The 113,116-nt window shown below is 67.9% G+C and carries 108 protein-coding genes and 1 pseudogene (2 of these 109 cut by a window edge); 59 read left to right on the top strand and 50 right to left on the bottom strand.

The annotated features are described in order from the left end of the window. The 3 genes in view from IFT87_RS16130 to IFT87_RS16120 are tightly spaced (at most 10 nt apart) and all read left to right on the top strand, a layout consistent with a single transcriptional unit that may run on beyond the window. On the top strand, nt 1–202 hold the 3' end of the coding sequence (locus IFT87_RS16130) for an efflux transporter outer membrane subunit (RefSeq protein ID WP_192191235.1). It extends 1,241 nt beyond the left edge of the window; the window shows 202 of its 1,443 coding nt (coding positions 1,242–1,443); its start codon lies off the left edge, out of view; its stop codon occupies nt 200–202. Next, a complete protein-coding gene (locus tag IFT87_RS16125; protein WP_192099744.1) occupies nt 199–1,383 on the top strand; it encodes an HlyD family efflux transporter periplasmic adaptor subunit in 1,185 nt (394 codons plus the stop codon). Before IFT87_RS16130 ends, IFT87_RS16125 begins: the two co-directional genes overlap by 4 nt. Nucleotides 1,384–1,393: 10 nt before the next feature. Beyond that, nucleotides 1,394–2,923 (top strand): DHA2 family efflux MFS transporter permease subunit, encoded by a 1,530-nt coding sequence (locus IFT87_RS16120; RefSeq protein ID WP_031396601.1) that lies wholly within the window; start codon nt 1,394–1,396, stop codon nt 2,921–2,923. A 47-nt stretch (nt 2,924–2,970) separates the two neighbouring features. On the opposite strand, the gene IFT87_RS16115 is transcribed toward IFT87_RS16120, so the two are convergent. Next, nucleotides 2,971–5,661 (bottom strand): TonB-dependent receptor plug domain-containing protein, encoded by a 2,691-nt coding sequence (locus IFT87_RS16115; RefSeq protein ID WP_037531330.1) that lies wholly within the window; start codon nt 5,659–5,661, stop codon nt 2,971–2,973. A 425-nt stretch (nt 5,662–6,086) separates the two neighbouring features. Between IFT87_RS16115 and IFT87_RS16110 the strand changes: the two genes are divergently transcribed. After that, nucleotides 6,087–7,187, top strand: a complete 1,101-nt coding sequence (locus IFT87_RS16110; RefSeq protein WP_342211175.1) for a serine hydrolase — start codon at nt 6,087–6,089, stop codon at nt 7,185–7,187. A 98-nt stretch (nt 7,188–7,285) separates the two neighbouring features. Next, nucleotides 7,286–9,721 carry an EAL domain-containing protein gene (locus IFT87_RS16105; RefSeq protein WP_192191234.1) on the top strand — a complete coding sequence of 812 codons (2,436 nt, stop codon included), beginning with the start codon at nt 7,286–7,288 and terminating at the stop codon, nt 9,719–9,721. A gap of 3 nt (nt 9,722–9,724) precedes the next feature. Here the strand turns inward: IFT87_RS16105 and glsA are convergent, their stop codons facing one another. The 4 genes from glsA to IFT87_RS16085 all read right to left on the bottom strand — a co-directional run bounded on the left by glsA (nt 9,725) and on the right by IFT87_RS16085 (nt 12,810). Next, nucleotides 9,725–10,660 (bottom strand): glutaminase A, encoded by a 936-nt coding sequence (glsA, locus tag IFT87_RS16100; RefSeq protein ID WP_037532357.1) that lies wholly within the window; start codon nt 10,658–10,660, stop codon nt 9,725–9,727. 69 nt (nt 10,661–10,729) lie between these two features. Next, a complete protein-coding gene (locus IFT87_RS16095; protein ID WP_192191233.1) occupies nt 10,730–11,671 on the bottom strand; it encodes a hypothetical protein in 942 nt (313 codons plus the stop codon). Between the two features lie 114 nt (nt 11,672–11,785). Then, nucleotides 11,786–12,586 (bottom strand): hypothetical protein, encoded by an 801-nt coding sequence (locus tag IFT87_RS16090; RefSeq protein ID WP_192191232.1) that lies wholly within the window; start codon nt 12,584–12,586, stop codon nt 11,786–11,788. Further along, a complete protein-coding gene (locus IFT87_RS16085) occupies nt 12,583–12,810 on the bottom strand; it encodes a hypothetical protein (RefSeq protein ID WP_037532713.1) in 228 nt (75 codons plus the stop codon). Before IFT87_RS16085 ends, IFT87_RS16090 begins: the two co-directional genes overlap by 4 nt. 115 nt (nt 12,811–12,925) lie before the next feature. On the opposite strand from IFT87_RS16085, the gene IFT87_RS16080 reads away from it, so the two are divergent. Continuing rightward, a complete protein-coding gene (locus IFT87_RS16080; RefSeq protein ID WP_192191231.1) occupies nt 12,926–13,378 on the top strand; it encodes a hypothetical protein in 453 nt (150 codons plus the stop codon). A gap of 46 nt (nt 13,379–13,424) precedes the next feature. On the opposite strand, the gene IFT87_RS16075 is transcribed toward IFT87_RS16080, so the two are convergent. From IFT87_RS16075 to flgG, 5 genes are all read right to left on the bottom strand, one after another. Continuing rightward, nucleotides 13,425–13,730 carry a hypothetical protein gene (locus IFT87_RS16075; protein WP_166747139.1) on the bottom strand — a complete coding sequence of 102 codons (306 nt, stop codon included), beginning with the start codon at nt 13,728–13,730 and terminating at the stop codon, nt 13,425–13,427. 220 nt (nt 13,731–13,950) lie between these two features. Continuing rightward, the gene (locus tag IFT87_RS16070) at nt 13,951–14,829 is read right to left on the bottom strand and encodes a flagellin (protein WP_031395278.1); all 879 of its coding nucleotides are present in this window, start codon (nt 14,827–14,829) and stop codon (nt 13,951–13,953) included. Nucleotides 14,830–14,986: 157 nt separating this feature from the next. Continuing rightward, nucleotides 14,987–15,718, bottom strand: coding sequence for a flagellar basal body L-ring protein FlgH (gene flgH / locus IFT87_RS16065; RefSeq protein ID WP_192191230.1), 732 nt, complete (start codon nt 15,716–15,718; stop codon nt 14,987–14,989). Between the two features lie 11 nt (nt 15,719–15,729). Further along, entirely contained in the window at nt 15,730–16,188 is a 459-nt protein-coding gene (gene flgA / locus IFT87_RS16060) for a flagellar basal body P-ring formation chaperone FlgA (RefSeq protein WP_192191229.1), read from the bottom strand. Continuing rightward, nucleotides 16,185–16,892 carry a flagellar basal-body rod protein FlgG gene (gene flgG, locus IFT87_RS16055; protein WP_166747205.1) on the bottom strand — a complete coding sequence of 236 codons (708 nt, stop codon included), beginning with the start codon at nt 16,890–16,892 and terminating at the stop codon, nt 16,185–16,187. Before flgG ends, flgA begins: the two co-directional genes overlap by 4 nt. Here flgG and IFT87_RS16050 point away from each other — a divergent pair. The 3 genes and pseudogenes from IFT87_RS16050 to IFT87_RS16040 all read left to right on the top strand — a co-directional run. Then, nucleotides 16,891–18,909: a FlgK family flagellar hook-associated protein gene (locus IFT87_RS16050; protein ID WP_192191228.1), complete on the top strand. Its 2,019-nt coding sequence runs from the start codon at nt 16,891–16,893 to the stop codon at nt 18,907–18,909. The two genes, flgG and IFT87_RS16050, sit on opposite strands and share 2 nt — an antisense overlap. 11 nt (nt 18,910–18,920) lie before the next feature. Then, on the top strand, nt 18,921–19,829 hold the full coding sequence (locus IFT87_RS16045; RefSeq protein WP_107045111.1) for a flagellin: 909 nt from the start codon (nt 18,921–18,923) through the stop codon (nt 19,827–19,829). Nucleotides 19,830–19,923: 94 nt separating this feature from the next. Further along, nucleotides 19,924–20,871, top strand: a pseudogene (locus IFT87_RS16040) (adenosine kinase); the annotation flags it as partial. Nucleotides 20,872–20,967: 96 nt separating this feature from the next. On the opposite strand, the gene IFT87_RS16035 reads toward IFT87_RS16040, so the two are convergent. From IFT87_RS16035 to hisB, 8 genes are all read right to left on the bottom strand, one after another. Next, nucleotides 20,968–22,503, bottom strand: coding sequence for an amino acid permease (locus IFT87_RS16035; protein ID WP_037530632.1), 1,536 nt, complete (start codon nt 22,501–22,503; stop codon nt 20,968–20,970). A gap of 110 nt (nt 22,504–22,613) precedes the next feature. Continuing rightward, complete coding sequence (locus IFT87_RS16030; RefSeq protein WP_192191226.1) at nt 22,614–22,991, bottom strand: histidine triad nucleotide-binding protein; 378 nt, start codon at nt 22,989–22,991, stop codon at nt 22,614–22,616. 143 nt (nt 22,992–23,134) lie between these two features. Then, nucleotides 23,135–23,455: a phosphoribosyl-ATP diphosphatase gene (locus IFT87_RS16025; RefSeq protein WP_031394257.1), complete on the bottom strand. Its 321-nt coding sequence runs from the start codon at nt 23,453–23,455 to the stop codon at nt 23,135–23,137. Nucleotides 23,456–23,487: 32 nt separating this feature from the next. After that, nucleotides 23,488–23,664, bottom strand: coding sequence for a hypothetical protein (locus IFT87_RS16020; protein WP_183936834.1), 177 nt, complete (start codon nt 23,662–23,664; stop codon nt 23,488–23,490). A 5-nt stretch (nt 23,665–23,669) separates the two neighbouring features. Continuing rightward, nucleotides 23,670–24,443: an imidazole glycerol phosphate synthase subunit HisF gene (gene hisF / locus IFT87_RS16015; RefSeq protein WP_056408835.1), complete on the bottom strand. Its 774-nt coding sequence runs from the start codon at nt 24,441–24,443 to the stop codon at nt 23,670–23,672. Nucleotides 24,444–24,660: 217 nt separating this feature from the next. Continuing rightward, the gene (hisA, locus tag IFT87_RS16010) at nt 24,661–25,395 is read right to left on the bottom strand and encodes a 1-(5-phosphoribosyl)-5-[(5-phosphoribosylamino)methylideneamino]imidazole-4-carboxamide isomerase (RefSeq protein ID WP_037530650.1); all 735 of its coding nucleotides are present in this window, start codon (nt 25,393–25,395) and stop codon (nt 24,661–24,663) included. Then, complete coding sequence (hisH, locus tag IFT87_RS16005) at nt 25,392–25,997, bottom strand: imidazole glycerol phosphate synthase subunit HisH (protein ID WP_037530635.1); 606 nt, start codon at nt 25,995–25,997, stop codon at nt 25,392–25,394. Before hisH ends, hisA begins: the two co-directional genes overlap by 4 nt. Next, nucleotides 25,994–26,581, bottom strand: a complete 588-nt coding sequence (hisB, locus tag IFT87_RS16000) for an imidazoleglycerol-phosphate dehydratase HisB (RefSeq protein WP_037530638.1) — start codon at nt 26,579–26,581, stop codon at nt 25,994–25,996. Before hisB ends, hisH begins: the two co-directional genes overlap by 4 nt. Nucleotides 26,582–26,652: 71 nt before the next feature. Here hisB and IFT87_RS15995 point away from each other — a divergent pair, with 71 nt between their 5' ends. From IFT87_RS15995 to gmk, 5 genes are all read left to right on the top strand, one after another. Further along, on the top strand, nt 26,653–27,138 hold the full coding sequence (locus tag IFT87_RS15995; RefSeq protein ID WP_031394376.1) for an SspB family protein: 486 nt from the start codon (nt 26,653–26,655) through the stop codon (nt 27,136–27,138). A gap of 257 nt (nt 27,139–27,395) precedes the next feature. Further along, nucleotides 27,396–28,787 (top strand): class II fumarate hydratase, encoded by a 1,392-nt coding sequence (gene fumC, locus IFT87_RS15990; RefSeq protein WP_037530641.1) that lies wholly within the window; start codon nt 27,396–27,398, stop codon nt 28,785–28,787. Between the two features lie 160 nt (nt 28,788–28,947). Then, on the top strand, nt 28,948–29,160 hold the full coding sequence (locus IFT87_RS15985) for a hypothetical protein (RefSeq protein ID WP_037530644.1): 213 nt from the start codon (nt 28,948–28,950) through the stop codon (nt 29,158–29,160). Continuing rightward, nucleotides 29,157–29,357, top strand: a complete 201-nt coding sequence (locus IFT87_RS15980; RefSeq protein ID WP_031394373.1) for a hypothetical protein — start codon at nt 29,157–29,159, stop codon at nt 29,355–29,357. Before IFT87_RS15985 ends, IFT87_RS15980 begins: the two co-directional genes overlap by 4 nt. A 72-nt stretch (nt 29,358–29,429) precedes the next feature. Then, nucleotides 29,430–30,080, top strand: a complete 651-nt coding sequence (gmk, locus tag IFT87_RS15975; protein ID WP_031394372.1) for a guanylate kinase — start codon at nt 29,430–29,432, stop codon at nt 30,078–30,080. A 39-nt stretch (nt 30,081–30,119) separates the two neighbouring features. Here gmk and IFT87_RS15970 read toward each other — a convergent pair whose 3' ends face one another. The 6 genes from IFT87_RS15970 to IFT87_RS15945 form a co-directional block, all read right to left on the bottom strand. Beyond that, nucleotides 30,120–30,800, bottom strand: coding sequence for an ATP12 family chaperone protein (locus IFT87_RS15970; protein WP_192191225.1), 681 nt, complete (start codon nt 30,798–30,800; stop codon nt 30,120–30,122). Between the two features lie 13 nt (nt 30,801–30,813). Further along, the gene (locus IFT87_RS15965) at nt 30,814–31,032 is read right to left on the bottom strand and encodes a hypothetical protein (RefSeq protein WP_037532554.1); all 219 of its coding nucleotides are present in this window, start codon (nt 31,030–31,032) and stop codon (nt 30,814–30,816) included. Continuing rightward, nucleotides 31,029–31,688: an HAD-IA family hydrolase gene (locus IFT87_RS15960; RefSeq protein WP_037532557.1), complete on the bottom strand. Its 660-nt coding sequence runs from the start codon at nt 31,686–31,688 to the stop codon at nt 31,029–31,031. The genes IFT87_RS15965 and IFT87_RS15960 overlap by 4 nt, the downstream gene beginning before the upstream one ends. Nucleotides 31,689–32,198: 510 nt before the next feature. After that, nucleotides 32,199–33,497 carry an RluA family pseudouridine synthase gene (locus tag IFT87_RS15955; RefSeq protein WP_166747127.1) on the bottom strand — a complete coding sequence of 433 codons (1,299 nt, stop codon included), beginning with the start codon at nt 33,495–33,497 and terminating at the stop codon, nt 32,199–32,201. Continuing rightward, nucleotides 33,494–33,868, bottom strand: a complete 375-nt coding sequence (crcB, locus tag IFT87_RS15950; RefSeq protein WP_031441014.1) for a fluoride efflux transporter CrcB — start codon at nt 33,866–33,868, stop codon at nt 33,494–33,496. Before crcB ends, IFT87_RS15955 begins: the two co-directional genes overlap by 4 nt. Nucleotides 33,869–33,955: 87 nt before the next feature. Beyond that, nucleotides 33,956–34,705, bottom strand: a complete 750-nt coding sequence (locus IFT87_RS15945) for a hypothetical protein (protein ID WP_192191224.1) — start codon at nt 34,703–34,705, stop codon at nt 33,956–33,958. A gap of 108 nt (nt 34,706–34,813) precedes the next feature. Here IFT87_RS15945 and IFT87_RS15940 point away from each other — a divergent pair, with 108 nt between their 5' ends. Next, a complete protein-coding gene (locus IFT87_RS15940; protein WP_031395999.1) occupies nt 34,814–35,035 on the top strand; it encodes a hypothetical protein in 222 nt (73 codons plus the stop codon). A 17-nt stretch (nt 35,036–35,052) separates the two neighbouring features. Here IFT87_RS15940 and IFT87_RS15935 read toward each other — a convergent pair whose 3' ends face one another. From IFT87_RS15935 to IFT87_RS15925, 3 genes are all read right to left on the bottom strand, one after another. After that, nucleotides 35,053–35,520 carry a hypothetical protein gene (locus tag IFT87_RS15935; RefSeq protein WP_192191223.1) on the bottom strand — a complete coding sequence of 156 codons (468 nt, stop codon included), beginning with the start codon at nt 35,518–35,520 and terminating at the stop codon, nt 35,053–35,055. Beyond that, nucleotides 35,513–35,938: an OsmC family protein gene (locus IFT87_RS15930; protein ID WP_031395930.1), complete on the bottom strand. Its 426-nt coding sequence runs from the start codon at nt 35,936–35,938 to the stop codon at nt 35,513–35,515. Before IFT87_RS15930 ends, IFT87_RS15935 begins: the two co-directional genes overlap by 8 nt. A gap of 88 nt (nt 35,939–36,026) precedes the next feature. Further along, nucleotides 36,027–36,335: a glycine zipper 2TM domain-containing protein gene (locus tag IFT87_RS15925; RefSeq protein WP_037532560.1), complete on the bottom strand. Its 309-nt coding sequence runs from the start codon at nt 36,333–36,335 to the stop codon at nt 36,027–36,029. Between the two features lie 351 nt (nt 36,336–36,686). Here IFT87_RS15925 and IFT87_RS15920 point away from each other — a divergent pair, with 351 nt between their 5' ends. Further along, on the top strand, nt 36,687–37,328 hold the full coding sequence (locus IFT87_RS15920; protein ID WP_056408854.1) for a trimeric intracellular cation channel family protein: 642 nt from the start codon (nt 36,687–36,689) through the stop codon (nt 37,326–37,328). A gap of 7 nt (nt 37,329–37,335) precedes the next feature. On the opposite strand, the gene IFT87_RS15915 is transcribed toward IFT87_RS15920, so the two are convergent. Both IFT87_RS15915 and sppA read right to left on the bottom strand, forming a co-directional pair. After that, on the bottom strand, nt 37,336–37,929 hold the full coding sequence (locus IFT87_RS15915) for a GNAT family N-acetyltransferase (RefSeq protein WP_192191222.1): 594 nt from the start codon (nt 37,927–37,929) through the stop codon (nt 37,336–37,338). Beyond that, complete coding sequence (gene sppA, locus IFT87_RS15910; RefSeq protein WP_192191248.1) at nt 37,929–39,803, bottom strand: signal peptide peptidase SppA; 1,875 nt, start codon at nt 39,801–39,803, stop codon at nt 37,929–37,931. The genes IFT87_RS15915 and sppA overlap by 1 nt, the downstream gene beginning before the upstream one ends. 607 nt (nt 39,804–40,410) lie before the next feature. Between sppA and IFT87_RS15905 the strand changes: the two genes are divergently transcribed. The 3 genes from IFT87_RS15905 (at nt 40,411) to groL (ending at nt 43,981) form a co-directional block, all read left to right on the top strand. Continuing rightward, entirely contained in the window at nt 40,411–41,817 is a 1,407-nt protein-coding gene (locus tag IFT87_RS15905; RefSeq protein ID WP_320466410.1) for an MATE family efflux transporter, read from the top strand. A gap of 126 nt (nt 41,818–41,943) precedes the next feature. Next, entirely contained in the window at nt 41,944–42,231 is a 288-nt protein-coding gene (gene groES, locus IFT87_RS15900; protein ID WP_031394281.1) for a co-chaperone GroES, read from the top strand. A 103-nt stretch (nt 42,232–42,334) separates the two neighbouring features. Further along, entirely contained in the window at nt 42,335–43,981 is a 1,647-nt protein-coding gene (gene groL, locus IFT87_RS15895; protein WP_031394280.1) for a chaperonin GroEL, read from the top strand. Between the two features lie 197 nt (nt 43,982–44,178). Here the strand turns inward: groL and IFT87_RS15890 are convergent, their stop codons facing one another. Further along, nucleotides 44,179–45,255: a mannose-1-phosphate guanylyltransferase/mannose-6-phosphate isomerase gene (locus IFT87_RS15890; protein ID WP_192191221.1), complete on the bottom strand. Its 1,077-nt coding sequence runs from the start codon at nt 45,253–45,255 to the stop codon at nt 44,179–44,181. Nucleotides 45,256–45,416: 161 nt separating this feature from the next. On the opposite strand from IFT87_RS15890, the gene IFT87_RS15885 reads away from it, so the two are divergent. Genes IFT87_RS15885 through IFT87_RS15865 form a run of 5 tightly spaced genes read left to right on the top strand, consistent with a single transcriptional unit; the run spans nt 45,417 to nt 53,105 of the window. Further along, nucleotides 45,417–46,805, top strand: coding sequence for a TIGR03013 family XrtA/PEP-CTERM system glycosyltransferase (locus IFT87_RS15885; protein WP_037530057.1), 1,389 nt, complete (start codon nt 45,417–45,419; stop codon nt 46,803–46,805). Between the two features lie 7 nt (nt 46,806–46,812). Further along, complete coding sequence (gene prsK, locus IFT87_RS15880) at nt 46,813–48,873, top strand: XrtA/PEP-CTERM system histidine kinase PrsK (protein WP_192191220.1); 2,061 nt, start codon at nt 46,813–46,815, stop codon at nt 48,871–48,873. Continuing rightward, nucleotides 48,870–50,249 carry a PEP-CTERM-box response regulator transcription factor gene (gene prsR / locus IFT87_RS15875; RefSeq protein WP_192191219.1) on the top strand — a complete coding sequence of 460 codons (1,380 nt, stop codon included), beginning with the start codon at nt 48,870–48,872 and terminating at the stop codon, nt 50,247–50,249. Before prsK ends, prsR begins: the two co-directional genes overlap by 4 nt. Further along, entirely contained in the window at nt 50,233–52,257 is a 2,025-nt protein-coding gene (locus tag IFT87_RS15870; protein ID WP_249403391.1) for a tetratricopeptide repeat protein, read from the top strand. Before prsR ends, IFT87_RS15870 begins: the two co-directional genes overlap by 17 nt. 38 nt (nt 52,258–52,295) lie before the next feature. Continuing rightward, the gene (locus IFT87_RS15865) at nt 52,296–53,105 is read left to right on the top strand and encodes an ATP-binding protein (RefSeq protein WP_037529701.1); all 810 of its coding nucleotides are present in this window, start codon (nt 52,296–52,298) and stop codon (nt 53,103–53,105) included. Between the two features lie 42 nt (nt 53,106–53,147). Here the strand turns inward: IFT87_RS15865 and IFT87_RS15860 are convergent, their stop codons facing one another. Both IFT87_RS15860 and IFT87_RS15855 read right to left on the bottom strand, forming a co-directional pair. Further along, nucleotides 53,148–53,402: a hypothetical protein gene (locus IFT87_RS15860; RefSeq protein WP_031440089.1), complete on the bottom strand. Its 255-nt coding sequence runs from the start codon at nt 53,400–53,402 to the stop codon at nt 53,148–53,150. Between the two features lie 87 nt (nt 53,403–53,489). Beyond that, on the bottom strand, nt 53,490–55,265 hold the full coding sequence (locus IFT87_RS15855) for an ABC-F family ATP-binding cassette domain-containing protein (protein WP_031440088.1): 1,776 nt from the start codon (nt 55,263–55,265) through the stop codon (nt 53,490–53,492). 110 nt (nt 55,266–55,375) lie between these two features. On the opposite strand from IFT87_RS15855, the gene IFT87_RS15850 reads away from it, so the two are divergent. From IFT87_RS15850 to IFT87_RS15840, 3 genes are all read left to right on the top strand, one after another. Next, a complete protein-coding gene (locus IFT87_RS15850; RefSeq protein ID WP_031440087.1) occupies nt 55,376–55,699 on the top strand; it encodes a hypothetical protein in 324 nt (107 codons plus the stop codon). Between the two features lie 34 nt (nt 55,700–55,733). After that, on the top strand, nt 55,734–56,399 hold the full coding sequence (locus tag IFT87_RS15845) for a response regulator transcription factor (RefSeq protein ID WP_031393490.1): 666 nt from the start codon (nt 55,734–55,736) through the stop codon (nt 56,397–56,399). Between the two features lie 100 nt (nt 56,400–56,499). Then, nucleotides 56,500–57,810: a sensor histidine kinase gene (locus tag IFT87_RS15840; protein ID WP_031440086.1), complete on the top strand. Its 1,311-nt coding sequence runs from the start codon at nt 56,500–56,502 to the stop codon at nt 57,808–57,810. Here the strand turns inward: IFT87_RS15840 and IFT87_RS15835 are convergent, their stop codons facing one another. Continuing rightward, nucleotides 57,811–58,809, bottom strand: a complete 999-nt coding sequence (locus IFT87_RS15835; RefSeq protein WP_037529703.1) for an LLM class flavin-dependent oxidoreductase — start codon at nt 58,807–58,809, stop codon at nt 57,811–57,813. It lies immediately after the preceding gene. 124 nt (nt 58,810–58,933) lie between these two features. Between IFT87_RS15835 and IFT87_RS15830 the strand changes: the two genes are divergently transcribed. From IFT87_RS15830 to IFT87_RS15820, 3 genes are read left to right on the top strand one after another with little or no spacing between them, the layout of a single operon-like run. Continuing rightward, complete coding sequence (locus tag IFT87_RS15830) at nt 58,934–59,599, top strand: pyrimidine 5'-nucleotidase (RefSeq protein WP_037529706.1); 666 nt, start codon at nt 58,934–58,936, stop codon at nt 59,597–59,599. Then, nucleotides 59,596–60,417, top strand: coding sequence for a 2,3,4,5-tetrahydropyridine-2,6-dicarboxylate N-succinyltransferase (gene dapD / locus IFT87_RS15825; protein WP_037529708.1), 822 nt, complete (start codon nt 59,596–59,598; stop codon nt 60,415–60,417). Before IFT87_RS15830 ends, dapD begins: the two co-directional genes overlap by 4 nt. A 13-nt stretch (nt 60,418–60,430) precedes the next feature. Next, the gene (locus IFT87_RS15820) at nt 60,431–61,138 is read left to right on the top strand and encodes a CPBP family intramembrane glutamic endopeptidase (RefSeq protein WP_052149098.1); all 708 of its coding nucleotides are present in this window, start codon (nt 60,431–60,433) and stop codon (nt 61,136–61,138) included. On the opposite strand, the gene IFT87_RS15815 is transcribed toward IFT87_RS15820, so the two are convergent. From IFT87_RS15815 to IFT87_RS15795, 5 genes are all read right to left on the bottom strand, one after another. After that, entirely contained in the window at nt 61,135–61,911 is a 777-nt protein-coding gene (locus IFT87_RS15815; RefSeq protein WP_031440082.1) for an ABC transporter permease, read from the bottom strand. The genes IFT87_RS15820 and IFT87_RS15815 overlap by 4 nt on opposite strands. After that, entirely contained in the window at nt 61,908–62,837 is a 930-nt protein-coding gene (locus IFT87_RS15810; RefSeq protein ID WP_037529709.1) for an ABC transporter ATP-binding protein, read from the bottom strand. The genes IFT87_RS15815 and IFT87_RS15810 overlap by 4 nt, the downstream gene beginning before the upstream one ends. 169 nt (nt 62,838–63,006) lie before the next feature. After that, nucleotides 63,007–63,717: a DsbA family protein gene (locus IFT87_RS15805; RefSeq protein WP_192191218.1), complete on the bottom strand. Its 711-nt coding sequence runs from the start codon at nt 63,715–63,717 to the stop codon at nt 63,007–63,009. Continuing rightward, nucleotides 63,714–65,069, bottom strand: coding sequence for a M48 family metalloprotease (locus IFT87_RS15800; RefSeq protein ID WP_031440079.1), 1,356 nt, complete (start codon nt 65,067–65,069; stop codon nt 63,714–63,716). Before IFT87_RS15800 ends, IFT87_RS15805 begins: the two co-directional genes overlap by 4 nt. Nucleotides 65,070–65,267: 198 nt before the next feature. Continuing rightward, nucleotides 65,268–68,216: an Rne/Rng family ribonuclease gene (locus IFT87_RS15795; protein ID WP_192191246.1), complete on the bottom strand. Its 2,949-nt coding sequence runs from the start codon at nt 68,214–68,216 to the stop codon at nt 65,268–65,270. 568 nt (nt 68,217–68,784) lie between these two features. Between IFT87_RS15795 and IFT87_RS15790 the strand changes: the two genes are divergently transcribed. Together IFT87_RS15790 and IFT87_RS15785 are read left to right on the top strand one after the other, a co-directional pair. After that, nucleotides 68,785–70,026 (top strand): N-acetylmuramoyl-L-alanine amidase family protein, encoded by a 1,242-nt coding sequence (locus IFT87_RS15790; protein WP_037527909.1) that lies wholly within the window; start codon nt 68,785–68,787, stop codon nt 70,024–70,026. Nucleotides 70,027–70,163: 137 nt separating this feature from the next. Then, entirely contained in the window at nt 70,164–72,137 is a 1,974-nt protein-coding gene (locus IFT87_RS15785) for an OPT family oligopeptide transporter (protein ID WP_052148949.1), read from the top strand. Between the two features lie 220 nt (nt 72,138–72,357). Here the strand turns inward: IFT87_RS15785 and IFT87_RS15780 are convergent, their stop codons facing one another. The 3 genes from IFT87_RS15780 to queF all read right to left on the bottom strand — a co-directional run bounded on the left by IFT87_RS15780 (nt 72,358) and on the right by queF (nt 76,575). Then, on the bottom strand, nt 72,358–73,641 hold the full coding sequence (locus tag IFT87_RS15780) for a glycoside hydrolase family 130 protein (protein ID WP_031440075.1): 1,284 nt from the start codon (nt 73,639–73,641) through the stop codon (nt 72,358–72,360). 52 nt (nt 73,642–73,693) lie between these two features. Next, on the bottom strand, nt 73,694–75,964 hold the full coding sequence (locus IFT87_RS15775) for a glycosyltransferase family 4 protein (protein WP_037527912.1): 2,271 nt from the start codon (nt 75,962–75,964) through the stop codon (nt 73,694–73,696). 152 nt (nt 75,965–76,116) lie between these two features. Then, nucleotides 76,117–76,575: a preQ(1) synthase gene (queF, locus tag IFT87_RS15770; RefSeq protein WP_037527914.1), complete on the bottom strand. Its 459-nt coding sequence runs from the start codon at nt 76,573–76,575 to the stop codon at nt 76,117–76,119. A gap of 20 nt (nt 76,576–76,595) precedes the next feature. Here queF and IFT87_RS15765 point away from each other — a divergent pair, with 20 nt between their 5' ends. After that, nucleotides 76,596–78,134: a cryptochrome/photolyase family protein gene (locus tag IFT87_RS15765; protein ID WP_192191217.1), complete on the top strand. Its 1,539-nt coding sequence runs from the start codon at nt 76,596–76,598 to the stop codon at nt 78,132–78,134. Nucleotides 78,135–78,186: 52 nt separating this feature from the next. Beyond that, a complete protein-coding gene (locus tag IFT87_RS15760; protein ID WP_037527918.1) occupies nt 78,187–79,347 on the top strand; it encodes an alpha-hydroxy-acid oxidizing protein in 1,161 nt (386 codons plus the stop codon). Here IFT87_RS15760 and IFT87_RS15755 read toward each other — a convergent pair. Then, a complete protein-coding gene (locus IFT87_RS15755; RefSeq protein WP_056680637.1) occupies nt 79,344–79,844 on the bottom strand; it encodes a DNA-deoxyinosine glycosylase in 501 nt (166 codons plus the stop codon). The two genes, IFT87_RS15760 and IFT87_RS15755, sit on opposite strands and share 4 nt — an antisense overlap. A 57-nt stretch (nt 79,845–79,901) precedes the next feature. Here IFT87_RS15755 and IFT87_RS15750 point away from each other — a divergent pair, with 57 nt between their 5' ends. Then, complete coding sequence (locus IFT87_RS15750) at nt 79,902–81,953, top strand: S9 family peptidase (RefSeq protein ID WP_037527941.1); 2,052 nt, start codon at nt 79,902–79,904, stop codon at nt 81,951–81,953. 132 nt (nt 81,954–82,085) lie between these two features. On the opposite strand, the gene IFT87_RS15745 is transcribed toward IFT87_RS15750, so the two are convergent. Beyond that, nucleotides 82,086–83,021, bottom strand: coding sequence for a DUF808 domain-containing protein (locus IFT87_RS15745; protein WP_031395057.1), 936 nt, complete (start codon nt 83,019–83,021; stop codon nt 82,086–82,088). A gap of 149 nt (nt 83,022–83,170) precedes the next feature. Between IFT87_RS15745 and IFT87_RS15740 the strand changes: the two genes are divergently transcribed. The 3 genes from IFT87_RS15740 to IFT87_RS15730 all read left to right on the top strand — a co-directional run bounded on the left by IFT87_RS15740 (nt 83,171) and on the right by IFT87_RS15730 (nt 87,371). Beyond that, nucleotides 83,171–84,181, top strand: coding sequence for an adenosine deaminase (locus tag IFT87_RS15740; RefSeq protein WP_037527922.1), 1,011 nt, complete (start codon nt 83,171–83,173; stop codon nt 84,179–84,181). Beyond that, complete coding sequence (locus tag IFT87_RS15735) at nt 84,181–85,173, top strand: bile acid:sodium symporter family protein (RefSeq protein WP_414711864.1); 993 nt, start codon at nt 84,181–84,183, stop codon at nt 85,171–85,173. Before IFT87_RS15740 ends, IFT87_RS15735 begins: the two co-directional genes overlap by 1 nt. Before the next feature lie 71 nt (nt 85,174–85,244). After that, nucleotides 85,245–87,371 carry a histidine kinase dimerization/phosphoacceptor domain -containing protein gene (locus tag IFT87_RS15730; protein ID WP_037527927.1) on the top strand — a complete coding sequence of 709 codons (2,127 nt, stop codon included), beginning with the start codon at nt 85,245–85,247 and terminating at the stop codon, nt 87,369–87,371. A gap of 3 nt (nt 87,372–87,374) precedes the next feature. Here the strand turns inward: IFT87_RS15730 and IFT87_RS15725 are convergent, their stop codons facing one another. The 4 genes from IFT87_RS15725 to pyk form a co-directional block, all read right to left on the bottom strand. Further along, a complete protein-coding gene (locus IFT87_RS15725; protein WP_192191216.1) occupies nt 87,375–87,917 on the bottom strand; it encodes a biliverdin-producing heme oxygenase in 543 nt (180 codons plus the stop codon). Beyond that, on the bottom strand, nt 87,908–88,105 hold the full coding sequence (locus tag IFT87_RS15720) for a YbdD/YjiX family protein (protein ID WP_037527929.1): 198 nt from the start codon (nt 88,103–88,105) through the stop codon (nt 87,908–87,910). Before IFT87_RS15720 ends, IFT87_RS15725 begins: the two co-directional genes overlap by 10 nt. Beyond that, nucleotides 88,102–90,156 (bottom strand): carbon starvation CstA family protein, encoded by a 2,055-nt coding sequence (locus IFT87_RS15715; protein WP_192191215.1) that lies wholly within the window; start codon nt 90,154–90,156, stop codon nt 88,102–88,104. Before IFT87_RS15715 ends, IFT87_RS15720 begins: the two co-directional genes overlap by 4 nt. An 85-nt stretch (nt 90,157–90,241) precedes the next feature. After that, entirely contained in the window at nt 90,242–91,705 is a 1,464-nt protein-coding gene (gene pyk / locus IFT87_RS15710) for a pyruvate kinase (protein ID WP_056408891.1), read from the bottom strand. 80 nt (nt 91,706–91,785) lie between these two features. Here pyk and IFT87_RS15705 point away from each other — a divergent pair, with 80 nt between their 5' ends. The 3 genes from IFT87_RS15705 to IFT87_RS15695 all read left to right on the top strand — a co-directional run bounded on the left by IFT87_RS15705 (nt 91,786) and on the right by IFT87_RS15695 (nt 92,871). Further along, nucleotides 91,786–92,094 carry a DUF1244 domain-containing protein gene (locus IFT87_RS15705; RefSeq protein ID WP_192191214.1) on the top strand — a complete coding sequence of 103 codons (309 nt, stop codon included), beginning with the start codon at nt 91,786–91,788 and terminating at the stop codon, nt 92,092–92,094. Nucleotides 92,095–92,254: 160 nt separating this feature from the next. Next, complete coding sequence (locus IFT87_RS15700) at nt 92,255–92,497, top strand: DUF2312 domain-containing protein (RefSeq protein ID WP_197975315.1); 243 nt, start codon at nt 92,255–92,257, stop codon at nt 92,495–92,497. Nucleotides 92,498–92,586: 89 nt separating this feature from the next. Continuing rightward, nucleotides 92,587–92,871: a DUF1294 domain-containing protein gene (locus IFT87_RS15695; RefSeq protein WP_031440323.1), complete on the top strand. Its 285-nt coding sequence runs from the start codon at nt 92,587–92,589 to the stop codon at nt 92,869–92,871. Here the strand turns inward: IFT87_RS15695 and IFT87_RS15690 are convergent, their stop codons facing one another. Beyond that, nucleotides 92,872–94,335 carry an ATP-binding protein gene (locus tag IFT87_RS15690; protein ID WP_192191213.1) on the bottom strand — a complete coding sequence of 488 codons (1,464 nt, stop codon included), beginning with the start codon at nt 94,333–94,335 and terminating at the stop codon, nt 92,872–92,874. Nucleotides 94,336–94,448: 113 nt separating this feature from the next. On the opposite strand from IFT87_RS15690, the gene IFT87_RS15685 reads away from it, so the two are divergent. The 4 genes from IFT87_RS15685 to ruvA all read left to right on the top strand — a co-directional run bounded on the left by IFT87_RS15685 (nt 94,449) and on the right by ruvA (nt 97,067). Beyond that, nucleotides 94,449–94,991 (top strand): DUF1003 domain-containing protein, encoded by a 543-nt coding sequence (locus tag IFT87_RS15685; protein WP_107931587.1) that lies wholly within the window; start codon nt 94,449–94,451, stop codon nt 94,989–94,991. A gap of 28 nt (nt 94,992–95,019) precedes the next feature. Continuing rightward, nucleotides 95,020–95,763: a YebC/PmpR family DNA-binding transcriptional regulator gene (locus IFT87_RS15680; protein WP_031395214.1), complete on the top strand. Its 744-nt coding sequence runs from the start codon at nt 95,020–95,022 to the stop codon at nt 95,761–95,763. A gap of 201 nt (nt 95,764–95,964) precedes the next feature. Continuing rightward, nucleotides 95,965–96,471 carry a crossover junction endodeoxyribonuclease RuvC gene (gene ruvC / locus IFT87_RS15675; RefSeq protein WP_031395213.1) on the top strand — a complete coding sequence of 169 codons (507 nt, stop codon included), beginning with the start codon at nt 95,965–95,967 and terminating at the stop codon, nt 96,469–96,471. Beyond that, entirely contained in the window at nt 96,468–97,067 is a 600-nt protein-coding gene (ruvA, locus tag IFT87_RS15670) for a Holliday junction branch migration protein RuvA (RefSeq protein ID WP_031440320.1), read from the top strand. Before ruvC ends, ruvA begins: the two co-directional genes overlap by 4 nt. A gap of 2 nt (nt 97,068–97,069) precedes the next feature. Here the strand turns inward: ruvA and IFT87_RS15665 are convergent, their stop codons facing one another. After that, complete coding sequence (locus IFT87_RS15665; RefSeq protein WP_052149327.1) at nt 97,070–97,489, bottom strand: winged helix-turn-helix transcriptional regulator; 420 nt, start codon at nt 97,487–97,489, stop codon at nt 97,070–97,072. 117 nt (nt 97,490–97,606) lie between these two features. On the opposite strand from IFT87_RS15665, the gene IFT87_RS15660 reads away from it, so the two are divergent. From IFT87_RS15660 to IFT87_RS15625, 8 genes are all read left to right on the top strand, one after another. Beyond that, nucleotides 97,607–98,668, top strand: coding sequence for an SDR family oxidoreductase (locus tag IFT87_RS15660; RefSeq protein WP_037532038.1), 1,062 nt, complete (start codon nt 97,607–97,609; stop codon nt 98,666–98,668). 76 nt (nt 98,669–98,744) lie between these two features. Then, nucleotides 98,745–99,770 carry a Holliday junction branch migration DNA helicase RuvB gene (gene ruvB / locus IFT87_RS15655; RefSeq protein ID WP_192003246.1) on the top strand — a complete coding sequence of 342 codons (1,026 nt, stop codon included), beginning with the start codon at nt 98,745–98,747 and terminating at the stop codon, nt 99,768–99,770. A gap of 94 nt (nt 99,771–99,864) precedes the next feature. Next, nucleotides 99,865–102,138 (top strand): phosphoenolpyruvate--protein phosphotransferase, encoded by a 2,274-nt coding sequence (ptsP, locus tag IFT87_RS15650; RefSeq protein ID WP_031396191.1) that lies wholly within the window; start codon nt 99,865–99,867, stop codon nt 102,136–102,138. Between the two features lie 102 nt (nt 102,139–102,240). After that, nucleotides 102,241–103,110, top strand: coding sequence for a helix-turn-helix domain-containing protein (locus tag IFT87_RS15645; protein ID WP_052149326.1), 870 nt, complete (start codon nt 102,241–102,243; stop codon nt 103,108–103,110). A gap of 68 nt (nt 103,111–103,178) precedes the next feature. Further along, on the top strand, nt 103,179–104,096 hold the full coding sequence (locus IFT87_RS15640; protein ID WP_031440315.1) for a YbgF trimerization domain-containing protein: 918 nt from the start codon (nt 103,179–103,181) through the stop codon (nt 104,094–104,096). Nucleotides 104,097–104,127: 31 nt separating this feature from the next. Next, nucleotides 104,128–105,147 (top strand): tRNA lysidine(34) synthetase TilS, encoded by a 1,020-nt coding sequence (gene tilS / locus IFT87_RS15635; RefSeq protein WP_192191212.1) that lies wholly within the window; start codon nt 104,128–104,130, stop codon nt 105,145–105,147. 104 nt (nt 105,148–105,251) lie between these two features. Then, nucleotides 105,252–107,231 (top strand): ATP-dependent zinc metalloprotease FtsH, encoded by a 1,980-nt coding sequence (ftsH, locus tag IFT87_RS15630; protein WP_031396187.1) that lies wholly within the window; start codon nt 105,252–105,254, stop codon nt 107,229–107,231. A 64-nt stretch (nt 107,232–107,295) separates the two neighbouring features. Then, entirely contained in the window at nt 107,296–107,673 is a 378-nt protein-coding gene (locus tag IFT87_RS15625; protein WP_235188337.1) for a hypothetical protein, read from the top strand. 65 nt (nt 107,674–107,738) lie between these two features. On the opposite strand, the gene IFT87_RS15620 is transcribed toward IFT87_RS15625, so the two are convergent. After that, nucleotides 107,739–108,824, bottom strand: a complete 1,086-nt coding sequence (locus IFT87_RS15620; RefSeq protein WP_192191211.1) for a DUF3667 domain-containing protein — start codon at nt 108,822–108,824, stop codon at nt 107,739–107,741. A 62-nt stretch (nt 108,825–108,886) separates the two neighbouring features. Here IFT87_RS15620 and IFT87_RS15615 point away from each other — a divergent pair, with 62 nt between their 5' ends. From IFT87_RS15615 to IFT87_RS15590, 6 genes are all read left to right on the top strand, one after another. Continuing rightward, nucleotides 108,887–110,161 carry a glutamate-5-semialdehyde dehydrogenase gene (locus tag IFT87_RS15615; RefSeq protein WP_192191210.1) on the top strand — a complete coding sequence of 425 codons (1,275 nt, stop codon included), beginning with the start codon at nt 108,887–108,889 and terminating at the stop codon, nt 110,159–110,161. A gap of 33 nt (nt 110,162–110,194) precedes the next feature. Further along, the gene (locus IFT87_RS15610) at nt 110,195–110,797 is read left to right on the top strand and encodes a nicotinate-nucleotide adenylyltransferase (protein WP_031441652.1); all 603 of its coding nucleotides are present in this window, start codon (nt 110,195–110,197) and stop codon (nt 110,795–110,797) included. A 13-nt stretch (nt 110,798–110,810) separates the two neighbouring features. After that, nucleotides 110,811–111,224 (top strand): ribosome silencing factor, encoded by a 414-nt coding sequence (gene rsfS / locus IFT87_RS15605; protein WP_031395980.1) that lies wholly within the window; start codon nt 110,811–110,813, stop codon nt 111,222–111,224. Between the two features lie 16 nt (nt 111,225–111,240). After that, nucleotides 111,241–111,663, top strand: a complete 423-nt coding sequence (locus IFT87_RS15600; RefSeq protein ID WP_031395979.1) for a 23S rRNA (pseudouridine(1915)-N(3))-methyltransferase RlmH — start codon at nt 111,241–111,243, stop codon at nt 111,661–111,663. A gap of 2 nt (nt 111,664–111,665) precedes the next feature. Beyond that, a complete protein-coding gene (locus IFT87_RS15595) occupies nt 111,666–112,853 on the top strand; it encodes a murein hydrolase activator EnvC family protein (RefSeq protein ID WP_342211174.1) in 1,188 nt (395 codons plus the stop codon). A gap of 112 nt (nt 112,854–112,965) precedes the next feature. Further along, nucleotides 112,966–113,116, top strand: the 5' end (the start) of a protein-coding gene (locus IFT87_RS15590) for a S41 family peptidase (RefSeq protein WP_031439957.1). 1,184 nt of this gene lie beyond the right edge of the window; only the first 151 of its 1,335 coding nucleotides appear in the window; the start codon lies at nt 112,966–112,968; its stop codon lies beyond the right edge, outside the window.

The raw sequence follows: 113,116 nt of genomic DNA, 5'->3' as shown, positions 1-113,116 counted from the left end.
AGGCGCGTATCAGGTGGCGCAGCTGCGCTATCGCGGCGGCCTGTCGACCTTTCTCAACGTGCTGAGCGCCGAGGAAGCGGTGCTGACCGCGCGGCGTTCGGTCGCGGCGATCGATTCGCGCCGGTTCGCGCTCGACGTGCAGTTGGTGCGCGCGCTCGGCGGCGGCTTCCAACCCCTTATCCAGACCAGCGGGACACGATGATGGACACCCCATCCCACGACAGCGACCAGACTCCTGCCGAGGAGCCCAAGGCCGATCCCAAGGACAGCCCCAAGGTCGACACCGCCAACCCGGGCAAGCGCAAGCGGCTGCTGCTGATCTTCGCGGCCGTGCTGGTCGTGATCGCCATCCTGTATTTCGTCTACGATGCGCTCGTGCTGTCGAAGCGCGTGACGACCGACAACGCCTATGTCGCCGCCGAAACCGCGCAGGTCATGCCGCTGGTCAGCGGGCAGGTGATCGCGGTCACGGTGAGCAACACACAGACCGTCAAGCGCGGGCAGGTGTTGATGCGGCTCGACGATGCCGACCTGCAGATCGCGGTCGCGCAGGCCGAAGCCGATCTGGCAGGCGCCGAGCGCCGCTATGGCCAGACCGCGGCGACGGGCGATGCGCTCCAGGCGCAGGCCAATGCGCGCGGTGCCGATATCGGTGCCGCCCGCGCGCAGCTGCTGCTCGCCCAGGGCAATCTCGACCGCGCGCAGATCGATTATCAGCGTCGCCAGGCGCTGGTCGCGGCGGGCGCGGTATCGGGTGACGAGGTGACCGCAGCGACGAACGCGCTACGCACCGCACGCGCCAATGTCGCGATCGCGCAGGCGGGGATCGCGCAGGCGACCGCGACGCGCGCCTCCGCGCTCGAGGATCGCGCCGCCAACACCGCGCTGACCCGCGGCACGACGCGCGACAACGCCCCCGAGGTCCTCGCCGCGCGCGCCAAGCTGCGCCAGGCCCGGCTCGACCTGTCGCGTGCGGTCGTCCGTGCGCCGATCGACGGCGTGATCTCGCAGCGCAACGTCCAGATCGGCCAGCGGCTCGCGCCCGGCACCGCGGCGATGGTGATCGTGCCGGTCGACCAGCTCTATGTCGACGCCAACTACAAGGAGGGCCAGTTGCAGCATGTTCGCGTCGGCCAGCATGCGACGCTGATCTCCGACCTGCATGGCGACGACGTCGTCTATCACGGCCGCGTCGTCGGGCTCGCCGGCGGGACCGGCGCGTCGTCCGCGCTGATCCCCGCGCAGAACGCGACCGGCAACTGGATCAAGGTGGTCCAGCGTCTGCCGGTACGCATCGCGCTCGACCCCAAGGAACTGCGCGATCATCCGTTGCGCGTCGGGCTGTCGATGGACGCCGAGATCGACATCTCGGGCGATCGCTAGGAACGGATCGATGGCCGCCGACACGTCCGCGCCGGTGCTGACCGGCCCGCGCCTCATCCTTGCGGGCTTCGTGCTGGCGCTGACCAACTTCATGGTGGTGCTCGACACGACCATCGCCAATGTGTCGGTGCCGCATATCTCGGGCGGGCTCGGCGTGTCGCCGACTCAGGGGACCTGGGTCGTCACCTCCTATTCGGTCGCCGAGGCGATCTGCGTGCCGCTGACCGGGTGGCTGGTCCGGCGGTTCGGGACGATCCGCGTCTTCATGGCGGCGATGATCGGCTTTGCGGTCTTCTCCGCCTTGTGCGGCCTCGCCTCGTCGCTCGGCGCGATGGTCGCGTTCCGGATCGGGCAGGGCTTTTGCGGCGGCCCGCTGATGCCGCTGACGCAGACGCTGCTGCTGACCATCTTTCCCCCGCAGAAGCGCGCGGCGGCGATGGGCGCCTGGGCGATGACGACGGTCACCGCGCCGATCCTCGGGCCGATCCTGGGCGGGACGATCAGCGACAACTGGTCCTGGCCGTGGATCTTCTACATCAACCTGCCGATCGCGATCTTCTGCATCGTCGGCGTCTTCACGCTGTTGCGCAAGTCGGAGACCAAGACCGAGATCGTGCCGATCGACCGTTTCGGCCTGTTCCTGATGGTCGTGTGGATCGCGGCGTTGCAGATCATGCTCGATCTGGGGCGTGAGCATGACTGGCTGGGGTCGAGCTTCATCGTCGGTTGCGCGATCATCGCGGCGATCGGCTTCGTCACCTTCCTGATCTGGGAGCTGACCGCGGGCAACCCGATCGTCGACCTGCGCGTGTTCCGGCACCGCGGGTTCACCGTCGCGGTGACCGCGCTCGCCTTCAGCTTCGGGACGTTCTTCGCCTCGGTCGTGATCATCCCGCAATGGCTGCAGTCGACGATGGGCTATACCGCGAGCGATGCGGGCTATGTGACCGCGTTCAACGGCGTGCTCGCGGTGATCTTCTCGCCGATCGTCGCCAAGCTGAGCAACAAGGTCGATCCGCGCGCGCTGGTGTGTTTCGGGATCTTCTGGCTCGGGCTGACGTCGGTGCTGCGGACCTTCTGGTTCAGCGGCGCGGATTTCTGGATCCTGGCGGCGCCGCAGCTCGTCCAGGGGCTGGGCATGCCGTTCTTCTTCATCCCGCTGACGATCATCGCGCTGGGTGCGGTCAATCCCGAGGAGACCGCGTCGGCGGCGGGCGTGATGAGCTTCCTGCGCACGCTGGCGGCGGCGATCGGCACCTCGATCGGCAGTACCATGTGGCAGAACAACGCGCAGACGAACCGCGCCGAGCTGACCAACATCCTCAACAATGGCGATCAGGTGATCGCCAACGCGCAGCAGCACGGACTGAGCGCGGAACAGGGGCGCGGGCTGATCGAGCGGGTGGTCGAGCAGGAGAGCTTCGCACTGGCGACGAACCACCTGTTCGCCTTTGCCGCGCTGATCTTCTTCGTGTCCGCCGCGATCATCTGGCTGGCGCCGCGGCCCGCCCGGCCGGTCGACCCCGCCGCTGCGCACTGATCCGGTGGTGAGATGACGGGGGGCACCGCGGCGCCCCCCGCCCGGTCTCAGTATTTCACGCGCAGACGCGTATAGTAGAAGCCGCCGTTGAAGCCGAACGGCCCGCCGTTGCGCGGATAGACCTGGCCGTCCGACGTGCCGCCGGTCAGCGGATAGATCTGCACGGTCGAGGTCGGCTTGAGCCGATCGGGATGCTCGTCGGTGAAGTTCTGCGCGCCGACCGCGACCGTGAAATGCTCGGCGAAGGTGTAGCTGAGCTCCAGATCGGTGACGAACTTGCCGCTGAACACCTGATTCGGCACGCCGTTGGTCTGGCCGTAATCCTGCGCGCTGGTGAACGAGCTGTAGTAATTCTCGCGCACGTTCAGGCTCAGATTGTCGAGCGTCCAGCCGGCGTTGAAGACGACGCGGTGCTTTGGCGCGAGATTCTCCGCGTCGATCAGCTGCGCGGTGCCGACCACCCGGGCATCGAACTCGGTAACCTTGGTGTCGTTGTAGTTATACGCCAGCGAGAAGTTCAGCTCCGCCTCGCTGAACCGCGTGCGGTAGGTGCCGACGACGTCGATGCCCTGGGTGCGCGTCTTGAAGCCGTTGGTGAAATACTGGACCTGGCCGCCGACACCGACCGGCAGCAGCGCCGGCTGCGCGGCAAGGTCCGCCGCGGTGACGATGAAGGGCGAGGTCAGGCCGATCCGGTTGCGCAGGTTGATCCGGTAGCCATCGACCGTGACCGTCATCCCGCGGACCGGTTCGAGGATGAAGCCGAGTCCGTAATTGGTCGATTTTTCCGGGGTCAGGTTGCTCGCGCCATAATATTGCGCGACCGCAGTGTTGGTCGGGTAGGTGCCCGCCTGGAACGCGACGCCGTTGTTGAACGAGGTCGTGACGATCGAGACGTTCGACTGGCCCGGCGACGGTGCGTGGAAGCCCGTGCCGAAGCTGCCGCGGACCGAGAAGGCGTCGGCGAACTTGTACAGCGCGTTCACCTTGCCGACCCAGGCATCGCCGAATGTGTTGTAATGTTCGTACCGGCCCGCCGCGCCGACCGTCAGCGCGTCGGTCAGATCGGTTTCGAGCCCGACATAGGCGGCATAGGCCTTCTGGCTGAACTTGCCTGCGGTGGCGGGGCTGGTGCCCGCATAGCCGCTCGCGCCGACGCCCTGCGCCGCGGTCGTGCCGGAGGCGACGTACACGCCCGGCGCGGTCTGGGTGAAGAGCTGTTGCGCGATCGCATAGGGTCCCGCGGCATAGGATTGCGTGTCGCCCGCGGTCTGTTCGTAGGTTTCCTTGCGGAACTCCCCGCCCGCCGAGATGGTCAGCGGTGCGGCGAGACCGAGGTCGGCGGCATAGGTGAAGTCGGCGTTGAAGTTGGTTTCCTTCTGGATCAGGTCGCCAAAGTCGAAGCTGGTCTGCGTCGCCGGGCCGTAGGAGAAATTGGCCGAGTCATACATCGACAGCGACAGCTTGTTGCGCGCCAGCGTGCCGGACAGGTCATAGCTGAAGGCGCCGGACGTGCCCTTGTAGCCGAGCACCCCGTACACTTCCTGCGTCTTGCCGACGAAGCGCGGCGTGAAGCCGGCGGGGTAGAGCGTGCCGAAGCGGAAGGTGTTGCCGTCGCGAACGAAGCCGCCGCTCGGGCAGGTCGCGTTGCCGGTCGGGCAGGGGGTGAGGAAGAAGGTGTTGTTGAACGCGCCGTTCGCGCCCTGATTGCGGACCACCCCGTTCGTGTCGACCGCGGTGCTCGACACCGAGGCGCGGTAGTTGAAGCTCTGATTGCCCTTGCTCTGCGCATAATTGGCAAAGACGTAGATCTTGCTGCTGTCGGTGACGTTGATCGCCGAGTTGTAGACCGACTTGAAGCCGTGCGAGGGGGAATTGCCCCAGATCTGCACGGGCAGCGGATAATTGGGGAGCTGGTTCGCGAGCGCCGGGAAATTCTGCGCGAAATTGGCGGCCGACGGGCGGGTGCGGCCGCGGCTGGTCTGGCCTTCGTCGACATATTCGCCGGTGACGTTGATGAAGCCCCAGTCGCCCTTCACGCCCGCGTTGCCCGCGATCTGATAGCTTTCGCCGTCGCCCGCATAATATTGGCCGGCGCGACCGACCAGCTCGATCCCCTGATCCTCGCGCAGGCCATAATTGAGCACGCCGGCGATCGCGTCGGAGCCATATTGCGCGGTCGCGCCCTCGCGCAGCACCTGCAGATTGCCGATCGCGAGCGACGGGATCGCCGAGATGTCGGGCCCCTGCGCACCGCGGCCGAGCCCGGTGTCGCTGCCGCCATAGACCTGGACGAGCGCCGAGCGATTATAGCGTTTGCCGTTGATCATCACGAGCACCTGATCGCCCGACAGGCCGCGCAGCGACGGCGAGCGGACGAAGGTCGAGGCGTCGGAGATCGAATTCTGCCCGGCGTAGAAGGACGGCACGATATTCTTGAGCGCGTCGATCATGTTGGCGGCGGGCTGCGACGTCAGTTCGGCCGAACTGATCACGTCGACCGGCGACGGCGACGTGGCGAGCGTGCGATCGGTGCGGCGCGTGCCCAGCACGACGATGTCGTTCGACGGCTCGGGGGTCGCGCTGGCGGCGTCGGGTACGCTTTCCTGCACGGCGCTGGCCGGTACGGGTGTGGGCGCGGCGCCATCCTGTCCGCTGCCGGGCGTCGCTGCGAAGGCGGCGGACCCGGCAAGAAGTGCGACCGCCAGTGCGACGGTCGAGGTCGTGTATCTGATCATCCTAAGCCCCCTTTGAAAAGTGGCTCTCAGGATCCTCCCCCATCATCGCCGTTCCAGACCGCCGATTCCCCTTGGCGCGCCTGCGGAAATTGCCCTGTCACACGCAAGGACGGCCGCCTGTCCGGCTTCGTCTCTGACCTGTCTTGGCAACAAACGGCCATAGCGGTCCCGTCTTTGCAACCGAAAATACGCACGACTTTCATATGGACGTCATAATGTTGCAGAATTGACGCAATCGATTGTCCCGGTTCCAGCCAGACAAGGGGCGGCGGACGTGGTGGGCCGGGCAGCGCCACCGGGGCCAAAGCCGGGTCGCGGCGGATCGGCGGCGTGCGACCGGCGGAACCCGAAACGCGGCAGACGTGGCAGCTTTCGGGTTCCGCGCAGCGCTCAGCGCGCTAAGCAGCGGACAAGGGGAACTTATCGTGTCAATTTCAGTGTCTCATCGCCTCGCCGGGATCCTTGCCGCGGTCACCAGCCTGGGCGCGTGCGTCCCCGCGGGGCGCCAGCCGATGCGCCCCGCACCGCCGCCGTTGACCGTCACGACCGTGGCGCCGGCGCCCCGGCCATCGTCGCCGACGCGGCCGTCGCCGAGGCCCCAGCCCGCGGCGGACCTGCTCAACGCGGTGCAGGCGCTCGGCGCGAGCTTCAAGGGACAGGTGGGCATCACCGTGCGCGACATCGACGAGGGCTGGGTGGTGGCCTGGGACGGCGACACGCGGCGTCCGCAGCAAAGCGTCAGCAAGCTGTGGGTGGCGATCGCGGTGATGGACGCCGTCGACCGCGGGCAGATTTCGCTGTCCGACCGCGTCACGCTGACGCGTGCCGACCTGACGCTGTTCCATCAGCCGATCCGCACGCTGATCGGCCCGGACGGTTATACGACGACGATCGACGAGCTGTTACGCGGCGCGATGACGCGCAGCGACAATACCTGCAACGACGTGCTGTTGTGGCGCGTCGGCGGGCCCGCGGCGATCAACCGGATGCTCGACGCCAAGGGTGTCGAGGGCGTGACCTTCGGCCCGGGCGAACGGGTGCTGCAGGCGAAGACCGCGGGGCTCGAATGGCGGCCCGAATGGGCGGGGGGCTGGGGCTTTCTCCAGGCGCGCGCGGCGATGACCTACGAGGCGCGGGCGAAGGCGCTGAACCGCTATCTCGCGGCGCCCTACGACGGTGCGTCCGCCAATGGCGTGACGCTCGGCCTGTCGCTGCTCGCGCAGGGCAAGCTGTTGAGCGCGCGTTCGACCGCGTCGCTGCTGACGCTGATGCGGTCGAGCAAGACCGGGCCGCTGCGACTGAAATCGGGGCTGCGGCCGGGCTGGTCGCTGGCGCACAAAACCGGCACCGGGCAGGACCTGGGCAGCCTGTCGACCGGCTATAACGATATCGGGCTGCTCGTCGCGCCGAACGGCCATCGCTATGCGGTCGCGGTGATGATCGCCAGCACGCGCGAGCCGATTCCGGTGCGGATGCGGTTGATGGGCGACGTGACCCGGGCCGTGGTCGCCTCGGCGGGCAATTGATCGTGCCGGCCGGGCAAGGGGCCCTATCAAGCCGTTTCGGTTATAACTTTCTTTAATAAATTCATGCGATTGGGAGTTACGTCCTGAGAGCAAAGATCGTGGTCCCCCTTTTCAATCTTCATTTCGAGCATTCGGGGTCGCTGGTCGCCGTCGCGGTCGGAATCTGCCTGACCGCGAGCTGGTCGGTGGCGATGCTCGCGATCGATCTCGACCGGACCGCGGCGCAGCCCGGCGAGCCGCTCGGCTGGCGGCACGCCGCGCTTGCGCTCGCCGCGGGGCTCGGCGTCTGGGCGACGCATTTCATCGCGATCCTCGCCTATCGTCCCGACCTTCTGCTGCGCTACGACGTGCCGATCACGATCCTGTCGGCGCTGGTCGGCATCGCGCTGGTCGGCGTGCCGCTGGTCGCGGTCACCCGCCTGCGCCGCCGCGTCGCGCGGATCGCCGCGGCGACGATCGCGGGCGCGGGCATCTGGTGCATGCATGCGGTCGGGCTGACGGGCATGACCGATTGCGTCCACGTGTTTTCCTGGCCGACGAACATCACCGGGCTGGTGCTCGGGACGGTGCTGATGGCGACGTGGCAGCTCCACCGCGGCTGGGCGCGGTCGCGCACCGCCGCCTGCATGCTGTTCGCGCTCGCGATCTGCACGACGCATTTCGTCGCGCTGTCGGGCGATATCGTGATCGGCAGCATCGGCGACGTGCGCGGCAGCCTGTTGTCGCCGGGCCTCGTCGCCGCCTGCATGGCGTTTGGCGTGTCGGTCACCTGCCTCGCCAGCCTGCTGACCTTCGAGCGGTTCAGGACGACGCGCGAGGAAGAGGGGCACACGCTGAGAGCGGTGCTCGAAAGCATGTCGGACGGGCTGGTGTTCATCGACGGCAATGCCCGGCTGCAGCATTTCAACCACCGGTTCCTCGAGATGTACGCGATCCCGGACGGGGCGATCGCGCCGGGTATGACGATCACCGCCTGTATCGACATTGTCGCGCGGCATCGCGGCTGGCTGCCCGAGCGGCGCGCCGAGATCCGCGCGGCGATGCAGCAATGGATCCGGACCGACGCGACGTTCGACCGCGAATGGGCGATGGACGATGGCTGCGTCTATCGGATGCAGTGTCGTCCGATGCAGTCCAAGGGCGTGGTGCTGACCTTCAACGACGTCAGCGCGGAGCGGCAGGCGCTGCGCAACCTGACGCACCTGGCCTATCATGATCCGCTGACCGGGCTGGGGAACCGCCGGTCGCTGCGCGAGCAGAAGGAGGCGAGGATCCGGATCGGCACGCCCTTCTCGCTGCTGATGATCGACCTCGACGATTTCAAGCGGATCAACGATGCCTTTGGTCACGCGGTCGGCGACCAGCTGCTGGTCCATGTCGCGGCCGAGCTGACGCGGCTGCTGCCCCAGGACAGCTTCATCGCGCGGATGGGCGGCGACGAGCTCGCGATCCTCGCCAGCGAAACGGGTGACGCGGCGGCGGCGCTCGCCGATTCGATCGTCGCGCAATTGAGCGGCGCGGTCGTCATCAACGGTTGCCGGCTGCTGCCGAGCTGCAGCATCGGCATTTCCCACTTTTCGGGCGCCTGTTCCGCCGACGACCTGATGAAGCGCGCGGACATGGCGCTGTACGAGGCCAAGCGTCTCGGACGGCGGCGCGCGCAGGCCTATCTGCCCGGGCTCGCCGAACGGCTCGCCGAACGTCAGGGGATCGTCGACGACCTGCACGAGGCGGTCCAGACGGGCGGCTTCGCGCTCGCCTTCCAGCCGGTCGTCGATCTGCTGACCGGGGGCACGACGGGCTATGAGGCGCTGATCCGCTGGAACCACCCGGAGCGCGGCTGGATCCCGCCGGGCGTCTTCATCCCGATCGCCGAGCAATGCGGACTGGTCGAGGATATCGGCCGCTGGGTGATGATGGAGGCGTGCCGCCACCTCGCGGGCTGGTCGCCGCATCTCAACGTCGCGATCAACATTTCCGCCGCGCAGCTGAAGTCGGAAGGGCTGCTGCACAGCCTGACCCAGGCGATCCTGATCCACGGCGTCGCCCCCGAGCGGGTCGAGATCGAGATCACCGAGACCGCGCTGATCGACGATGCGGGCCGGACCGCGGTGATGCTCGACCGGATCCGCAAGCTCGGCATCAAGGTGTCGCTCGACGATTTCGGCACCGGGCAATCGTCGCTCGCGCATTTGCGCGACTTCCGTTTCGACCGGATCAAGATCGACCGCAGCTTCGTCGCCGAGGCGGCGAATGATCCGCGCTGCATGGCGGTGCTGCGCGCGACCGTCGCGATCGGCAAGGAACTGGGCGTGCTGACGCATGCCGAGGGGGTCGAGACGCGCGAACAGCTCGACGTGCTGCACGATATCGGCTGCGACGTGGCGCAGGGCTATCTGCTCGGCCGCCCGGTCGTCCCGTTCACCGATGCGACGGCGGACTTCGCCGAGCTGCCGGGGGACACGATCATCGGCGCACCCGGCGACACCGACCCGCAATCCTCGGGGGTGACGGTTACCCGGCTCGCCGCCTGAGCGTCAGACCAGCGGCGGCCCGAACACCGACCAGCCGGTCCGGTGCGCGATCATCTCGAGCGCGCGGATGCCGAGGATGCTGTTGCCGTGCTGGTCGAGATTGGGCGACCAGACCGCGATCGCCGCCCGGTCGGGCACGATCGCGAGAATGCCGCCGCCGACGCCGCTCTTGGCGGGCAAGCCGACCCGCACCGCGAAATCCCCCGACCCGTCATAATGGCCGCAGGTGATCATCAGGCCGAGCACCGTACGGTGGCGTTTGGCCACCGCGTCGGCCTCAGGATCATCGGGCGTCCGCCGCGTCGCCGCGAGATACGCGCCTGCTTTGGCAAGGCCACGGCAATCCAGCGCGATCGCGCAGTTGCGGACATAGGCGGCCATCACCGCATCGGGATCGGCATGGAGATTGCCGTGATGCCGCATGAAGCTCATCATCGCGCGGTTGAGATCGCCGCCCTCCTGCTCGGACGCCATCACGTCCTCGTCGAACGTGACGCTATCGGACCCGGTCTCGCGCCCGATCAGCCGGGCGACCGCCGGATCGTCGCCGTCCTCGGGCCGGTGTTCGACCAGGATATCGACGACCGCCAGCGCGCCTGCGTTGATGAACGGGTTGCGCGGCACGCCCTTGGTCCGCTCGAGATCGACGATCGAGTTGAATGGGTCGCCCGACGGCTCTTTCCCGACGCGCGCAAAGACGTCGTCGCCGATCGCCGCGAGCGCGAGGTCGAGCGCGAACAGCTTCGAGATGCTCTGGATCGGGAACGCCGTCGTCGCCGCACCCGCGGTCAGCAGCGTGCCCGTCGTCAGCGCGACCGCGATGCCGATCGGCCCGGGCGCGGCCTCCTCCTTGCGGTCCGCCGACGCCTCGATCCGCGCGGCGTCGTCGGTGATCTCGGCGGCGATCTCGGTGATGATCTGCGCGATCGTGCTGGGCATGCGGCTCTCCTGGTGAACAGGGTCAACTCGCAGGCGGCGCGCATGATCCGTGGGCAGGGGCGCGGCGGCCTAGTCCAGTCGCGTCGACGTCCGCGCCGCCTGTCCCGCGGTCAGCAGGTCGCCGATCGCGCCCGCCGGTCCCGCCGCGGACAGCGCGGTCATCGCGGAATCGAGCCGCGCCGGGTCGAAGCCTCCGACCGGCGCGGTCAGCATCGCGAACACCGGCGCGGTGGGCAGCGCGGCGAAGGCGCGGGCATAGCGCCGGTTGAGCCGCGCCAGCGCGGCTTCCTGTCCGAGCATCGCATGGGCGATCGCCTGGCGCAGGACGATCGCCTGGCCCTCCGCGGACAGGCCACCGCGCGCTCCGGGGGCGGGCAGCAGCGCGGTGCCGCTGGCGGCTAAGCCCGACCAGTCGCGCGCGTGCCAGTCGAATTCGGCGCGGATCGGCGTCGCGTCGCGGATGTCGGCGAGCGTCGCCACCGCTTCGGCGTGGCGGCCGAGCAGTTCGAGCGCGACCGCCTGGAGCCGGCGGCGCTCGTCCTGGATCGTGTCGGGATAGGGGATCATCGCGGTCTCGCGCAGCACGCGGACCGCGGCGTCGGGCGCCCCCGCCAGGATCCGCAGCGTCGCGACGCGGATCGACAGGGGGCCCTGTTCGACGTCGCGCTGCGTGGTGGACAGCCGGCGTTCGAGCAGTTCGGCGGCGCGGCGATAGAGCCCGGCCTGTTGCAGCCGGTCGGCGAGCATCCACACCACGCGGTCGCCGTCCGCGCCCGTCGGCATCAGGTCGCGATAGTCCCAGAGCAGACCGGCGGCGGTGCCGAGCGGCATGGTCGATTGCGGCGCCACCAGTGCGACGAGATGCGCCTGGACGGTCGCCGACAGCGGCGCGGCGTCGGCGCCGACATTGCCGTAGCGCAAGAGTGCGGCGGCCGCCGCCAGCAATGCGGGTTCGTCGCCGCGGCGGGTGGCGAGGCTCATCGCCAGCGTCAGCCCGCGGCGTTCGACCATGCCCCCCCGCCAGCGGAACAGCAGCGCCGCCAGCCGGCGCGCCGCGGCCGGCGGGGCGAGCGTGCGTGCGGCCAGATCGGTCTCGATCGTGCCGAGCGTGGCCGCGGCGCGCTGTTAGGGATCACCGGTGCGCGCGGCCAGATCGAACCAGCGACGGCTCGTCGCGGCGGCGCCGAGCGCGCGGTCGGCCTCGCCGTGCAGCACCGCGGCCGCCGCGTCGGTTGCCGGGAGGCGATCGAGCCAGTCGCGCGCCGGGCCGGGCCTCCCTGCGTCGATCGCCGCGCGCGCGGCGGCGAGGATGAAGGGGCGGCGCGCCTTGGCGCCACGCGCGTTCAGCGCGGGCATCGCACAGCCGAGCACGCCCAGCGCCGGCGCCGCACGACCCGCCTCCGCCAGGATCCGCATCCGCCACAGACAGGTCTCGGGATCGGTCGCGAGCGCAGGGTCGTCGAGCGCCGCGATCGCCGGATCGGTCCGCCCGAGGCGCCCGAGCGCGACGCCGCGCGCGCGTCGCCACGCGGCGACCTTTGCTAGCCCGGTATCGTCGGCCGCCATCACGTCGAGCACGCCGAGCGCCTCGCCGGCGCGGTCGCGCGCGATCAGGGCGAGCGCATAGCGCCAGCGTGTCGCCTGCCGCGTCGCGGGCGTGGCGGTCGCAAGCGCCGCCCAGGCCGCCTGCTCGCTCATCGCGGTCCAGGCGGTGCGCGCCGGCGGCAGCGGCTGCGCGGCGAGCTCGGCGGCAAAGGGTACAGGCGCCGGGCGGGCGGGGGCGGGTGGCGACGGTTGCGCGGGCGTCGTGCTTGGGTGCGGCGTGCTCGGGTGCGGCGCGCTCGGATGCGACGGTTCGGCAGCGCGCGCGGCATGCGGTCCGGCCAGCCCCGCGCCGATCGCCAGCGCGATGGCGAGGCGGATCATGCGAAGGCCAAGGTCACCGCGACCGCGGCAGCGGCGGCGGCGCCAAGGAACAGCAGCGCGAGGACGATCGTCGCGACCCTGTTGCCTGCAGCGGCATGATGACCATCGACTGGTCCGGTGGTCGGCATCGGCGCGATCGCCGTTGCATCGCCGCGCCGACGGGCGTCCGTCGCGGCGCCGTTCGCGACGATCCTGACGCGCGCGGGTTTCTGATCGTGGCTCACTTGCGCTCCATCCCTCCGCTATCCTCCTATTATAGAGGCAAAGACCTGCGGATCGTCGGCGTGGGCCGGCATTCGGGGCGACGTCCCGACGAAACCACAAACCGGAGCCCGAGCGATGCGCACCCGCCCTTCACCCAAGCAGATCGCGCTGCTGATCGCGGCGCTGCTGACCGCGCCGGTCATGGCGCCGGGCGCGGCGGCGTCCGAAGGGGGCGGGGCGGAAGGAGGCGGGGCGGAAGGTGAATCCGTACGGCCGTCGCCGCTGTTCGTGATGCTCGATCCACTCGACGTGCCAATCGTCGAGGGCGATCGCGCGGACGGACGGCTGAAGGTCAAGCTGGTGCTCCAGGCCGCGGATGTCGCGGGCGCGGGGGCGATCGAGACGCGTCGGCCCGAACTGCGCGAGGCGGCGCTGGTCGCGTCGATCGAATTCGCGCGGTTGCATGCCTCCGCGTCGACGCCGGTCGATGCACGACGACTGGCGCAGGACGTCTCCACGGCCCTGCGCCGGGTCGATCCGACGATCGCGGCGGTGTTGCTGGTCGAGGTGGCCGCGCGCCGCGCCTGATCGCGCTGGAGCCCGCGCGCTGCGCCGAACCCCGGCCCGGCGTGTCTCAGGCGTTGGCGTTCAGGCCGTGCCGCGTCGCGCGGGGGCGGGTCGGCAACGGGGTGACGTCGGCCACGCGCTCGGGCCTGCCGGCGCGACGGCAGGCGAAGTCTTCGATCCGCGCCCCGGTGATCCGCGGCGACAGCAGTAGCAGGGCGATGCAGTCGGCGATGTCGGGATCATGCTCGCTGCCGATCGTCTCGATCACGTCGTCGAGCGTCATGCCCGGCGCGGTCAGCGCACAGGCCGCCGCGGCGGACCACAGCGCATGCGGGTCGGTGACCGAGAGCGACAGCGAAACGCGGTAGTCCATGACCTCATCCTCTCCGGCCGTTCGTGGCTGGTCCGCCCGCCGGTTCGCTCGACCCTAGTCGAACCGCGCCGCACGGCTATTAAGGGATTACCCGTATCGAGGCGCGCCGGCGCCTGAAAACAGGCATGAAAAAACCGGGATGGCCGATCGGCCACCCCGGTTTCCACGACCCCCCGCCGATGTGCTTGGGGGACTTGGCGGGATCGTGTCTCGTACCGGCTTACCGGAACAGCGACGTGATCGTCTGCGGTGCCTGGTTGGCGATCGACAGAGCCTGAACGCCAAGCTGCTGCTTGACCTGCAGTGCCTGCAGCTTTGCCGATTCCTTGGCCAGATCCGCGTCGACCAGCTTGCCGACGCCGCTTTCGATCGCGTCCGACAGCTTGCTGGTGAACGTCATCTGTGCGTCGATCTTGCGCGAACCCGAGCCGAGATCGCTCAGCTTGGTGTTGAGCGAGCTGCCCAGCGTGTCCAGGGTATCGACCATCGCCTTGGCCTTGGCAGCCGTGTCGATTTCCGAATCCTGGCCGAGCACGCCGGTACCCACGCCCGCGGACGCGGTTTCCGTCGCCGGCAGGTCGATTTCCTGGTTGGCGATGGAGAGCGTATCGGGATCGTAGGTGTCGGTGCCGGTTGCCTTGTTGGTCAGCGACTGCAACGCACTCACGGTGCCGCCGCCGGTCTTGAGCAGGTTCGTACCGTTGAACTCGGACGAATCGACGATCGTGCTGATCTGGTCGCGAAGGGCCGTGAAGTCCTTGTTGTACGCAGCGCGGCTCTCGTCGCTGATGCCATCGTCCGACGCCTGCTTGGCGAGCGTCTTCATCTGGTTGACGACGTCCGAGATCTGCTCTGCGCCTGCGACCGCAACGTCGGCCACGCTCTTCGCCCGGCTGAGCGAGGAGTTGACCGCCTTGAGGCCACCCAGATCGCCGCGAAGGCCCTGGGCGATCGTGAAGGCTGCCGAATCGTCCTTGGTCGATGCGACGTTCAGGCCGCTGTTGATGCGGCTCTGGACGACGGACAGACCCTTGCTGGTCTCGTTGAGGGCCTGAAGGGCCGCCATCGCGCCAACATTGGTGTTAACGGACATTCCCATGATATTCTTCCTTCTGGAATAGTCGGTCGCTTCTGCGTCCTTGAGCCGTACGGCGGCTCGCCGACGGAGCGGTCAGATCCGACCCGCTCCTTATTCTGGGAAGAAATCCGGATAGTTGGTCGCGCCGCGCGGATTATTTGCAGCGCGGGCGCGCGCCTCAGAACGGAAAGAGCGCGTCGTAGATCTGCTGGCCCCAGCGCGCCTGCTGCGCCTGCGTCAGCTGGCCGCGGCCGCCATAGCTGATCCGCGCCTCGGCGATCTGCGTGTGGCGGATGCTGTTGTCGCGGCTGATGTCCTGCGGGCGGACCATGCCGGTCACGATCAGCTCGCGCAGCTCGTAATTGACGCGGATCTCCTGGCGGCCGCGGATCATCAGATTGCCGTTGGGCAGCACGTCGGTGACGATCGCCGACATCGTCATGTTGATCGTCTCGGACCGGCTGATATTGCCCGATCCGTTGAACTGCGACTTCGAATTGCCGGCGATCAGCGGGTCGGGCGTCGCGACGCCGAGCCCGAGCGCGGCGGTCAGTCCGGCATTCTCGGAGCCGCCGCGTGTGCGCGCGGTCGTGTTGCCGACCTCGGCGCGATCCGCCACGTTGATCCGCACGGTCAGGATGTCGCCCTTGCCCGCGGCGCGCTGGTCGCCGAGAAACGCACCCGCGCCCGCGCGGAACAGCGATGCGTCGGGGGGCGCCAGCGCCAGTGGCGGCGCGGCCGGGCGACGGCTTGGCTGGCCAAGCGAATCCTCGGTCAGCGGGGTGTCGACCGCGGTCATCTCGCTGAGTTTCGGCGCCTTGCCGATCGTCTTGAGCTGGCCGACCGTGCCGCAGCCCGACAGGGCGGTCGCGCCGGCAAGAATCAAGAACATCGTCGCGGGTCTGGTCATTGCATGTCTCCTCATTGCGCGGCGACGCGTACGTTGCCCGCGCCCGTGACGACGCCATCGACGCTGTGGTTGGTGGACAGCGCGACGACGCGGACGACATCGCCCATGCCGCCCGCCGCCAGCGCCCGCGCGGCGGTGGTGATCGCAAACCCGCGCCCCTGGAGCGACAGCGTCACCGCCTCGCCGCGGCGCACCAGCCGGGGCGCGACGAGATCGCCGGCGCGGACCATCGTGCCGGCGGGCAGCGCGCGTACCGCCTCGCGTCCGCTCGCCGCGTCGGCCGCCAGCACGCCGCGCGCGGCGACCGCGGCGCGCGGCTGCAGTTCGAAATCGGCCGCGCTCAGGATGTCGCCGCGCGCGATCGCGCGGGTGAGCACCGCGACGGGCGTCTCGACGGGATCCGCCGCCTGCGCCGGGAGCGCAGCCCCCGATGCCAGCAGCAGCGCGACGGCGATTGACACGCGGCTCACCGGAGCTGGCTCGAGGTCGCGAGCATCTCGTCCGCGGTCTTCACCACGCGGCTGTTCATCTCATAGGCGCGCTGCGCGGTGATCAGCGCGGTGATCTCGGACACCGGGTTGACGTTCGACGCCTCGACAAAGCCCTGCAGCGTGTCGCCAAAGCCCGGCTGGCCCGGCGCGGCGACGGTCGGCTGCCCCGACGAGGCGGTTTCGAGGAAGAGGTTGCCGCCCTGCGCCTCGAGCCCCGCCTCGTTGACGAAGGTCGCGAGCTGGATCTGGCCGACGGTCTGCAGCGCGGGATCGTTGGCGAGCTTGACCTGGACCTCGCCGGTCTTCGAGATCGCGACGTCGACCGCCTCGGGCGGGATGACGATCGCGGGTTCGACGCGGAAGCCGTCCGCGGTGACCAGCTCGCCCTGTTCGGATAGCTGGAACGATCCGTCGCGGGTGAAGCCGATCTGCCCCGAGGGCAACGTCACCTGGAAATAGCCGCGCCCCTGGATCGCGATGTCATAGCGGTTGCCGGTCTGGTTGGGCGCACCCTGTTCGGTGATGCGGTAGACGCCACCGGTCTTCACGCCCGCGCCGATCTGGATCCCGGTCGGCACCTTGGCCTGGCCGTCGCCGCCTGCCGCCGAACCCGGGCGCGTCTCCTGCTGATAGAGCAGGTCCTGGAACGCCGCGCGCTGGCGCTTGAACCCGGTGGTGTTCATGTTGGCGAACGTCAACACGCCGGGCTATGCGCGCGAGACGGTCGCATTGCAGACGGGGGTCACCGCGGGCCGCGTCAACGGCGTGGTGGTCGGCGAACCCGGCCGCGTCGCGGACAAGTTCCTCGAAGCGACCGTCTATGGCCGCAGCGGCGATGCGGGCCGTGCGGAGGTCGAGGCGGGCTATCTCGACCGGTTGCAGTCGCTGCTCGGCGCGACCGGGTCCGAATCCGCGCTGCCCGCCCGGCTCGACGCGATCGCCGCGACCGCGACCGCGATGGCCGGCGCCAATGGCCGCTCCGCGGTCACCGCGCCCTTTGTCGGCATGGTCGAGGACGCGATCGGATCGATGCGCCAGCTCGGTCGCGACGTCGACGTGCTGCGCGGCGATATCGAGGGCGAGGTCGGTGACACGGTCGAGCGGGTCAACGCGCTGCTGCGCACGGTCGACACGCTCAACGATTCGATCTCGCGGCTGCAGGGGCTGGGGCGCAGCGCGTCGGGACCCGCCGACCGCCGCACGACAGCGCTCGAGGAGCTCAGCGCGCTGATCGGCATCACCGCGCGCGAACAGCCGAGCGGGCGGGTGACGATCGATACCGCCTCGGGCGTCCCGCTGCTCGACCAGCGGCTGCGCCAGCTCTCCTATCCCGCCAGCGGGGTCGGCAGCGCGCAGCCGGTCTATCCGACGATCGACGTGCGGTTCGCCGAGGCGGACGGCACGCTCGGCGCGGCGACCGGGACGACGCTCGACACGCCGGCGATGGGCGGGCGGCTCGGCGGGCTGCTCGACCTGCGCGACCGGCAATTGCCCGCCTTTTCGGCGCGGGTCGAAACGCTGTTCGCGGGGCTCGCCCGGACGATCAACGCCGCGTCAAACACCGGGTCGGCGGTGCCGCCGCCGGCGACGCTCACCGGTCGCGCGACCGCGCTGACCGGTGGCGACCGGCTGGGGTTCACCGGCGCGGCGCTGATCGCGGTGACGCGCTCGGACGGCACGATGGTCGCCGGCACCACGCTCGACTTCGATGCGCTCGGCGCGGCCGCGACGGTCGACGATGCGATCGCGGCGATCAATACCGGCCTGGGCGGTGCGGCGACCGCGTCGTTCGCCAACGGCACGCTCACCATCGCCGCGAGCGGCCCAGGCACCGGCGTCGCGGTCGCGCAGGACACGGCGCGGCCGAGCGCGCGGGCCGGCATCGGCCTGTCGCACTATTTCGGGCTGAACGACATCGTCCGCAGTGACACGAGCATGCTGGTGCCATCGGGGTTCACCACCGCCGATCCGCATCGCTTCGCCGCCGGCGAGGCGGTCGATTTCGCCTTGCGCGATTCGTCGGGCCGGCTGGTCGCGCGCTATGCGCTGACGGGGGCGACGGGGCCGAGCTATGGCGACCTGATCGACGAGCTCAACGCCAGTCCGCTCGGCGGTTATGGCCAGTTCGCGCTCGACGACGCCGGGCGCCTGCGGTTCTCGGCCACCCGCGCCGAATCGGGGGCGATGCTCTCGGTCCTGTCCGACACGACCGACCGCGGCGGCACCGGACGCGGGTTTGCGGCGATCACCGGGCTGGGCGCGGCGGGGGCGGGGCTCGACAGCGCCGGGGTTCGCCGCGACGTGCTCGCCGATCCGACCCGCCTGCCGCTCGCCCGGCTCCAGCCCGTCGCGGTGGGGACGAAGGCGCTGGGGCCGAGCGACCGGCGCGGTGCGACCGCGCTGGTCGATGCGCTGGCGAGCGCGGTCGATCTCGGCGATGCGGGGACGATGACGATCGCGCGCTTTTCCGCGGTCGTGCTGGGCGATGCGGGATCCGCCGCGTCGCGCGCCACCGATCGCGCGGACCAGATGGGCGCACGCCGCGACGACGCGATCAACCGCCGCGACAGCGTCTCGGGCGTCAATATCGACGAGGAGCTCGGCCAGATGGTCGTGCTCCAGAACAGCTATGCCGCCGCCGCGCGCGTCATGACCACCGCGAGCGAGATGTACGACACGCTTCTCGGCATGATCAGATAGGACCAGCATCGATGACCCGCATCGCCACCATCCCGCTCCAGCGGACGCTGACCGACGCGGTCCAGAAGGCGCAGCAGCGGCTCGCGCAGACGCAGCTGCAGCTCAATTCGGGCAAGAAGGCGAAGGACCTCGCCGATCTCGGCAGCGCCGCGGTCCGCACGTTGTCGGCGCGCAGTGCGCTGTCGATGCAGGCGGCGCAGAGCGCGGCGACGACCCGGCTCGGCACGACCTTGTCGCTGTACGAGGCCAATATCACCGCGATCGACACGATCGCCGGCGATCTCCGGACACAGCTGATGACCGCGGTCGGCACCGGCGCGACGCCCGCGCTCGGCAGCGCGATCGAAAGCGCCTTCAGCCAGTTCCGCTCCGCGCTCAACGCGACCGACGGCAGCGAGCCGCTGTTCGCCGGCGCGCAGGGCGACGCGATCCCGTTCAAGCCCGCGACGCTCGCCGAGACCGCGGGCACGACGACGCAGGCCGCATTCGGCAATGACGATGTCCGCGCCTCGGCGTCGATCGGTGGCGGCGCGACACTCACCTACGGCGTCACCGCGAGCGAGCTCGGCGACGGCGTGCTCGCCGCGTTCCGGACGCTGGCCGAGGCCGGGCCGATCGGCGCCAGCCCCAGCGCGGGCCAGGCCGCGGCGCTCAAGACCGCGATCGCGCAGCTCGACGCCGCCTTGCCGCAGGTCCGCGGCCTCAACGCCGCCAACGGCCTCCGCCAGGCGCAGATCGAGACGCTCGGCGCGCGCGCGGCCGACCGTGCCGCGCTGCTCGAGAAGATCGTCTCGGACAATGAGGATGCGGATTACGGCCAGATCTCGATGGACCTGATGCAGCGCAAGACGATGCTCGAGGCGAGCTATTCAGTGTTCGGCAAGGTCGCCGGCCTCAGCCTCGTCGCCTATCTGCGCTGACGCCGGCGGCTCGGGCACCCGGCGCCGCAGCGGTTGCGCCTGCCGCCTGCGCGAATTACGGCGAGCTTTTCCCGTTCGGTCCGGAGACCTCCCCTTGAGCACGCCTACCTATGACGTCGTCGCGATCGGCAATGCCATCGTCGACATTCTGAGCACCGCCGACGACGCCTTCATCGCCGAGATCGGTGTCGCCAAGGGCTCGATGCAGCTGATGTTCTCGTCCGAAGAAGCCGATGCGCTCTACGCCAAGATGGGGCCGGGCATGGAAATCTCGGGCGGATCGGCCGCCAACACCGTCGCCGGCGTCGCTGCGCTCGGCGGCAAGTGCGGTTTCATCGGCCAGGTCGCCGACGACCAGCTCGGCCAGGTCTTCGCGCATGACGTCCGCAGCATCGGCATCGAGTTCGCGACCCCGGTCCGCGCCGGCGACCCGACCACCGGCCGCTGCCTGATCTTCGTGACGCCCGATGGCCAGCGGACGATGAACACCTTCCTCGGCGCAGGGCAGTTCCTCCCCGCCGCGGCGATCGACACCGCGATGATCGCCGACAGCGCGATCCTGTATCTCGAGGGCTATCTCTGGGATCCCGAAGAGCCGCGCGCCGCGATGCGCGCCGCGATCGATTGCGCGCGCGGGGCAGGGCGCAAGGTCGCCTTCACGCTCAGCGACGTGTTCTGCATCTCGCGCCACGGCGGCGATTTCCGCCAGCTGCTGTCGGACGGCCTGATCGACATCCTGTTCGCCAATGAGAGCGAACTCGCGGCGCTTGCCGAGACCGAGGATTTCGACGCGGCGGTCGCGAAGATCTCGGCCCAGGTCCCGACCCTGGTCGTCACCCGCGGCGAACACGGTGCCTGCGCGATCCAGAACGGCACGCGCGCCGAAGTGAAGGCCGAGCCGATCGCCAAGGTCGTCGACACGACCGGCGCGGGCGACCTGTTCGCGGCGGGCTTCCTCCACGGCCAGGCACAGGGCCACGACCTCCACGCCTCGCTCAAGCTCGGTGCGGTCTGCGCGGCCGAGATCATCAGCCATGTCGGCNCATTCCCGCGCAGGCGGGGATGACGCGTCCGGTATCACGCACAAAAAAAGGGCCGCGGGAGTTTCCTCCCGCGGCCCTTTTTGCTGCGTCCTGTCTCAGTGGCTGCCCGGGGGCGCCATGTCGATCGGCTCGCCGCCATCGGCCATGCCGCGCCCGAGATAGCTCTTGCGGTAGCCATAGAGGAAATAGATCACGAGGCCGACCGCGCCCCAGATCGGCAGTACCGCCATCGCCTCATAGGGAAGCGAGAAGTACAGCCCGATGCAGCCGACGATCGTCAGCGGCGCGACGATCCAGGCCGCCGGCGTGCGGAACGGACGATGCCGGTTCGGCTCGCGCTTGCGCAGGATCAGCAGCGCGATCGCGACCATCATGAACGCGTAGAGCGTGCCCGCATTGGCGATGTCCGCGAGCTGCCCGACCGGCAGGAACGCGGCGGCGAACGCGACGAACACGCCGGTGATCGCGGTGACGATATGCGGCGTCTTCCACTTGGGATGCACGCGGCTCAGCACTTCGGGCAGCAGGCCGTCGCGGCTCATCACGAAGAAGATGCGCGTCTGGCCGAACATCAGGATCAGGATCACCGACGGCAGCGCGAGACCGGCGGCATAGCCCATCCAGTTGCCGACATTGGCATAGCCGACCTGACGCAGGACATGCGCCAGCGCCTCGTTCGAGCAGACCAGCGCCTGCGCGTTGGCGGGGATCAGGCAGGCGCGGGCGAGCTCGGCCGACCCGGTGGTGAACGGCACGCCGTCGGGGCCGAACAGCGGCTGCCCGCCGATCGTGCCGATCGCGCCCGCTGCGACCAGCATGTAGAACACGGTGCAGATGCCGAGCGAGGCGATCAGCCCGATCGGCACGTTGCGCTGCGGGTCCTTGGTCTCCTCGGCCGCGGTCGAGACCGCGTCGAAGCCGACATAGGCGAAGAAGATCGTCGCCGCCGCGCCGACCACGCCCAGCCCGTTGCTGCCGAGGATGCCGGTGGGGAGGAACGGCTCGAAATTGCTGCCATGCGTCTTGGGCAGCGTCAGCGCGACGAACGCGGTCAGCGCGACGACCTTGATCGTCACCAGCACCGCGTTGACGCGCGCGCTCTCGGTCGTGCCGATCATCAGCAGCCAGGTGATCAGCAGCGAGATGACGACCGCGGGCAGGTTGATGAACCCGCCCGGCATGTACGGCCCGTGCGACAGCCAGGTCGGGAGTGTTATCCCGAACGTCTCGTGCAATATCGAGCCCGCGAAATAGCCGGACCAGCCGACCGACACGGCGCTCGCGGCCACCGCATATTCGAGGATCAGCGCCCATCCGACCGTCCAGGCGAGCAGCTCGCCCATGACCGAATAGGTGTAGGTGTAGGCGGAGCCCGCGACCGGGGCCATCGCCGCGATCTCGGCATAGCAGAGCGCGGCGACGACGCAGACCGCGCCGGCGACGACGAAGCTCAGGATCATGCCCGGCCCGGCCTTCTGCGCGGCGGCGGAGGTCAGCACGAAGATGCCCGTGCCGATCACGCAACCGATGCCGAGCATGGTTAGCTGGAACGCGCCCAGCGATCGGTGGAGCGATTTCTTCTCCGCCGTCGCCAGAATGGCGTCCAGTGACTTAACGCGACCAAAAATCAATTCGGTTCCCCCCGGGGGTTGTGAGGGCCGGTTCACTGGCCCCCTTGCTCAAGCCGGGAAGCCTAATGGCAATTTTATTACGCGCAATCCTTTAGTGGCGGAAAGCCGCGCTATCCGGCCAGCATCGGGCCAAGCGGACGCCCGCCGAAGACATGAACGTGCAGATGCGGCACCTCCTGATGCCCGTGCTGGCCGATGTTCGCGAGCAGGCGATAGCCCGGCTCGACCAGCCCCGCGGCGCGCGCGACCGTCCCGACCGCGCGGATGAACCCGGCGATCTCCGCATCGCCCGCACGCGCGGAGAAATCGTCCCACGAGACATAGGCGCCCTTGGGGATCACCAGCAGATGCGTCGGCGCCTGCGGATTGATGTCGTGGAACGCGATCGCATAGTCGTCGTCATAGACGCGGTTCGACGGAATCTCGCCGCGCAGGATCTTCGCGAAGATGTTCTGGTCGTCATAGGGCTGGGTGGCGTCGATCGGCATGGGGCTTGCTCCTTTTCAGGCATCCTACCAACCTTCGTCATCCCCGCGAAGGCGGGGATCCATATCGTCGGCCGTCAGCGATCCCGCGGCACGGCCAGCCAGTCCCGGTTCCCCGCCTTCGCAGGAATGACGGAGCTGGCGGGTCACCCCGTCCGCGCAGCCTTCTCGACCAACCCACCGACCCCCTCGCGCCGCTCAAGCTCGGCCCGCACATCGTCGAGGCTCAGCCCGGCGTCCGCCAGCAGCACCGCGAGATGGAACATCAGGTCGGCGGCCTCGGGGACGATGCTCGCCTCGTCGCCCGAACAGGCCGCGATCACCGTCTCGACCGCTTCCTCGCCGAGCTTCTGCGCGATCTTCGGGCGGCCACGCGCGAACAGGCTGGCGGTGTAGGAGGTGTCGGCGGGCGAATCGCGGCGCGCGCGGATGGTCGCCTCCAGGCGATCGAAAACGGGGTCTGCCATGCCGCGCGTGCTGACGCAGGCGCGCGGGCGGGTCAATCCTTTGCGCGCGGCGGCCGCTTCAGGAACCGCTTGCGCAGCGCGCGGCGGACCAGCCAGACGCCGATCGCGGCGACCGCGAACAGCGCGATGTCCGACGTTTCGGGGCCGGTGCGCGGATGCACCACGCCGCTATGCCCCGACTGCACCGCGACCAGCGGCAGCGTCGCCATGCCGGTCAGGCCGACCGCAGGGGGGTCCGCACCGGGATCCCCGCAGCCGCCAGCGCGGCATGCGCGTCGCCGATCGACGCCTGGCCGAAGTGGAAGATCGATGCGGCGAGTACCGCGCTCGCATGCCCGTCGCGGATCCCGGCGACCAGATCGTCGAGCCCGCCGACCCCGCCGCTTGCCACGACCGGCACCGCCACGCGGTCGGCGATCGCGCGGATCAGGTCGAGGTCATAGCCGCTGCGCGTCCCGTCGCGGTCCATCGAGGTGACGAGCAGCTCGCCCGCGCCGAGCTCGGCGAGCCTCACCGCATGCGCGATCGCGTCGATCCCGGTCGCGCGCCGGCCGCCATGCGTGAACACTTCCCAACCTTCGCCCGAGCGCCGCGCGTCGACGCTCGCGACGCAGCACTGGCTGCCGAAACGTTCGGCGATATCGGCGACGAGTTCGGGCCGCTCGACCGCGGCGGAATTGACCGCGACCTTGTCCGCGCCCGCCAGCAACAGCGCGCGCGCATCGTCCGCGGTCCGCACGCCGCCGCCGACCGTCAGCGGCATGAAGCACACCGCGGCGGTCCGCCGCACGACGTCGAGGATCGTGCCCCGGCCCTCATGGCTCGCGCCGATATCGAGAAAGCACAATTCGTCCGCCCCGGCGGCATCATAGGCGCGCGCCTGCTCGACCGGATCGCCCGCGTCGCGCAGCTCGACGAAGTTCACGCCCTTCACGACGCGGCCATCGGCGACGTCGAGACACGGGATCACGCGCGCGCGGACGGTCATGCGGCGTCTCGAAGAAGGGGTTCACGCGGAGACGCGGAGACGCGGAGCCGCGGCGAAGCCGCTAAGATTGACTCACGCGAAGGCGCAAAGGCGCGAAGAGAAAGGAGACTTCCTGCTCTGCCTTTCTCCCTCTTCGCGCCTTCGCGCCTTCGCGTGAACCCATATCTGCCTGCGGCGCCAAAAGACTCTCCGCGGCTCCGCGTCTCCGCGTGAACCCTCATGCCGCCTTCGCCACGCTCAACGCCGCCGCAAGATCGAGCCGCCCGTCGTACAACGCACGCCCCGTGATCACGCCCTCGACCCCATCACGAACATGCAAGGCCAGCACGTGGATCTCGGCGATCCCCTTCACCCCGCCGCTTGCGATCACCGGAATGTCGACCGAGCGCGCAAGGTCGACCGTCGCCTCGACGTTGCAGCCCTTCAGCATCCCGTCGCGCCCGACATCGGTGAATAGCAGCGACGCCACGCCCGCATCCTCGAACCGGCGCGCGAGATCGACCGCGCTGGTGGTCGAAACGTCGGCCCAGCCCTTGGTCGCGACCATGCCGTCCTTCGCATCGACCGCGACGACGATGCCGCCGGGGAAATCCTTCGCCACGCCGCGCACGAAGTCGGGATCCTCGAGCGCCGCGGTGCCGATCACGACCCGCGACACGCCCAGATCGAACCAGCCCTCGACATTGGCGCGCGTGCGGATCCCGCCGCCCAGCTGCACATGCCCCGGAAACTGCGAAACGATCGCGCGCACCGCGTCGCCATTGACCGAAGCCCCCGCAAACGCGCCGTCGAGATCGACGACGTGCAGATGCTCGGCGCCTGAGTTTGCGAACAGCATCGCCTGCGCCGCGGGATCATCGCCATAGACGGTCGCGCGGTCCATATCGCCCTCGGCAAGGCGGACGACTTGCCCAGCCTTGAGGTCGATCGCGGGGAAAACGATAAGGCTCACGGCCGCCACTCCAGAAAACGTTCGAGCAAGGCCAGGCCGTAGCGCTGGCTCTTCTCAGGATGAAATTGCACGCCGATCATCGTGTCGCGGCCGATCGCCGCGGTGACGGGGCCGGCATGATCGGTGGTCGCAAGCACGTCGGCGCCTTCGAAGGCGAAGCTGTGCAGGAAATACGCCTCGCCCGGTTCGATCAGCGGATGCGCGGTGGCCGGGACCACGTCGTTCCAGCCCATATGCGGCACCTTCGCGTCCATCGTCCCCGGCTCGAGCCGCCGCACGCGCCCCGGCACCCAGCCGAGCCCGGCATGCGTCCCCATTTCCTCGCCGGCCTCGGCCATCAGCTGCATGCCGACGCAGATGCCGAGGAACGGCGCGCCCTCGTCCCGCACGCGGCGGTTCAGCGCCTCGACCATCCCCGGCACCGCGCGCAACGCCGCCGCGCATGCGCCATACGCGCCGACGCCGGGCAGCACGATCCGGTCCGCTTTCGCGACGACGTCCGCGTCGGCGGTGACGATCAGGTCGCTACAGCCCGCGGTGCGCAGCGCGTTCTCGACCGAATGCAGGTTCCCCGCGCCGTAATCGATCAGCGCGAGCGTCACAGTATCCCCTTGGTCGACGGAATAGCGTCGGCCTTGCGCGGGTCGATCTCGATCGCGGTGCGCAGTGCGCGCGCGACGCCCTTGAACGCGGCCTCGGCGATGTGATGATTGTTGGTGCCGTACAGCGTCTCGACGTGCAGCGTGATGCCCGCGGCCTGCGCGAAGCTGTGGAAGAAATGCTCGAACATCTCGGTGTCCATGCCGCCCAGCCGCGTCTGCGAGAACAGGTCCTTCCAGACGAGCCAGGGCCGCCCGGAGATATCGAGCGCGACCCGCGTGAGAGTCTCGTCCATCGGCGACAGCGCGTCGCCGTAGCGCGCGATGCCGCGCTTGTCGCCGAGCGCCTGTGCAAACGCCTGGCCGATCGCGATGCCGGTGTCCTCGACGGTGTGATGCTCGTCTATATGCAGGTCGCCCTTGGTCCGGACGTGCAGGTCGATCAGCGAATGGCGCGAGAGCTGTTCGAGCATGTGGTCGAAGAAGCCGACGCCGGTCTCGACGTCGTACAGGCCGGTCCCGTCGAGGTTGATGGTGACGTCGATCGCCGTCTCGGCGGTGGAGCGGGAAATCGTGGCGGTGCGCATGCCACCTCCCATAACGTGCGCCACGACGCATGCAATCTTGACCGCCATCCGAATACCGCTACCCAGAGGGAATGAGTGATGGACTGCCCGATAGCCTGATTCCGTACGACGAGATCGTGCAAGAAGCCCTGCGTGCCGTCGTCGGCCGCGTGCTCGGTTCCGTGTCGGAGGCCGGCGGGCTTCCCGGCGAGCATCATTTCTACATCACCTTCAAGACGCAGGCGCCCGGCGTCGACATCCCCAAGCGGCTGATCGAACGTTTCCCGGACGAGATGACGATCGTCATGCAGAACCGCTACTGGGACCTCGTCGTCGACGACGAGCGCTTCTCGATCGGCCTGTCGTTCAACCAGGTCCCGTCGAAGCTGGTCATCCCCTATTCGGCGATCACCGCATTCCAGGATCCCGCGGTCAGCTTCGAACTGCGCTTCCAGGCGCAGGAAGGCGCGGACGAGTCGCTCGGCGAGCATGACCCCGCCGAGAATGACGGCCCGACCGCGGTGCCGATCGAAGACGGCTCGAACGTCGTCGCCGTGGATTTCAAACGGAAGAAGTGAGCTGGAGCGAGGCGAACCGCCGGCCACGCTCGTACCGATAGTCATTCCCGCGAAGGCGGGAACCCATACTGGCTGGTGTCACCTCAGGAGTGCACAACGCGGGGAATATGGATCCCCGCCTGCGCGGGGATGACGCTGATGTTGGGGCAATCGTCTCCAATACCGTCGGTTCGTCTACTCGTCCGCCTCGTCCCTTCCGCCAAACGCGCGGCAAGGTCTATACCGGAACAAGCCCGGCATGACGGCGTAGGTAGGCCATGACCAACACCCGCACAGAAACCGACTCGATCGGCCCGATCGAAGTCCCCGCTCAGGCCTATTGGGGCGCGCAGACCGAGCGATCGGTCGAGAATTTCCCGTTCGGTACCCGCGAACGCATGCCGATCGAGATCGTCCACGCCCTCGCGCTCGTCAAACAGGCCGCTGCCCGCGTGAACCGCGCGCACGGCCTCGACGCCACAATCGCCGACGCGATCGACGCCGCCGCGCAGGAGGTGATCGACGGCACGCTCGACGACCAGTTCCCGCTCGTCATCTGGCAGACCGGCAGCGGCACCCAGTCGAACATGAACGTCAACGAGGTCATCGCCGGCCGCGCCAACGAGGTCCTGACAGGCACGCGCGGCGGCAAGTCGCCGGTCCATCCCAACGACCATGTCAACATGAGCCAGTCGTCGAACGACAGCTTCCCGACCGCGCTCCACATCGCCGCCTCGCTCGCCGTGACGCGCCGGCTCTTTCCCGCGCTCGACCGGCTGCGGACCGCGCTGCAGGCGAAGGCGGATGCGTGGGACGACATCGTCAAGATCGGGCGCACGCACCTGCAGGACGCTACCCCGCTGACGCTCGGGCAGGAATTCGGTGCCTATGCCAATCAGGTCTATCGCTGTGGCCGCCGGATCGAGCCGGGCGTCACCAACGGCACCAACCGGCTCGCGCAGGGCGGCACCGCGGTCGGCACCGGGCTCAACGCGCCCAGGGGGTTCGCCGAGGATTTCTGCAAGGCGGTCTCCGACCTGACCGGCCATCCGTTCATCCCCGCCGAGAACAGCTTCGAGGCGCTCGCCTCGAACGACCCGCTCGTCCATCTGTCGGGCACGCTCAACACGCTCGCGGTCGCGCTGACCAAGATCGCCAACGACATCCGCCTGCTGGGCAGTGGCCCGCGCTGCGGCTTCGGCGAGATCGACCTGCCCGCGAACGAGCCCGGCAGCTCGATCATGCCCGGCAAGGTCAACCCCACCCAGTGCGAGATGCTGACGATGGTCGCAGGCCAGGTGATGGGCAACCATGTCGCGGCCACCATCGGCGGAATGCAGGGCCATCTCGAGCTGAATGTCTTCAAGCCGCTGATCGGCGCGAACGTGCTGCGCTCGATCGACCTGCTCGCGACCGCGATGGAGGGCTTTGCGGAGCGCTGCGTCGACGGCATCGAACCCAATCGCGATCGCATCGCCGACCTGCTCGACCGCTCGCTGATGCTCGTCACCGCGCTCGCGCCCGAGATCGGCTATGACGCGGCCGCGAAGATCGCCAAGCACGCGCATGCCGAGGGGCTGACGCTGAAAGAGGCCGGCCTCGCACTCGGGCTGGTCGATGCGGAAACCTTCGACCGGGTCGTGCGGCCCGAATCGATGCTCGGCCGCTAACGCCTCCCCCGACCCCGTTCGTGCTGAGCGAAGTCGAAGCACCGTCGCTTGCGGCACACCCTTCGACGTCGCTCAGGGCGAACGGACGGGGGAGGGGCGCACCTGCGGGAACCCAAACGCGGTTCGCGCGCTAACCCGCCACACGCGAAGGAGAAATTACGTGGGCGCAACGACCATAGGCGCGCTGATCGGCGCAGGCATCGACTCGCTCAGCGGCGATGACGGCAATGCGGACGGCGCGATCATCGGTGCGGTCACCGCCAACGTGCTCAAGATCGTCGTGCCGCTGGCCGTGACCTACGCGATCGGCTGGGCGGTGCTGCGCGGTGCAGCGGAACTCAAGGACCAGGTTTTCGGAGAGGTTAAGTCATGATCGGACGTATCATCAGTGCATTGGTTGGCCGCGAAATGGGCCGTCGTGACGGGTCGGGCGGCGCATCGGGCGCGGTCAAGGGCGTCGTCGCGATGAGCGTGCTGCGTCGCATGGGGCCGCTCGGCATGATCCTCGGCGGCGGCTATGCTGCCAAGAAGGCGTATGACCGTAACCGGGCACGCAAGTCGGGCTACTGATCCGCCGCCAGAATGACACGCGCGGGCTGTGCATGGGTTGACGCCCATGCGCAGTCCGCGGCAAGGGCGCGCATGCCCCACACACTTCCGTCCGACCCGCATGGTTTCCGTCGCCGCGGCGTCCTGTTCGTCCTGTCCTCGCCATCGGGCGCCGGCAAGTCGACGATCGCGCGCCGATTGCTCGCTGACGAGCATGAGCTGGAGATGTCGGTCTCGGTGACGACCCGTGCGATGCGACCGGGCGAAGTCGACGGCAAGGACTATCATTTCACCGATCTCGAGGGCTTTCGCGACATGGTCGCGAAGGACGAGTTCCTCGAGTGGGCGCATGTCTTCAACCATCGCTACGGCACCCCGCGCGCGCAGGTCGAGGAGATGCTGGCGGCCGGCAAGGACGTGCTGTTCGACATCGACTGGCAGGGCGCGCAGCAGCTGTTCCAGATCGCCGGCGGCGACGTCGTCCGCGTCTTCATCTTCCCGCCGTCGATGGAGGAACTCCACCGCCGCCTCACCAGCCGCGGCACCGACTCGACCGAAGTGATCGACGCGCGCATGTCGCGCGCCGCGAACGAGGTCAGCCACTGGGACGGCTATGATTACGTCCTGGTCAATGACGACGTCGACAGCTGCATCCGCGGCGTGAAGACGATCCTCGCCGCCGAACGCCTCAAGCGCTCGCGCCAGACCGGCCTGATCGGCTTCATCCGCCGCCTGACGCGCTGACCCCCCGTCATCCTGGATCCGGTCCAGGGTGACGAAAGCCTACAGCATCCCCAGAAACGCGACGCCACGCGCGAATTCCTGGCGCTTAAGCTCGCGCAGCTGCGCCGCCTGCCAGTCCTCGCCCCACATCTCGATCGACCAGTCCTCGTCGATCCCCGCCGCCGCCCACGCCGCATCGCCGTCGATCTCTCCCTCGACCAGCGCCAGCCCGATCACCAGCGACCCCGTCAGCGTGACGACCGGCGACAGCCCGGCAAGGTGGAAATCGTCATACGCCGCGACCGCCTCGCGCAGCCGCGCGATCGTCGCGGGGGCCTGCGCGACGTGCATCACCCCCGCCGTCACCGCGAACGTCACGTCGTACCGCGCGCGCGCCCAGTCGAGCAGCGGGTCCCAGCGTGCCGCCTGCCGCTCGACCAGCGGCGGCGGCCCGTCCGCGCGGTAGCAGAGCAGGTCGCTCTCGCCATAGGCCGCCAGCCGTGCGGCGAACTGCGCCGGGTCGTTCGCGATCGGATCGGTCGCGGCATTGGCAAGGCCCGTCAGCGGCATCGTCCGCGGATCGATCGTCTCGCCGACGCTGCGCCATTCCTCCGCCACCGCCTGCGCCAGCGCATCGGTCGGCAGCGCGAGCGGCCGTCGCCCGGGGGTGCGGACCGGCTTGCCGTCGAGCGTCACCACGCGATCCGCATCGATCGCGACGTCTGTCCAGAATCTCTTCATGCGTCCTGTCCGGTCATTCGGTGGGCGTGCGCCAGCGCTGCGCCAGGCTGCGCGGCACGATCGCGATCATCGCCATCGCCGACAGCACGATCGCGGTGCCGAGGATCTTCGGCCCCCAGCTATAGGCGCGCGCGATCAGCACGAGCCCGAGCACCGCGCCCGCCACGCCCGCAAGCCGCACGCCGACCAGCACGAACCAGCGCCGCTGCGCCAGGCGATCGGCCTCCGTCACGACGCGGTCACCAGATGACGCAGCGCCGGTACCGTCTCGGCGACGACGTCCGCGCCGGCCTCCGCCAGCTCGTCGACCGCGTGATAGCCCCAGGTGACGCCGACCGCGCGCGCGCCCGCCGCGCGTGCCATCGCCATGTCATAGCTCGTATCGCCGATCATCGCGGTCGTCGCCGGGGTCGCGCCCGCCTCCTTGATCGCCGCGAACAGCATCGCCGGGTCGGGTTTGGAGGGATGCCGGTCCGCGGTCTGCAGCGTCACGAACCGGTCGGCGATGCCGTGCGCGGTGAGGACATGCGCAAGCCCGCGGTCCGACTTGCCCGTCGCGACGCCCAGCATCCAGCCATCGTCGGCGAGCGTCGCCAGCACGTCGGCAATCCCCTCGAACAGCGGCTCCTCGATCAGCTCGCCGCTCGTCCGCATCGCATGGAACGCGGCCTTGTAGTCCGTCGCGAGCGTGCGGTGCAGCGCCTCGTCGCCCTGCGGCACTAGGATCTGCATCGCCTCGACCAGGCTGAGCCCGACGATCCGCCGAATCGCGGCGCGCGGCGGCGGGACGAGCCCGGCCGTCTCGAACGCCCGCTCGCACGCGACGCAGATATTCGCCTGACTGTCGACGAGCGTCCCGTCACAATCGAACACGGCGAGGCGGATCATGAGATTTTCCAGCGCATCCCCGTCTCGTAGATCAGCCGGGCGAACGAGGGAACGCCAAACCGGAACGCGCATCGTCATGTTCCCCCGCAAAGGCGGGGGACTCGGGCCCAAGCAGAGCTGTCGATCATGCCCCCTGGATCCCCGCCCCCGCGGGGGAATGGGCAGGGGGGCACCCCCACCACCACCACCCCGGCGAAGGCCGGGGTCCAGTTGGGGGACGGTGCTGACGAAGCGCAGCACCCGGTTACTGCAACCTCCCCAACTGGACCCCGGCCTTCGCCGGGGTGGTGTTAGGTATGGCGCGAGGTTAGTTCGCTAGATGACCGCGACCCCCGCCTCCGCGGGGGAACGGGCAGGCGGGCACCCCCACCACCACCACCCCGGCGAAGGCCGGGGTCCAGTTGGAGAACGGTGCTAACGGCGCGCAGCCCCCGGTTACTGCAACCTCTCCAACGGGACCCCGGCCTTCGCCGGGGTGGTAGTGGATATGGGCGAGGCCGACCCGCTAGATCACCGCGACCCCGGCCCGCTCCTAGGCCCGCTCGGCTTCCCCCCCGGACGCCCCCGGCCACCAGGCTTTGCACCCTCGACCCGCGGCCCACTCCTGGGCGCGCCGAACTTCGACCCCGCGCCCGTCCGCGAACCGCCCGTCTTCGGCCCCGCAGGCTTGCCCCCCGCGGTCTTCTCCTCGACCACCCCGCGCCCGCGCCGTTCGCCGCGACGCTCCTTGCGCACCGACTTCGCATGCGCCCTGGCGCGCGACTTGATCTCCTCGCGCGACGGCGCGGTCTTCTCGTCGAGCACCAGTGCATCGCCGAGCGACTCCTCGAAGCCCAGCTGCTTCAGGCTTTCCGCGAAATGCGTCGGCAGGTCGGCGGTCACGTCGATCGAGCCGCCATCGGGATGGTCCACCTTGATGCGCCGCGCATGGAGATGCATCTTGCGCGAGATGCCGCCGGTCAGGAACGCCGCCGCGCCGCCATATTTGCCGTCGCCGACGATCGGGTGGCCGATCGCCGCCATGTGGACGCGCAGCTGGTGCGTGCGGCCGGTAAAGGGCTGCAGCTCGACCCAGGCGGCGCGGTTGCCCGCGCGCTCGATCACGCGGTACCGGGTCCGCGCGGGCGCGCCCTCGGCCTCGTCGACATGCATCTTCTCGCCGCCGGTGCCCGGCTGCTTGCCGATCGGCAGCTCGATCATGCCGTCCTCGATCGACGGCACGTCGACTACCAGCGCCCAATACACCTTCCGCGCAGTGCGCCCCGAAAACGCCTTGGCGAAGAATGCCGCGGCCCGCGACGTCCGCGCCACCAGCAGCGCGCCCGACGTATCCTTGTCGAGCCGGTGGACCAGCTTCGGCCGGCCCTCATTGTCATATTGGAGCGCATCGAGCAGCCCGTCGACATGCTGCGTCGTCTTGGTGCCGCCCTGCGTCGCCAGGCCCGGCGGCTTGTTCAGCACGAAGGCCTGGAAATCCTTGTGGATGACCATCGCCTGCGCGGCTTCGGTCTCCTCGTCCGACAGGATCACGCGCTCGCGCACGCGCCGCGGCGCGTCGACGTCGGCGGTGGCCTTGTCGGCTTCGGGCGGCGGCACGCGCAGCATCTGGCCCGCCGCGATCCGGTCGCCCGGCGTCGCGCGCGCGCCGTCGACGCGCAGCTGGCCGGTCCGCGCCCACATCGCCACCGTCGTGAAGCTCGTTTCGGGCAGGTGCCGCTTGAACCACCGGTCCAGCCGGATGCCGTCATCGTCGAACCCGACGTTGAACTCGCGGAAATTCGTATCGCTATCGTGTTTGCCCGCAGTCATGCGACGGCCCTTACTGCGGAGAGACCCGCGAACAACGCGGCGATCGAACCGATCACCGACACCAGAACATAGCCGAGCGCGAGGCCCGGCGCGCCACGCTCGATCATCGTGACGACGTCGAGCGAGAAGGAGGAAAAGGTCGTGAACCCGCCGAGCACGCCGACGCCGAGCAGCAGTCGCCAGCCCTCGGGCGCCGAATGGCGCGCGAGCACGCCGACGAGCACGCCCATCAGCAGCCCGCCGACAAGGTTCACCGCCAGCGTGCCGAACGGATAGCCGGCACCGAGCAGCGCGGTCATCGCGCGCCCGGTCAGATAGCGCGCGCCGGATCCGACCGCGCCACCGACCATGACATAGAGAAGGGGAGACATGCCCGCGCCCTAGCGCGAATCGCGGAAAACGGAAAGCCGCGCTTGACGGGCATGCGCGGCGCTCGCCCTTGGACACGGCGGCGTCGCTCAGTGCCCGGCGTTGGAGACCAGATCGACGTCGCTGACGCCCCCCACGCGCGGCGTGACATACACCCTATAGGCATCGCCGCCGCGCATACCGCCGAGCACGTGCCGGCGGCCATCGCTGCGGTGGTCGGCCGAATAGCCCGTGTCGGCGGTGCGGGTATAATAGAAGTCGAGCAGCCGCTGCGGCGTCGCCCGACTCGAAAAATGCACGACGCGCAGCCGGCAGCCGGCCTGGTCGGAACCTGCCGCCTCCGACAGCTGTGCATCGGGATAGAGCGGCAGGTCGGCGGGCAGGCGATTCGCCCAAAGCGCGGAATAGCCGATCGTCCGCGCGCACGCCGCTGCGTTCGGAAACGTCTGCCGCTCGGCCAGCGCGCCCAGCGTCAGCGCCGCGTCGGCCTGGCGGCAGGCGGGACAGTCACCGGCAGCAGCGGGCGCGCGTTTCAGCGTGCGCGGATCGACCGTATCGGCGCGGCGGCCCGCTTCCTCGGGTGGCATCGCCCCGCCCATCGGTTCGGGCGGCGGGCGGATCGCGTCGTCGTTCGACGACTGGGTCAGCGTTGGGTCGACCATGATCTGACCCGCGAGCGCGGCGTTCAGCGCCGGGTCGCCCGCATTGCCGTTGCTGAGGGCCGCTTCGAGGGTCGTCGGGTCCTGCTGATCGACCGCGGGCTCGCCGCACGCGATCAGCGCGAGCGGCAGGGCAAACGCTAGGGCGGGCAGGCGGATCGTGCGGGCGGAACGGGTCATCACCCGCCATCAATGCCGGAGCGCGAGTGAAGAAAGCGTTGTCGCGGTACGCTTGGTCGGCCGGCCCGCGATCTTGCCTGCGACCCGTCGAGACGCCATGTTTGGGTCATGCTCAACCTCGTCTCGATCCTCATCGGCCTCGTCACCCTTGCGCTGGGTCTCGTTGCCTTCTTCCCGCTGCTCGGCTGGATGAACTGGCTGGTCATCCCGATCGGCATCGTCGGCGCTGCGGTGGGTGCGCTGTCGTCGAGCAATGCCGGGCGTAATCTGAACATCGTGCTGATCATCATCTTCACGCTGCGGCTGATGCTCGGTGGCGGAATCATCTGATCTCAGGAGTCTTGGGGTCAGCGGCAGCGGATCCGGCCGCGATCGACCGACCGGCCGGGCAGCGCGCCGCCGCGCGTATCGACCAGCGTGCCGATCAGCCGTGACTCACCGCGTGCGATAATATTGCCAAGGACGCCGCCGGCAAGCCCGCCGGTGATCAGCCCGGTCGTCCCGTCCTCGCGGCGGCAGTAATAGCGGCCATCGGCGCCGCGATACAGGCGATCCGCCCGGCTCAGCCGGCGCACCGCATAATAGCGGCCATCGCGAAAATACCGGTCCGCGAAATAGCCGCGCTGCCCCGGTTCGGGGCGATCATGATCATAGGCGCGGTATCGCTGCCAGTCGCCGGCGTCGCGTCGTGCGCCGCCGGCGATCGTCTGTGCACCGGCCGCGGCGGCACCAGCGACCCCCGCCTCTAACCCCGCACCGAGCAGGACGAGGGCGACGGTCGCGGCGATCCGCATGCCGGCGCGTCGATCAGGCAAGCGTGTGGTCGAGCGTGATGTCGGCGTTCAAGACCTTCGACACCGGGCAGTTCGCCTTGGCATCCGCCGCGATCGTCGCGAACTCGTCGGCCGAGATGCCCTCGACCTTCGCGTTCAGCGTCAGCGCCGACTTGGTGATCTTGAACCCGTCGCCATCCTTGTCGAGCGTCACCTTCGCGCTCGTCTCGAGCGTACCCGCCTCATAGCCCTTGGCCGCGAGCGCAAAGCTCAGCGCCATGGTGAAGCAGCTCGCATGCGCGGCGGCGATCAGTTCTTCGGGGTTGGTGCCGGGCTCGTTCTCGAACCGCGTGTTGAAGCCGTAAGGCGAGTCGGACAGGACGCCCGACTGCGTCGAGACATGGCCCTTGCCGCTCTTGCCAAGGCCTTCATAGCTGGCCGAACCGCTGCGTGTCGTCATTTTCGGATCCTTCGAAACATGAAAAAGGGCGCCGCGGTTTCCCGCGACGCCCCCCTTCAACGCATCAGTCCGCAATGCGGTGCGTGGTTTAGCGGCAACGACGATTATTGTTGCTCGTGCCCTTGTCGATCGCGCGACCGGCCAGGCCACCCAGGACCGCGCCGCCGAGCGTGCCGACCGTGCGGTCGCCGCGCGTGTCGACCGTGCGGCCGAGGAGCGCGCCGCCGACGCCGCCGATGATCGTGCCGGTCGTGCCATTGCTCTTCTTGCAATAGGTCCGGCCGTCGCGACCGCGCCATTCGCGCTTGCCGCGCTGCGCATCCGCAGCCGAGATCGGCACCGCGAGCGTCGGCAGGACGAGGGCGGTCGCGCTGAGTGCCATGATCAACTTACGCATAAAATCTACTCCCGTTTGTAATGATCTGTGTCCGTAACGGCCGGCGTTTACCCCCGGTTGCATGAACCCAAAACAACGTCGCGTTCATCTTCGCTCCGGGCATCCTGGGCCGTGCAGGGCACGCAATCTGTCCCCGTTATCCACAGCAAGTTATCCACAGGCTGTGCACAAAAGGATAAGAACCGGCAAAATTGTGCCTCGCACACGGGCTGTCCGGGCACTTTTCCCCGTTATCCACAAAGAATTATCCCCGCCTGTGGATAAGTTCGTCCTCAGCCGGGAAATCGCGCAAAATCCGGTCGCGGGTGAGGCCTCGCTTGTGTCGCGCGCCACAGCGGCTAGGCCGTGGGGATGCTGCCCGCCACGATCCTGTCGCCCGACGTCCTTCCCGCCGCCGCGCGCTGGCTCGATCTCGCCGGGCTCGCGGTGTTCGCCGCCTCGGGCGCGCTCGCTGCGGCCAAGCGCGGGCAGACCGTCGTCACCGCGATCTTCTTCGGGCTGATCACCGGGGTCGGCGGGGGCACGGTGCGCGACCTGCTGATCGACGCACCGGTCTTCTGGGTGCACGACGCGCGCGCCGCCAGCATGTGCCTGATCGTCGCGCTGGTGATCTGGATCACGCCCGAACGCTGGTGGCGCGACGAGGCGCTGGGCTGGTTCGATGCGATCGGGCTCGCCGCCTATGCGGTGTTCGGCGCGGCGAAGGCGCTGGGTTACGGCGTGCCGCCCGTGCCCGCGGTGCTGATGGGGGTGATGAGCGCCTGCTTCGGCGGGATCATCCGCGACGTGCTCGCGGGCGAACCCTCGATCCTGATGCGTCCCGAACTCTATGTCACCGCAGCGGCGCTCGCCGCGGCGAGCTATGTCGGGTTGGTGCTGCTGGGCGTGCCGATCGGCTGGTCCGCGGTCGTCGCGGCGAGCGCGGGGTTCAGCCTGCGCGCCGCCGCGATCCGCTTCCACCTCGCGCTGCCCGCCTACCGCGCACGCCGCTAGTCCGCAGTCAGCCCCGCACGACGCCGACCTCGGCAAAGCGTCGCGGCTCGACCGGCGGCACCGCGGCGTCGTTCAGCGCGCATTGCCAATGGCCGACATCGATCCACTGGCCGTTCTTGTACCCGACCGCGCGGTAGACGCCCGCGCGGCGGAACCCGACCGATTCGTGCAGCCGGATCGACCCGTCATTGGGCAGCGCGATCACCCCGATCGCCTGGGTGAACCCTTGCGCGCGCAACGTGTCGATCAGCGCCTCGTACAACAGCCGCCCCGCGCCCTGGCGCTGCGCCGCATCCGCGACATAGACCGTGGTCTCGACGACGAAGCGATAGGCGGCGCGTTCGCGGAACCGTCCGGCATAGCCGAACGCGATCACCCCGCGCGAATCCCCCACCGTCGCGACCAGCCAGGGATAGAGCCCGTCCGACGCCGCCATCCGCGTCCGCATCTGCCGCGCGTCGGGCGCGTCCGTCTCGAACGAGACCGTCCCCACCAGCACGTGCGGCGCATAGATCGCGGCGATCGCGGCGGCGTCCTCGGGGCGCGCCGCCCGGATCGTGATGGCCCCGGCCGTCCCGATCGCGGGCGACGCGCCCGGCATTACAGGCCGATCCGCGCGAGCAGCAGGTCGAGCAGCCGCGCGTCGCCGCCGTCGCCCGCACTCGGGCCGATGCCGCCGCATTCCAGGCAGCGTGCCTGGATCGAGCCCGAGGTCGCCAGCCGCTTCATGTCGCCGACCGCACGCGCGACCATCTGGCGGCGGTCGAGCGCGATCCGGCCGAACGCGTCGCTGCCGGTCGTGGTGTCGTCGTCGCCCGTGTCGAAACCGGCGGCGAGCTGGGCGAGGACGCCCGGCGGCTTTTCGAGATATTCCGCGTGGATCTTGGCGGGATCGAGCTTGGCGCGGCGTGCGGCCTCGGCGATCGCGTCCTTCAGCGTGCCGAACCGATCGACCAGCCCGATCTGGCGTGCGGTGCCGCCGTCCCAGACCCGGCCCTGGCCGATCGCGTCGACCCGCGCCGGGCTCAGCTTGCGCGACGCGGCGACGCGCGCGATGAACTGGCGATAGCCATTCTCGATCCCCGCCTGGATCAGCGTATCGAACATCGGCGTCGTGCCGCCGGTGACATCGGGCTGCCCCGACAGCGGCGTCGTCTTCACGCCGTCGGTGGTGACGCCGATCTTGGCGAGTGCGGTCTCGAACGTCGGGATGATCCCGAAGATGCCGATCGACCCGGTGATCGTGCCGGGCTCGGCAAAGATCACGTCGGCAGGCGTCGACACCCAGTATCCGCCCGACGCGGCGAGCCCGCCCATCGACACGACCACCGGCAGGCCCTTCTTCTTGGCCTCGAGGATCGCGAGCCGGATCCGTTCGGACGCGAGCACCGATCCGCCCGGCGAATCGACGCGCACGACCAGCGCCTTGAGGTTCTTCTTGGCGAGCCCGTCGAGCATCGCCTTCTCGATCGTCTTGCCCGCCGCGGTGCCGGGACCGCCTTCGCCGTCGACGATGTCGCCCGCCACGGTCAGCACGCCGATCGCGTCGCCGCCGGTCGGCAGGGGATTGGCCTTGACCCAGGAATCATAGGTGATCGTGTTGAAACTGCCCGCAGGCTTGCTCGTATCGGCGCCGGCGATCGCGGCGACGCGCTTGCCGAACGCGGTCCGGTCGCCGAGCTTGTCGACGATCCCCGCGCGCAGGTTCGCGGTCGCGATGTCGCCATTGGCGGCGAGCACCAGGGCGTCGGGACGCGCGAGGAACTGCGCGATCTGCGCCTTGGGGCGGGCCTTGGCGACCGCTTCGCGCCACTGGTCGTACAGCGTGCCGTACAGCGCCTGACTCGCCGCGCGCGCATCGTCGCTCTGGTCGGTGCGCGTATAGGGCTCGACGAACGACTTGTAGCGGCCGACGCGGTAGACATGCGTCGTGATGCCCAGCTTGTCGATCAGCCCCTTATAGTAAAGCTGGTTGCCGCCCGGCCCCATGAACAGCGTGCCGCCGAGCGGATTGACCCAGACCTCGCTCGCATTGGCGGCCAGCCGGTAGCTGCCGTCGGTATAGGCGGTGGCATAGGCGAGCACCGGCTTCTTGGCGGCGCGGACGCGCGCGATCGCTTCGCCGATCTCACCCAGCGCGGCGGGATAGGCCCCGGTAAAGCCGTCGAGATCGAGGACCAGCGCCTTCACCCGGCCATCGGTCCGCGCGGTATCGATCGCGCGCACCACGTCGCGCAGCCGAAACTGCTTCGGCGTATTCTGTCCTGACAGCGCGGCAAAGGCGGCGGGTTCGGCGGGCTGCTCGACGATCGAGCCGTTCAGGTCGAGCACCAGCGCGCCGTCCTTGATCGCCTTGGTCCCCGGCCGCGCGTTGAGCGCCGCGAAGACCAGACCGAAGAACAGCAGCATCGCGATCAGGACGAGTGCGTCCTTGATCCCGACCAACAGCTTCCATGCGCCGCGTACCAGCTTCACCTGCGTCTCCTCATGCCGGCACGGCCGGTTGGTGCGATGCCGGCAACGCCGGTTCACATCGACGATAGCCGCGTGTGTCATGCGGGAGCAATACGCTTATCCGTATCGCCCAGCGGTCGCCCGCCGGCGCTGCGCCGCGCGCGCCGGTACCGCTCCGCCGCCACGGCCCCGCGCGCACCGCCACCCCAGCCCGTCATCCTGACGAAAGTCAGGACCCAGAGCCAAACAGGACAGCGCCCCGCAACCCTGGATCCTGACCTGCGTCAGGATGACGGACGGGAAGGGCAGGGATACCAACCCCACCCGCCGCAACCGCCCGTCCGCGCAAACCTCCGGCCCGATCACGCAGCACCGCCACCCCAATTCCGTCATCCTGACGAAAGTCAGGATCCAGAGCCAAACAGGACAGCGCCCCGCGACCCTGGGTCCTGACTTCCGTCAGGATGACGGAGGCGGGGGCGGATGACGGGGTGGAGACTCTCAACCCCGATCCTTCCCAAGACGGCCAATCCATTGGCCAGCCCCGCCCGACCCACCCCAACCCCCCGCACACCCCCCGCACAGATCCTAGGTGTCCCACGCCGCAAATCCCGCTAGGGGCGGCCGGGTGATCGAACCCGTTCCCATCGCCACCGGCCCGGCGCCCGCCGATGCCCGCGCCGAGTTTCGCGCGCTGCTGCGGCTCGCCACGCCGCTGGTCGGGGCGAACCTGATCCAGATGGCGGTGTCCGCAGTCGACGTGATCTTCGTCGCGCGGCTCGGCACGGTCGATCTTGCCGCCGCGACGCTCGGCGTGTTCGTCTTCAACTTGCTGATGTTCGCGCTGATCGGGCTGACCAGCGCGGCGGCGCCGCTGATCGCCGCCGAACTCGGCCGCCGCGCGCATGCGGTGCGCGAGGTCCGGCGTAGCGTGCGGATGGCGCTGTGGCTCGGCATCCTCGGCTCGCTCCCCGTCATCCTGATTCTCACGCAGGGCGAAACGCTGATGCGGCTCGCCGGGCAGGATCCGGAGGTCGCGCGCCGTGCCGGCCGGTTCATGACGATCATCGCCTTTGCGCTGCTGCCCGGCGTGCTCGCGGGCGTCATGCGCACTGCGGCGGCGGCGCTCGGCCGGCCGGGCTGGGCGTTTCTCGTCACCGGGCTTTCGCTGCTCGTCGGGATCGCGGGCAACTGGCTGCTGGTGTTCGGCAATCTCGGCTTCCCCGCGCTCGGGCTGGAGGGCTCGGCGCTTGCCAGCGTCGCCAGCCTCGGCGTGATGATGATCGCGTACGGCGTGATCCTGACGACCGACCGGCGGCTGCGGCGCTTCCACCTGTTCGGCCGCTGGTGGCGGACCGAATGGTCGCGCTTCCACGAGATCGTCCGGCTCGGCACGCCGATCATGCTGACCTGGATCTTCGAAGGCGCGCTGTTCGGCGGCGCGGCACTGCTGATGGGGCTGATCGGCGTCGCGGAGGTCGCGGCGCACGCGATCGCGCTCAACATCGCCGCGGTCGCGTTCCAGGTCCCGTTCGGCGTCGCGCAGGCGGCGACGATCCGCGTCGGCATGGCGTACGGCGCGCAGGACCGGGTCTGGATCACCCGCGCGGGCAATGTCGCGCTGGTCGTCGGGATCGGCTTCATGGCGGCCAGCGCGCTGCTGATCTGGGCGGTGCCGCGGCTGATGATCGGCGTCTATGTCGATCCCGACCTGCCGCAGAACGCGGTCGTCGTCGCGCTCGCGCTGCGGTTCCTTGGCGTGGCCGCGGTGTTCCAGCTCGTCGACGGCGCGCAGGCGGTCGCGGCGGGCGTGCTGCGCGGGTTGCAGGACACCCGGACGCCGATGCTGATCGCGCTGTTCGGCTATTGGGTGATCGGTTTCGGCACCGCGATCCTGCTCGGCTTCCGCACGCCGCTTGCGGGCGAGGGGGTGTGGTGGGGGCTGTTCGCAGGGCTCGCGGTGGTGTCGGTGCTGCTGCTGTGGCGCTGGTCGCGGCGTGATCGGCTGGGGCTCGTCCTGACCCGCGGAATGTAACGATTGACGCGATTTTCGTTTGGACGCCCGTTGACGATGCCGGGGACGCGGCACATATGACGGCTGTTGGCACTCGATATCGTCGAGTGCCAGAAATCTGTCACAAACCTAAAGGACATGGATCCCATGAACTTTCGTCCGTTGCACGACCGCGTGCTGGTGAAGCGCCTCGAAGCCGAAGAGAAGACGGCTGGCGGCATCATCATCCCCGACACCGCCAAGGAAAAGCCGCAGGAAGGCGAAGTCGTCGCCATCGGCACCGGGACCCGCGCCGAGAACGGCACGATCACCCCGCTCGACGTCAAGGCTGGCGACAAGATCCTGTTCGGCAAGTGGTCGGGCACCGAGGTCAAGGTCGACGGCGAAGATCTGCTGATCATGAAGGAATCGGACATTCTGGGCATCGTCGGCTGACGCCGACGTGGCCTGGATCGCCCTTTAGGGCTGGTCCGGACCGCGCTCAAAAATACCGTTTTCGTCTCAACATTCACAACATTCGTTTGAAAGGGTAGCTGACATGGCTTCCAAGGACGTAAAATTCGGTCGTGACGCGCGCGAGCGCATCCTCCGCGGCGTCGACATCCTCGCCGACGCGGTCAAGGTGACCCTGGGGCCCAAGGGCCGCAACGTCGTCATCGACAAGAGCTTCGGCGCACCGCGCATCACCAAGGACGGCGTCACCGTCGCCAAGGAGATCGAGCTCAAGGACAAGTTCGAGAACATGGGCGCGCAGATGCTGCGCGAAGTGGCCTCGAAGACCAACGACATCGCCGGTGACGGCACGACCACCGCGACGGTCCTGGCGCAGGCCATCGTCCGCGAGGGCATGAAGTCGGTCGCAGCGGGCATGAACCCGATGGATCTGAAGCGCGGCATCGATCTCGCCGTCGTCAAGGTCGTCGAGGACGTCAAGGCGCGTTCGAAGCCGGTTTCGGGTTCGAAGGAAGTGGCGCAGGTCGGGATCATCTCGGCCAACGGCGACCGTGAAGTCGGCGAGAAGATCGCCGAAGCCATGGAGAAGGTCGGCAAGGAAGGCGTGATCACCGTCGAGGAAGCCAAGGGTCTCGAATTCGAGCTCGACGTCGTCGAAGGCATGCAGTTCGACCGCGGCTATCTCTCGCCCTACTTCATCACCAACCCCGAGAAGATGACCGTCGAGCTTCAGGATCCCTACATCCTGATCCACGAGAAGAAGCTGTCGAACCTGCAGGCGATGCTCCCGATCCTGGAAGCCGTCGTTCAGTCCGGTCGTCCGCTCCTGATCATCGCCGAGGACATCGAGGGTGAGGCACTCGCCACGCTCGTCGTCAACAAGCTGCGCGGCGGCCTGAAGGTCGCAGCGGTCAAGGCACCCGGCTTCGGCGATCGCCGCAAGGCGATGCTCGAGGACATCGCGATCCTGACCAAGGGCGAGATGATCTCGGAAGACCTCGGCATCAAGCTCGAGACCGTCACGCTCGGCATGCTCGGCACCGCCAAGCGCGTCACGATCGACAAGGACAACACCGTCATCGTCGACGGTGCCGGCGATCACGAGACGATCAAGGGCCGTACCGAAGCGATCCGTCGCCAGATCGAGAACACCACCAGCGACTATGACAAGGAGAAGCTCCAGGAGCGTCTTGCCAAGCTCGCCGGCGGCGTTGCCGTGATCAAGGTCGGCGGTTCGTCGGAAGTCGAAGTCAAGGAGCGCAAGGACCGCGTCGACGACGCGCTGCACGCAACCCGCGCAGCCGTCGAAGAGGGCATCGTCCCCGGTGGTGGTACGGCGCTGCTGTACGCGACCAAGGTGCTCGACGGCCTGACCGGTGCGAACGAGGACCAGACTCGCGGTATCGACATCGTTCGCAAGTCGCTGACCGCTCTGGTTCGCCAGATCGCGCAGAATGCGGGTCATGACGGTGCGGTGGTTTCGGGCAAGCTGCTCGACGGCAACGACTCGAACATCGGCTTCAACGCCGCGACCGACACCTACGAGAACTTGGTGGAAGCCGGCGTGATCGATCCGACCAAAGTCGTCCGCACCGCGCTGCAGAACGCGGCATCGGTCGCAGGCCTCCTGATCACGACCGAAGCGGCCGTGAGCGAAATGGCCGAAGACAAGCCCGCCATGCCCATGGGCGGCGGCGGCGGCATGGGCGGCATGGGCGGCATGGACTTCTGATTTCGAACGGGAGGAGCGACGCTCCTCCCGACACGAAATCAGAACGGCCGGCGGGCTGGACGGCGAAAGCCTCCAGTCCCGTCCGACGAAAAGGGCCGGCTTTGCCGGTCCTCCGTTCCGACCAAGACGACCCAAAGCAAAAGGGCCGGGGAGCGATCCCCGGCCCTTTGTCCGTCCTCACTATTGCCGAAAAAGCCTCAGCGGTTCTTCATCGCCGCGATCAGCTTCTTCACTTCCTGGCTGCGACCCCGCGGCATGATCAGCACGTCGTTGCCGCTCGCCACCACGATCAGGTCCTCGACCCCGACCAGCGCGACCTTGACGCCGTCGCTGCGCACCAGACAGTTCTTCGTGTCGATCGCCAGCACGCTGCCGTCGCCATCGCCGCGATGCGCATTGCCGTCCTCGTCGCGCGCGCTGATCGCATGCAACGCGTCCCAGCTGCCGACGTCGTTCCAGCCCATCGCCACCGGCACCACCGCGACGCGGTCGGCCTTTTCCATGACCGCATAGTCGATCGAATCATCGGGCGACGCGGCAAAGGCCTCGGCATCGGGATAGACCCGCGTGCCTTCGCGGCGGGCGAGCTTCATCGCATCGGTCGTCGCGACCAGGATGCCGGGATCATGCTGCGCCAGCGCGGCGAGATAAGCATCGGCGCGGAACAGGAAGATGCCGCCATTCCAGGCATGATCGCCCGAAGCCAGCATCGCCTCCGCCTTGTCGAGCGGCGGCTTCTCGACGAAGCGCGCGACGCGGTGGACACCCGCGGCCAGCTCCTCGCCGACCTGGATCCAGCCATAGCCGGTTTCAGGCGCGTCGGGGGCGATGCCGAACGTCACCAGCCAGCCCTGCGCGACCATCGGCAACGCCGCGGCGATCGCGGCGTGGAAGGCGGGCAGGTCGGCGATGACGTGATCGGACGGCATGACGAGCATCGCGTCGCCGCTGTCGGCACCGGTCTCGCCCGCGGCGATCGCCGCCAGTGCGATCGCGGGTGCGGTGTTGCGGCCCATCGGCTCGAGGATCAGCGCCTGTGCCTCGGCGCCCGCGTCTGCCAGCTGCGCTTCGACCAGATCGGCGTGCGCGGCGTTGGCGACGACGATCGGCGCGGCGAAACGTTCGCCCTGCGCGCGGCCTGCGGTCAGCTGCAACATGGTCTGGTCCGCGGTCAGCGCGAGCATCTGCTTGGGCATTTCGGGACGCGACATCGGCCACAGCCGGGTGCCGGAACCGCCGGACAGAATCACGGGTATAATCGTTCGAACTGTCATGCGACCTCCACTCGGGAGACCGTATAACGACCAATCCGGGACTTCCAATCGCAAACCACCCCGCCAGCGCGCGGTCTTCAGCCTTTGTTTGCGAATTGGTGCAAAGAGACAGCTAGGTGTCGGGTGCGTTTACAGTCACCCTGTCGGGATCCCGCCGAACGATGATCAGGCTCTTCAAACACTACGTCCCCTATGCGGTGCTGCTGCTCGGCATCGTCGACGCCGTGTTGCTGGTCGTGGCGGGGGAGATCGGCTGGGTGGTCCGCGCGCATCAGATCGGCATGGCGGTCGAGCCGATCCACACGCGCGTGCTCCAGCTTGCGACCTTTGCCGCGGCGTTGCAGATCGCGCTGGTCGCGGTCGGTGCCTATGGCGTCGCCTCGTTCCTGTCGCTGCGGTTCGCCGCCGCGCGGCTCGCGGTCGCCTTCTCGCTCGGCGTGATCTTCCAGTCGCTGATCTTCTTCCTGGTCCCCGCGCTCACCTTCTGGCGGTCGAACCTGCTCTATGCGACACTGATCGCCGCAGTCCTGCTGGTGACGGTCCGCGCGGTGCTCGGCCGCGCTCTAGGCGGCGACACGTTCAAGCGACGGATCGTCGTGCTCGGCGCGGGCCATCGTGCCGCACGCATCCTCGCTCTGTCGCAACAGCCTGGGATCAACTTCGTCGCAGCGGGCTTCGTCGCGATGGGCGAGGCGGAGGCCGTGGTCGACGGTGCGATTCCGCGCGCCGACATCCCGAACCTGGCGGCGCATATCGTCGACCTGAACGCAGGCGAAGTTGTCCTCGCGCTCGAAGAGCGGCGCAACGCGCTGCCACTCAAGGATCTGCTCCGTGTCCGCACGACCGGCGTCCAGGTCATCGAGATTTCGACCTTTCTCGAACGCGAGACCGGGCGGATCGATCTCAACAGCGTGAACCCGTCCTGGCTGATCTTTTCCGACGGTTTCGCCAGCGGCCGGATGCTGTCGAGCGTGTTCAAACGCGCGTTCGACATTGTCGCCAGCCTGATCCTGCTGGCGGCCACGCTGCCGGTCATCCTGGTCACCGCGCTTGCGATCAAGCTCGAGTCACGCGGCCCCGCCTTCTACCGCCAGCGGCGCGTCGGCCTGTACAATCAGGGGTTCGACATCCTGAAACTCCGTTCGATGCGGCAGGATGCCGAGATTGCGGGCAAGGCGGTCTGGGCGGCGGAGGACGATCCCCGGATCACGCGGATCGGCCGCTTCATCCGCAAGGTCCGCATCGACGAACTGCCGCAGACCTGGACCGTGCTCCGCGGCGAGATGAGCTTTGTCGGCCCGCGCCCCGAACGGCCGCAATTCGTCGACGAACTTGAAACCCAGCTGCCTTATTACGCCGAGCGTCACATGGTGAAGCCGGGCATCACGGGCTGGGCGCAGATCAACTATCCCTACGGCGCATCGATCGAGGATGCGCGGCACAAGCTCGAATATGATCTGTATTACGCCAAGAATTATTCGCCCTTTCTCGACATGCTGATCCTGTTGCAGACGCTCCGGGTCGTCCTTTGGCCGACCGGCGCGCGCTGAACGTGGCATGATCGCGCTGCTGATCCTGTGGACGCACGCGCTGGCCGCGCTGCTGTTCGGCGCGCTCGTGTTCAGGCAGGCGCAGCGGCCGGCCGGCGGCTGGTCGAACGCGGCTTTTGTCGGTCCGCTCGTCCTGACGACACTCTGGGCGCTCGCAGTCTCGGGCATCGACTTTCGCGATGTCAGCACCCGGATCGCCGAGAGCGCGCGTACCATCGCCTGGCTCGGCTTCATGTTCGCGCTCGTACGCCGGGAACGCACCGGCAATCGCGCGCTGGGTGCGGTCTATGGGACCGTCGTGGCGATCGCGGTGATCGGCGCGCTGCTCGCAGTCCTCGAACTGGTGCCGATGGATGCCGATGCGCAGGCACAGACCGAATCGGCGCGGCTCGTGTTCGGGATGATGGTGGCGATCAGCGCGCTGGTGCTGGTCCATCATCTGCATCAGGCAGCACGGGCCTCGCCCGACGCGGCGTGGCACGGCGGACGGCTGGTCGTGGTCGCGGTCACGATCATGTGGAGCGTCGATCTGTTGGTGGCGGTCAGCGCCTATGTCGCGCCGCGCTGGATGCCTGAGATCGTTGCCGTACGCAGTGTCGCGATGATCGGCATGGCGCTGCTCCTGCTGGTCGCGGTTACCCGTCGCGGCGACTGGACGTTCGCGGTGTCGCGGCGCGTCGCCACCCGGTCGCTCGGCGCGATCGCGGTGATCAGCTATGTCGGGATCACCGCCGTCGCGACCAGCGTCGCCGATACCTATGGCGGGGACCATGCGCGGCTGATCCAGACCGCGATCATCTGCGGTGCGACCGCCGCGCTGTTCGGGCTGCTGGCGACGTCGTGGCTGCGCGCATGGATGAAGGTGAAGATCGCCAAGCACCTGTTTCGCCATCGCTATGACTATCGCGCGGAGTGGCAGCGTTTTACCGAGACGCTGGGCGCACCGGGTGTCGGCGCCGCGCCGCTCGACGGACGGATCGTGAAGGCGGTGGCGGACCTGACCGACAGCCCTGGCGGTCTCTTGCTGGTCCCCGACGGCCTGGGCATGAGCAGCGCCGCCGCCTGGAACTGGGAGATGACGACGGTGTCGGCAACGAGGTCGGATCGGGCGCTGGCCGAGCGTCTTCGTCTCAGTCTGCGGATCATCGAGCTCGACCCCGTACGACGCGGCACGGCCCCGGCGGAGGAAATCGCGAGCGTGCCGCACTGGCTGAGCGCATGCCCCGCCGCCTGGGCCATCGTGCCTCTGGTGCATGGCGGTGCGCTGGTCGGCGCGATCATTCTCGCCCGTCCGCCGGTCGATCGCGCGCTGGACTGGGAGGATTTCGACCTGTTGCGCGTCGCGGGCCGGCAGGCAGCGAGCTACCTTGCCGAGGACCGCGCGCATGCCGCGCTCGCGGACGCGCAGCGGTTCGACGAGTTCAACCGCCGCTTCGCGTTCATCCTGCACGACATCAAGAATCTCGTCAGCCAGTTGACGCTGGTCGCGCGCAACGCAGAGCGTCACGCCGACAATCCGGCGTTCCGCGTCGACATGGTCGCCACACTCCAAGACTCCGCCGATCGCATGAATGCGCTGCTCGCCCGGCTTTCACAAACGCACGCGGCCCCCAGCGAGCCGTTCCAGCCGGTCGATGTCGCAGCGCTGGTCAACCGCGTCGTCGGCGCACGTCGCGCACAGCATCCGATCGCGGCACAGGCGACCGGACAGGTGCTCGCCCGCGCGCAGCTGGCACGGCTCGAACAGGTGCTGGAACATCTGATCCAGAACGGGATCGAAGCGAGCGACCGCGACGCTCCGATCGTCGTCGCGGTCGCGGCGAACGGCGCGACCATCGCGATCGACGTGATCGACCAGGGGTGCGGGATGAGCCCGGGCTTCGTCCGCCATCAGCTGTTCCGGCCGTTCGCCTCGTCAAAGCCGCTGGGATTCGGGATCGGCGCGTTCGAGGCTCTGCAACTGGTCGAGGCGATGGGCGGATCGCTCGGTGTCTTCAGCCGGGAGGGTGAGGGGACGCGGTTCCGCATATCGTTGCCGGCGGCCGATACGATGGAGGCGGCGGCATGAGCACATCGGCATCACCGGCGGCGGCGCGCCCGGTGCTTCTGATCGTCGAGGACGATCTAGGGCTTCAGCGACAGCTGCGCTGGGCGTATGAGGGCTATGAGATCGTCGTCGCCAGCGACCGCGCCACCGCGATCGAAGCGGTTCGTGCGCACGAACCCGCCGTCGTCACGCTCGATCTCGGCCTGCCACCCGATCCCGACGGCGTCACCGAAGGCTTTGCGACGCTGCGCGAAATCCTCGCGCTGAAACCCGATACCAAGGTGATCATCGCGTCCGGGCACGGCGCCCGCGAAAGCGCGCTGACCGCGATCGCGGAGGGGGCGTGGGATTTCTATGCCAAACCGATTGATATCGACGTGCTTGGGATGATCGTCGCACGTGCGTTCCACGTACATGGCCTCGAGGCGGAGAACCGGCGGCTTGCGGCGCGGGTAGCAGCGGGCGGGGCGGGATTTGGCGGCGTGATCGCTGCCTCGCCCGAAATGGCGCTGGTGACGCGGACGCTCGAACGGGTCGCGCCCGCCAATGTGGCGGTGATGCTGCTGGGCGCGAGCGGAACGGGCAAGGAAGTGCTCGCGCGCGGTATCCATGATGCGTCGCCGCGCGCGCGGGGCAGGTTCGTCGCGATCAACTGCGCGGCGATTCCCGAGACGTTGCTCGAAAGCGAGCTGTTCGGTCATGAAAAGGGGGCGTTCACCGGCGCGATCAAGACCACCGAGGGCAAGATCGAACAGGCGGCGGGTGGCACGCTGTTCCTCGACGAGATCGGCGACGTGCCGCTGACGCTGCAGGTCAAGCTGTTGCGGTTCCTGCAGGAACGGGTGATCGAGCGGGTCGGCGGCCGCAAGGCGATTCCGGTCGACACGCGGATCGTCTGCGCGACGCATCAGGATGTCGACGCGATGGTCGCGGCGGGCCGGTTCCGCGAGGATCTCTATTATCGGCTGGCGGAAATCGTTGTCCGGATCCCCTCATTAGCCGAGCGCAGCGGCGACGCGGCGCTGCTCGCGCGGCATTTTCTGACGAAGTACGCCAGGACGATGAATGCCGGCGTGACCGGCCTGGCCCCCGATGCGCGCGCGGCGATCGATGGCTGGAGCTGGCCGGGCAATGTCCGCGAGCTCGAAAACCGGATCAAGCGCGCGGTGATCATGGCCGACGGCAAGCTGATTACCGCTGCCGATCTCGACCTCGGCGGTACCGCCGACACGGCCGACGGGCTGAACCTGCGGGCGGCGAGGGAGGTGGCGGATCGCAAGGCGATCCGTCGAGCGCTGAGCCGTGCCGGGGGCAATATCTCGAGCGCCTCCAGGCTGCTCGGGATCAGCCGGCCGACGCTGTACGATCTGCTCAAAAGCTATGATCTCCATGCGTGACCCGCAATATCCGCTGTTGCGGCGCGGACGCGCGCGCCGGCGCCGGCGTGTGTTCACGCGGAGCCATGCCCGTCTGCTGGCGATCGCGCTGCTCGTGGTGGCGGTCGCGGGGACGGCGACGCTGCTGACGCTGCGGCGCGATCCCCCCGATGCGCGACGCTTGCTCCGCGACGCGCGGATCACGTTGCAGTCGGGCAATTACAGCGCGGCCCGGTCCAATGCACAGGCGGCGATCGCGGCGGCACCGTCGAACGGGCCTGCGCATGTCGTCCTTGCGCGCGCGCTGCTCGAACTAGGCGACGGACTCGCGGCCGAGGCCGAACTGACCCGCGCGCGCGATGCCGGCATCGCGATCGCCACGCTCTACCCGTTCCAGGCGCAGGCGCGGCTGCTCCAGAATGACCCGGTCGGTGCGATCGAGGCGGCTGACCGCGCCGCACCGCGCCAGGCCGCCTATGCCCGCCGCATCCGCGCCGCCGCCTTGGCGTTGCTGGGCAATGGCGCCGCAGCCCGCGCCGATCTTGGTCGGCTGGTAGCAGAGCAGCCGCGCGACGGGCGCAACTGGACCGCGCTCGGTCGCGTGGCGCTGGCTATCGGCGATGTCGGTACCGCCGCGGATGCTGCGACGCGTGCGGTCGCGCTGTTGCCGGATGAGCCCGCGGCGCTGACGTTGCAGGGCGAGATTGTCCGCCGGCGGTACGGCCTGGTCGCAGCACTCCCCTGGTTCGAGCGCGCGCTTGCACGCGATGCTTATTATCATCCGGCGCTGATCGAATATGCCGCCACGCTCGGCGATGCCGGGCGATATCGCGCCATGCTGGCGGCGACGCGACGCGCGCAGCGGGCGCGACCCGGCAGCCCGCAGGCGCTATATCTCCAGGCGGTGCTCGCGGCGCGCGCGGGCCGGACCGAACTCGCGCGCGGGCTGCTCCAGAAGACCGGTGGGGCGATCGATAGCCTGCCCGGTGCGATCCTGCTTAGCGGTGCGCTCGACTATGCCGAGGGGCGGTTCGAACAGGCCGGTGCGATGTGGCGCGGTCTCGCGCGGCAACAGCCGCTCAACGTCAGCGTGCGCCGGCTGCTGGGGGCCGCATTGCTGCGGTCGGGTGATCCGCGCGGCGCGCAGGAGGTGCTGAGGCCGATCGTCACCCGTGCGGACGCCGACAGCTACGCGCTCGTGCTTTTCGCGCGTGCGGCAGCCGCTACCGCAACGACGGATCGGGAGCGCGATGCTGTGGCGCAGGATCTCGATCGCGCCAACCGCGGTGCCACCGGGATGGCGACGGCCTTCGCGATCGACGATCAGGTCGGCACGCTCGACGCGGCGATCCTGCAGTCCCCGGGCGATCCGGGCGCGCTGCTGGCGGCGATCCGTGGCCGGATCCAGGCGCGCGCGCCGGGTGATGCGCTTGCCCGCGCGCGCAGCCTTGCGCGGGCAAGCCCCGGCGCGCCCGCCGCCCAGTTGGCGCTGGGCGACACCTTTGCGGTGACGGGGCGTTACGCGGACGCTGTACCGCTTTATGCGCGTGCTGCGGATCTCAGCTTCGACGAACCGACGATGCTGCGCCTGGTCGACGCGCTGAGCCGGGTCTCGCGCCAACGCCAGGCGTCGACCGCGCTGGCCCTGTATCTTTCGCAAAATCCGCAGAGCCCGACCGGCCAGCGAATTCTTGGCCATTGGCACGTGATGGCTGGCAACTGGACCGCGGCGATCGAGACGCTCGAAGCGGTGCGCCGGCGGATCGGCAATCGTGACGCGGGGCTGCTAACAGATCTCGCGCGCGCCTATGCCGGGGCGGCGCCGCGTGACGGCGCAGATACGGCAGCGGTTCGCTATGCGCGCGCCGCCCATGCGCTTGCGCCGATGAATGCAGCGGCGACCGACGCCTATGGCATCGCGCTGGCGGGCGTCGGCAAGCTGGACGGTGCGCGGCAGGTGCTGACCAAGGCGGTAGCGCTGGCCCCCGGGGATCGCGCCATCGCCAGCCATCTCGCCCAGCTCCGTTAGACCTTGTCGCACGGCGGCGGTGCCGTCATGACCGCGCGATGACCGACCCGCTCGACAGGATCGCCGCCGCGCTCGAACGCCTCTCGCCGCCGCCGCCGCCAGTAGCGGACTGTCTGGCGTTTCCCGCCTATGTGTGGCGCAACCAGTCGCTCGTTCCGATCCGCGGTTTCGCCCCGCTGCCGCTCGATCTGCTTATCGGCATCAATCGGCAGAAGCACCTGCTGCTGGACATGGTCCGGCGGGTCGCCCGCGGCCACGCAGCGCATGACGTGCTGCTATGGGGCGCGCGCGGCACCGGTAAATCGGCGCTGGTGAAAAGCGTCGTCGCCGCGGTCCAGGCCGAACAGGGCAATGTCGCGCTGATCGAGATCGCCGACATGACCGCGCTGCCGGACCTGTTTGCGATGCTGGCACCCGTGGACCGCGCCTTCATCGTCTTCGTCGACGATCTCGGCATCGATACTTCGTCTGAGGCGCGTGTGCTGAGATCCGTGCTCGAAGGCGGTGCAGAGCCACGTCCCGCCAATGTGCGTCTGGCCGTGACGGCGAACCGCCGGCATCTGGCGCCACGCGATATCGCCGAACAGGAAAGTGCCATCAATCCACGCGATTCGATCGACGACCAGCTGGCGCTGGCGGATCGGTTCGGACTCAGTCTGGGGTTTCATGCCGTCGATCAGGACGGCTATCTGGCGATCGTCGCGGGCTATGCGGCGCTACACGACCTGCCATTTCAGCCCGACGAGGCCCTGACATGGGCAACGCAGCGGGGAAGTCGTTCCGGGCGTGTTGCCTGGCAGTATATCGTTGACTTGGCGGGGCGGTCCGGGCGCGCGATCAGCAAATAACGTAAAAAGGGCCGGCGCCTAAGCGCCGACCCTCAGAACAGCTTAGTTGCTGTCCGAATCGTTGTCGTTGTCGTCCTTGACGATGGCGACAACGCCGATCGCAACGACGCCAGCTGCGATCAGGCCGGCGATCACGCCAGCGCCTGCAGCCTTGTTCTTGCCGGTCGTTGCCGAACCGATGCGTGCCTTCGAAACCGACAGGCTCGACGCAGGGTTGGCAGGCGCAGCAACGGCTGCAACCGACGTGGACATCATAGCGATAGCGAGCGCGCTACCGGTCAGGTTCTTCAGCTTCATAAGACTCTCCAAAACGTACAATGGCGGGATGCTGCAACGCGGTAACATGTGTCAAGTTCCAAATGGTTCGGAACGGTTTAGCTGCCGCTATTCGCCAACCTGCTCCGCCAGTTCGAGCCAGCGGAGTTCCGCAGCCTCCTTTTCGGCGCGCGCCGCCTCGATCGCGGCGGTCAGCCTGGCGAAGGTCGCATTGTCGCGCATGTACAGGTTCGGCGCGGCAAGCTTTGCGGCATCGCTCGCGATCTGAGCGTCGAGCGCCTCGATCCGCTTGGGGAGCAACTCATAGTCGCGCTGATCCTTGTAGGTCAGTTTCGCGCGGGGCGCGGGGGCCGGCGGCGCGGTCGCGGCGACCTTCTTGGAGGCCCGCTTGCCGCTGGTCTGGGTCGCACGGCGCTTTTCCCAATCCTCATATCCGCCGGCGACGACATCGACGGTCCCGGACCCGTCGAGCCCGAGCGTGATCGTCACGGTCCGGTCGAGAAAGTCGCGATCATGGCTGACGATCAGGACGGTGCCGTCATAATCGCCGATCACCTCCTGCAACAGGTCGAGCGTTTCGAGGTCGAGATCGTTGGTCGGCTCGTCGAGCACGAGCAGGTTCGACGGCTTGGCGAATTCGCGCGCGAGCAGCAGCCGCGATCGCTCGCCACCCGATAGCGACCCGATCTTGGCGTCGACCATGTTCGGGTCGAACAGGAACTCCTTCAGATAACCGTGGATATGCTTGCGGACGCCGAGCACGTCGATCCAGTCGCCGCCATCGGCAACGACTTCGCGCACCGTCTTCTCGGGCGCCATCAGGCTGCGCTGCTGATCAATGACGACCGCATCGAGCGTCTTGGCGAGCTTGATCGTCCCGCCATCGGGTTCGATCTCGCCGGTCAGCAGCTTCAGCAGCGTCGACTTGCCCGCGCCGTTGCGGCCGACAATGCCGATCCGGTCGCCGCGCGTGACGCGCAACGTCAGGTCGCCGATGATCGTCCGGTCGCCATACGCCTTGGTGACGTGCTTCGCGTCGATCACGACCTTCGACTTGGTGTCATCGCTGCTGGTGACGAGGTTGGCCGAACCCTGCGGCCCGATCATCGAGGCGCGTTCGGCGCGCATCTCGTGCAGCTTGGTCAAGCGTCCCTGGTTGCGCTTGCGCCGCCCGGTGACGCCGCGAAGCAGCCAATGCTCTTCCAGCTTCAGGCGTGCGTCGAGCTTCTCGGCCTGGCGCTGTTCCTCGGCATAGACCTGTTCGGTCCACGCCTCGAATCCGCCGAAACCGATCTCCGCACGCCGGATCGCGCCGCGGTCGAGCCACAGGGTCTGCTTGGTGAGACGCGTCAGGAAGGTACGGTCATGGCTGATCACGACAAACGCGCCGCGGAAGCGCTTGAGCCAGTCCTCGATCCATTCGATTGCGCCGATGTCGAGATGGTTGGTCGGCTCGTCGAGCAGCAGCACGTCGGGGTCCTGCCCCAGCGCACGGACGATCGCCGCGCGGCGGCGCTCGCCACCCGAGGCGGATGCGGCTTCGCGCGACAGATCGATGCCGAGCTGATCGGCGATCGAGTCGGCTTCGTAGCTGACCGGCGCATCGTCGCCGCCCATCACGTAATCGCGCAGGGTCGCAAAGCCGCGCAGGTCGGGCTCCTGCTCGAGGATGACGACCCGCGTGCCTGGGACGATCGTCCGGCGGCCCTCATCGCCCTCGATGCTGCCGCCGAGCAGCTTGAGCAAGGTCGTCTTGCCCGCGCCGTTGCGCCCGATCAGCGCGAGGCGATCGCGCGGACCGATATGGATGTCGAGGTTGCGAAAAAGCCATCCAGAACCCTGGACAAGGCCGAGGCCTTCGAATGCGAGAATAGGTGCTGCCATGTCCGGGTCACCTAGGGTCGCCGGGTGACGCAGGCAAGTTACACTATGCTGTCGTCCTGCTGTCGCCCTCATTCACAGGCTGTTCAATGCGCCGGGCCTATGCCACCTCCATGAAGATGCTGCTGTTCCTGACAACTCTTGCTGCTTTCCCGATGCTGACGCCGTTGGCGGCGGGCGTTGCGGTGGCGCAGGCTCCCGATCAGCGACATGGCGACCAGCGTTCCGCCTTCGAAGCGCGCAGGACCGGCCGGTCGCTGTCGCTGCGCGAGATCGAGGCGCGGGTGATGCCGATGATGCAGGGCGCGCAGTATCTTGGCTTCGACTATGATGCGGGCAGCGGCATTTACACGCTGAAGTTCCTGCGCAATGGCAATGTGATCTGGGTCGACGTCGATGGCCGGACTGGCCAGATCATCGGCCGCACCGGCCAGTAGCCTGGCCGCGAGCAATTCAAGCGAGAGGATTATCATGCGCGTTCTGATCGTCGAGGACGAGCCGAATCTCGGGGCTCAGCTCAAGAATACCCTCGAGGGCGCCGGCTATGCGATCGACCTCGCAGTCGATGGCGAGGAGGGGCATTTCCTGGGTTCGACCGAGAATTACGACGCCGTCGTGCTCGACCTCGGTCTGCCCGAGATCGACGGCCTCACCGTGCTCGACCGCTGGCGCAAGGAGGGCAAGGTCATGCCCGTCCTCGTGCTGACCGCGCGCGACAGCTGGTCCGACAAGGTCGCCGGGCTCGATGCGGGCGCCGATGACTATGTGGCAAAGCCGTTCCAGAGCGAGGAACTCATCGCGCGCCTGCGGGCCTTGATCCGCCGTGCGAGCGGTAACGCCTCCTCCGAACTGACCGCCGGCGACATCCGCCTCGATACGCGCAGCGGCAAGGTGACGCGTGCGGGTGAGCCGGTGAAGCTGACCGCGCAGGAATATAAGCTGCTGAGCTATCTGTTGCATCACAAGGGCAAGGTCGTCAGCCGCACCGAATTGATCGAGCATATCTACGACCAGGATTTCGATCGCGATTCGAACACGATCGAGGTGTTCGTGACGCGTATCCGCAAGAAGCTGGGTCAGGACGTGATCACGACGATCCGCGGGCTTGGCTACAGCCTCGAAGATCCCGACGCCTGACCGACATGATTGCGCCGGACGCCTGATGAACACGCCCCCGCTGGCTGCCGACCTGCCGCTTCACGTGCAGGCCCGGGCGAGGGGATCGCTGTCTGGACGCATGATCCTGATCGCGGCGGTGTGGATCACGGTGCTGCTGGGGGCGGGCGGGTTTGCGCTCGACCGTGTCCTGTCGAGCGCGGTGACGCGCAATTTCGACGACCAGCTGGAGTATGTCCTCCGCTCGCTGCTGAGTTCGTCCGAGATCGGGCCCGAGGGCGAGGTGATCTTCACGCGCGAAGCCGCCGCCGACCAGCGGTTCCTCGAGCCCGGTTCCGGCCTGTACTGGCAGGTATCGGGCCGGGGGCGCGAGGATTTCCCATCACGCTCGCTCTGGGACCGGCGGCTGGCGTTCGGGTCGTCGCATGACGATCTGAACGTGCATTTCTACGACAGCAAACAGTTTCGCGACGAATCGCTGCGGGTCGTCGAACGCGACGTCGTCCTGCCCGGATCGAAGATCCACTGGCGCTTCCAGGTCGCGCAGGCTCGCGAAGGGCTCGATGCGCAGATCACGACGCTGCGGCGCACGCTGGTTCGCAGCTTCGCGCTGCTCGGTCTCGGCCTGATCATCATGGCCGCGATGCAGACGTTCTACGGGCTCTGGCCGCTGCGCCGTGTCCGCGAGGAGATTGCGCGGATGCGCGCCGGCCAGTCCAACCGGGTGGGCAGCGCGATGCCGATCGAGGTCGCGCCGATGGTTGAGGAACTGAACGCGCTGATCGAGCATAACGAACGTCAGGCCGAGGAAGCGCGGCGGCACGCGGGCAATCTCGCGCATGCGCTGAAGACCCCGCTGACCGTGATCATGAACGCCGCGACTGCGCAATCAGACGATCTGGCCGATACCGTCATTCGTGAAGCGCGGACGATGCGGCGCCAGGTCGATCATCACCTTGCCCGAGCCCGTGCGGTCGGCCGGCGCGGTTCGGCGCATAGTCGCGCCGATGTCTGGCCTAGCCTCGAATCGGTCGAGCGTGCTGTCGCTCGTCTGTATCGGCATGTCCGCATCGACATTACCGGCGACAAGACGCTCAAGGTCCATGTCGAACGCCAGGATCTCGACGAGATGCTCGGCAATCTGATCGAGAACGCCGCGAAATACGGCGGTGGCAGCGTCTTCGTGACGGTCGGCGCGCAGGCTGGGTTCGTCGAGTTCCTGGTCGAAGACGACGGCGTTGGGATTCCCGAGGAACAGCGCGTCCGCATCTTCGATCGCGGCGTCCGGCTCGATACGGGCAAGCCGGGAACGGGTCTCGGGCTCGCGATCGTCCGCGACGTCGCCGAAATCTACGAGGGCACAGTCGGGCTCGAGGAGAGTGAGGACCTCGGCGGACTCATGGTCCGCCTGAGGCTGCCCGCCGCGAGCTGATCAGGCCGCGATCTTCATATCCTGCATCACGTCGGCGGTGATCGACAGGCTCCGCTTGCGCGCTTCGTGATCGTAGATCGCACTCGTCACCATCACCTCGTCGACGCCGGTACGCTCGACGAACGCGGCGATCCCGCGCGCGACCTTGGCCGGGCTGCCCACGGCCGAGCATTGCAGGACATGGTCGAGAATCTGGTTGCCCTGCGCGCCGAGCGATTCGCGATAGCCCGCGACCGGCGGCGGCAACTGACGAGGGTTTCCGGTGCGGAGCGCGACGAACGACTGTTGCTGCGAACTGGCGAGCAGTTCGGCCTCGGCATCAGTATCTGCCGCGAAGACGTTGAAGCCCGCCATGACGTGGGGCTTTGCCAGCCGCGCGGAGGGGCGGAAATCGCGTCGATAGATGGCGAGCGCCGCATCGAGCGCGTCAGGCGCGAAGTGCGACGCAAAGGCATAGGGCAGGCCGAGTGCGGCGGCGAGTTGCGCACCGAAGGTGCTGGAGCCGAGAATCCACATCTCGACATCCGCGCCCGCGCCCGGCGTCGCGACGATGCCGGTCTGGCCGTCATTGGCAAAATAGCTCTGCAGCTCCATCACGTCCTGCGGGAAGGCGTTGGCGTCGGTTTCGAGCGTGCGGCGCATCGCGCGTGCCACCCTCTGGTCCGAACCGGGCGCGCGGCCGAGGCCAAGGTCGATCCGGCCGGGGAACAGCGCGTCGAGCGTCCCGAACTGCTCGGCGATCACCAGCGGTGCGTGGTTCGGGAGCATGATCCCGCCCGATCCGACGCGGATTGTGTGCGTCGCGGCGGCGATATGCGCGATCACGACCGCCGTCGCGGCGGAGGCGATACCGGTCATGCCGTGATGTTCGGCGACCCAGTAACGCTGGAATCCGACGCTCTCGGCATGGCGTGCGAGATCGGCCGCATTGGCGAGCGACTGTGAAACGGTGCCGCCTTGGACGACGGGGACGAGATCGAGCAGGGAATAGCGTGTCATGCACTGGATATAGGTACCGAGCGGTAGCTTATCCAGTGTCCGCCAAATTTGCTGCGTCGCGCTCCGCGTGACCTGACCGCGCCGGCTTGTCCCTGCGCGCCGCGGTGCCTAGAGGTTCGCTCCGATGCTTGCCCGACTTGACCATGTCCGCAACTGGATCTTCGATCTGGACAATACGCTGTATCCGGCGAGCGCCGATCTGTTTTCGCAGGTCGACGCACGGATGACCGGGTTCATCCAGGACCTGCTCGGGCTCGAGCATGACGAGGCGCGGCGCGTGCAGAAGGGCTATTTCCACAATCACGGCACGACGCTGTCGGGGTTGATGACCGAGCATCACGTCGATCCGCACGCGTTCCTCGCGCATGTCCATGACATCGAGATGGACGTGCTGGAGCATGACGCGCCGCTGGTCGCGGCGATCGCCAAGCTGCCCGGACGCAAGCTGATCTTCACCAACGGCGACACGCCCTATGCGCTGAAGATCCTCGACCGTCTCGGGCTTGGCGCGAGTTTCGAGGCGATCCACGACATTCATGCGATGGACCTGATGCCCAAGCCGCATGCATCGGCCTATGCAGGCTTTTGCGCGGCGTTCGACATCGACCCCGCGCAATCGCTGTTCGTCGACGACATGGTCCGCAATCTGCTGCCCGCCAAGGCGATCGGCATGACGACGGTGTGGGTCGACAACGGGTCGGAACAGTCGCCGGGCGCGGAACGCGATCATATCGATTTCACCATCCCGGTGCTCGCGCCGTGGCTGGAAACCATCCTGGAGACATCATGAGCAACCTGCAGACGATCATCGACGCCGCCTGGGACGACCGGGCAAATCTCGGTTTGGAGACGAAGGGCGAAATCCGCGATGCGGTCGACAGCGCGCTGGCGATGCTCGATGCGGGTACCGCGCGGGTCGCGGAGCCCGCCGGTGACGGTTGGCAGGTCAATCAGTGGCTGAAGAAGGCCGTGCTGCTGTCGTTCCGCCTCAACGACAATGTCGTGATCGACGGTGGATCGGGCGGCGCACCCGCGTTCGACAAGGTGCCGTCGAAGTTCGCGGGCTGGGGCGAGGCCGAGTTCCGCGCAGCCGGCATCCGCGTTGTTCCCGGTGCGGTCGCGCGCCGCGGCAGCTTCATCGCCAAGGGCGCGATCCTGATGCCGAGCTTCGTCAATATCGGCGCCTATGTCGGTGAGGGCACGATGGTCGACGCCTGGGCGACGGTCGGCAGTTGTGCGCAGATCGGCAAGAACGTCCATCTGTCGGGCGGTGCCGGCATCGGCGGCGTACTCGAGCCACTTCAGGCCGACCCCGTGATCATCGGCGACGGCGCATTCATCGGCGCGCGTGCCGAGGTCGCCGAGGGCGTTCGCGTCGGTGAGGGCGCGGTGCTGTCGATGGGCGTGTATCTGGGCGCGTCGACCAAGATCATCGACCGCGCGACCGGCGAAGTCTTCAAGGGCGAAGTGCCGCCCTATGCGGTCGTCGTGCCGGGTTCGATCGGCGGCGGGGACGGCAAGCCAGCGCTCTACTGCGCCGTAATCGTCAAGCGCGTCGACGCGCAGACGCGGTCGAAGACGAGCATCAACGACCTGTTGCGCGACTAATCCGGCCGCGGTGATGGTCGCGCAGACACTGCTCGCGATCGTCGCCGTCTACGTATTGGCGATCCTGTGGCGGGGGCGGACGTTTCGCGTTCGCCTGCCAACACGATCAGGGAGCGGCCCTGCAAAGCGTATGACGGCCTGGGCGGTCGGGTTGGCGGTGTCGTTCGGTCTGCCCGCTCTGATCGGCCTCGTACTGCTCGGCCAAAATCCGCTCGCGGCGGCGCAGCCGGCGGCAATCGCGCTGGTGCCGGACGACTGGCCGCGCCTGCCGATCGCGCCACTGATCCTCGGCATGGCGCTCGGCACGCTCGCGAACGCGGCGATCACGCATGCCTTGTGGCGCCGCGGCCGCCGCGCGTTCCAGATCGGCACCTTCCCCGATGTCCTGCCGAAGACGCGGGAGGACATTCTCCCGGCCATCGCCCTCGCGATCAGTGCCGGAATCAGCGAAGAGCTGTTCTTCCGCTTGTTCCTCCCGCTGCTGATCGCGCTGGTGTCCGGCAGCGCGCTGGCCGGGACGATTATCGCCACCTTATGCTTTGGCGGGGTGCACCGCTATCAGGGATGGCGCGGCGTCGTCGCGACGACGCTGTCGGGCGTGGCGCTGTCCATGCTCTACGGCCTGACGAACAGCGTGTGGATGGCGATTGCGTTCCACATCGCGATCGACATCAATGCGCTGGTCGTGCGGCCAATGGCGCGCGGGGCGTGGCGCGCCTAGTTCTTCATCCGCCAGCCGGTCTTGAAGATCAACGCGATCACGATGAGGCAGGCGACGAGGAACGCCGCGGTCACCGCGAGGCTGATGCCGACCGCGACATCACCTTGCCCGAAGAAGCTCCAGCGAAACCCGCTGATCAGATAGACGACCGGGTTGGCCAGGCTGAGCGTGCGCCAGGGCTGGGGCAGCATGTCGATCGAGTAGAAGGCGCCACCCAGAAACGTCAGTGGCGTGATCAGCAGCGCGGGGACGAAGTTCAGCTGTTCGAAGCCGTTCGCCCAGACGCCGATGATGAAGCCGAACAGGCTGAACGCAACGGCCGTCAGGATCAGGAAGGCGAACATCGCGAACGGATGCGCGATATGCAGCGGCACGAAACAGGCGGCGGTCGCCAGGATGATCAACCCGATGATCACCGACTTGGTGGTCGCCGCCCCGACATAGCCGATCACCATCTCCATCGCGGACACGGGCGCGGAGAGCAGTTCGTAGATCGTGCCGGTGAATTTGGGGAAGTAGATCCCGATCGATGCATTCGCGATGCTCTGCGTCAGCAGCGACAGCATGATAAGGCCGGGGACGATGAAGCTGCCATAGCCGACGCCGCCGACCTCCTGCATCCGGCTGCCGATCGCACCGCCGAAGACGATGAAATAGAGCGACGTCGTGAGGACGGGGGTGACGAGGCTCTGCCACAGCGTGCGCAGGGCCCGAGCCATTTCGAAACGATAGATCGCCCAGACGCCGTGCCAGTTGAGGAAGGGGGTGTTCATGCGCGCTCTCCGACGAGATCGACGAAGATGTCCTCGAGGCTCGACTTGCTGGTTTCGAGATCCTTGAAGCCGATGCCGAGTTCGGCGAGCTTGCGCAGGAGCGAGGGGATGCCGGTATGGTCCGCCTGTGCGTCGAACACATAGCGCAGGCGCTTGCCCTCGTCCTGCAGCGACACGTCCCATTCGGCAAGGTCGGGCGGGATCGCGGTCATCGGCTCCTGCAACGCCAGATCGAGCTCGCGCTTGCCCAGCTGTTTCATCAGCGATGCCTTGTCGTCGACGAGCAGCAGCTTGCCCTTGTTGATCACGCCGACGCGGTCGGCCATCTCCTCGGCCTCCTCGATATAATGCGTGGTCAGGATGATCGTCGTGCCGCCCTCGCGCAGGCGGTGGACGAGCTTCCACATGTCGCGGCGCAGCGCGACGTCGACGCCCGCGGTGGGTTCGTCGAGGAACAGGATCTCGGGCTCGTGGCTCAACGCCTTGGCGATCAGGACACGGCGCTTCATCCCGCCCGACAATTCCATGATCTTCGCATGGCGCTTGTCCCAAAGCGACAGGTCACGCAGCACCTGTTCGATATAGGCGCTGTGGCCCGAGCGACCGAAGAGGCGCCGGCTGAAGGTGACGGTAGCGAGCACCGTCTCGAACATGTCGACGTTCAGCTCCTGCGGGACCAGTCCGATGCGACTGCGCGCCTGCTTATAGTCGTGGATCGCGTCGAAGCCCGCGACGGTAATCGTTCCAGCGCTGGGCGTGACAATTCCGCAGATGATGCTGATCAGTGTCGTCTTCCCCGCCCCATTGGGCCCGAGCAGCGCGAAGATCTCGCCCTTGCGGATGTCCAGATCGACGGGGTGGAGTGCGGTGGTGCCGCTTTTGTAAGTCTTCGTGACGCCCGCAACGGACAGGATCGGTTCGGTCATTGGGGCCCCTTTTAAGTGAGGGGAAGATGGGGGCGGTGGGGTGTGAAAGTAAGGCCTGACGCGACCCCATCGTAATCCCCGCGGAGGCGGGGATCCATAAACTCGGACGTTCGCCAATATGGGTCCCCGCCTCCGCGGGGATGACGAAATGGGGATTTGCGAGGTCGGCCTATCCGGCGCGGGCGGCGGCGACCGCCTTTTGCAGGTCCTCGAGCGGCAGTGCACCGGACAGGATGCGGTCGCCAACCACCCAGCTCGGCGTGCCCGTCATGCCGAGCTTGGCCGCGGTCTCCATGTTCTTGCCGATCTCGGCATCGGCGGTCTTGGTGAAGCCTGCCGGATTGATGTCGACCCCGGCCTTCGCCGCTGCCGCCGCGATCGTCGCGTCGCTGACCTGACCGCCGGCGTAGAGCGCGTCGTGGAAGGCCGCGAATTTGCCCTGTTGGGCGGCCGCGAGGCTCGCGCGGGCAGCGACGCGGCTTTCCGCGCTGAGGATCGGCAATTCGCGAAAGACGACGCGGACCTTGGGGTCTGCGGCGATCAGCTTTGCGATCATCGGCAGGCTCGCGCGGCAATACCCGCAATTATAGTCGAAATATTCGACCAATGTGACGTCGCCCTTGGGATTGCCCGCCCAGGCGCTGCCGAACGGCGTGACGATCGCGTCGCGGTTGGCGGCGACCGTCTTGCCCGATTCGCGGTCGCGCAGTTTCTCCATCGCTTCGGGCAGGATCTCGGGATGCGCGAGCATGTAATCGTGGACGATCGCCTCGACCTGCGCGCGCTCGACGCCACCGCCCTGGCGATCATAGCCCCACACCGCGAATCCGCCCAGGACCGCCCCGACCGCCGCGATGGCGGGCAACATCATCTTGTTCATCGGCGCCGCTTATACTGCTTAGGATTGTCGTCCATCTCGTTCTGCGCGGCCATTGCGATATCCTGCGCACGGATCCAGTCGGGGGTGTTGGCGGGGATGTTGGCGAGCGCATATTGCGCGCTGGCCGATGCGGTCCGCATGTCGCCGCCCATGCTCGCGCGCTCGGCGGTGGCGAGCGCCGCGCGAGCCGTATCACCGGTCAGCTCGTAGACGGTGCCGAGCTGCATCCAGGCGAACGGATTCTGATCGTCGCGGCCGACCGCGGTGCGCAGGACCTTCGTCGCCTCGGGATAATTCGCCTTGTTCTCGGTCGCGATCAGCGCGTGGCCGAACGTCGTGGCGATCAGCGGGTTGTTGCGCGAGCCCTCGGTCGCCTCGCGCAACGGGACGAGCGACTCGACCGGCCTGCCAGCCTCGAGCAGGATCTGGCCCTTGATCTCGAGGAAATAGGGATCGTCGGGCTTCGCCTTGACCAGCGCATCCGCCTCGGCATCGGCTTTGTCGGGATAGCCCGATTTATGATAGGCATAGGCTCGGGCGTAATGCGCGTAGATCGACTGGTCGCTCGGCGGATAGCTTTGCAGCGTGCGCGGCGCGGGCAGGACATAACCGGCTAGCTTGGCCTTCACGCGGCGGAAGCGTTCCTCGAGCGCAGCATCGGGCTTGTTCGCCCAGGCGGGCGACGCCTGGAGATCCGCGGTCAGCGCCGAGACGCGCTCGCCCGACAGCGGATGCGACTGCATGAACGGGTCGATATTGGCGGTGCCGAAGCGATATTCCTGCTGCTGCAGCTTCTTGAAAAAGCTCAGCATGCCGCGGCCGGTGACGTTCGCTTCCCGCAGATATTTGGCGCCGCTCGCATCCGCAGTGGATTCCTGCGTGCGACTGAACGCCAGGTAATTGCCCATCGCGGCCTGTTGTCCGGCCGCCATGATCCCCGCGCCCGCCTCGCCGCTGCCCGCCGCCATCGCCGCCAGGCCGAGCACCATCGAGAGCAGGTACATGCCCATCGCGGGTTTGGTGCCGCGATCGGAGAGCACGACATGGCCGTCGGCGATGTGGCCGAGTTCGTGCGCGATCACGCCCTGGACTTCGTTCGCATTGTCCGCCGCCTGGAGCAGGCCCGAATGGACATAGACGGTCTGGCCGCCCGCGACGAACGCATTGATCGAATCGTCGTTGATCAGCACGACCTTGACGTCGCGCGGCGACAGGCCCGCCGCCGTGATCAGCGGGCCGGACATTTCGGCGAACATCGTTTCGGTTTCCGCATCGCGGAGGATCGACTGCGCCTGCGCGGGTTGCGCCCAGAGCAGGAGGGTGGCGGTCAGGGCCGCGACGAAGCGCTTCATATCGCGCAGTATCGTCGATCGACGGCGGGGGAGCAATGGCGGGGACGACGACGTGGGCGGGTCCGACGCCCGATGGTGAGCTGCAGGACGTAGCACGACCCAAGCGGCCGATCGCCGGAACCAATTGGTCCGAATGCGCCGAAATGAAAACGGGCGCGACCTTTCGATCGCGCCCGTCTCAACGGCTATGCTCCGGCGTCAGCCGAAGGTGCGCTGCCACCAGCCACGGCGCGGCGCGCCATCGGGGTCGTCGTTCGTGCCCGGCGCGTCGGCGTCCTGCGGCTGGACCTCGACCTGCGGCGGCGTGGTCTCGACCGGCGCGGCAAGCACCTCGCTGGTCGGGGCGGCGTCGCCGGCCTCGATCACCGCGCCCTTGCGCGGCCGACCACGCGGCTTGGCGACCTTGGCAGGGGCCTCCTCGACGGCTGCGAGCTCGACCGCCGTATCGCTCGCCTTGCGACGCGCGCGCTTGGGCTTCGGCGCGGACGCCTCCAGCGTCTCGGCAGGCGTAGCGCCAACCTCGTCCATCGTCGCATCGGCAACCGCCTCGCGACGGCGCCGTGCAGGCTTGCGCGCCGGCTCTGCCGCGACCGGATCGGCAGCGGCCTGTTCCTGCGGCTCGGGCGTGACGGGCACTTCGGATACGACCGGTTCTGGTGCCAGGGTCGTCTCGTCGGCCGTCTCGACCGGACGCGGCTTGCGACCCCGACGCGACTTGGGCGCCGTTTCGGCGACCGGGTCAGCGTTGATCGTCGCGGCGGCCGCACGGGCGCGCGGGCGACGACGCATCTTGGGAGCCTCGGCGACCGGCGCGGACGGCGCCTCCTCGAACACCGGCTCGGCCTCGGACGTCTCGACCGGCGCAAATGCCTCCGGCTCGGGCGCCTCGGCGATCAGTGCCGCGGTGTCGATGCTGCTGACGGCAATCGACTCGCCCGTCTCGGCGCCGGTCTGCTCGCCGCCCTGCTCGTTGCGCCGACCACCGCGACGTCCGCGACGTCCGCGACGACGACGGCCTTCGCCTTCGACGCCGTTGGCCTGTTCGGCCGGAGTCGTACCTTCGATCTCCTCGCCACCGCCGACTTCGACGATCTCGCCGACGCCCTCGTCGATCTGCTCGACATTGTTGTCGACGTCCTCGAACGCGCCATCCTCGCTCGTACCACCGACGGCGCCGTCCTCACCCGGACGTGCCCGGCCCCGACGACCGCGGCGGCGACGGCGCTTTTTGCCACCTTCGCCATCGGCATCGCGGCCCTCACGTGGCGCGGCCTGCTCACGACCGCCTTCGCGGCCCCCCTCACGACGACGCGGCTGTTCGGCCTCGGCCTCCTCGACCTCGTCCTCCTCGATCTCGTCCTCGATCTCCTCGGGAAGATCGTCCTCGTCCTCTTCGATGATCTGGACGAACTTCGGCGGATGCGCGGGCGGCGGGCCACTGGCCTCGACCGTCATGTGCGCGCCTTCCTCGTCCTGGCCAGGGATGATCTCGACGATCACGCCGTAGCGATCCTCGATCTCGGCGATGTCGGCACGCTTGCGGTTGAGGATGTAGACGGCCGCTTCCTGGCTCGCGCGCAGCGTCAGCAGCGAGCCGCGACCGCGGGCGGCCTCGTCCTCGATGAGGCGGAGCGCGGAAATGCCCGACGACGATGCGGTGCGGACGAGCCCGGTGCCCTCGCAATGCGGGCAGGCGCGGGTCGACGCTTCGAGCACGCCGGTGCGCAGCCGCTGGCGGCTCATTTCCATCAGGCCGAACGACGAGATGCGGCCGATCTGGATGCGCGCACGATCGTTCTTCAGCGCCTCCTTCATCGCCTTCTCGACCTTACGGACGTTGGAATTGTTATCCATGTCGATGAAATCGATGACGACGAGCCCGGCCATGTCGCGCAGGCGCAGCTGGCGGCCGATTTCCTGTGCGGCCTCGAGGTTGGTCGCGGTCGCGGTCTGCTCGATGCTGTGTTCGCGCGTTGAGCGGCCCGAGTTGATGTCGATCGAGACGAGCGCCTCGGTCGGGTTGATGACCAGATAGCCGCCCGACTTCAGCTGGACGACCGGATGGTACATCGCCGACAGCTGATCCTCGACGCCCGCGCGCTGGAACAGCGGCACGGGGTCGGCGTAATGCTTGATGCGCCGGGCGTGCGTGGGCATCAGCAGGCGCATGAACTCGCGCGCCTGGCGATAGCCGTCCTCGCCCTCGACGATGACCTCTTCGATTTCCTTGTTGTAGATGTCGCGGATCGCGCGCTTGATGAGGTCGCTGTCGCCGTAGACGAGCGCGGGCGCCGACGCCTTCAGCGTCGCTTCGCGGATCCCGTCCCACAGACGGGCGAGGTAATCGAAGTCGCGCTTGATCTCGACCTTGCTGCGCTGCAGCCCGGCGGTGCGGACAATGCAGCCCATCGAGGGCGGCAGCTGCATGTCGGCCATGATCGACTTCAGGCGCTTGCGATCGCCCGCGTTGCTGATCTTGCGCGAGATGCCGCCGCCGTGGCTCGTATTGGGCATCAGCACGCAGTAGCGGCCGGCCAGCGACAGGTACGTGGTCAGCGCTGCGCCCTTGTTGCCGCGCTCTTCCTTGACGACCTGGACGAGCAGCACCTGACGGCGATGGATCACGTCCTGGATCTTGTAGCGGCGGCGCAGGTTCATGCGACGCTCGCGCAGGTCCTCGACCGCGGCCTCGTCGCCGTTCGGCTTGCGCTTGCGACGCGGGGCCTCGCCGGTCTCTTCGCCGCCTTCGAGCTCCTCGGCGACGTCGGGATCTACCCCGCCATCGTCCTCGAAGCGCTCGATATCGTCCTCGTCGTCACCCTCTTCGTCGTCCGCGTCATAGTCGGCGCGCAGGGCTGCCTCCTCGGCGGCATGCTCGGCCTCTTCGCGGAGCAGCGCGTCGCGGTCTTCTTTGGGGATCTGGTAGTAATCGGGGTGGATCTCGCTGAACGCGAGGAAGCCGTGGCGATTGCCGCCGTAATCGATGAACGCCGCCTGGAGCGACGGTTCGACCCGCGTGACCTTAGCGAGGTAGATGTTACCCTTGAGCTGCTTGCGCTCGGCGCTTTCGAAATCGAATTCCTCGATCCGGTTACCCTTGACGACGGCGATCCGGGTTTCTTCCCGGTGGCGTGCGTCGATCAGCATACGCGTTGTCATAATAGATTCTCCGCGCGCGCGCCGGGCCTGATGGCAGCCGTCGCGCGCTTGATGGTGGTGCGGTCGGACACGGACGCCCGGACTCGCGGAAGGTATGCGAAACTGCCTCTGCTCGACGCGCATGCCGCGGGAACTCACCCTGCGGCGCCCGCACGACCGCGATCCCGTCGGCGAAGGCCGATCGGTGAGCGGGGCGGGGGGAATGCGTCATTCGAGCGTCAACCTGAAATTGCCGCGCCGTCGAGGATCCGAAGGCGGGCGTTGAGACCGGCGCGTCGCTGGCAAACTCTAGCGACGCACGGGTGCACGGCAGGACTAGCACCGCATTGCAGATCCCGCAACTGGCCCGGCGCGGGGCGGTCCGGCGCACTTGAAACCCGCCATTTTCCCAGGCCGCATTTACGCGCGGCGACCTGTCCTGCAACCGCACCGGCAGCTACGGATATGGGAAAACCAAGGCAAACAAGCTATTAACCCTGCTCCGCAAGATCCTCTTGCGGGGGCGTGGCGTAGGCGTCTCGTTTCGGTCGGGCTCGACCGATCCAGGGAGTGTAGAATGGCTTTTCGCTGGACCGGCAGCGCGGTCGCACGGCATGGACGCAGGATGGTTGCGATCATCGCTCTGCTGCTCGGCTGGCTGTCCGGCGTTCCGGCGCTGGCGGCGTCCGTACAGAGCATTGCGATCGGCCGGACGCAGATCGTTATCCGCTTCGATGCACCGGTCGGCAGCGGCGCGAGCCAGATCCTGACCGGCCGACGGCAGATCGCGGTCGATATCGCGAACGCGACGCCCGGCGGAACCGCGAAGCCGGGCGGCGTCGTGACCCGCATCGCGCAGCGCCGGCACGGCGGCTCCGGGCTGCGGATGCTGTTCGACCTGTCAGAGCCGGCGATCGTGGCCGATGGCGGGTTCGATTTGCAGGGACGCGAACTAACGCTGGCCTTGCGCCGCGTCGACGATGCGACGTTCGCGCAGGCCAGTATCGCCGGTCCGCTGAATTTCTTCCCGTTCAACTTCGCCGCACGACCGGCGCCGCGGTACAAGGTGTCGATCCCGGTGCCGCCGCGCGCGCGCGGAATCGGGCTGCCGCGGGTCGAGGGCGACGATATGCGTCCGCTGGTGGTGATCGACGCCGGACATGGCGGTGTCGATCCCGGCGCGATCGGCCCCGACGGGCTGCGCGAGAAGGACGTGACTCTCAAGGTCGCCAAGGCCATTCGTGACGCGCTGCTCGCTTCGGGCCGGGTGCGCGTCGCGCTGACGCGGAGCGACGACCGGTTCCTCGTGCTGCGCGAGCGGTACGGCGTCGCACGACGGTTGAAGGGCGACCTGTTCATCTCGGTCCACTGCGACAGCACCGGATCCGAAGGCGCGAGCGGCGCGACTGCCTATACGCTGTCCGAGGTGGCGTCCGACAAGGAGGCGGCGCGGCTAGCCGCGCGCGAGAACAAGGCGGATGTGATCTCCGGGGTCAATCTGGGCGAGGCGCCTGCCGACGTGTCGTCGATCCTGATCGACCTGACGCAGCGCGAGACGATGAACGCGTCGGCCACGTTCGCGCGGTTGCTGGGACGCGAGGCCAAGCCGTTGATGCCGCTCAAGCCGAATTTCCACCGCATGGCGTCGCTGATGGTGCTCAAGGCGCCCGACATGCCCTCGATCCTGTTCGAGACCGGCTATATTTCGAACCCGCAGGACGCGGCGTTTCTCGACAGCGACGAGGGGCGGCAGCGGATTGCGGAGAGCGTGACGCGCGCGGTCACCGTGCATTTCGCGCGGCGGATGGTGGCGCGCTGATCCGGCCGGTTGCGCTCACGGCAAGAGCGCGGCATCCTGACGGCCAGGACCCCGGCGAAGACCGAGGCCCGGTTGGAGGACGTTCCGACCAGGCCTCGGCCTCCGCCGGGGCACGTGTTTCTGGTTAGGACGATCTGATGACCGACGCGACGCGGGGCGTATCCGAGACCGGGCCCGAGACGAGTATGCGCGAGCTTACCTTTCGCGGGGTCGTGCTCGGCGCGATCATCACGCTGCTGTTTACCGCAGCCAATGTGTATCTCGGACTGAAGATCGGGCTGACCTTTGCGACGTCGATCCCCGCCGCGGTGATCTCGATGGCCGTGCTGCGGCTGTTCAAGGATTCGACGATCCTCGAGAACAACATCGTCCAGACGATCGCGTCCGCCGCGGGCACGCTCGCGGCGATCATCTTCGTGTTGCCCGGCCTCGTCATGATCGGCTGGTGGCAGGGGTTCCCGTTCTTCACCACCGCGGCGATCACGATGTTCGGCGGCGTGCTGGGTGTGCTGTTCTCGGTGCCGCTGCGCCGTGCACTCGTCGTCGACACGGTGCTGCCCTATCCGGAAGGCCGCGCCGCCGCCGAAGTGCTGAAGGTCGGTGCGGGTAGTCGTGAGGGCGGCGAGGAGAGCGCGCGCGGGCTCGGTATCATCGTCGTCAACGCGCTGGTGTCGGCCGGGTTCGCGATCCTGACGCAGACCAAATTGGTCGCTGCCGAGGCCGCGACGTGGTTCCGCGTCGGCGCAGGCGCGACCGGAATTTCGGGCGGGCTGTCGTTCGCGCTGCTGGGCGCGGGGCATCTGGTCGGGATCTCGGTCGGCATGGCAATGTTCACGGGCGTGGTGATCGGCTGGTGGATCCTGCTGCCGATCCTGACCTCGGCCGGGAGCGTGACCGGCACCGCGGAGGTGATCGCGACGACCGTGTTCCGGTCGGACGTGCGGTTCTTCGGTGCGGGCGTGATCGGCGTCGCGGCGATCTGGACCTTGCTCAAGATCGCAGGACCCGTGGTCGGCGGCGTGCGATCGGCGCTGGCGGCGTCGGCAGCCAAGCGCGGCGGCGAAGTGCTGGCACTCGAGGAGCGTGACATCCCGATCGGGATCGTCGGGATTGCATCGCTGGCGATGCTCGTGCCGATCGGGATCCTGCTGTGGACTGTCCTCCAGGGCGGGCCGCTCGAGGCGTCGGCGGTCGGGCTGATCGCAGGGAGTCTCGCGTTCATCCTCGTCATCGGCCTCGTGATCGCGGCGGTGTGCGGGTACATGGCGGGGCTGATCGGCGCGTCGAATTCTCCTGTGTCGGGCATCGGTATCCTCGCCATCCTCGCCGCATCGATCCTGCTGGTGTCGTGGTTCGGTCGTGCAGTCGAGCCGGGGACGACGCAGGCGCTGGTCGCCTACGGCCTGATCGTGACGGGCGTGGTGTTCGGCATCGCGACGATCTCGAACGACAATCTCCAGGATCTGAAGACCGGGCAGTTGGTCGGTGCGACGCCGTGGAAGCAGCAGGTCGCGCTGCTGATCGGCGTGGTGTTCGGGTCGATCGTCGTGCCGCCGGTGCTCAACCTGCTCGGCAGCACGCTTGGCTTTGCTGGCGCGCCGGGGGCCGGGCCCAATGCGCTGGCCGCACCGCAGGCCGCGCTGATCTCGGCGCTCGCCAAGGGCGTGCTGGGGGGCAATCTCAACTGGGCGATGATCGGCTATGGCGCGATGACCGGTGTCGCGGTGATCGCGCTCGACGAACTGCTGGGCAAGGCGGGCAGGCTGCGGTTGCCGCCGCTGGGCGTCGGGCTGGGCGTGTATCTGCCCATGGCGGTGACGTTGCCGGTCACGATCGGCGCGGTAGTCGGCTATGCCTATGACCGCTGGGCCGACCGCGCGCGCGATCCCGAGCTTGCCAGGCGGATGGGCGTGCTGACCGCGACGGGGATGATCGTCGGCGAGTCGCTGTGGGGCGTGGGGTTTGCCGGGATCGTCTATCTCACCAACCAGGAGACGCCGCTGGCGCTGGTCGGGGAGGGGTTCGTACCCTTTGCGCTGGTCGGAGGGACCCTGCTGTTCGCGTTGCTGACCTGGGTGATGTACCGGCGGACGATGGCGGCATCGCGGTAGCGAGTGTTTCCCCGCGAAGGCGGGGACCCAGGCTGGGCTCCCGCCTTCGCGGGAGGCCGGGGAGGGGAACGGCCTGCCTGGTTAAGCGCACTTCCCCGGCGAAGGCCGGGGCCCAGTTGGGAAGGTCGACGTTACGAAGCGCGGTCCGCCATTATCTCCGTCGCCCAACTGGGCCCCGGCCTTCGCCGGGGTGGAGTCCTAAGGAGGGAGCGACCGTCCTTCACTTCATCGCGGCGAGCATGTCCGTGATCTTGACGAAGGCGAAGCCGATCGAGCTGTCCGCGATGCCGTAAGGCAGGAACAGCGCATCGCCGTGGCGCAGCGCGCCGCAGCTGTAGACGACGTTGGGGACATAGCCCTCGCGGTCCTGATCCTTGGCGGCGAGGATCGGCTGCTGCGTGCGGCCGATCACCTTGGACGGGTCGTCCTTGTCGAGCAGCACTGCACCGATCGAATATTTGCGCATCGCGCCGACGCCGTGCGTGAGCAGCAACCAGCCCTCGTCGAGTTCGATCGGCGGGCCGCAATTGCCGATCTGGACGAGCTCCCACGGATAGAGCGGCGTCAGGATCTTCTCGCCGTCGTCCCAGTCGGTCAGCGTGTCCGACTTCAGCAGGAACAGGTTCTCGCCGTCCTGCCGGCCGATCATCATATACTGGCCGTTCACCTTGCGCGGGAACAGCGCCATGCCCTTGTTGCGCGCGGCGGGGCCAGTCATCGGGACGAGATCGAACGCGCGGAAATCGCGTGTCCGCATCAGTTCGGACTGGATGACCGAGCCGTTATATGCGGTGTAGGTGCCGATCCATTCATAGTCGCCATTGTCGTGCTGGAAGCGGACGATGCGCAGATCCTCCAGCCCCTTCGACTGCGCCTGCGTGATCGGGAAGATCACGGTGCCGCTCAGCGTGCTGTCGCGGTGGCGATAGACGGTGACCGGACCCTGCGGCATCTCGTCTTCGCCGCTGCCGACCGCGTCGGTCGCGGTCGCGAAAGGCGGCTCGGGCGCTAGCTTCATGAGGTTCTGGTCGGTGATGATGCCTTCGCGGAAAGCGACCGACGAGATGTGACCTTCGCCCACCGCGCGCATCGACATCAGGATGCGCAGGCTGCCCGGGGGCATGCCCGACTGGTCGAAATGCGGCACCGCGCTGGGGTTCATCAGCGCGGCGGCGGCATAGCTGTATTCATGACAGAAATAGGCGCCGATCAGCTGGCGCTTCTCGTCGCCGATATCCGCGCCGTTGAGCCCGAGCATGTCCTCGATCTGGTCGTAGCGCGTCATGAAAACGCGCCGCGTCTGCCAGTGCCGCGCCTCAAAATCCTTCAGCACCACCTCGAGCTGGATCCGCGCCTCGGCGCTCGTCATCTCGAGGACTTCGCCGACCAGTCGCTCGGTCCGACTGGGTGCGCCGGCATTGCCGGCCCAGGCGATATGAAAGGGCCGGACGACGACCCGTGACGGGTCGGCGTGCAACCGCAGCTGGTGGGTAAACAGGTCCATCGTGCTTATGCCTCGCGTGCCGTTCCACCTTGGGACGCCGACGCTAGCGAGGCTATGCGACGACGCGCGAGGCTCCTGCCACGCTTTGGGTTGCGTTTGATACCCCCGAAATCGCACAATTGGCCAATTGCAGCGCCAAAATCGACTCTGCACCCTGGTTACGGTTCAATCCCGTCGGCATCAATCCATCAAAACAGCCGCCATCGGCGATGCTTGCGAGCGGCAGATTGAGGTCATTCCCGCCCAGGAACCAGCGATAGGCGCGCTCGGCCTCGTCACGCCAGCGCAGGTCGCCGGTAGCCTCGAACGCCGCCATGCAGGCATCGACGGTGGCCTGTGCCTCCAGCGGCTGCTGGTCGAACTGCAGCGGATCCTCATAGGAGCGTCCGAAGCTTTCCGTACCCACCGCGCGGAAGCGACCCTCGGGCGAGGTCTGCTTGGCGACGATCCATTCGAGTGTCGCCAGACCGCAATCGATCAGGTCCTGGCGGCCGAGCGCCTGGCCCGCACGGATGAGCGCCTGTGGCAGGCGAGCATTGTCATAGGCAAGGACGATCTCGAACCACTGCCATTCGGGACGCCGCGTCTTCTCGAGCAGTGCCAAATGGACATCGGGGAACTTTGCCAGGATCGACAGCGAGAGCTGATGCCCGGGGCTCGCCTCGAGCATCGCCGCCGCGCCGAGCATCGCAAAGGCCTGAGCGCGCAGGCTGCCGAGCTCGAGTGCACAGGATGCGGTCGAGTCATACATTGCCGTCGCCCAGTCGCGATGCTTGGCCAGCTGCGCATCGCGTGCCGTGATGCCGAGCGCCCAGACGGTGCGACCGTTGGAATCCTCAGACCCGACATCCTCGCACCAGCTCCGGTCGAAGCTCATGAAGTTGCGGAAGCGACGCTCGTCGGGGTTCCAGGCATATTGCACGAACGACGCATAGATCGTCGTCCACTTGTCACGCTGGACCTCGTCCATGTCCGGCATCGCACTCATCAGCATGAGCGCACGGCAATTGTCGTCGATGCAATAGCCATGCCGGCGATCGGGGATCGAGTAGATCGAATGCTGGAGCATGCCCGTCGAATCACTCATCCGTTCGACGGCCGCGAAGTCAGGCGCAAGCGGCTTTAACGGGGGCGAAGGTTTTGCCAGACGAAAAGGGCGTGCCGCGACCACTGCGCGGATCTCTGCCATCGATGTTTCGGCAAGCTGTGGCCAGATCATCGTACGACCGCGCGCATAGGCGCGTTCGGCCAAGCGATGGCGGTCGCGATCACTCGACAGCAGCATGTCGATCTCGCGCGCGAAGGCAGCGACATCTCCGAACGGGACAAGAACGCCATGCCCATCGGCGAGGATTTCCGTCGCATGGACGTACGGGGTCGAGATGACGGGCTTGCCGACGCCGATGGCGTAGCTAAGCGTGCCCGAGGTGATCTGCGCCGGGTTGGTGTAGGGCGTCACATAGATATCTGCCGCCTGCAGATAGCTCAGCAGCTCATCATGTTCGACGAACGCGTCGATGAAGGCGACATTGCCCGCCACGCCGCGCTCTTCGGTCAGCGCCTTGAGACGATCACGATACGCCTCGCCCTGATGCGCGACGAGATTGGGGTGCGTCGCGCCGAGCACGACGTAAAGAAGATTGGGATGACGTTCGATGACCGCGGGCAGCGCCTCGATCACTGTTTCGATACCCTTGTTCGGTGCGAGGAGCCCGAAGGTCAGCACGACCTTGCGGCCTTCCCAGCCGAATTGCGCCTTCAGCGTGTCGGGTTCGACGAGGTCACGATCGGGCACGCCGTGCGGGATCATCACGATCTGCCGCGGGCTGGCGCCATAGACGCGCTGGAGGATATCGCGGCCACGCTCCGCCATCACGATGACGCGCGCGGCACGGCGCAACAGCCCCTCCATGACGCGGCGTTCGTCGGGATTGGGGCGTTCGAGGATCGTGTGCAACGCAACGACGACCGGCAGCGTCGTGCGGTCGAGCAGCGCAAGCAGATAGTCCCCGGCCGGGCCACCATAGATGCCGTATTCGTGCTGAACCCAGATTGCCTGGGCTCCGCTCGCATCGATCTTGCGTGCGGCATCCAGATAGGCGGTCAGATCGGTTTCGGGGATCGTTCCAACGACTTCCGGCGGATACTCGTACAGGCCAGGATGATCATCCATCGCATAGACGTCGACCGCGACCTCGGGAAAGCGCGCCCGCATCGCGGTGAACACATCCGTCGTATATGTCGCGATACCGCACCGCCTCGGCAAAAAATTGCCAATGAGTGCCAGCCGCGTGATCTTGGTCCCGTCCGCCGGTAACGCCATACCCTGTCCTTTGTCTGAGCGCGCATAACAGGCTAACCCGGCATCGCGCTTACCCCCAACGGCTGACAAGGTATGAAAGTTGCATTAATATTGCACTGCAACACGCGCTTTGATGTTAAACTTTATCGACATCACTGCATGCAACGACGGCGTCAGCCACGCCCGCGATACGGGGCGACGCCCTGATCGGGCAGCCACAGATCGGCGGGAGGGGCGGACGACTGCCAGAAGACGTCGATCGGGATCCCGCCGCGCGGATACCAATAGCCCCCGATCCGCAGCCAGACCGGCTTCATTTCGTCGAACAGCCGCTCGCCGATGCCGACCGTGCAGTCCTCGTGGAAGCCGGCATGGTTGCGAAAGCTGCCCAGGAACAGCTTGAGCGACTTGGATTCGACGATCGTCTCGCCGGGGACATAGTCGATGACGAGATGCGCGAAGTCGGGCTGGCCGGTAACCGGGCAGAGCGAGGTGAATTCGGGCACCGCGAACCGCACCAGATAGGTCCGGCCGACGCGCGGGTTGGGCACGTAATCGAGCACGGCCTCTTCGGGCGAGGCGGGGAGGGCGCTGTTCTGGCCCAGATATAACGGGTTTGTAGGAGCGGTCATGGTCCGCCATGTAGGATGCGATGCGCTCCAAGAAAACCACGCTCGTGCCGATCCTCGGCGACCAGCTCTCGCTGCAGATCGCCTCGCTCAACGGGGCCGACCCGGCGGCGACGATCGTGCTGATGATGGAGGTCGCCGACGAGACGACCTATGTCCGCCATCATCGCCGCAAGATCGCCTATATCCTGTCGGCGATGCGCCATCACGCCGAGGCACTGCGCGAGGCGGGCTGGACCGTCGACTACGTCACGCTCGACGATCCGGAGTCGACCGGCAGCTTCACCGGAGAAGTCGCGCGCGCGATCGGGCGGCATGATCCGGCGCGGATCATCGTCACCGAAGCGGGCGAGTGGCGCGTTGCGGGCATGCTGGACGCGTGGGAAACGCTGTTCGGCCTGCCGGTCGAAATCCGCGCCGACGACCGCTTCCTCGCCAGCCACGCCGAGTTCGAGGCCTGGGCGGAGGGGCGCAAGCAGTTGCGGATGGAGTATTTCTACCGCGAGATGCGCCGCCGCACCGGGCTGTTGATGGACGGCGAGAAGCCCGAGGGGGGCGAGTGGAATTACGATGCGGATAATCGCAAGCCCGCCAAGGCCGACCTGCTGATGCCGCGCCCGCTCTCCTTTGCCCCCGATGCGATCACGACCGAGGTGCTCGCGATGGTCGCGGCGCGGTTCGGCGAGCATCCCGGCAGCCTCGATGCGTTCGATTTCGCGACGACGCGCGAGGACGCGCTCAAGCAGCAGCGGCATTTCCTCAAGCATGCGTTGCCGCGGTTCGGGGATTATCAGGACGCGATGCTGACCGACCAGCCGTTCCTGTGGCACGCGGTGCTGTCGCCCTATATCAATTCGGGGCTGCTCGATCCGGTCGATTTGTGCCGTGCGGTCGAGGCGGAATATGCGGCGGGGCGCGTGCCGCTCAACTGTGCCGAAGGGTTCATCCGCCAGATCATCGGCTGGCGCGAATATATGCGCGGCATCTATTGGCGCGAGGGGCCGGAGTATGTCGAGCGCAACTTCCTCGATGCGAGGCTCGACCTGCCGGGCTTCTACTGGACCGGCGAGACCGACATGCACTGCCTCTCGCAAGCGATCGGACAGACGCTCGACCATGCCTATGCGCATCATATCCAGCGATTGATGGTGACGGGCAATTTCGCGCTGCTGATCGGCGCGGACCCGAAGCAGGTGCATGAATGGTATCTGGAGGTCTATGCCGATGCGTATGAATGGGTCGAGCTGCCCAATACGCTGGGCATGAGCCAGTTCGCCGATGGCGGCCTGCTCGGGTCGAAGCCCTATGCGGCGTCGGGCGCGTATATCAACCGGATGTCGGATTATTGCGGGCATTGTCGCTATGACGTGAAACAGCGCGTCGGGGAGAATGCGTGTCCGTTCAATGCGCTGTACTGGGATTTCCTGGTGCGCAACGCGGACAAGCTCGATCGCAATCCGCGGCTGGCGATGCCGTATCGCAACTGGGCTAAGATGAAGCCGGCGGACCGGGACGCGACGCTGGCGCAGGCAAAGGAATTTCTGGCGCGGCTCGACGGCTGAGCGCTACATTTGCCGTCAGGACGGGTGTAACGCCGTCGATAGGAGTAGGCGGATGCCGCATTTCGGCGATTACCAGAACGCGATTTACAACGCCGGTCTGAGCGGCGTGATCCCGAAGCTGCCGGTCGATTACGCGACGCTCGAACAGCGCGCGAGCGCGGCGATGCCGCCATCGGTGCTGGGCTATGTCCAGGGCGGCTGCGGCGACGAATTCACGCAGGACAACAATGCACATGCGTTCCGCCACTGGGGCATGACGCCGCGGATGATGGTCGATTGCAGCAGGCGCGACCTGTCGGTCGAGCTGTTCGGGATGCGGCTGCCGAGCCCGGTCTTCATGGCGCCGGTCGGGGTGATCGGAATCTGCACGCAGGACGGTCACGGCGATCTCGCCGCCGCGCGCGCCTCGGCCGAGACGGGGGTGCCGCTGATGGCGTCGACGCTGTCGAACGATCCGCTCGAAAGCGTGGCGGGGGCGCTGGGCGAGACGCCGGGGTTCTTCCAGCTCTACACGCCCAAGGACAAGGCGCTGGCCGAGAGCCTGGTGCGCCGGGCCGAGGCGGCGGGGTATAAGGGGATCGTCGTCACGCTCGACACCTGGGTGACGGGATGGCGGCCGCGCGACCTGAACGTCGCGAACTTCCCGCAGCTGCGCGGCGCGGTGCTGATGAACTATTTCTCAGACCCCGTCTTTCGCGCGATGCTCGCCAAGCCGCCCGAGGAGGATGGCGCGGCTGCGGTGCGGCAATGGGCAGGCGTGTTCGGCAAGGTGCTGACCTGGGACGACATGGCGTGGCTGCGCTCGCTGACGACATTGCCGCTGATCCTGAAGGGGATCTGCCATCCCGACGATGCGCGGCGCGCGATCGATGCGGGAGCGGATGCGATCTATTGTTCGAACCATGGCGGGCGCCAGGCCAATGGCGGAATCGCGGCGATCGACATGCTGCCGGGCGTGGTCGCGGCGGCGGGCGACGTGCCCGTGCTGTTCGATTCAGGGATCCGGTCGGGCAGCGACGTGGTGAAGGCGATCGCGCTCGGCGCGCGTGCCGTGGGCGTCGGGCGGCCCTATGCCTATGGCCTCGCGCTCGATGGGGCGGCGGGGGCGGCGCATGTGTTGCGGTGCCTGCTGGCGGAGGCGGATCTGCTGATGGCGGTGAATGGCTGGCCGACGATCGCCGATGTCCGTGCGGCGGGCGCGGTGCGGATCTAGCGCGACACGGCGAGGAAGGGGGCGAGCGCGTCCCAGGCGGGCTGCTTGGCGGCGCGGCCGATCGTGTGGAGCGGGCTGCTCGAGGGCAGCGCGACGATCTGCGGGCCGAGCGTTCCGAGCCCCTGTCTGAGGCCGAGCTTCAACGCGGTTGCGCCGTTGAACGCGATCGCGCGGAGATCGGGCAGGCGCGCGACCAGCTCGGCGACCGCATTGTCCTGCGCATCGAGGATCGCGGCGTCGGTGCTACCGATGCGGTGCGCCGACCCGATCACGTCCCACAGCGCCACGCCCGCATCGCGCAAGGCGGCCAGTCGCTCGTCATAGGCCAGCGCGACGAGATCGCGCGCCACCACGCCCGACATCAGCGCCCAGAACTGGTTCTGCGGATGCGCATAATAGCGAGCTTCGGCGAGCGAACGGTCGCCGGGCAGGCTGCCGAGGACGAGCAGCCGCGCATCGGCGGCGGCCACGGGCGGGAAGGAGGATTTACGCGTCATCGTGCGCGACAACGTGGCGATTGCGCGCGATCGTGCAAGCATTCTATGCAGACGCGCATGAAGATCCTGCTGTCCGCAAGCCTCGCCGTGCTCGCTCTTGCAAGCGCCCCCGCCACCGCCCGCCAGCTGACCATCGACGATGTCGTCAAGCTGTCGCGCGTGTCCTCGCCCGCCGTGTCGAAGGACGGCCGCTGGCTGGTCTGGGAACAGCGCGAGACCGATCTCGCCGCCGATCGCGGGCGGTTCGACCTGTGGCGGCTCGACCTGACGCGCAAGGGTGCGAAACCCGAGCCGCTGATCGCCGAAGCCGATGTGAACGAGACCGGCGCGCAATTCTCCGCCGATGGCGCAACCGTCTATTACCAGTCGGACAAGGGCGGCAGCGACGCGGTCTGGTCGATCGGGATCGCTGGCGGCACGCCGCGCAAGCTGACGAGCTTCGAGGGCGGCTTTGGCGGGTTCAAGGTCGCACCGACCGGCGACAAGCTGGTGATCTGGGCCGATCGCAAGCCCGGCGCGCCGAGCCTTGCGCCCGCGATCGTCAAGAAGGACCCGAATGCCGGGGCGGGGCGGACCTATGACCAGCTGTTCGTGCGGCACTGGGACACATGGTCGAACGGCGACCGGTCGCAGCTGTTCGTGCTGCCGCTGACGGCCGCAGGCGCAGCCGGCGACGGCGTCGCGGTGACGCGCGGTCTGATCGGCGATGCGCCGTCCAAGCCGTTCGGCGGCGGCGAGGAAGTGTCGTGGAGCGCGGACGGCCGGACGCTGTATTTCGCACTGCGCGAGGCGGGGCGGATCGAAGCGACGTCGACCAATCTCGACATCTTCTCGGTCCCCGCGGACGGTTCCGCAGCGCCGGTCAACCTGACGGCGGCGAACACCGGCATGGACAATCTGCCGACGGTGTCGCCCGATGGCCGCACGCTCGCCTGGTTCGCGATGGCGCGCGCCGGGTTCGAGGCGGATCGCCAGGTGCTTATGACGCGTGATCTGGCCAGCGGTCAGGTGCGCGCGGTAACGCAGGGCTGGGATCGCTCGGTTGCGTCAATCGCATGGAGCCCCGACAGCAAACGTATCTACGTCACCGCGGACGACACGCAGGAGACGCCGGTGTTCGCGGTCGATCCCGTGACGGGCAAGGTGACGCGGCTGACGCAGGAAGGGCATGTCGGTGCGGTCGTGCCAACGCCCAGGGGCGTCGTCGTCGCGATCAGCAGCCTGACCGCACCCGACGACTTCTATGCGCTGGCGGTGAAGGGCACGCGGATGCCGAAGCCCGAGCGGCTGACCTCGGTCAACGCGGGAAAGCTCGCGGGCATCGACATGCCGACTGTCACGCGGTTCAACTTCAAGGGCGCGAACGAAGACACCGTTTGGGGCTATGCGGTGAAGCCCTATGGCAGCACGGGTAAGGTCCCTGTCGCCTATATGGTGCACGGTGGCCCGCAGGGGTCGAGCAACAACAGCTGGTCCTATCGCTGGAACCCGGCGGTGTTCGCGGGCGCGGGCTACGGGCTGGTCGCGGTCGATTTCCACGGGTCGACGGGGTACGGCCAGGCCTTCACCGACGCGATCAGCAACAATTGGGGCGGCTGGCCGCTCGAGGATCTGCAAAAGGGGCTGGCGGCGGCGACCGCCAAATTCGGCTGGCTTGACGGCGACCGCGCCTGCGCGCTCGGTGCGTCGTACGGCGGCTATATGATGAACTGGATCGAGGGGAAGTGGCCCGACCGGTTCAAGTGCATCGTCCAGCATGACGGCGTCTTCGATGCGCGTGCGATGGCGTACGAGACCGAAGAGCTGTGGTTCGACGAGTGGGAGCATGGCGGGAAGACCTATTACGAGGATCCTGCCGCGTTCGAGAAATGGAACCCGGTCAACTACGTCGCCAACTGGAAGACGCCGATGCTGGTGATCACCGGCGAGAAAGATTTCCGCATTCCCTATACGCAGGGGCTCGCGAGCTTCACCGCGTTGCAGCGGCGGGGGATTCCGTCACGGTTGCTGGTCAACCCGAACGAGAATCACTGGGTGCTGAAGCCGAAGAACAGCCTGCAATGGTATGGCGAGGTGATCGGCTGGATGGACAAGTGGACGGCGAAATAGGGGGCGCATCGGTTGCCGGGGGGCTGTTCCCCCCACGCCGTCATCCTGACGAAAGTCAGGATCCAGGGTAACGGACGCTGACGTTCCTGGCTCTGGATCCTGACTTTCGTCAGGATGACGGGAGGGGGTGGCTCAATGCGCCTTCGGCTTCTTCACCGCGTGGAGACCAAGTGCGATCGCGCCGCCGAGGATGAGGCCGACCACGCCCGACAATGCGGCGTTGACCACCCAGTTCACTACGCCCTTGGCGACCGGCACCGCGGCGGCGGCGCCCGCGGCGGCATCGTGGATGAAGTGCGGGATCGTCGTCAGCCCGAAATCCTCGATCCCGTGGACGATGATCTGTCCGCCGACCCAGACCATCGCCGCGGTGCCGACGACCGACAGCACCGACATGACGACCGGCATGCCCTTGACCAGGCCGCGGCCGAACGCTTGCACGGCCGGGCTTTTCCGCTCGGTCAGGTGCAGGCCGATATCGTCCATCTTCACGATCAGCGCGACGACGCCGTAGACGAGGATCGTGATCGCGACGCCGACCAGCGCAAGCACGATCGCCTGTTCCCAGATCGGTTCGGCGGCAACGTCCGACAGCGCGATCACCATGATCTCCGCCGACAGGATGAAATCGGTGCGGATCGCGCCCGACACCTTCTGGTCCTCGAGCGTCTTCGGATCGATCGGGGCGGTGGCTTCGGCTTCGGCATGGCCGCCGCCGAGCGCCTCGAGGATCTTCTCCGCACCCTCGAAGCAGAGATAGGTCCCGCCGATCATCAACAGCGGGGTCAGCGCCCAGGGTGCGAACGCGCTCAGCGCGAGCGCGGCGGGCAGGATGAAGAGCAGCTTGTTGCGGAACGAGCCGAGCGCGATCTTCCCGATCATCGGCAATTCGCGCTTGGGCGAGAATCCGACCATGTAACGTGGCGTGACCGCGGCATCGTCGACCACCACGCCGATCGCCTTGCTGCCCGCCTTGCCGGTCGCGGCACCGATATCGTCGAGGCTGGCCGCGGCCAGCTTGGTGATCCCGGCAATGTCGTCGAGCAGTGCGACCAGTCCTGTGGGCATCGATGGGTCCTTCGCGTGATCGGTAAGAGGCGGCAATAGCCGGTCCGCGGTAACGTGACAGCGATGTCATGCAACGGGTTTCGACCTTGCGCAAAGTGCGTGACGCGCGGAATGGTTGCGCGGTGACGCACATCACGACGGGATCGAGCATGACAGACGACTTCATCACCAACCTGCCCAAGGCCGAACTGCATCTGCATATCGAGGGCAGCCTTGAGCCCGAGCTGATGTTCGCGCTCGCCGAACGCAACAAGGTCGCGATCCCGTTCAAGAGCGTCGAGGACGTGCGCGCCGCCTACAGCTTCACCAACCTCCAGACGTTTCTCGACATCTATTATGCGGGCGCGGCGGTGCTGCAGACCGAGGAGGATTTCCACGATCTGGCGCTCGCCTATTTCGACCGGGTCGCGCAGGACGGCGTCGTCCATGCCGAGATCTTCTTCGATCCGCAGACGCACACGCATCGCGGTATCCCGTTCGACGTCGTCGCCAACGGCCTGTTCGCGGGGATCGATGCGGCGCGGGCGAAGCACGGGATGAGCATCGGCCTGATCATGAGCTATCTGCGGCATCTCGACGAGGAGGATGCGTTCAGGACGTTCGAACAGGCCGAGCCCTGGCTCGACCAGATGATCGGCGTCGGGCTCGATTCGTCCGAGATGGGGCATCCGCCGTCGAAGTTCGCGCGCGTGTTCGAGGCATCGGCGGAAGCCGGGCTGCTGCTGTGCGCGCATGCCGGCGAGGAGGGCCCGCCCGCCTATATCCACGAAGCGCTCGACATCCTGCGCGTCGACCGGATCGATCACGGCAACCGTGCGCTCGAGGATCCGGTGCTGGTCGCGCGGCTCGCGCGCGAGGCGATGACGCTGACCGTGTGCCCGCTTTCGAACGTCGCGCTGCGCAACGTCGACCGGATCGAGGACCATCCGATCGACAGGATGCTCGATCTCGGCCTGCGTGCAACGATCCATTCGGACGACCCGGCTTATTTCGGCGGCTATATCGGCGAGAACTACCGTCAGACTGCGCGTGCGCGTAACCTGTCGCGCGGGCAGATCGTGACGCTGGCGCGCAACAGCTTCCTCGGCAGTTTCCTCGACGACGAGGCGATCGCCGGGCATCTGGCGACCCTCGAGGCCTATGTGACCGCGCATCCGTGATCCGGCGCTTCCTATCGATCTTCGAGCCGTTCATCCTGATGCTGCTCGGCACCGTCGTGCTGGCGAGCCTGGTGCCGGCGCGGGGACAGGCGGCGACGATCGTCGGCTATGTCGCCGACGTCGCGATCTTCCTGCTGTTCTTCCTGCACGGCGCGAAATTGTCGCGTGCGGCGATCTGGGACGGGCTGCGCAACTGGCCGCTTCACCTCGCCGTGCTGGGGGTGACGTTTGTTGCCTTCCCTGCGCTCGGGCTCGGGCTGACTGCGCTGCCCTTCGTCGACGCGCGGATGGCGACGGGCGTGCTGTTCCTGACGCTGCTGCCCTCGACGGTGCAATCGTCGATCGCCTTTACCGCGATCGCGCGCGGCAATGTCGCGGCCGCTGTCTGCAGCGCATCCTTTTCCAACCTGCTCGGCATACTGATCACCCCCGCGCTGGTCGCGCTGCTGATGCGGAACGCAGGCAATGCCGGCGGGATGTCGATCGAGAGCGTCGAGACGATCATCGTCCAGCTGCTCGTGCCGTTCGTGGCGGGGCATGTGCTGCGGCCCTGGATCGGCGCATGGGTGACGCGGCGCAAGGCGATGCTGACGATCGTCGATCGCGGATCAATCCTGCTCGTCGTCTATGGCGCGTTCGGCGCGGCGGTGGTCGAGGGGCTGTGGAGCCGGGTGTCGCTCGGCGACCTGCTCCTGATCGGGCTGCTCTCCTGTGCCCTGCTGGCCATCGTGCTGGCGCTGACGCTGACCATCGCGCGGCTGATGCGATTGCCGCGCGAGGATGCGATCGTGTTGCTGTTCTGTGGGTCGAAGAAGAGCCTGGCGTCGGGGGTGCCGATGGCCGGCGTGCTGTTCCCTGCGGCGCAGGTCGGTGTGATCCTGTTGCCGCTGATGCTGTTCCACCAGATCCAGCTGATCGCCTGTGCGGTTATCGCGCGCCGCTATGCAGACCGGGCTGATGCGCGCGTGGAGGCGATGGCACCGGTGGCGTAACTGCCTTGGCTTATTTGCTTTTCCACGCGCGAAACGACATGGTCGCGGCTTGACGGAAAGGCCCAGCATCTGTGACTGATACCGCGTTGGACCTTACGGCCTGCGATCGGGAGCCCATACACATTCCCGGCGCGATCCAGCCGCACGGGCTGTTGCTCGTCGCCGATGCGGCGAGCCTGCGCGTCGTTGCGGGCGCGGGCGATATCGAGACGCGGCTGACCCCCGACTGGCTGGGCGCAGACCTCGCGACGCTGATCGGCCAGGACGTTGCCGCGCTGCTGGCGGAGCGATCGGGGCGCGGCAGCATGATCGGCGCTGCCGTCGGCACGCTGGTCGCGGGTACCAGCGAGCAGTTCCACATGGTCCTGCATGCGAGCGAGGAACACGTCCTCGTCGAGCTCGAGCCCGCCACGACGGCGCCGTCGAGCGCCGCGACTGTGCTCGGCTGGCTGGATTCGATGGCGACCGCGTTCGAGCGGTCGGGCAATCTCCAGGCGCTGTGCGAGCAGGCGGCGGTCGCGTTCCGGACTCTGACCGGGTTCGATCGCGTCATGGTCTATCGCTTTCTCGACGATGAATCAGGGCGCGTGATGGCGGAAGATCGCGATCCCGCGTTGCACAGCTTCCTCAACCATCATTTTCCTGCGACCGACATCCCGAAACAGGCGCGCGCGCTGTATGTCCGTAACCGGACGCGCGCGATCCCGCATGCGGTCTATACACCCGCGATCCTGCGCCCCGCCGGGTTCGAGAGGCTCGACCTGAGCGACGTCGCGCTGCGCAGTGTGTCGCCGATCCATCTGCGCTACATGACCAACATGGGCGTCGCGGCGTCCGCGTCGATCTCGATCGTCAAGGACGGGCTGTTGTGGGGGATGATCGCCTGCCACAGCATGACGCCGCGGACGCTGGCGCCCGATATCCGCGCGACCGCGAGCACGCTGGCGAGCAGCCTCGCCCGACAGATCCGCGCGAAGGAGGAGGCCGAGGGATACCGCGAACGCCTGCGGCTGCGGTCGGTGGAAGACGTCGTCGTGCTCAAGATGGCCACCGAGGGCAGCGCACAGCGGACCGCGGCGGCGGTCGGCGACGACCTGCGCCGGATGCTGGCGAGCGACGGCTTCGCGCTCGTCCAGCACGGCGCGGTGCAGCGCGACGGCCAGTGTCCGGACGACAGAGACGTACTGGACCTGGTCGAGTGGATCCGCAGCCGCGGGACAGGCGACATCGTTGCGACGCATGCGCTGTCGACGCTCTACCCGCCTGCGGAACGCTATCGGTCGAAGGCGAGCGGGCTGCTTGCGATGCCGCTGATCGACGAGGGCGCGGTGCTGTTGTGGTTCCGCGCCGAGCGGATCACCGAGATCGAATGGGCAGGCAATCCGCATAAGGCGACGTCGGGCGATCCCGCTGAACAGCTGACGCCGCGCACGTCGTTCGCGTCATGGACCGAAGAGGTGCGCGGCGAATCGCGGCGCTGGTCGCTCGAGGAGATCGAGGCCGGCTATCGCCTGCGTCGGATGTTCCACGACAGCTATGCGAGCAACCGGATGCGCGCGCTCAACCGCGAATTGCAGCGGACGCTGGCCGAAAAGGACGTGCTGATCGAGCAGAAGGACGTCCTGATGAAGGAGGTCAATCACCGTGTGCAGAACAGCCTGCAGATGGTCTCCGCGTTTCTCGCACTGCAGGCCAAGGCGGCGGGCGACGCCAACGTCACCGCGCATCTTGCCGAGGCGCAGGCACGGCTGTCTGCGGTCGCGCTGGTGCATCGGCGCCTGTACCGCGACGACCAGGTCCAGTCGGTCGACCTCGCGCGCTATCTTGAGGAACTGGCGGGCGACATGAAGGGGACGCTGGGGCAGGAATGGGGCGCGCAGATGCGGCTCGACCTGGCACCGGTGCTGATGCCGACCGACCGTGCGGTCAATGTCGGGCTGATCCTGACCGAGCTCGTCATCAATGCCAGCAAATATGCTTATGGCGGACAGCCCGGGCCGATCCTGATCGCGCTCGAGCAATATCGCAACCAGATCCGGCTGATCGTCGCGGACAAGGGCGTTGGTCAGACCGGCACGCGCGTCGGGTTCGGCAGCCGGATGATGAACGCGGTGGTCGGACGTCTGTCGGGATCGATCGCGCAGCAGGACAACATGCCCGGGCTACGCGTGATCATGACCGCCCCGATCGAGGATTGAGGCTTAGCGCGCGGCGGCGGCGCGGCGGTACAGGTCGAAGGTCGCGCGCGCGCCGGTGATCGCCTCGTCGATCCAGACGTCCGATCCCGCAAGCGTCGCAGCGTTGTCGAGCGCGCCGAGCAGCTCGCGCCATTCGCCCGACAGATGCCGCGCGCCGAGATAGGCGATCGGAAGCCCGTCGGGCACGGTGCGCGCAAGCATGATGCCGCCGAGCCGCGACCCTTCCACGACATAGAGCGCGCCCCAGGCGGCGGCGTCGCCCGCGGGCAGCGCGAAGGGCAGCGGTGGCGGCATCGCCTCGTCCAGCGCCGCGAGGTCGGCGGCGAGGAGGGGCGTGCGGGGGCGGAAGGGGGGCAGGCCCGGGACGGCGGCGAGCGCGTCCTCGGCTGCAGGAAGCGCGCGCGCGTGCGCATGGAGGAACGCGCGATAGCTGTCGGGCGCGGCGAGGTCGAAGTTGCCATAGGCTGTGTCGACGCGGTCGTGATCGCCGCCGGTCTCGCTGCGCAGCGCGGCGACGATCGAGCGTGGCGGGTCGTTCAGCAGCATCGGCCACCGCCCTTGCCGCCGTAGCGCGCCTGTTCGCGGTCACGGAAGAACGCCGCGGGATCCATCGCCGCATGGCCGGGGTGATTCTCGGCCATGTGCTGCAGATAGGCGGCGTAGGAGGGCTGGCCGACCATCATCAGCGCGGTCTCCCGCGCGCGTGCCAGCAGATGCCGGATCCGCGGCGTCATTCGGCCGGGACCAGCATGGGCGGAACCTCGGTCACGGTCGGGCGATCGACCTTCAGCGCCGCGCGGCAGCTGCGGATGCCGAAGGCAAGGATCGACACGACGACGCCGAGGAACAGCGCGATCAGCGCCGCGTCGATGCGGTCGTTGAAGATGATCCGCTGCATCTCCGCCATCGTCTTGGCGGGCGCCAGGATCTCGCCGCGCGCCGCAGCGTCCGCGAACTTGGACGCATGCGCGAGGAAGCCGACCTTCGGATCGCTCGAGAACAGCTTCAGCAGCCCCGCGGTGATCGTGCACAGGCACAGCCATGCGGCGGGCAGGATCGTCACCCAGGCATAACGCTGGCGCTTCATCCGGAACAGCACGACCGTGGCCAGGATTAGCGCGACCGCGGCGAGCATCTGGTTCGAGATGCCGAATAGCGGCCACAGCGTGTTCACGCCGCCGAGTGGATCGGTGACGCCCTGATAGAGGAAGAAACCCCAGGCCGTGACGCACAGCGCGGTCGCGACGATGCCCGGCCCGATCGCCGAGGCATTGCGGAACGACGGCACCACGAGCCCGATCAGGTCCTGCAGCATGAAGCGCCCGGCGCGCGTGCCGGCATCGACCGCGGTCAGGATGAACAGCGCCTCGAACAGGATCGCGAAGTGGTACCAGAACGCCTTCATCGCCTGACCACCGATCAGGTTGCTGAAGATCTCCGCCATCGCGACCGCCAGCGTCGGCGCGCCGCCGGTGCGGCTGATGATCGTCGTCTCACCGACATCGCGCGCGGCCTGCGCCAGCGCTTCTGGCGTGATTGCAAAGCCCATGTTGGTGACCGCGGCGGCCGCCGACGCCGCGTCGGTGCCGAGCACCGCGGCGGGGCTGTTCATCGCGAAGTAGATGCCGGGATCGAGGATCGTCGCGCCGACCAGCGCCATGATCGCGACGAAGCTTTCCATCAGCATCGCGCCATAGCCGATGAACGGCGCGTCACCTTCGCTGGCGATCAGCTTGGGCGTGGTGCCGCTGGCGATCAGCGCGTGGAAGCCAGAGACTGCACCACAGGCGATCGTGATGAACAGGAACGGGAACAGCCCGCCCGACCAGACCGGACCACTGCCGTCGATGAACTTGGTGAGCGCGGGCATGCGCAGCGGCGGTGCGACGACCGCAATGCCGATAGCCAGCGCGACGATCGCGCCGATCTTGAGAAAGGTCGACAGATAGTCACGCGGGGCGAGCAGCAGCCAGACCGGCAGAACCGACGCGACCGCGCCGTATCCGACCATCAGGATGCACAGCTGGACCGGGGTCAGCGTGAAGACCGGGCCCCAGAAGGCGGACTCGGCGACCTGGCCGCCATAGACGATCGCGAGCAGCAGCCCGATGACGCCGAGGATCGAGACTTCGCCAATGCGCCCCGGACGGATCCAGCGCGTGTAGATCCCCATCGCGACGGCGAGCGGGATCGTCGCCGCGACGGTGAACAGCCCCCAGGGGCTGCCCGCGAGCGCGCGCACGACGATCAGCGCGAGCACCGCGAGGATGATGACCATGATCGCAAAGGCACCGATCAGCGCGATCGTGCCTGCCACCGCACCCATTTCCATGCGGATCAGCTCGCCGAGCGACCGCCCGTCGCGGCGCATCGAGATGAACAGGATCATGAAGTCCTGCACCGCGCCTGCGAGCACGACGCCGGCGAGGATCCAGAGCGTGCCGGGGAGATAGCCCATCTGCGCGGCGAGCACCGGCCCGACCAGCGGTCCGGCGCCGGCGATCGCGGCGAAATGGTGACCGAACAGGACGTTGCGGTCGGTCGCGACATAATCGAGCCCGTCCGCGCGGCGGATGGCCGGGGTCGGCCGCGTCGCATCGAGCTGCATGACGTTGCGCGCGATATAGCGGGCGTAGAAGCGATAGGCGATCAAATTGACCGAGACCGACGCGGCGACAATCCACAGCGCGTTGACATGCTCGCCGCGCTGGAACGCCACCACCGCGAGCGCGCACGCCCCGAGCAGGCTCATCGCACCCCAGCCGATCTTTTCGCGTAACGTCATGCGGTTGCTCCCCCGTCCGGTCCTTGTACCAGCCATCGCGGATTTGGCGGAGGAGCGCTAGGGGGGAGCGCTTGGGGGAGCCGCCTCAGACCTGCGAGTGGTGGCCCTTCAGCTCGTCGCCGACGATCCGCACGACATGCAGCACGTTGGTCGAACCCGGCGTACGGAACGGCACGCCCGCGAGCACGATCACGCGGTCGCCCGCCTTCGCCATGCCGTGGCGCAGCGCCATGCGCTTCGACTTGGCGACCATGTCCTCGAACGACTCGACGTCGCGGGTGTGGACCGCATGCGTGCCCCACAACAGGCCGAGGCGGCGCGCAGTGTCCTGGCTCGGCGTCAGCACCAGCAGCGGCACCGAAGGCCGCTCGCGCGCGATCCGCCGTGCGGTCGAGCCCGAGGTGGTGAAGCAGATGATCGCGACCGCAGATACCGTCGCGGCGATGTTCTTCGCCGCCTCGGCCAGCGCGTCGGCCGTCGTCGGATCGGGCTTCATCACGGTGAAGTGCATGCGGTCGCCATGCTCGGGATCGGCCTCGACCGACACGCCGATCGCGTCCATCATCGCGACCGATTCGACCGGCCATGCGCCCGCGGCGCTTTCCGCCGACAGCATGATCGCATCGGCACCGTCATAGACCGCGGTCGCGACGTCCGAGACCTCGGCACGCGTCGGCGAGGGCGAGGTGATCATCGATTCGAGCATCTGCGTTGCGACCACGACCGGGCGGCCCATGCGACGCGACACCTCGACGATGCGCTTCTGCAGCGGCGGCACCGCCTGCGGGGGCATTTCGACACCGAGATCGCCGCGCGCGACCATCACGCCGTCGCACGCCTCGACGATCTCCTCGAGCCGCTCGATCGCGGCGGGCTTCTCGATCTTTGCGAGCAGTGCGGCCTTGCCGCCGATCAGCTTGCGTGCCTCCCACAGATCCTCGGGGCGCTGGACGAACGACAGCGCGATCCAGTCGACTCCCTGGTCGACCGCGAAGTCGAGATCGCTGCGGTCCTTCTCGGTCAGCGCGGCCATCGGCAGGACGACGTCGGGGACGTTCAGCCCCTTGTTGTTCGACAGCGCACCGCCGACCTCGACGCGCGTCGTGATCTCGCGCGGGCTGTGCGACACGACGCGCAGGACGAGCTTGCCGTCGTCGAGCAGCAGGCGCGCGCCCGGCTCGATCGCGGCGAAGATCTCGTCATGCGGCAGCTCGACGCGGGTCGCATCGCCCGGCGTCGTGTCGCGGTCGAGCACGAAGGTCGAGCCGGTTTCGAGCACCGTGCGGCCGCCGTCGAACTTGCCGACGCGCAGCTTGGGCCCCTGAAGATCGGCGAGGATCGTCGAAGGACGACGATATTGCTTCTCCAACGCGCGAATCGCCTGGATCACCGCGATCTTCGACTGCTGGTCGCCGTGGCTCATGTTGATGCGGAACGCGTCGGCGCCGGTGCGGAATAGCGTCGCGATCATCTCGGGCGTGCTGCTGGCAGGGCCTAGCGTCGCGAGGATGCGGACTTTGCGCGAGCGGGGTGCGATGGCCATGGTCATGCGTTGCGTTTCCTGGGGGAGGTCTTTGCCGCCACGGGCCTTAAACCCTATCTCGGTGGGATCAACTACGGAGCATACGAATGAACCACGATAGCGACACGCTGGACACACTCGACGATGCCGTAGCGGCGCAGGCCTTTCGCCGGCTGATCCGCCACCTGCGCCACCGCGACGATGCGCAGAATATCGACCTGATGGGTCTGGCGGGATTTTGCCGCAACTGCCTGTCCGACTGGGTCGAGGAGGCCGGTGGTCTCGACAAGGATGCGGCACGCGAGGCTGTGTACGGCATGCCCTATTCGCAGTGGAAGGCGCATCATCAGGGCGACGCCACGCCCGAGCAGCTCGAACGGATGAAGGCCAGCGTCGCCAAGAATGCGGTCGTCTGACCCGGGGTCGCTTGAGCCGCGAACGGTTACCGCCTAGACGCGGCGCCGCACTTGCAGCGGCGCGATTCATCGGTGGTCCTCGGGACCCCGGTCGCCGCATGCGGGTCTGTGTTTCGAGCGAATGGGGACGAGTATCATGACGGACGAACGCCAACACGGCATGGGCGGCGGCGCGGTCGCAGCGGACGAACTGCGCCTGCTGATCGAGCGCGCCGAGCGTCTCGAAGAAGAGAAGAAGGGTATCGCGGACGACATCAAGGACGTGATGGCCGAGGCCAAGGGCCGTGGCTACGACCCCAAGGCCATCCGCAAGATCCTGTCGATCCGCAAGAAGAAGAAGGAAGAATATCAGGAGGAGGAGGCGATCCTCGAGGTGTACCTCCAGGCTCTGGGGATGATCTGACGATCGGTCTCTGCGCGGTGTCTCCCTCGCGATGCGTCATCGACGCCGGGGTGGACGCCGCGTCAACGTCGACGCGGTACCAGTGAGCCATGCTCGTATCGATCGCGGCGGCGTCATTTCTGTTTCTGGTGATCAACGCGGTCACGGTCGCTGCGTTCGCGTTGGATAAGCGCCGATCGCTGGGTGGCGCATGGCGCATCCCCGAATCCCGTTTGCTCTGGTTCGCAGCGCTCGGTGGCAGCCCCGGCGCCTTCTGGGCGCGCCGTCGATTTCGCCACAAGACCCGCAAGCAGCCGTTCGTCGGCCGGCTGCAGATGATCGCGATCGTGCAGATCGGCGTGGTCGCCGGACTGGTCTTCGCTTTCGCGTTCTAGTTAAGCCGCATCTGCCGGCAGCGTCGTCCAGCCGAGTCCCGGGATCGTGATCGAGCGCTTGCCCGCCAGGTCTGTGCGGCAGACGATCAGGTTGCGGCTCTCGATATAGCCGATCAGGCGCTTCACCCGGCCAAGCGAGCTGGTGCCATAGGTCGCGGCGATGCGCGCGTCTGAGGGGCAGGGTTCGCCCTCGCGTGCGGCGCGTGCGACCAGCAGGAACGCGCCGAGCATGTCGTCGGGCAGCCCGCTGGCGACATCGAGCGCCGCGGTCCACGCCTCGTCGGTCATGTCGAAGATGCCGGCGCGCGCGCAGCTCAGCCGGCGGACGAAGCCCGGCAGATCGAGCGGGGGCTTGGCGAGGCCGCCCATCCGGCAGCGCACCTGGAAATCCTGGAACAGCACCGAGGGCGGGCGCAGCGTCGATTCGGGATCCTCGACGATCGCGCGGAACACGTCGGCATAGACCGCCTCGACCTCGTCGTCGGTCTTCTCGGGCGGCGGGGGCGCGGCGGTGCGCGGCTCGGGCGGGCGGGCGATACCGTCGAGCAGTTCGTCCGCCGGCACGCGCCGCGGCCGCGAATCGAAGAGCAGGCCGAGTTCGGGCGCGTCGACCACGGGCTCGGAGAGCAGGTCCTGCAGGTCCATCGGCGCGGCACTCGGCAGCGGGGTCAGCTTGGGGCTGCCGCTGCGCGCCGAGGTGGCGACGTCGCCGATCTTCACGGTGATGGGGCGGCGCGAGACCGCGGGGCCGAGCGCCATGAAGGTGCCGCGCTGGAGGTCGCGGATCGCCTCCGCCTGACGCCGCTCCATGCCGAGCAGATCGGCAGCGCGTGCCATGTCGATGTCGAGGAAGGTGCGGCCCATCAGGAAGTTCGACGCTTCCGCCGCGACGTTCTTGGCGAGCTTGGCCAGACGCTGAGTCGCGATCACGCCGGCGAGACCACGCTTGCGGCCGCGGCACATCAGGTTGGTCATCGCCGCCAGCGATGCGCGGCGGACCTCTTCGGACACTTCGCCGCCGGTGACGGGCGCGAACATCTGCGCCTCGTCGACGACCACCAGCACCGGATACCAATGCTCGCGCGGCGCATCGAACAGCGCGGAGAGGAACGATGCGGCACAGCGCATCTGCCCTTCGACCTCGAGTCCCTCGAGGCTGAGCACCGCGGACGTCCGGTGTTCGCGCAGGCGGGTGGCGATGCGCGCGATCTCGCGTTCGCTATAGTCGCCCGCCTCGATCACGACATGGCCATGCGGTCCCGCGAGCGTCACGAAATCGCCCTCCGGGTCGATCACGATCTGCTGTACATGCCCCGCCGACCGTTCGAGCAGGCGGCGCAGCAGATGCGATTTTCCCGATCCCGAATTGCCCTGCACCAGCAGGCGCGTGGCGAGAAGTTCCTCCAGGTCGACGCCGACGGCCGTACCATTGCCGTCGGTGCCCATATTCACGCTAACCGTCATGCCGCGCGTTTGGCAGGTGCGGGCGCATCGGGGCAAGGAGTCTTTCGCGGGTCTCGTCGCAAGCGCGGTTTTGCGCGCTGGCTTAATCCGCAATCGCGGTTACGCCTTTCGCCATGGCTACATCCTCTCCGCTCGACGATCTTTCGCACCGCCTGCTCGGCAAGCCCCCCGGCGAGCTCAACGACGAGCAGCGCCGCGTGCTCGCGGGGATCGAGGCGGGGACCACGGTCAGCCGCGACGCCGCCGACCTGGCCGACGAACGCGCTACGTTCGGCGAGCGGCTCTCGGACCGGGTTGCGGCGGTCGGTGGGTCGTGGGGGTTCATCATCGCGTTCACTGCGGTGCTGCTCGGCTGGATGATCCTCAATTCGGACATCCTCACGCATTTCAACGCGGCGTTCGATCCCTATCCCTACATCTTCCTCAACCTGCTGCTGTCGACGGTCGCGGCGATCCAGGCGCCGATCATCATGATGAGCCAGAACCGGCAATCGGCGAAGGACCGGCTCGCCGCGAGCCTCGATTACGAGACCAATCTGCGCGCCGAGCTCGACATTTTGCGCGTGCATCACAAGATCGACCATCTGGTGCTCGCGCGGCTCGACGCGATTGAGGGAAAAATCGATGCTCTGGCGAAATCGGGTGCCGGAGCCTAAGAGCGGCGCATCAGCTATAGAGGCACAGATGGCAGGCCATTCCAAATATAAGAACATCATGCATCGCAAGGGTGCGCAGGACAAGAAGCGCTCGTCGGCGTTCAGCAAGCTCAGCCGGGAAATCACGGTCGCGGCCAAGATGGGCCTGCCCGATGTTGACATGAACCCGCGCCTGCGCGCCGCGGTGAACGCGGCCAAGGCGGCGTCGCTGCCCAAGGAGAACATCCAGCGCTCGATCGACAAGGCGAGCCGCGGCGATGCCGAGAATTACGAAGAGATCCGCTATGAGGGCTTCGGGCCGGGCGGCGTGTCGCTGATCATCGAGGCACTGACCGACAACCGCAACCGTACCGCAACCAACGTGCGCGTCGCGGTCGGCAAGAATGGCGGTAACCTGGGTGCCGGCGGGTCGGTCAGCCATGCGTTCGACCGCGTCGGGCTCATTTCCTATCCGGCGAGCGCGGGCGATGCCGACACGGTGTTCGAGGCTGCGCTTGAGGCGGGGGCCGAGGACGTGACGTCGAGCGAGGACGGGCACGAGGTCTGGACCGCGCAGGGCGATCTGCACGAAGTCGCCAAGGCGCTCGAGGCGAAGCTCGGCGAGGCCGAGGGCGCGAAGCTCGCCTGGCGGCCGCAGACGATGGTCGCGGTCGATGCGGACGATGCGGCGACCTTGTTTAAGCTGATCGACGCGCTCGACGATGACGACGACGTGCAGACGGTGTGGGGCAATTACGAGATCTCGGACGAGATCATGGAGACGCTGGGTTGAGCCAGTGAGAAGGAAGATTGGTTCGCGCGGAGGCGCGGAGGCGCGGAGAGTGGCGCTTCGTGCATGCGTCCTCCGCGCCAGCGGCGTCACACCCGCAGGCATGCCCGATGGCGTGAAGGTCGCGCTTACGCGCGACAGCGGTCAGAAGCGCACCCCCTCCGCGCCTCCGCGCCTCCGCGCGAACCAGTCTTCTTTCTTCGCATGATCATCCTCGGACTAGACCCCGGCCTCGGCACCACGGGCTGGGGCGTCATTCGGGCGGATGGGAACCGGCTGAGCCATATTGCGAATGGCCAGATCCGGACCGATCCGTCGATGGCGCTGCCGCGGCGGTTGACGGCATTGTATTCGGCGTTGCTCGACGTGATCCGCGCCGAGCGACCCGATGGCGCCGCGGTCGAGGAGGTGCTCGGCAACACCAATGCGCAGTCGACGCTGAAGCTGGGGCAGGCGCGCGGCGTGGTGCTGCTCGCGGCGGCGGGGGCGGGGCTGCATATCGGCGAATACCACCCCTCGACCGTCAAGAAGGGCGTTGTCGGCACCGGCGGCGCGGACAAGAAACAGATCCAGGCGATGATGGCGGTGTTGCTGCCCGGTGCGAAACTCGCCGGCCCCGATGCCGCCGACGCGCTGGCGGTGGCGATCACGCACGCGCATCATGTCGCGAGCGCGGCGGCGCTGTCGCGACGCACGGGAGTAGGCGCATGATCGTCCATCTGAAGGGCCGGCTCGATTCGACCGGGATCGACCATGCGGTGATCGATGTCGGCGGGGTCGGCTATCTGGTCGGCGCGTCGGCGCGCACGCTGTCGGCACTCGGGCCGATCGGCGAGGCCTGCACCGTCTTCACCGAACTGCTGGTCGGCGAGGATTTCCAGCGGCTCGTCGGATTTTCGAGCGCGGACGAGCGCGACTGGTTCCGGTTGCTGACCGCGGTGCAGGGCGTCGGCGCGCGGGTTGCGCTCGCGATCCTGTCCGCGCTCGAACCCGTCGACCTGTCGCGGGCGATCGCCAGCGGCGACAAGGCGATGGTCGCGCGCGCGAACGGCGTCGGGCCGAAGCTCGCCCAGCGTATCGTCATGGAATTGAAGGACAAGGTCGGCGGGATCGCGCTCGGGCTCGGGCCCGCGGTGGTCAATGCGGCGCCGGGCGCGTCGGCGGATGCGGTGTCGGCGATGCTCAACCTGGGCTTCCGGCCCGCTGAGGCGAGCGTCGCGGTGGCGGCGGCGGACGAGGAACTGGGGCCGGGCGCGACGCTCGACGCGCTCGTCCGGCTGGCGCTGCGCAAGGCGTCAAAGCCCTAGTCTCAGTCGGTCTTGGGCCGTTTGGCGGACCGGCGGGGCGCGGGGCCGGGGCCGAACGCGTCGAGCGCGTCGGCATTGGTGCGGCCCCAGTCGTAGAGCAGATTGACCGGCTCGACGAACCGCCTGCCGAGCGGCGTCAGGCGATATTCGACCGCGGGGGGCATCGTCGCGAGTACGTCGCGCAAGATCAGCCCGCTGGTCTCCATGTCGCGCAGCGTCTGCGTCAGCATCTTCTTCGAAATGCCGGGCAGGCTGCGGTGGAGGACGCCGGTGCGCGCGCCGCCCTCGTGCCGCGCGTCGAGCGTGTGGAGGACCATGCTCGTCCATTTGGTCGCAAACAGGTCGAGCACCCGGCGCGGTGCGCAGTCCTCGCGCCAGTCGTCGGCAACCGGGGCGGGATCGTGATCGGGGGGCGTTGTCATACTGGGTCCCTGAACGTCGCTGGGTCCCAAAAGGTGCCCGGAGCCCCGAATGGTGCCGTCTAGAACGCGTCGCGGGCGATGCCTAGCTACTGCATTCAAGTGAAACGGAGAATGACGATGGCCCGGACGGCATTGGTGGTTGGCACGAGCGGTATTGTCGGCAGCGCGACGGCGGCGCTGCTGATCGAACAGGGATGGACGGTCCATGGCCTCGCGCGGCGTCCGTCTGACCAGCCCGGCGTGCACCCGGTCGCCGCCGACCTGACCGATGCGGCAGGCACCGCCGCCGCGCTAAAGGATCTGGCGCCCGACGCGGTGTTCGTTTCGACCTGGTCGCGCCAGGCGACCGAGGCGGAGAATATCCGCGTCAACGGCGCGATGGTCCGCAACCTGCTCGACGGCCTGCGTCCCGCCAAGTCGGTGCGGCATGTCGCGCTGGTGACGGGCCTGAAGCATTATCTCGGGCCGTTCGAGGCGTATGGTAAGGGCGTGCTGCCGCAGACGCCGTTCCGCGAGGAGCAGGGCCGGCTCGAGGTCGAGAACTTCTATTATGCGCAGGAGGACGAGGTGTTCGCCGCGGCCGAACGTGACGGCTTCAGCTGGAGCGTGCATCGTCCGCATACGGTGATCGGCAAGGCGGTCGGCAATGCGATGAACATGGGGACGACGCTGGCGGCCTATGCGACCCTGTGCCGCGAGACCGGGCGGCCGTTCCGCTTTCCGGGATCGGCGGCGCAGTGGAACGGGCTGACCGACATGACCGACGCGCGGCAGCTCGCAGCGCAGCTCGTCTGGGCGACGACGACGCCCGAGGCGGCGAACCAGGACTTCAACATCGTCAATGGCGACGTGTTCCGCTGGAGCTGGATGTGGTCGCGCATCGCGGACTGGTTCGGGATCGAGGCGGCGCCGTTCGACGGGACGGTCGTGCCGCTCGAAGAGCAGATGGCGGACGACGCGGTGGTGTGGCAGCGGATCGCAGAGCGCGAGGGGCTGGTCGAGGCCGATCTCACGCGTCTCGCCTCGCCGTGGCACACCGACGCCGATCTCGGCCGGCCGATCGAGGTCGTCACCGACATGGGCAAGAGCCGGCGGATGGGCTTTACGCGCTACCAGCCGACCGACGACGCGTTCTTCGACCTCTTCGCACAGCTCCGCGCGGACCGGCTGATCCCGTGAATCGGATAGACCGGTCGGGCGGGACGCGCGCGACGGGGTGACAGGGGCGGGCGTGAACGGGTAGGGAACGGGCTTGATGACCGATGCCGAACGCCTGCTCACGCCAGCCCGCCGCCCCGAGGACGTGGATGCGGCGCTGCGCCCCAAGAATCTCGACGAATTCGTCGGGCAGAAGGCCGCGCGCGAGAATCTGCGGATCTTCATCCAGGCGGCCAAGGCACGCGGCGATGCGCTCGACCATGTGCTGTTCTTCGGGCCGCCGGGACTCGGCAAGACCACGCTCGCGCAGATCGTCGCGCGAGAGATGGGGGTGGGGTTCCGCGCCACTTCGGGGCCGGTGATCGCCAAGTCGGGCGACCTCGCCGCGCTGCTGACCAATCTCGAGGATGGCGACGTGCTGTTCATCGACGAGATCCACCGGTTGCAGCCCGCGGTCGAGGAGGTGCTGTATCCGGCGATGGAGGACCGCGCGCTCGACCTGATGATTGGCGAGGGGCCCTCGGCACGCAGCGTGCGGATCGACCTGCCGCGCTTTACTCTGGTCGGCGCGACGACGCGGCAGGGGCTGTTGACGACGCCGCTGCGCGATCGCTTCGGCATCCCGGTGCGGCTGCAATTCTATACTGTCGATGAGCTTGAACGCGTGGTGACGCGTGCGGCTGGGCTGCTCGGGCTCGCGATTTCGAAGGACGGGGCGATGGAGGTGGCGCGGCGCGCACGCGGCACGCCGCGCATCGCCGGGCGGCTGCTCCGCCGGGTTCGCGACTTTGCCGATGTCGCGGGCGCCGAGATCGTCGACGCGCGTACCGCCGACGCCGCGCTCAACCGGCTCGAGGTCGATGCGCTGGGGCTCGACGCGATGGACCGGCGCTATCTGATGATGATCGCCGACATTTATCGCGGCGGGCCGGTCGGGGTCGAAACGCTGGCGGCAGGCCTCAGCGAACCGCGCGATACGATCGAGGAGGTGATCGAGCCCTATCTGATCCAGCTCGGCCTGGTCGCGCGGACCGCGCGCGGGCGGTGCATGAACGCGGGCGGCTGGAAGCATCTCGGACTCAGCCCCCCGGTCGGGAGCCAGGACGGGCTGTTCGACGTTTGAGGCGGGGCATGCAGCAATGACGTTCGACCGGGCTTGCGCAGAAGAATACTTTTGTTGCGTGGCACCCAAGCGCTTGATCTGGTAGCTCCTCCCCATGCCCGTTTCGGCCGCCGCCTCCGCCCGCGAGATCCTCACCAGCCTTCACGACGTGATGGCCGCGCGCACGACCGCGCAAGCCAAGCTTAATTCGGTCGTCGGCATCATCGCCGCGGCGATCGATAGCGAGGTCTGTTCGATCTACCTCCTGCGCGAGGGCGTGCTCGAGCTGTTCGCGACGCGCGGCCTTGCGCAGGAGGCGGTGCACGTCACCAAGCTGGCGCTGGGCGAGGGGCTGGTCGGCACGATTGCGCAGCAGGTCGAGGTGCTCAATCTCGACGAGGCGGCGAGCCATCCCGATTTCGCCTACAAGCCCGAGACCGGCGAGGAGCGCTATCACAGCTTTGCCGGGGTTCCGATCATCCGGCGTGAACGCGCGGTCGGCGTTCTTGCAGTGCAGCATGCCGAAACGCGCAAATATCAGGACGTCGAGATCGAGGCGCTGCAGACCGTCGCGATGGTGCTGAGCGAGCTGATCGCCAATGCCGGGCTGATCGACACCGCGGGCGGCGGGTCGGATCGCCCGCAGTCGACCGCGGCGATGCGGATCCCGGGGCAGAAGCTGGTCGACGGGATGGGCGCGGGCTTTGCCGTGTTCCACCAGCCGCGCATCCATATCGAGCATACCGTCGCCGAGGACACCGATGCCGAGCGGCACCGCGTCTATGCCGCGTTCGACAAGATGCGCGAAGGCATCGAGCGAATGACGCGCGAGGCCGAGTTCGGCGTCGGCGGCGAGCATGAGGAGGTCCTCGAGACCTACAAGATGTTCGCCTATGACGAGGGCTGGGCGCGGCGGATCAACGAGGCGATCGATTCCGGGCTGACCGCCGAGGCGGCGATCGAGCGCGTCCAGCAGCGCACCCGCCAGCGGATGCGGCAGATCGACGATCCGCTGCTCGCCGACCGGATGCACGATCTGGAGGATCTGGCGAACCGCCTGCTGCGGATCGTGTCGGGCCAGATGGGTACCGCGGCGCAGATGGGGCTCAGGCAGGACACGATCCTGATCGCGCGTAATCTGGGGCCGGCCGAATTGCTCGAATATGACAAGCGCCGGTTGAAGGGGGTAATCCTTGAGGAAGGGTCGCTCACCGCGCATGTCACGATCGTCGCGCGGGCGATGGGCGTGCCGGTGCTCGGCCGTGTCCGCGACGTCCGGCGGCTGATCGCCGAGGGCGACCTGCTGCTGCTCGACAGTGCCGACGCCAATGTGTTCGCGCGGCCCTCCGCGGCGATGGAGGAGGCGTTCGAGGCACGGCTTGCGCTGCGGCAGAAGCGCAGGGCGGCGTTTGCGGCGCTGCGCGACGTGCCGCCGATCACGAAGGATGGCCACCGGCTGACGCTGATGGTCAATGCCGGGCTGCGCGACGATGCGGCCGCGCTCGACATCACCGGCGCGGACGGGATCGGCCTGTTCAGGACCGAATTCCAGTTTCTCGTATCCGCGACGCTGCCGCAGCGCGAGCGCCAGCAGCGGCTGTACCGCGAGGTACTGGAGGTGGCGGGCGATCGGCCGGTGATCTTCCGGACCGTCGATATCGGCGGCGACAAGGCGCTGCCCTATCTCAACAAGGCCGCCGCGGATGAGGAAAATCCGGCGATGGGCTGGCGCGCGCTGCGGCTGGGGCTCGAGCGCGACGGACTGATGAAGGTGCAGGCGCGCGCGCTATTGGAAGCAGCGGCGGGGCGCACGCTCAACGTCATGTTCCCGATGGTCAGCGAGCCCTGGGAGTTCGACGAGGCCAAGGCGCTGTTCGAGGCGCAGCGGAGCTGGCTGGCGGGGCGCGGGCGCAAGCTGCCGACGACGATCCGCTACGGCGCGATGCTCGAGGTGCCAGCGCTTGCCGAGATGCTCGACATCCTGCTGCCCAAGATCCAGTTCCTGTCGGTCGGCACCAATGACCTGACACAGTTCCTGTTTGCCGCCGACCGCGCCAATCCCAAGCTCGCCGAGCGCTATGACTGGCTGAGCCCGTCGATTTTGCGGTTCCTTGCCCGGCTCGTCGAGCCTGCGCGCGCGGCCGGTGTCGATCTCGGCGTGTGCGGCGAGATGGGCGGGCGTCCGCTCGAGGCGATGGCGCTGGCGGGGATCGGGATCGACCGGCTGTCGATCACCCCGGCGGCGGTCGGGCCGATCAAGGCGATGGCGCGCTCGCTCGATCTGGCGGCGATCACCGCGAAGATGACGGCCCTGCTCGCCGATCCACCGCGCGACATGCGCGCCGTGCTGACCGACTGGGCAACGGAAAACGGTGTCGAGCTGGCCTGACGCGCGGGTTTCGCTAGGGCCTTCGCGTTGACATGGGTTATTGGCTCTGGAACATGACCCGCCTTGATGGGCGCGCGCTACAGCCCATAATCGGAGACAAGAATGGACGACGTCGCAACCGGGCAGATCCCTCCGCCCGCCTCGCCCGAACGGGCCGGCGATATCCTGCGTGCAACGCGCGAGGCACAGGGGCTGACGATCGCCGATGTCGGGGGCCGGACGCGCGTGCCGCTGCGGCATCTCGAGGCGATCGAGGCGTCTGATTACGCGACTTTGCCGTCGTCGACCTATGCGGTCGGGTTCGCTAAGGCCTATGCCCGCGCGGTCGGCGCGGACGAGGTGCGGGTGGCCAATCTCGTGCGCGCCGAGCTCGGCAAGATCGTGCGCCGCACGCCCGAATACGAACCCTATGAAATGTCCGATCCGTCGCGCGTACCCTCGCGCGGCGTTGCGGTGATCGCGCTCGGCATCGCGCTGGCCGTGCTGATCCTGGTCGGCATCTGGTACGGGACCGACCTGTTCCGTGGCGGCGCGACCACGTCCGGGTCTGCGGCGGGATCGGTGGCGACGGTCGCCGAAGTGCCCAGCCCGACGCCGGCCTCCCCCGCAGCGACGCCCGCGGCGCCGGCGCTGGAGACCGGGCAGGTCACGCTTGCCGCGACCGACGAGGTGTGGATGCGCGTCTATGATGCCGACAACAAGACGCTGTATCTGGGGACGATGAAGGCCGGCGACCGGTTCGACGTGCCGCGCGACGCGAAGGATCCGATGATCAACGTCGGTCGCCCGGACAAGCTGACGGTCACGCTCAACGGCTCGAACGTGCCGCCGCTGGGAACCGGCGAACGCGCGATCAAGGACGTCCGCGTCGGCGCCCCGGCGATTGCCGCACGGCTGAACGGCGCGCCTGCCGCGAGCGGTGGCGATGCCGTCGCCGAGGGGGCACCGGGCAATGCATCGGGAACGCCTTAAGGCTGGCGACAGGAATGATGTTGCAGCTATATCGCTCGTCTTATCCAGTGCCCCGGGGGGTATAGCCCATGCATAAGTCCATCATCGTCGGCATTCTGCTTGCCGGTGCATCGCTGCCCGTCGCGGCATCCGCACAGTCGAACGTCGAAGGTCGTGTCGGCAAGCTCGAAAGCGAGATGCGCGCGGTCCAGCGCAAGGTGTTCCCGGGCGGGGCAGGGCAGCTGCTGCAGCCCGAGGTGACGGGTCCGCAGACGACCGCAGGCCCCGGTCCTGGCACGCCCGCCACCAGCGCGGTCGCCGATCTGGCGCAGCGCGTGACCTCGCTCGAACAGCAGATTGCGTCGATGACCGGGCAGGTCGAGCAGACCGAGTACAAGATCCGCCAGCTGCAGGAGCAGTTCGACGCGTATCGGCGTGCAACCGACGACCGGATGAAGCTGATCGAGGCCGCCCGGACGAACAGCGCGCCCGGTGCAGCCGGAACGGCCGTCGAGGGCACGGGGGGGCCGGACGAGGACGCCGGGCCGCCGGCGCGGCCATCGGGGGCCACCGCCGCCGCGCGGCCAGCAAACGCAGTCGAGAAGCCGTCGACCGGCAATCCGGCCGAGGACGAGTATCTCTACGGCTATCGGCTGTGGGCGGCCAAGAGCTATGCCGAGGCGCAGACGCAGCTGAAGAAGGTGGTCGCGACCTATCCGAAGGACCGGCGCGCGAGCTATGCACAGAATCTGCTCGGCCGCGCCTATCTCGACGAGGGCAAGCCGAGCCTCGCGTCGATGGCATTCTACGACAATTACAAGAAGATGCCCGATGGTGAGCGGGCGTCCGAAAGCCTCTATTATCTCGGCCAGTCGCTGACCAAGCTGAACAAGTCCGCCGATGCGTGCAAGGTGTATGACGAGCTCAACGACGTCTATGGCGCCAAGCTCTCACGCGACATGACCGCCAAGGTCGCTGCCGGACGAGCCACCGCCAAGTGCAAGTGAGCGCAGATCGCGGCGTGTGGTGGCCGGCAGGATGAGCGATCCTGTCCTCACCGAGGAGGCCCAGCGTTTTGCAGCGGAGGTTGCAAGGCTTGGCGCGGGGCTGACATCGCCCGTGCTCGCGGTGTCGGGCGGACCCGACAGCATGGCGATGCTGACGCTCGCGCAGGAATCGCTCGGGACTGGTTTCACCGTGGCCAGCGTCGACCATCGTCTGCGCCCCGAAGCCGCGGGCGAATCGGCGATGGTGGCGGCGCATTGCGCGACGTTCGGCATCCGCCACGCGACGCTGGCACCGACCGAGCCGATCACCGGGGCGAGCATTCAGGCGCAGGCGCGCACCGTCCGCTATGCGCTGCTCGCGGACCATGCGCGCGCGATCGGTGCGGGATGCGTGCTCACCGCGCACCATGCCGACGACCAGGCCGAGACGTTCCTGATGCGCGCCGCGCGCGGGTCGGGATTGGCGGGGCTGGCAGGCGTGCGCGCCCGGACCGAGGTCGCGGGCATCCCCGTCATCCGGCCGCTGCTCGACTGGCGCCGGGCGGAGCTTCGCGCGATCGTCCGCCGCGCCGAGGTGCCGTTCTTCGACGATCCGTCGAACCACGACGATCGGCATGACCGCACGCGGTTTCGTCGGTTGCTCGGCGCGAACGAATGGCTGGGCACCCCCAATCTGGCGCGCGCGGCCGCGGCACTGGCGGAGGCGGATGCCGATGTCCGCGCTGCGGTCGAATGGCTCTGGGCCGACCGTGCGAAAGTCGCGGCGGGCGAGGTCCGGCTGACCGTCGGCGACGTGCCGCGCGAGCTTTTGCGCCGCATGGTCCGGCGCGCGATCGGCGTGTTGCGCGACGCGGTGACGGAGGCTGCGCGCGATGGCGCCGAGCCGGACGCGGTTGCGGCGATCGAGGGCGACTGGAGCGCGGCGGTCAATATCGAACGGCTGCTCGATGCGTTGATCGCGGGCAAGCGCGCGACTCAGGCGGGGGTGATCGCATCGCCGCGCGCGGGCGTCTGGCGCTTCCGTCCCGCGCCGCCACGTCGCTCGGTGTAGATTCGTCCCGCGCGGACACATTGATTGCTGCCAAGTCGCGGCTTGTTCCATTGCCATTAACCTGCGCGCGCTTATCTTGTAGGTTCGAAAGGTATCCGGCACCCATGAACGACAATGACAATCGAGGGGACAACCGCGGCAACAAGCCACAGGGCCCCGAAAATGGCAGCCCGTGGATGAAGAGCCTGCTCATTTGGGTAGGCATTCTCGTCGCGCTGGCGCTGTTCGTGACCATGTTCGACGGCCGCACCGCGACCTCGAGCGGCAACACGATCGCCTATTCGGCGTTCCTCGACAAGGTCGACGAGGGCACCGTTAAGGACGTGAACATCTCGCGCGACATCATCTCGGGTACGTTGTCGAGCGGCGAGAAGTTCAAGGCCTATCCGATCCAGGACGCGACGCTGGTTCCCAAGCTGCGCGAAAAGGGCGTGGCGATCAGCGCGAAGCCCGAGGAAGGGCCGTCGATGCTGGCGCTGCTCCTCTATCAGTCGCTGCCGTTCCTGCTGTTCCTCGGCATCGCGTTTTTCGTCCTGAAGCAGATGCAGAAGAATTCCGGCTCTGGCGCGATGGGCTTCGGCAAGAGCCGCGCGAAGATGCTGACGCAAAAGGAAGGCAAGGTCACCTTTGCCGACGTCGCGGGCATCGACGAGGCGCGTGAGGAACTGGAAGAGATCGTCGAGTTCCTGAAGGATCCGACCAAGTTCGCCCGCCTCGGCGGCAAGATCCCCAAGGGCGCATTGCTGGTCGGCTCGCCGGGTACCGGCAAGACGCTGCTCGCCCGCGCGATCGCTGGCGAGGCGGGTGTGCCGTTCTTCACGATCTCGGGTTCCGATTTCGTCGAGATGTTCGTCGGCGTCGGCGCGAGCCGCGTGCGCGACATGTTCGAGCAGGCCAAGAAGTCCGCGCCGTGCATCGTCTTCATCGACGAGATCGACGCGGTCGGTCGCCACCGCGGTGCAGGCTTGGGCAACGGCAATGATGAGCGCGAGCAAACGCTGAACCAGCTGCTGGTCGAGATGGACGGCTTCGAGGCCAACGAAGGCATCATCATCATCGCCGCGACCAACCGTCCCGACGTGCTCGACCCTGCGCTGCTGCGTCCGGGCCGCTTCGATCGCCAGGTCGTCGTGCCGCGGCCGGATATCGAGGGCCGGATCAAGATTCTCGAAGTGCACATGAAGAAGGTGCCGCTGGCACCCGACGTCGATGCCCGCGTCATCGCACGTGGTACGCCGGGCTTCTCGGGTGCCGATCTCGCCAACCTCGTCAACGAGGCGGCGCTGCATGCGGCGCGCAAGGGCAAGCGCCTGGTGGCGATGGCCGAGTTCGAGGAGGCCAAGGACAAGGTCATGATGGGCGCCGAGCGTCGCTCCATGGTCATGACCGACGACGAGAAGCGGATGACCGCGTATCACGAGGCCGGCCATGCCGTCGTCGCGATGCACGAGGCCGCGTCGGATCCGATCCACAAGGCGACGATCATCCCGCGCGGTCGTGCGCTGGGCATGGTCATGCGTCTGCCCGAGCGTGACAGCTACAGCTATCACCGCGACAAGATGTACGCGAACCTCGCGGTGTCGATGGGTGGTCGTGTCGCCGAGGAGGTCATCTTCGGCTACGACAAGGTCTCGTCGGGCGCGAGCGGCGACATCCAGTACGCCACGGGTCTGGCACGCGACATGGTCACGCGTTGGGGCATGTCGGACAAGGTCGGGCCACTCGAATATGGCGAGCCCGAGGGTGAATCGTTCCTCGGTTACTCGTCGAGCCGTCCGTCGCGCATGTCGAACCAGACCGCGCAGCTGATCGACGACGAGATCAAGCGGATCGTCGAAGGCGGTCTCGATCGTGCCAAGCAGGTGCTGAGCGATCATGTCGACCAGCTCCACACGGTCGCGGGCGCGCTGCTCGAATATGAGACGCTGACGGGTGACGAGATCAAGCAGCTGATCGCTGGCGAAGATCTCGACCGGCCGGACCCGGGTGCGAAGGCAAGCCTCGTACCAAAGGCGGGGACGTCGATCCCCAAGACCCGGCGACCCAATGGGCCGTTCGGAACGCCGACCCCGCTAGGCGCCTGATCCGGTTCAGCGGCTAGTCAGCTAAATGCCTCCATGGGCGGTCTTTTCTTCGGAAAGGCCGCCCGTGTCGTATGTGCTTCCCAAGGCCGTGATTGCCGCGATGCTCGTGGGCGGGATGGCGATGCCCGCGTCCGCGGCGATGACCGTGGGGACGTTTCTCGCCCGCGCCAATGCGTTGCGCGATCAGGGGCCGATGGCGCTGATGTCGCCCGACTTCCCGGCACTTAAGGCCGAGGCGAAGGCCGCGACGACGCAGCTGAAGGCCGAACGTGCAACGCGCGCCGCGGCAGGCAAGCCGCCGATCGCCTGCGTCCCCGAGGGGGAGTCGGTGGGAATCATGGACATGCTCGACGGCCTGTCGGACTTGCCGGCGAGTTATCAGAAGCGGCCGTTGAAGGACGGCTATGCGCGCGTGCTGGCAAACTTATACCCGTGTCGGTGAGCGCGTGAGCCGGACGCGGAGAGGGGCTCGTCGAGGCGAGGCCAAGCAATCGCTGGCGGCCAGGTCTACTCCGTCAGGCCGTGCAGCAGGATCAGCACGACGAACGCGATCAGCACGGTGAACGCGAAGGTGAGCAGCGCGACGGTGCGCCATCCCGCCGAAACCTTGCCGAGCGCATAGGCACCACGGAGCTGCGCGAACATGTGGACCGGCGGGACGAGCAACCCCGCCATCACGATCCACCCGCTCGCCAGCCCCGCCATGCCGCCGAGCATCAGCGCGATCACCAGCAGCATCATGAACGCCAGCGAATAGGTCACGAAGATCGCGTGATCGTAGAGATGGTGCTTGCGGCGCCACAGGAACAGCAGTGCCATGAACGGCACCGAGAGCGGGATCAGCCCCCAGCTATATTTATAAGCGCTCGACTGAAGCTTGTAGATCATCAGGCGGGGATTGGCGTTCGCCTTGGCGATGCCATGGTCAAGCAGTGGCCAGCCGGTCTTCTTCACGTCGGTGAAGGTAAAATCGTCCGTGTCGCGTCTGGTCGTGCCGCTTGCGCTCGTCAGCGCGCGGATGCTGCCGCGCAGGACGAGTGCCTGCGTATCGAGATCGGTGGTCGATTGACCCGCGCGCACCGCGATCGCGCGGTCCCGCTCGATGCGGGCGAGCTCGCCACGGGCCTCGTCCAGCCCGCGTGCGAGTTCGGCGCGGTCGCGCGTCGTGGGGGCGGCGATCTGCTCGGTTATCTCGCCACCGACCACACCGATCGTCGCGAACATCAGGAAGACGGTAAACAGGAACAGCGCGAGCGGCGAGACGAACCGCGCGCGCTCGCCATTGACGTAGCGCCGAGTGAGCGTGCCGGGATGCAAGACGAGCAGCGGCAGCGTGCGCCAGATCTTGCCCTCGAAATGGAACACGCCATGCGCAATCTCATGCCCGATCGCGCCGAGCGACCGGTGGACATGCGCGGCCTGACCACAGGCATGGCAGTGCGCGCCGATCAGCGCGGTGCCGCAATTGAGACAGAGCGCGCCCGTTGCATGCGCCCTGCCGATTGCGGTCGATTCGCCCGCACATGGTTCGAACGCGCGTCCGACCAATGCCCCCGTGGCGATGTCCGCCGCTGCCCCCATGTCCCCGTTCATAACGCAAGCGTAACGCAGCCCGGGCGTTGGCGCGAGTCGGTTTGGCGTGATAGTCGGATGGCATGACCGACCTTCCCGACGCCGAGACGCACTCTGAAACCCTGATCGCCGACATGGGCGCGCGCGCGCGCGTCGCATCAGGCGTGCTCGCGGCGCTGCCGACTCCGCGCAAGGCCGCGGCGCTGGTGTCTGCGGCGGCGGCGCTGCGCGACGCAGCGGCGGCGATCGAGGCGGCGAACCGTGAGGATATGGCGCGCGCGGCCGCCGCGGGGCTGTCGGGGGCGCTGCTCGATCGGTTGCGGCTCGATCCCGGGCGGATCGCGGCGATGGCGGACGGCGTCGCCGCGGTTGCCGCGCTCGCCGATCCGGTCGGCCAGATCATGGATTCGCGCGCACGTCCCAATGGCCTCGTCCTCAGCCGGGTCCGCGTACCGATCGGCGTGATCGGGATCATCTATGAAAGCCGGCCGAACGTGACCGCCGACGCCGCGGCGTTGTGCGTAATGGCAGGCAATGCCGCGATCCTGCGCGGCGGATCGGAAGCCGTGGCGAGCAATCGCGCGATCCACGCCGCGTTGATCGAGGGCTTGGCCGCGGGCGGGGTCCCCGCGGACGCGGTGCAGCTGGTCCCGACCACCGACCGCGCGGCGGTCGGCGCGATGCTCAAGGCAGACGGCGCGATCGACCTGATCATCCCGCGCGGCGGCAAGAGCCTGGTCGCGCGCGTCCAGGCCGAGGCGCGCGTGCCGGTGCTCGCGCATCTCGACGGGATCAACCATGTCTATGTCGATGCGTCCGCGGACCCCGCGATGGCGGCGGCGGTGGTGGTCGATGCGAAGATGCGCCGGACCGGCATTTGCGGCGCGATGGAGACGCTGCTGATCGACCGCGGCTATGCTGGCGCGGCGTCGCTGATCCGCCATCTGGCCGATACAGGCTGTGTCGTGCGGGGCGATGCGGCTGCGATCGCGCTCGTGCCCGAAATCGCGGCGGCGGACGCGGCGGACTGGGATACCGAATATCTCGACGCGATCGCCGCGGTCGCGATCGTCGACGGACTGGACGGCGCGGTCGCGCATATCGCGCGGCACGGGTCGCACCATACCGATGCGATCGTCGCGGCCGATGCGGACGTCGCCGAGCGGTTTCTCGCGCAGGTCGACAGCGCGATCGTGCTGTGGAACGCCTCGACCCAGTTTGCCGATGGCGGCGAATTCGGGCTGGGTGCTGAGATCGGCATCGCCACCGGGCGGCTCCACGCGCGCGGCCCGGTCGCTCTCGAGGGGCTGACGACCTACAAGTGGATCGGGCGTGGCACGGGGCAGGTGCGCGGGTGAGGTGTCGGGCCGATCGGCGTCGCGCGTGACGCCATGACCCGCGTCGGCATTCTCGGCGGATCGTTCAACCCGGCGCACCGGGGGCACCGCGCGATCACGCTGTCGGCGATCGAGGCGCTCGCGCTCGACGAGGCGTGGTGGCTCGTCTCGCCGGGCAATCCGCTGAAAGAGGCGGCGCGCGACATGGCGCCGCTGTCCGCGCGGCTCGCCTCGGCGCGACGGATGGCGCGGCGCGCGCCGATCCGCGCCACCGATATCGAGACCCGGCTCCACACCCGCTACACGCTCGACACGATCCGCAAGCTCAGGCGGCGCCATCCGAAGATCCGCTTCATCTGGCTGATGGGTGCGGACAATCTCGCCGACTTCCACCGGTGGAAGAACTGGCGCGCGATCGCCCGCGAGGTTCCGATTGCGGTAATCGCTCGGCCGGGATATGACGGGCGCGCCCTCGCGGCCCCCGCGATGGGTTGGCTGCGGCGCTTCCAACGGCGCACAGACCATGCGAAGAGCTGGACGACGTGGAGATTGCCGGCCCTTGTGCTGTTGCGCTTCCGACCCGACCCGACCTCCGCAACCGGCCTGCGCGCCGAAAATCCCGACTGGTTCCAGCATGTTGCCGGGCCGGTAACCTGACCCAGGAGCTGACTTGGCCACTTCCCCTACTGCCCCTCGCGCGACCGACCCCGAAGAGGTTGAGGCGCTGCATCGCCTGATCCTCGCGTCGCTCGATGACGACCAGGCGGTCGAGACCATCTCGATCCCGCTCGCGGGCAAGACGAGCATCGCCGATTACATGGTGATCGCCAGCGGCCGTTCGACCCGCCAGGTCGCCTCGATGGCACAGAAGCTGGCCGAGCGTATCAAGGCCGAGTTCAAGCGTCCGGTGAAGATCGAGGGGCTGCCGACCGCGGACTGGGTCCTGATCGACGCCACCGACATCATCGTCCACCTGTTCCGCCCCGAAGTCCGCAGCTTCTACAATCTCGAGCGGATGTGGGCGTTCGGCGATGCGCCGACGCCACCGACCGCTCCGTTCGCCGACCTGTCCGACCAAGACTGATCCGGGTGCGCGGGCGATGCTGCTGCATATCGTCGCCCGCGGCCGGATCGGGCGATCGCCCGAAGCCGAACTCGTTGATCGCTATCTGAAGCGGATCGCCTGGCCGACCAAGGTGTCCGAGCTTCCCGACACCGGGGGGCGGATTCCCCCGGTCGGCGACCAGACCCGGCGGATCCTGCTCGACGAAAAGGGCGACGTCCTGTCGTCCATGGCGTTCGCGCGCGTGCTCGAGCGGTGGCGTGACGACGGCGTGCGCGAGGCCCGGTTCATGATCGGTGCGGCCGACGGGTTCGACGACGCCGCGCGCGACGAGGCCGACCTGCTGGTCTCCTTCGGCCGCGCGACCTGGCCGCATCTGCTGGCCCGGGCGATGCTCGCCGAACAGCTCTTCCGTGCGACGAGCATCCTGGCCAACCACCCGTATCACCGCGAAGGCTGATCGTGCGGATCACCGCGTCATCGCGCCTGTCATCGGCGGTGCTGTTGCTGTTCGCGGCAGTCGCCCTTGGTCTTGCCGCCACCCCGCGCGCGAGCGCGGCGGCGACACCGCAGCTGCGACTGATCGAGGCAAGGCGCGGCGCGCGGATCGCGGCGATACGCGCCGAGCGTCTGGCCGCCGCCGCGTCGCAGGAGCGCGATGCGGCCGAGCGCGCCAGGGCCGAGGCGCGCGCAATGGCGGCAAGGATCGACGCGACCCGCGCCGATATCGCCGCCGCACGGATCCGCCTCGCGATCCTCGAACAGTTGCTCACCGAACAACGCGCGGCCCTGGGCGTCGTCCAGTCGCCGATCGCGCGGTTGCTGGCGGCGCTGCAATCGCTGGCGCGGCGGCCGACGATCGTCGCGGTCGCACAGCCCGGATCGGTCGATGATCTGGTTCATGTCCGCGCGGTTCTGGGCACCGCCTTGCCCGCGGTCCGGCTACGGGCCGACGCGGTGCGCACCGCGCTCCGGCGGACCCGGCGCCTGCAGGCGGGCGCAGCGCAGGCGGCATGCGCGCTGCGTGACGGACGGATCCGGCTCGAGGCACAACGCGTCGCGCTCGCCAAACTCGAGGCGACGCATCGCCGTCGCAGCCAGGCCCTGGGGCGCGGCGCGATCGGCGAATCCGATCGCGCGATCGCGCTGGGCGAGCGCGCGCGCGACCTGGTCGACAGCCTCGCCGAGTCGGGCAGTGCGGAGGCGGCCGCGCTCGACCTGGCGGCGCTGGCGGGGCCGGTGCCGCGGCCGCTTGCCCCCGGCAGCATCCCCGCAGCCCGTGTCCGCGGTGCCTATCGCCTGCCCGTACGCGGCCGGCTCGTCACCGGCTTCGACGCGGTGTCCGATGTGGGCGTGCGATCGCGCGGGCTGACCTTCGCGGTCGCGCCGGACGCGCGCGTAGTCGCGCCGGCGGCGGGCATCGTCCGTTACGCCCGGGCGTTTCGCGGTTATGGCCGGATCGTGATCCTCGATCACGGCGATGGCTGGACGACGCTGTTGACCGGGCTTGCCGACACCGGGGTGAAACCGGGCGTCCGCGTCGCCGCCGGATCGCGGATCGGCACCGCGCCGGGGGGCGAGGATCCGCTGATCACGGTCGAGCTTCGGCGGCGCGGGCGACCCGTCGACGCGGCCGCATTGATCGGCTAATCAACCAAGAACCGGTCGGGCGTCCATTCGCCAGACCGCGAAGACCGTCGCGGCTTTGCTCCGCGCGCACTATACCGCTACGCTGTGCCTTCCCCCGGTTTCAGGACCTTAGATGCCACGTCCGATCCTTACCGCTACCGCCATCCTCGGCGCGCTGACCCTCGTGCCGCTGGCCACCTCGGCGATGGCGGCGGTCGATACCGACACGTATCGCGAGTTCGACCAGTTTCTCGACGTCTTCAACCGCGTGAAGGCGGAATATG

This window comes from Sphingomonas sp. CFBP 8765 (assembly GCF_014841445.1).
GTDB classification, from domain to species: Bacteria; Pseudomonadota; Alphaproteobacteria; order Sphingomonadales; family Sphingomonadaceae; genus Sphingomonas; species Sphingomonas aerolata.
Note: the sequence above shows the minus strand (reverse complement) of the source record. Positions and strands in the feature narration are given on the sequence as shown.

Bases quoted from the DNA above. Each gene is read 5' to 3' on its own strand.
- IFT87_RS16125 (WP_192099744.1), top strand. From the start codon at position 199: ATGATGGACACCCCATCCCACGACAGCGACCAGACTCCTGCCGAGGAG.
- IFT87_RS16120 (WP_031396601.1), top strand. From the start codon at position 1,394: ATGGCCGCCGACACGTCCGCGCCGGTGCTGACCGGCCCGCGCCTCATC.
- IFT87_RS16115 (WP_037531330.1), bottom strand. From the start codon at position 5,661: ATGATCAGATACACGACCTCGACCGTCGCACTGGCGGTCGCACTTCTT.
- glsA (WP_037532357.1), bottom strand. From the start codon at position 10,660: ATGCCCAGCACGATCGCGCAGATCATCACCGAGATCGCCGCCGAGATC.
- IFT87_RS16095 (WP_192191233.1), bottom strand. From the start codon at position 11,671: ATGGTCGAACGCCGCGGGCTGACGCTGGCGATGAGCCTCGCCACCCGC.
- IFT87_RS16090 (WP_192191232.1), bottom strand. From the start codon at position 12,586: ATGATCCGCCTCGCCATCGCGCTGGCGATCGGCGCGGGGCTGGCCGGA.
- IFT87_RS16080 (WP_192191231.1), top strand. From the start codon at position 12,926: ATGCGCACCCGCCCTTCACCCAAGCAGATCGCGCTGCTGATCGCGGCG.
- IFT87_RS16075 (WP_166747139.1), bottom strand. From the start codon at position 13,730: ATGGACTACCGCGTTTCGCTGTCGCTCTCGGTCACCGACCCGCATGCG.
- IFT87_RS16070 (WP_031395278.1), bottom strand. From the start codon at position 14,829: ATGGGAATGTCCGTTAACACCAATGTTGGCGCGATGGCGGCCCTTCAG.
- flgH (WP_192191230.1), bottom strand. From the start codon at position 15,718: ATGACCAGACCCGCGACGATGTTCTTGATTCTTGCCGGCGCGACCGCC.
- IFT87_RS16050 (WP_192191228.1), top strand. From the start codon at position 16,891: ATGTTGGCGAACGTCAACACGCCGGGCTATGCGCGCGAGACGGTCGCA.
- flgG (WP_166747205.1), bottom strand. From the start codon at position 16,892: ATGAACACCACCGGGTTCAAGCGCCAGCGCGCGGCGTTCCAGGACCTG.
- IFT87_RS16045 (WP_107045111.1), top strand. From the start codon at position 18,921: ATGACCCGCATCGCCACCATCCCGCTCCAGCGGACGCTGACCGACGCG.
- IFT87_RS16030 (WP_192191226.1), bottom strand. From the start codon at position 22,991: ATGCCGATCGACGCCACCCAGCCCTATGACGACCAGAACATCTTCGCG.
- IFT87_RS16025 (WP_031394257.1), bottom strand. From the start codon at position 23,455: ATGGCAGACCCCGTTTTCGATCGCCTGGAGGCGACCATCCGCGCGCGC.
- IFT87_RS16020 (WP_183936834.1), bottom strand. From the start codon at position 23,664: ATGGCGACGCTGCCGCTGGTCGCGGTGCAGTCGGGGCATAGCGGCGTG.
- hisF (WP_056408835.1), bottom strand. From the start codon at position 24,443: ATGACCGTCCGCGCGCGCGTGATCCCGTGTCTCGACGTCGCCGATGGC.
- hisB (WP_037530638.1), bottom strand. From the start codon at position 26,581: ATGCGCACCGCCACGATTTCCCGCTCCACCGCCGAGACGGCGATCGAC.
- IFT87_RS15995 (WP_031394376.1), top strand. From the start codon at position 26,653: ATGAGTGATGGACTGCCCGATAGCCTGATTCCGTACGACGAGATCGTG.
- fumC (WP_037530641.1), top strand. From the start codon at position 27,396: ATGACCAACACCCGCACAGAAACCGACTCGATCGGCCCGATCGAAGTC.
- IFT87_RS15980 (WP_031394373.1), top strand. From the start codon at position 29,157: ATGATCGGACGTATCATCAGTGCATTGGTTGGCCGCGAAATGGGCCGT.
- gmk (WP_031394372.1), top strand. From the start codon at position 29,430: ATGCCCCACACACTTCCGTCCGACCCGCATGGTTTCCGTCGCCGCGGC.
- IFT87_RS15970 (WP_192191225.1), bottom strand. From the start codon at position 30,800: ATGAAGAGATTCTGGACAGACGTCGCGATCGATGCGGATCGCGTGGTG.
- IFT87_RS15960 (WP_037532557.1), bottom strand. From the start codon at position 31,688: ATGATCCGCCTCGCCGTGTTCGATTGTGACGGGACGCTCGTCGACAGT.
- IFT87_RS15955 (WP_166747127.1), bottom strand. From the start codon at position 33,497: ATGACTGCGGGCAAACACGATAGCGATACGAATTTCCGCGAGTTCAAC.
- crcB (WP_031441014.1), bottom strand. From the start codon at position 33,868: ATGTCTCCCCTTCTCTATGTCATGGTCGGTGGCGCGGTCGGATCCGGC.
- IFT87_RS15945 (WP_192191224.1), bottom strand. From the start codon at position 34,705: ATGACCCGTTCCGCCCGCACGATCCGCCTGCCCGCCCTAGCGTTTGCC.
- IFT87_RS15940 (WP_031395999.1), top strand. From the start codon at position 34,814: ATGCTCAACCTCGTCTCGATCCTCATCGGCCTCGTCACCCTTGCGCTG.
- IFT87_RS15930 (WP_031395930.1), bottom strand. From the start codon at position 35,938: ATGACGACACGCAGCGGTTCGGCCAGCTATGAAGGCCTTGGCAAGAGC.
- IFT87_RS15925 (WP_037532560.1), bottom strand. From the start codon at position 36,335: ATGCGTAAGTTGATCATGGCACTCAGCGCGACCGCCCTCGTCCTGCCG.
- IFT87_RS15920 (WP_056408854.1), top strand. From the start codon at position 36,687: ATGCTGCCCGCCACGATCCTGTCGCCCGACGTCCTTCCCGCCGCCGCG.
- IFT87_RS15915 (WP_192191222.1), bottom strand. From the start codon at position 37,929: ATGCCGGGCGCGTCGCCCGCGATCGGGACGGCCGGGGCCATCACGATC.
- groES (WP_031394281.1), top strand. From the start codon at position 41,944: ATGAACTTTCGTCCGTTGCACGACCGCGTGCTGGTGAAGCGCCTCGAA.
- groL (WP_031394280.1), top strand. From the start codon at position 42,335: ATGGCTTCCAAGGACGTAAAATTCGGTCGTGACGCGCGCGAGCGCATC.
- IFT87_RS15890 (WP_192191221.1), bottom strand. From the start codon at position 45,255: ATGACAGTTCGAACGATTATACCCGTGATTCTGTCCGGCGGTTCCGGC.
- IFT87_RS15885 (WP_037530057.1), top strand. From the start codon at position 45,417: ATGATCAGGCTCTTCAAACACTACGTCCCCTATGCGGTGCTGCTGCTC.
- prsK (WP_192191220.1), top strand. From the start codon at position 46,813: ATGATCGCGCTGCTGATCCTGTGGACGCACGCGCTGGCCGCGCTGCTG.
- prsR (WP_192191219.1), top strand. From the start codon at position 48,870: ATGAGCACATCGGCATCACCGGCGGCGGCGCGCCCGGTGCTTCTGATC.
- IFT87_RS15870 (WP_249403391.1), top strand. From the start codon at position 50,233: ATGATCTCCATGCGTGACCCGCAATATCCGCTGTTGCGGCGCGGACGC.
- IFT87_RS15865 (WP_037529701.1), top strand. From the start codon at position 52,296: ATGACCGACCCGCTCGACAGGATCGCCGCCGCGCTCGAACGCCTCTCG.
- IFT87_RS15860 (WP_031440089.1), bottom strand. From the start codon at position 53,402: ATGAAGCTGAAGAACCTGACCGGTAGCGCGCTCGCTATCGCTATGATG.
- IFT87_RS15855 (WP_031440088.1), bottom strand. From the start codon at position 55,265: ATGGCAGCACCTATTCTCGCATTCGAAGGCCTCGGCCTTGTCCAGGGT.
- IFT87_RS15850 (WP_031440087.1), top strand. From the start codon at position 55,376: ATGAAGATGCTGCTGTTCCTGACAACTCTTGCTGCTTTCCCGATGCTG.
- IFT87_RS15845 (WP_031393490.1), top strand. From the start codon at position 55,734: ATGCGCGTTCTGATCGTCGAGGACGAGCCGAATCTCGGGGCTCAGCTC.
- IFT87_RS15840 (WP_031440086.1), top strand. From the start codon at position 56,500: ATGATCCTGATCGCGGCGGTGTGGATCACGGTGCTGCTGGGGGCGGGC.
- IFT87_RS15835 (WP_037529703.1), bottom strand. From the start codon at position 58,809: ATGACACGCTATTCCCTGCTCGATCTCGTCCCCGTCGTCCAAGGCGGC.
- IFT87_RS15830 (WP_037529706.1), top strand. From the start codon at position 58,934: ATGCTTGCCCGACTTGACCATGTCCGCAACTGGATCTTCGATCTGGAC.
- dapD (WP_037529708.1), top strand. From the start codon at position 59,596: ATGAGCAACCTGCAGACGATCATCGACGCCGCCTGGGACGACCGGGCA.
- IFT87_RS15820 (WP_052149098.1), top strand. From the start codon at position 60,431: ATGGTCGCGCAGACACTGCTCGCGATCGTCGCCGTCTACGTATTGGCG.
- IFT87_RS15815 (WP_031440082.1), bottom strand. From the start codon at position 61,911: ATGAACACCCCCTTCCTCAACTGGCACGGCGTCTGGGCGATCTATCGT.
- IFT87_RS15810 (WP_037529709.1), bottom strand. From the start codon at position 62,837: ATGACCGAACCGATCCTGTCCGTTGCGGGCGTCACGAAGACTTACAAA.
- IFT87_RS15805 (WP_192191218.1), bottom strand. From the start codon at position 63,717: ATGAACAAGATGATGTTGCCCGCCATCGCGGCGGTCGGGGCGGTCCTG.
- IFT87_RS15800 (WP_031440079.1), bottom strand. From the start codon at position 65,069: ATGAAGCGCTTCGTCGCGGCCCTGACCGCCACCCTCCTGCTCTGGGCG.
- IFT87_RS15795 (WP_192191246.1), bottom strand. From the start codon at position 68,216: ATGCTGATCGACGCACGCCACCGGGAAGAAACCCGGATCGCCGTCGTC.
- IFT87_RS15790 (WP_037527909.1), top strand. From the start codon at position 68,785: ATGGCTTTTCGCTGGACCGGCAGCGCGGTCGCACGGCATGGACGCAGG.
- IFT87_RS15785 (WP_052148949.1), top strand. From the start codon at position 70,164: ATGACCGACGCGACGCGGGGCGTATCCGAGACCGGGCCCGAGACGAGT.
- IFT87_RS15780 (WP_031440075.1), bottom strand. From the start codon at position 73,641: ATGGACCTGTTTACCCACCAGCTGCGGTTGCACGCCGACCCGTCACGG.
- IFT87_RS15775 (WP_037527912.1), bottom strand. From the start codon at position 75,964: ATGGCGTTACCGGCGGACGGGACCAAGATCACGCGGCTGGCACTCATT.
- queF (WP_037527914.1), bottom strand. From the start codon at position 76,575: ATGACCGCTCCTACAAACCCGTTATATCTGGGCCAGAACAGCGCCCTC.
- IFT87_RS15765 (WP_192191217.1), top strand. From the start codon at position 76,596: ATGCGCTCCAAGAAAACCACGCTCGTGCCGATCCTCGGCGACCAGCTC.
- IFT87_RS15760 (WP_037527918.1), top strand. From the start codon at position 78,187: ATGCCGCATTTCGGCGATTACCAGAACGCGATTTACAACGCCGGTCTG.
- IFT87_RS15755 (WP_056680637.1), bottom strand. From the start codon at position 79,844: ATGACGCGTAAATCCTCCTTCCCGCCCGTGGCCGCCGCCGATGCGCGG.
- IFT87_RS15750 (WP_037527941.1), top strand. From the start codon at position 79,902: ATGAAGATCCTGCTGTCCGCAAGCCTCGCCGTGCTCGCTCTTGCAAGC.
- IFT87_RS15745 (WP_031395057.1), bottom strand. From the start codon at position 83,021: ATGCCCACAGGACTGGTCGCACTGCTCGACGACATTGCCGGGATCACC.
- IFT87_RS15740 (WP_037527922.1), top strand. From the start codon at position 83,171: ATGACAGACGACTTCATCACCAACCTGCCCAAGGCCGAACTGCATCTG.
- IFT87_RS15725 (WP_192191216.1), bottom strand. From the start codon at position 87,917: ATGCTGCTGAACGACCCGCCACGCTCGATCGTCGCCGCGCTGCGCAGC.
- IFT87_RS15720 (WP_037527929.1), bottom strand. From the start codon at position 88,105: ATGACGCCGCGGATCCGGCATCTGCTGGCACGCGCGCGGGAGACCGCG.
- IFT87_RS15715 (WP_192191215.1), bottom strand. From the start codon at position 90,156: ATGACGTTACGCGAAAAGATCGGCTGGGGTGCGATGAGCCTGCTCGGG.
- pyk (WP_056408891.1), bottom strand. From the start codon at position 91,705: ATGACCATGGCCATCGCACCCCGCTCGCGCAAAGTCCGCATCCTCGCG.
- IFT87_RS15705 (WP_192191214.1), top strand. From the start codon at position 91,786: ATGAACCACGATAGCGACACGCTGGACACACTCGACGATGCCGTAGCG.
- IFT87_RS15700 (WP_197975315.1), top strand. From the start codon at position 92,255: ATGGGCGGCGGCGCGGTCGCAGCGGACGAACTGCGCCTGCTGATCGAG.
- IFT87_RS15695 (WP_031440323.1), top strand. From the start codon at position 92,587: ATGCTCGTATCGATCGCGGCGGCGTCATTTCTGTTTCTGGTGATCAAC.
- IFT87_RS15690 (WP_192191213.1), bottom strand. From the start codon at position 94,335: ATGACGGTTAGCGTGAATATGGGCACCGACGGCAATGGTACGGCCGTC.
- IFT87_RS15685 (WP_107931587.1), top strand. From the start codon at position 94,449: ATGGCTACATCCTCTCCGCTCGACGATCTTTCGCACCGCCTGCTCGGC.
- IFT87_RS15680 (WP_031395214.1), top strand. From the start codon at position 95,020: ATGGCAGGCCATTCCAAATATAAGAACATCATGCATCGCAAGGGTGCG.
- ruvC (WP_031395213.1), top strand. From the start codon at position 95,965: ATGATCATCCTCGGACTAGACCCCGGCCTCGGCACCACGGGCTGGGGC.
- ruvA (WP_031440320.1), top strand. From the start codon at position 96,468: ATGATCGTCCATCTGAAGGGCCGGCTCGATTCGACCGGGATCGACCAT.
- IFT87_RS15665 (WP_052149327.1), bottom strand. From the start codon at position 97,489: ATGACAACGCCCCCCGATCACGATCCCGCCCCGGTTGCCGACGACTGG.
- IFT87_RS15660 (WP_037532038.1), top strand. From the start codon at position 97,607: ATGGCCCGGACGGCATTGGTGGTTGGCACGAGCGGTATTGTCGGCAGC.
- ruvB (WP_192003246.1), top strand. From the start codon at position 98,745: ATGACCGATGCCGAACGCCTGCTCACGCCAGCCCGCCGCCCCGAGGAC.
- ptsP (WP_031396191.1), top strand. From the start codon at position 99,865: ATGCCCGTTTCGGCCGCCGCCTCCGCCCGCGAGATCCTCACCAGCCTT.
- IFT87_RS15645 (WP_052149326.1), top strand. From the start codon at position 102,241: ATGGACGACGTCGCAACCGGGCAGATCCCTCCGCCCGCCTCGCCCGAA.
- IFT87_RS15640 (WP_031440315.1), top strand. From the start codon at position 103,179: ATGCATAAGTCCATCATCGTCGGCATTCTGCTTGCCGGTGCATCGCTG.
- tilS (WP_192191212.1), top strand. From the start codon at position 104,128: ATGAGCGATCCTGTCCTCACCGAGGAGGCCCAGCGTTTTGCAGCGGAG.
- ftsH (WP_031396187.1), top strand. From the start codon at position 105,252: ATGAACGACAATGACAATCGAGGGGACAACCGCGGCAACAAGCCACAG.
- IFT87_RS15620 (WP_192191211.1), bottom strand. From the start codon at position 108,824: ATGAACGGGGACATGGGGGCAGCGGCGGACATCGCCACGGGGGCATTG.
- IFT87_RS15615 (WP_192191210.1), top strand. From the start codon at position 108,887: ATGACCGACCTTCCCGACGCCGAGACGCACTCTGAAACCCTGATCGCC.
- IFT87_RS15610 (WP_031441652.1), top strand. From the start codon at position 110,195: ATGACCCGCGTCGGCATTCTCGGCGGATCGTTCAACCCGGCGCACCGG.
- IFT87_RS15600 (WP_031395979.1), top strand. From the start codon at position 111,241: ATGCTGCTGCATATCGTCGCCCGCGGCCGGATCGGGCGATCGCCCGAA.